At 58.2% G+C, this 115,343-nt stretch carries 102 protein-coding genes and 2 pseudogenes (2 of these 104 running past the window's edge); 51 read left to right on the top strand and 53 right to left on the bottom strand.

All coding sequences use genetic code 11. From position 1 onward, the window contains the following. From wecB to ACSQ3J_RS19020, 3 genes are all read right to left on the bottom strand, one after another. Positions 1-835, bottom strand: partial view of a non-hydrolyzing UDP-N-acetylglucosamine 2-epimerase gene (gene wecB, locus ACSQ3J_RS19030; protein ID WP_436039881.1) — the 5' portion only. Its footprint begins 359 nt before the window's first position; the window shows 835 of its 1,194 coding nt (coding positions 1-835); the start codon lies at positions 833-835; its stop codon lies off the left edge, out of view. 83 nt (positions 836-918) lie between these two features. Continuing rightward, entirely contained in the window at positions 919-1,707 is a 789-nt protein-coding gene (locus ACSQ3J_RS19025) for a CpsD/CapB family tyrosine-protein kinase (RefSeq protein WP_060504586.1), read from the bottom strand. 3 nt (positions 1,708-1,710) lie between these two features. After that, entirely contained in the window at positions 1,711-3,324 is a 1,614-nt protein-coding gene (locus tag ACSQ3J_RS19020; RefSeq protein WP_436039879.1) for a GumC family protein, read from the bottom strand. A gap of 527 nt (positions 3,325-3,851) precedes the next feature. Here ACSQ3J_RS19020 and ACSQ3J_RS19015 point away from each other — a divergent pair. Both ACSQ3J_RS19015 and ACSQ3J_RS19010 read left to right on the top strand, forming a co-directional pair. Further along, positions 3,852-4,775: a glycosyltransferase gene (locus tag ACSQ3J_RS19015; protein WP_060504585.1), complete on the top strand. Its 924-nt coding sequence runs from the start codon at positions 3,852-3,854 to the stop codon at positions 4,773-4,775. Between the two features lie 427 nt (positions 4,776-5,202). Beyond that, positions 5,203-5,883 (top strand): sugar transferase, encoded by a 681-nt coding sequence (locus ACSQ3J_RS19010; protein ID WP_060504584.1) that lies wholly within the window; start codon positions 5,203-5,205, stop codon positions 5,881-5,883. A gap of 120 nt (positions 5,884-6,003) precedes the next feature. Here ACSQ3J_RS19010 and ACSQ3J_RS19005 read toward each other — a convergent pair whose 3' ends face one another. The 4 genes from ACSQ3J_RS19005 to ACSQ3J_RS18990 all read right to left on the bottom strand — a co-directional run bounded on the left by ACSQ3J_RS19005 (position 6,004) and on the right by ACSQ3J_RS18990 (position 10,391). Next, positions 6,004-6,816, bottom strand: a complete 813-nt coding sequence (locus tag ACSQ3J_RS19005) for a LuxR C-terminal-related transcriptional regulator (protein ID WP_436039877.1) — start codon at positions 6,814-6,816, stop codon at positions 6,004-6,006. A 618-nt stretch (positions 6,817-7,434) separates the two neighbouring features. Continuing rightward, on the bottom strand, positions 7,435-8,079 hold the full coding sequence (locus tag ACSQ3J_RS19000; RefSeq protein WP_156397646.1) for a class I SAM-dependent methyltransferase: 645 nt from the start codon (positions 8,077-8,079) through the stop codon (positions 7,435-7,437). Between the two features lie 30 nt (positions 8,080-8,109). Beyond that, positions 8,110-8,973, bottom strand: a complete 864-nt coding sequence (locus tag ACSQ3J_RS18995; protein ID WP_082512158.1) for a right-handed parallel beta-helix repeat-containing protein — start codon at positions 8,971-8,973, stop codon at positions 8,110-8,112. Further along, positions 8,970-10,391 (bottom strand): O-antigen ligase family protein, encoded by a 1,422-nt coding sequence (locus ACSQ3J_RS18990; RefSeq protein ID WP_060504580.1) that lies wholly within the window; start codon positions 10,389-10,391, stop codon positions 8,970-8,972. The genes ACSQ3J_RS18995 and ACSQ3J_RS18990 overlap by 4 nt, the downstream gene beginning before the upstream one ends. A 546-nt stretch (positions 10,392-10,937) precedes the next feature. Between ACSQ3J_RS18990 and ACSQ3J_RS18985 the strand changes: the two genes are divergently transcribed. The 7 genes from ACSQ3J_RS18985 (at position 10,938) to ACSQ3J_RS18955 (ending at position 17,846) form a co-directional block, all read left to right on the top strand. After that, positions 10,938-11,846, top strand: a complete 909-nt coding sequence (locus ACSQ3J_RS18985; RefSeq protein ID WP_436039875.1) for a glycosyltransferase family 2 protein — start codon at positions 10,938-10,940, stop codon at positions 11,844-11,846. Positions 11,847-12,330: 484 nt separating this feature from the next. Beyond that, positions 12,331-12,834, top strand: coding sequence for an acyltransferase (locus tag ACSQ3J_RS18980; protein ID WP_060504602.1), 504 nt, complete (start codon positions 12,331-12,333; stop codon positions 12,832-12,834). Continuing rightward, positions 12,834-13,871 (top strand): Gfo/Idh/MocA family protein, encoded by a 1,038-nt coding sequence (locus ACSQ3J_RS18975; RefSeq protein ID WP_436039873.1) that lies wholly within the window; start codon positions 12,834-12,836, stop codon positions 13,869-13,871. Before ACSQ3J_RS18980 ends, ACSQ3J_RS18975 begins: the two co-directional genes overlap by 1 nt. Further along, complete coding sequence (locus tag ACSQ3J_RS18970) at positions 13,868-14,974, top strand: DegT/DnrJ/EryC1/StrS family aminotransferase (RefSeq protein WP_060504577.1); 1,107 nt, start codon at positions 13,868-13,870, stop codon at positions 14,972-14,974. The genes ACSQ3J_RS18975 and ACSQ3J_RS18970 overlap by 4 nt, the downstream gene beginning before the upstream one ends. Then, entirely contained in the window at positions 14,964-15,668 is a 705-nt protein-coding gene (locus ACSQ3J_RS18965) for an acyltransferase (RefSeq protein ID WP_060504576.1), read from the top strand. The genes ACSQ3J_RS18970 and ACSQ3J_RS18965 overlap by 11 nt, the downstream gene beginning before the upstream one ends. A 16-nt stretch (positions 15,669-15,684) precedes the next feature. After that, a complete protein-coding gene (locus ACSQ3J_RS18960) occupies positions 15,685-16,662 on the top strand; it encodes an NAD-dependent epimerase/dehydratase family protein (protein WP_436039871.1) in 978 nt (325 codons plus the stop codon). Next, a complete protein-coding gene (locus ACSQ3J_RS18955) occupies positions 16,659-17,846 on the top strand; it encodes a DegT/DnrJ/EryC1/StrS family aminotransferase (protein WP_436039869.1) in 1,188 nt (395 codons plus the stop codon). Before ACSQ3J_RS18960 ends, ACSQ3J_RS18955 begins: the two co-directional genes overlap by 4 nt. Before the next feature lie 121 nt (positions 17,847-17,967). On the opposite strand, the gene ACSQ3J_RS18950 is transcribed toward ACSQ3J_RS18955, so the two are convergent. From ACSQ3J_RS18950 to ACSQ3J_RS18925, 6 genes are all read right to left on the bottom strand, one after another. Further along, positions 17,968-19,476, bottom strand: coding sequence for an O-antigen translocase (locus ACSQ3J_RS18950; RefSeq protein WP_436039868.1), 1,509 nt, complete (start codon positions 19,474-19,476; stop codon positions 17,968-17,970). Between the two features lie 6 nt (positions 19,477-19,482). Further along, positions 19,483-20,400, bottom strand: coding sequence for a dTDP-4-dehydrorhamnose reductase (gene rfbD / locus ACSQ3J_RS18945; protein WP_436039866.1), 918 nt, complete (start codon positions 20,398-20,400; stop codon positions 19,483-19,485). Next, positions 20,397-21,461 (bottom strand): dTDP-glucose 4,6-dehydratase, encoded by a 1,065-nt coding sequence (rfbB, locus tag ACSQ3J_RS18940; RefSeq protein WP_436039865.1) that lies wholly within the window; start codon positions 21,459-21,461, stop codon positions 20,397-20,399. The genes rfbD and rfbB overlap by 4 nt, the downstream gene beginning before the upstream one ends. Then, positions 21,458-22,036: a dTDP-4-dehydrorhamnose 3,5-epimerase gene (gene rfbC / locus ACSQ3J_RS18935; protein WP_436039864.1), complete on the bottom strand. Its 579-nt coding sequence runs from the start codon at positions 22,034-22,036 to the stop codon at positions 21,458-21,460. Before rfbC ends, rfbB begins: the two co-directional genes overlap by 4 nt. Then, a complete protein-coding gene (gene rfbA / locus ACSQ3J_RS18930; RefSeq protein WP_436039905.1) occupies positions 22,033-22,911 on the bottom strand; it encodes a glucose-1-phosphate thymidylyltransferase RfbA in 879 nt (292 codons plus the stop codon). The genes rfbC and rfbA overlap by 4 nt, the downstream gene beginning before the upstream one ends. Before the next feature lie 85 nt (positions 22,912-22,996). Next, positions 22,997-24,319, bottom strand: coding sequence for a polysaccharide biosynthesis/export family protein (locus ACSQ3J_RS18925; protein ID WP_436039862.1), 1,323 nt, complete (start codon positions 24,317-24,319; stop codon positions 22,997-22,999). A gap of 431 nt (positions 24,320-24,750) precedes the next feature. Here ACSQ3J_RS18925 and ACSQ3J_RS18920 point away from each other — a divergent pair, with 431 nt between their 5' ends. After that, complete coding sequence (locus ACSQ3J_RS18920; RefSeq protein WP_436039860.1) at positions 24,751-25,491, top strand: helix-turn-helix transcriptional regulator; 741 nt, start codon at positions 24,751-24,753, stop codon at positions 25,489-25,491. Between the two features lie 233 nt (positions 25,492-25,724). On the opposite strand, the gene ACSQ3J_RS18915 is transcribed toward ACSQ3J_RS18920, so the two are convergent. Both ACSQ3J_RS18915 and ACSQ3J_RS18910 read right to left on the bottom strand, forming a co-directional pair. Further along, positions 25,725-25,985 (bottom strand): hypothetical protein, encoded by a 261-nt coding sequence (locus tag ACSQ3J_RS18915; RefSeq protein WP_156397644.1) that lies wholly within the window; start codon positions 25,983-25,985, stop codon positions 25,725-25,727. Between the two features lie 328 nt (positions 25,986-26,313). Beyond that, positions 26,314-28,824, bottom strand: coding sequence for a DNA translocase FtsK (locus tag ACSQ3J_RS18910; RefSeq protein ID WP_082512157.1), 2,511 nt, complete (start codon positions 28,822-28,824; stop codon positions 26,314-26,316). Between the two features lie 817 nt (positions 28,825-29,641). Here ACSQ3J_RS18910 and repA point away from each other — a divergent pair. The 3 genes from repA to repC all read left to right on the top strand — a co-directional run bounded on the left by repA (position 29,642) and on the right by repC (position 33,299). After that, positions 29,642-30,865 carry a plasmid partitioning protein RepA gene (repA, locus tag ACSQ3J_RS18905; protein WP_060504567.1) on the top strand — a complete coding sequence of 408 codons (1,224 nt, stop codon included), beginning with the start codon at positions 29,642-29,644 and terminating at the stop codon, positions 30,863-30,865. Further along, positions 30,862-31,887 carry a plasmid partitioning protein RepB gene (repB, locus tag ACSQ3J_RS18900; protein ID WP_060504566.1) on the top strand — a complete coding sequence of 342 codons (1,026 nt, stop codon included), beginning with the start codon at positions 30,862-30,864 and terminating at the stop codon, positions 31,885-31,887. The genes repA and repB overlap by 4 nt, the downstream gene beginning before the upstream one ends. 197 nt (positions 31,888-32,084) lie before the next feature. Further along, positions 32,085-33,299: a plasmid replication protein RepC gene (gene repC, locus ACSQ3J_RS18895; protein ID WP_060504565.1), complete on the top strand. Its 1,215-nt coding sequence runs from the start codon at positions 32,085-32,087 to the stop codon at positions 33,297-33,299. Positions 33,300-35,333: 2,034 nt separating this feature from the next. Here the strand turns inward: repC and ACSQ3J_RS18890 are convergent. The 4 genes from ACSQ3J_RS18890 to ACSQ3J_RS18875 all read right to left on the bottom strand — a co-directional run bounded on the left by ACSQ3J_RS18890 (position 35,334) and on the right by ACSQ3J_RS18875 (position 39,008). Next, the gene (locus ACSQ3J_RS18890; RefSeq protein ID WP_060504563.1) at positions 35,334-36,266 is read right to left on the bottom strand and encodes a recombinase family protein; all 933 of its coding nucleotides are present in this window, start codon (positions 36,264-36,266) and stop codon (positions 35,334-35,336) included. 591 nt (positions 36,267-36,857) lie between these two features. Then, positions 36,858-37,100, bottom strand: a complete 243-nt coding sequence (locus ACSQ3J_RS18885) for a hypothetical protein (protein WP_060504562.1) — start codon at positions 37,098-37,100, stop codon at positions 36,858-36,860. A gap of 130 nt (positions 37,101-37,230) precedes the next feature. After that, positions 37,231-38,304, bottom strand: coding sequence for an ROK family transcriptional regulator (locus tag ACSQ3J_RS18880; RefSeq protein ID WP_060504561.1), 1,074 nt, complete (start codon positions 38,302-38,304; stop codon positions 37,231-37,233). Between the two features lie 53 nt (positions 38,305-38,357). Further along, positions 38,358-39,008 (bottom strand): SGNH/GDSL hydrolase family protein, encoded by a 651-nt coding sequence (locus ACSQ3J_RS18875; protein WP_060504560.1) that lies wholly within the window; start codon positions 39,006-39,008, stop codon positions 38,358-38,360. Between the two features lie 264 nt (positions 39,009-39,272). Between ACSQ3J_RS18875 and ACSQ3J_RS18870 the strand changes: the two genes are divergently transcribed. The 6 genes and pseudogenes from ACSQ3J_RS18870 to ACSQ3J_RS18845 all read left to right on the top strand — a co-directional run. Next, positions 39,273-40,349 (top strand): ABC transporter substrate-binding protein, encoded by a 1,077-nt coding sequence (locus ACSQ3J_RS18870; RefSeq protein ID WP_060504559.1) that lies wholly within the window; start codon positions 39,273-39,275, stop codon positions 40,347-40,349. A gap of 61 nt (positions 40,350-40,410) precedes the next feature. Beyond that, positions 40,411-41,904: a sugar ABC transporter ATP-binding protein gene (locus ACSQ3J_RS18865; protein WP_060504558.1), complete on the top strand. Its 1,494-nt coding sequence runs from the start codon at positions 40,411-40,413 to the stop codon at positions 41,902-41,904. A 16-nt stretch (positions 41,905-41,920) separates the two neighbouring features. Further along, complete coding sequence (locus ACSQ3J_RS18860) at positions 41,921-42,892, top strand: ABC transporter permease (RefSeq protein ID WP_060504557.1); 972 nt, start codon at positions 41,921-41,923, stop codon at positions 42,890-42,892. A 2-nt stretch (positions 42,893-42,894) separates the two neighbouring features. Further along, the gene (locus ACSQ3J_RS18855) at positions 42,895-43,845 is read left to right on the top strand and encodes an ABC transporter permease (protein ID WP_436039856.1); all 951 of its coding nucleotides are present in this window, start codon (positions 42,895-42,897) and stop codon (positions 43,843-43,845) included. A gap of 27 nt (positions 43,846-43,872) precedes the next feature. After that, positions 43,873-44,529: an SGNH/GDSL hydrolase family protein gene (locus tag ACSQ3J_RS18850; RefSeq protein ID WP_060504555.1), complete on the top strand. Its 657-nt coding sequence runs from the start codon at positions 43,873-43,875 to the stop codon at positions 44,527-44,529. A gap of 68 nt (positions 44,530-44,597) precedes the next feature. Next, positions 44,598-44,762, top strand: a pseudogene (locus ACSQ3J_RS18845) (IS6 family transposase); the annotation flags it as partial. Positions 44,763-44,822: 60 nt separating this feature from the next. Here the strand turns inward: ACSQ3J_RS18845 and ACSQ3J_RS18840 are convergent. After that, entirely contained in the window at positions 44,823-46,358 is a 1,536-nt protein-coding gene (locus tag ACSQ3J_RS18840) for an MFS transporter (protein ID WP_060504554.1), read from the bottom strand. A gap of 170 nt (positions 46,359-46,528) precedes the next feature. On the opposite strand from ACSQ3J_RS18840, the gene ACSQ3J_RS18835 reads away from it, so the two are divergent. After that, the gene (locus ACSQ3J_RS18835) at positions 46,529-47,437 is read left to right on the top strand and encodes a LysR family transcriptional regulator (RefSeq protein WP_060504553.1); all 909 of its coding nucleotides are present in this window, start codon (positions 46,529-46,531) and stop codon (positions 47,435-47,437) included. 171 nt (positions 47,438-47,608) lie between these two features. Here ACSQ3J_RS18835 and ACSQ3J_RS18830 read toward each other — a convergent pair whose 3' ends face one another. Then, positions 47,609-52,303 carry a cadherin-like beta sandwich domain-containing protein gene (locus ACSQ3J_RS18830; protein ID WP_436039853.1) on the bottom strand — a complete coding sequence of 1,565 codons (4,695 nt, stop codon included), beginning with the start codon at positions 52,301-52,303 and terminating at the stop codon, positions 47,609-47,611. 959 nt (positions 52,304-53,262) lie between these two features. On the opposite strand from ACSQ3J_RS18830, the gene ACSQ3J_RS18825 reads away from it, so the two are divergent. The 3 genes from ACSQ3J_RS18825 to ACSQ3J_RS18815 all read left to right on the top strand — a co-directional run bounded on the left by ACSQ3J_RS18825 (position 53,263) and on the right by ACSQ3J_RS18815 (position 56,969). Then, a complete protein-coding gene (locus ACSQ3J_RS18825; protein ID WP_060504550.1) occupies positions 53,263-55,026 on the top strand; it encodes a monovalent cation:proton antiporter-2 (CPA2) family protein in 1,764 nt (587 codons plus the stop codon). Between the two features lie 298 nt (positions 55,027-55,324). Then, positions 55,325-56,527 carry a M24 family metallopeptidase gene (locus tag ACSQ3J_RS18820; RefSeq protein WP_060504549.1) on the top strand — a complete coding sequence of 401 codons (1,203 nt, stop codon included), beginning with the start codon at positions 55,325-55,327 and terminating at the stop codon, positions 56,525-56,527. Between the two features lie 127 nt (positions 56,528-56,654). Next, positions 56,655-56,969, top strand: coding sequence for a hypothetical protein (locus ACSQ3J_RS18815; protein ID WP_436039850.1), 315 nt, complete (start codon positions 56,655-56,657; stop codon positions 56,967-56,969). On the opposite strand, the gene ACSQ3J_RS18810 is transcribed toward ACSQ3J_RS18815, so the two are convergent. Next, complete coding sequence (locus ACSQ3J_RS18810) at positions 56,941-57,621, bottom strand: hypothetical protein (protein ID WP_060504548.1); 681 nt, start codon at positions 57,619-57,621, stop codon at positions 56,941-56,943. The genes ACSQ3J_RS18815 and ACSQ3J_RS18810 overlap by 29 nt on opposite strands. A 57-nt stretch (positions 57,622-57,678) precedes the next feature. After that, positions 57,679-57,837 (bottom strand): annotated as a pseudogene (locus ACSQ3J_RS18805) (helix-turn-helix domain-containing protein); the annotation flags it as partial. Positions 57,838-58,090: 253 nt separating this feature from the next. On the opposite strand from ACSQ3J_RS18805, the gene ACSQ3J_RS18800 reads away from it, so the two are divergent. Next, positions 58,091-59,332: an adenylate/guanylate cyclase domain-containing protein gene (locus ACSQ3J_RS18800; protein ID WP_244482170.1), complete on the top strand. Its 1,242-nt coding sequence runs from the start codon at positions 58,091-58,093 to the stop codon at positions 59,330-59,332. A 364-nt stretch (positions 59,333-59,696) separates the two neighbouring features. On the opposite strand, the gene ACSQ3J_RS18795 is transcribed toward ACSQ3J_RS18800, so the two are convergent. From ACSQ3J_RS18795 to ACSQ3J_RS18760, 8 genes are all read right to left on the bottom strand, one after another. Continuing rightward, entirely contained in the window at positions 59,697-60,455 is a 759-nt protein-coding gene (locus tag ACSQ3J_RS18795; RefSeq protein ID WP_060504547.1) for an iron ABC transporter ATP-binding protein, read from the bottom strand. After that, the gene (locus ACSQ3J_RS18790) at positions 60,452-61,393 is read right to left on the bottom strand and encodes an iron chelate uptake ABC transporter family permease subunit (protein WP_060504546.1); all 942 of its coding nucleotides are present in this window, start codon (positions 61,391-61,393) and stop codon (positions 60,452-60,454) included. The genes ACSQ3J_RS18795 and ACSQ3J_RS18790 overlap by 4 nt, the downstream gene beginning before the upstream one ends. Continuing rightward, positions 61,386-62,363: an ABC transporter permease gene (locus ACSQ3J_RS18785; RefSeq protein ID WP_060504545.1), complete on the bottom strand. Its 978-nt coding sequence runs from the start codon at positions 62,361-62,363 to the stop codon at positions 61,386-61,388. The genes ACSQ3J_RS18790 and ACSQ3J_RS18785 overlap by 8 nt, the downstream gene beginning before the upstream one ends. Next, the gene (locus tag ACSQ3J_RS18780; RefSeq protein WP_060504544.1) at positions 62,360-63,265 is read right to left on the bottom strand and encodes a siderophore ABC transporter substrate-binding protein; all 906 of its coding nucleotides are present in this window, start codon (positions 63,263-63,265) and stop codon (positions 62,360-62,362) included. The genes ACSQ3J_RS18785 and ACSQ3J_RS18780 overlap by 4 nt, the downstream gene beginning before the upstream one ends. Next, on the bottom strand, positions 63,252-63,668 hold the full coding sequence (locus tag ACSQ3J_RS18775; RefSeq protein WP_244482168.1) for a DUF2218 domain-containing protein: 417 nt from the start codon (positions 63,666-63,668) through the stop codon (positions 63,252-63,254). Before ACSQ3J_RS18775 ends, ACSQ3J_RS18780 begins: the two co-directional genes overlap by 14 nt. 14 nt (positions 63,669-63,682) lie before the next feature. Further along, on the bottom strand, positions 63,683-66,019 hold the full coding sequence (locus ACSQ3J_RS18770; RefSeq protein WP_060504599.1) for a TonB-dependent receptor domain-containing protein: 2,337 nt from the start codon (positions 66,017-66,019) through the stop codon (positions 63,683-63,685). Positions 66,020-66,134: 115 nt separating this feature from the next. Beyond that, entirely contained in the window at positions 66,135-67,073 is a 939-nt protein-coding gene (locus ACSQ3J_RS18765) for a FecR family protein (RefSeq protein ID WP_060504542.1), read from the bottom strand. Positions 67,074-67,231: 158 nt separating this feature from the next. After that, positions 67,232-67,744, bottom strand: coding sequence for an RNA polymerase sigma factor (locus ACSQ3J_RS18760; protein WP_060504541.1), 513 nt, complete (start codon positions 67,742-67,744; stop codon positions 67,232-67,234). Positions 67,745-68,243: 499 nt separating this feature from the next. Between ACSQ3J_RS18760 and ACSQ3J_RS18755 the strand changes: the two genes are divergently transcribed. Next, the gene (locus ACSQ3J_RS18755; RefSeq protein WP_436039845.1) at positions 68,244-70,325 is read left to right on the top strand and encodes a carboxy terminal-processing peptidase; all 2,082 of its coding nucleotides are present in this window, start codon (positions 68,244-68,246) and stop codon (positions 70,323-70,325) included. A gap of 243 nt (positions 70,326-70,568) precedes the next feature. On the opposite strand, the gene ACSQ3J_RS18750 is transcribed toward ACSQ3J_RS18755, so the two are convergent. Further along, entirely contained in the window at positions 70,569-71,144 is a 576-nt protein-coding gene (locus tag ACSQ3J_RS18750) for an OmpA family protein (protein WP_060504539.1), read from the bottom strand. 4 nt (positions 71,145-71,148) lie between these two features. Then, positions 71,149-71,565: a hypothetical protein gene (locus ACSQ3J_RS18745; protein WP_060504538.1), complete on the bottom strand. Its 417-nt coding sequence runs from the start codon at positions 71,563-71,565 to the stop codon at positions 71,149-71,151. 570 nt (positions 71,566-72,135) lie between these two features. Between ACSQ3J_RS18745 and ACSQ3J_RS18740 the strand changes: the two genes are divergently transcribed. Next, on the top strand, positions 72,136-74,676 hold the full coding sequence (locus ACSQ3J_RS18740; RefSeq protein ID WP_436039842.1) for an SH3 domain-containing protein: 2,541 nt from the start codon (positions 72,136-72,138) through the stop codon (positions 74,674-74,676). A gap of 202 nt (positions 74,677-74,878) precedes the next feature. On the opposite strand, the gene ACSQ3J_RS18735 is transcribed toward ACSQ3J_RS18740, so the two are convergent. Further along, positions 74,879-75,577 (bottom strand): GntR family transcriptional regulator, encoded by a 699-nt coding sequence (locus ACSQ3J_RS18735; protein ID WP_060504537.1) that lies wholly within the window; start codon positions 75,575-75,577, stop codon positions 74,879-74,881. 139 nt (positions 75,578-75,716) lie between these two features. On the opposite strand from ACSQ3J_RS18735, the gene ACSQ3J_RS18730 reads away from it, so the two are divergent. The 7 genes from ACSQ3J_RS18730 (at position 75,717) to ACSQ3J_RS18700 (ending at position 82,109) form a co-directional block, all read left to right on the top strand. After that, positions 75,717-77,237, top strand: a complete 1,521-nt coding sequence (locus ACSQ3J_RS18730) for an aldehyde dehydrogenase family protein (RefSeq protein WP_436039840.1) — start codon at positions 75,717-75,719, stop codon at positions 77,235-77,237. A gap of 125 nt (positions 77,238-77,362) precedes the next feature. Beyond that, positions 77,363-78,313: a sugar ABC transporter substrate-binding protein gene (locus ACSQ3J_RS18725; protein ID WP_060504536.1), complete on the top strand. Its 951-nt coding sequence runs from the start codon at positions 77,363-77,365 to the stop codon at positions 78,311-78,313. 142 nt (positions 78,314-78,455) lie between these two features. After that, on the top strand, positions 78,456-79,403 hold the full coding sequence (locus ACSQ3J_RS18720) for an ABC transporter permease (RefSeq protein WP_060504596.1): 948 nt from the start codon (positions 78,456-78,458) through the stop codon (positions 79,401-79,403). Then, the gene (locus ACSQ3J_RS18715; protein ID WP_060504535.1) at positions 79,403-80,140 is read left to right on the top strand and encodes an ATP-binding cassette domain-containing protein; all 738 of its coding nucleotides are present in this window, start codon (positions 79,403-79,405) and stop codon (positions 80,138-80,140) included. The genes ACSQ3J_RS18720 and ACSQ3J_RS18715 overlap by 1 nt, the downstream gene beginning before the upstream one ends. A gap of 30 nt (positions 80,141-80,170) precedes the next feature. After that, on the top strand, positions 80,171-81,013 hold the full coding sequence (gene kduI, locus ACSQ3J_RS18710; RefSeq protein WP_060504534.1) for a 5-dehydro-4-deoxy-D-glucuronate isomerase: 843 nt from the start codon (positions 80,171-80,173) through the stop codon (positions 81,011-81,013). Beyond that, positions 81,010-81,765, top strand: coding sequence for a 2-dehydro-3-deoxy-D-gluconate 5-dehydrogenase KduD (kduD, locus tag ACSQ3J_RS18705; protein ID WP_436039836.1), 756 nt, complete (start codon positions 81,010-81,012; stop codon positions 81,763-81,765). Before kduI ends, kduD begins: the two co-directional genes overlap by 4 nt. A gap of 11 nt (positions 81,766-81,776) precedes the next feature. After that, positions 81,777-82,109: a cupin domain-containing protein gene (locus ACSQ3J_RS18700; protein WP_436039834.1), complete on the top strand. Its 333-nt coding sequence runs from the start codon at positions 81,777-81,779 to the stop codon at positions 82,107-82,109. Positions 82,110-82,317: 208 nt separating this feature from the next. Here ACSQ3J_RS18700 and ACSQ3J_RS18695 read toward each other — a convergent pair whose 3' ends face one another. Continuing rightward, positions 82,318-83,208, bottom strand: coding sequence for a LysR substrate-binding domain-containing protein (locus ACSQ3J_RS18695; RefSeq protein WP_436039832.1), 891 nt, complete (start codon positions 83,206-83,208; stop codon positions 82,318-82,320). Between the two features lie 30 nt (positions 83,209-83,238). Then, on the bottom strand, positions 83,239-84,147 hold the full coding sequence (locus ACSQ3J_RS18690) for a LysR substrate-binding domain-containing protein (RefSeq protein WP_244482164.1): 909 nt from the start codon (positions 84,145-84,147) through the stop codon (positions 83,239-83,241). A 108-nt stretch (positions 84,148-84,255) separates the two neighbouring features. Between ACSQ3J_RS18690 and ACSQ3J_RS18685 the strand changes: the two genes are divergently transcribed. The 6 genes from ACSQ3J_RS18685 to ACSQ3J_RS18660 all read left to right on the top strand — a co-directional run bounded on the left by ACSQ3J_RS18685 (position 84,256) and on the right by ACSQ3J_RS18660 (position 88,381). Next, positions 84,256-84,930 carry a cysteine hydrolase family protein gene (locus ACSQ3J_RS18685; RefSeq protein ID WP_060504529.1) on the top strand — a complete coding sequence of 225 codons (675 nt, stop codon included), beginning with the start codon at positions 84,256-84,258 and terminating at the stop codon, positions 84,928-84,930. After that, on the top strand, positions 84,927-85,229 hold the full coding sequence (locus tag ACSQ3J_RS18680) for a GYD domain-containing protein (protein WP_060504528.1): 303 nt from the start codon (positions 84,927-84,929) through the stop codon (positions 85,227-85,229). The genes ACSQ3J_RS18685 and ACSQ3J_RS18680 overlap by 4 nt, the downstream gene beginning before the upstream one ends. A 122-nt stretch (positions 85,230-85,351) precedes the next feature. After that, positions 85,352-86,188: a transporter substrate-binding domain-containing protein gene (locus tag ACSQ3J_RS18675; protein ID WP_436039829.1), complete on the top strand. Its 837-nt coding sequence runs from the start codon at positions 85,352-85,354 to the stop codon at positions 86,186-86,188. Positions 86,189-86,204: 16 nt separating this feature from the next. Beyond that, complete coding sequence (locus ACSQ3J_RS18670) at positions 86,205-86,882, top strand: amino acid ABC transporter permease (RefSeq protein ID WP_060504527.1); 678 nt, start codon at positions 86,205-86,207, stop codon at positions 86,880-86,882. 24 nt (positions 86,883-86,906) lie between these two features. Continuing rightward, entirely contained in the window at positions 86,907-87,647 is a 741-nt protein-coding gene (locus tag ACSQ3J_RS18665; protein ID WP_060504526.1) for an amino acid ABC transporter ATP-binding protein, read from the top strand. Between the two features lie 11 nt (positions 87,648-87,658). Continuing rightward, on the top strand, positions 87,659-88,381 hold the full coding sequence (locus tag ACSQ3J_RS18660) for an MBL fold metallo-hydrolase (RefSeq protein ID WP_060504594.1): 723 nt from the start codon (positions 87,659-87,661) through the stop codon (positions 88,379-88,381). Positions 88,382-88,762: 381 nt separating this feature from the next. On the opposite strand, the gene ACSQ3J_RS18655 is transcribed toward ACSQ3J_RS18660, so the two are convergent. The 6 genes from ACSQ3J_RS18655 to ACSQ3J_RS18630 all read right to left on the bottom strand — a co-directional run bounded on the left by ACSQ3J_RS18655 (position 88,763) and on the right by ACSQ3J_RS18630 (position 95,334). Beyond that, entirely contained in the window at positions 88,763-89,428 is a 666-nt protein-coding gene (locus tag ACSQ3J_RS18655) for an SDR family oxidoreductase (RefSeq protein ID WP_060504593.1), read from the bottom strand. 16 nt (positions 89,429-89,444) lie between these two features. Then, the gene (locus ACSQ3J_RS18650; RefSeq protein ID WP_436039827.1) at positions 89,445-90,860 is read right to left on the bottom strand and encodes a GH1 family beta-glucosidase; all 1,416 of its coding nucleotides are present in this window, start codon (positions 90,858-90,860) and stop codon (positions 89,445-89,447) included. Beyond that, positions 90,841-92,490, bottom strand: coding sequence for an amino acid ABC transporter permease (locus ACSQ3J_RS18645; protein ID WP_436039826.1), 1,650 nt, complete (start codon positions 92,488-92,490; stop codon positions 90,841-90,843). The genes ACSQ3J_RS18650 and ACSQ3J_RS18645 overlap by 20 nt, the downstream gene beginning before the upstream one ends. A 76-nt stretch (positions 92,491-92,566) precedes the next feature. Next, positions 92,567-93,313: a transporter substrate-binding domain-containing protein gene (locus tag ACSQ3J_RS18640; protein WP_060504523.1), complete on the bottom strand. Its 747-nt coding sequence runs from the start codon at positions 93,311-93,313 to the stop codon at positions 92,567-92,569. Positions 93,314-93,342: 29 nt separating this feature from the next. Next, positions 93,343-94,404 (bottom strand): LacI family DNA-binding transcriptional regulator, encoded by a 1,062-nt coding sequence (locus ACSQ3J_RS18635; RefSeq protein ID WP_436039825.1) that lies wholly within the window; start codon positions 94,402-94,404, stop codon positions 93,343-93,345. Between the two features lie 447 nt (positions 94,405-94,851). Beyond that, on the bottom strand, positions 94,852-95,334 hold the full coding sequence (locus ACSQ3J_RS18630; protein ID WP_436039823.1) for an Lrp/AsnC family transcriptional regulator: 483 nt from the start codon (positions 95,332-95,334) through the stop codon (positions 94,852-94,854). A gap of 99 nt (positions 95,335-95,433) precedes the next feature. Between ACSQ3J_RS18630 and ACSQ3J_RS18625 the strand changes: the two genes are divergently transcribed. The 4 genes from ACSQ3J_RS18625 to ACSQ3J_RS18610 all read left to right on the top strand — a co-directional run bounded on the left by ACSQ3J_RS18625 (position 95,434) and on the right by ACSQ3J_RS18610 (position 99,406). After that, positions 95,434-96,930, top strand: a complete 1,497-nt coding sequence (locus tag ACSQ3J_RS18625; protein ID WP_436039822.1) for an aminotransferase class V-fold PLP-dependent enzyme — start codon at positions 95,434-95,436, stop codon at positions 96,928-96,930. Next, positions 96,917-97,795 (top strand): MBL fold metallo-hydrolase, encoded by an 879-nt coding sequence (locus tag ACSQ3J_RS18620; protein ID WP_436039820.1) that lies wholly within the window; start codon positions 96,917-96,919, stop codon positions 97,793-97,795. Before ACSQ3J_RS18625 ends, ACSQ3J_RS18620 begins: the two co-directional genes overlap by 14 nt. Next, entirely contained in the window at positions 97,764-98,582 is an 819-nt protein-coding gene (locus ACSQ3J_RS18615) for a sulfite exporter TauE/SafE family protein (protein ID WP_436039819.1), read from the top strand. The genes ACSQ3J_RS18620 and ACSQ3J_RS18615 overlap by 32 nt, the downstream gene beginning before the upstream one ends. Positions 98,583-98,971: 389 nt before the next feature. After that, entirely contained in the window at positions 98,972-99,406 is a 435-nt protein-coding gene (locus ACSQ3J_RS18610) for a hypothetical protein (protein ID WP_436039817.1), read from the top strand. A gap of 342 nt (positions 99,407-99,748) precedes the next feature. Here the strand turns inward: ACSQ3J_RS18610 and ACSQ3J_RS18605 are convergent, their stop codons facing one another. The 9 genes from ACSQ3J_RS18605 to ACSQ3J_RS18565 all read right to left on the bottom strand — a co-directional run bounded on the left by ACSQ3J_RS18605 (position 99,749) and on the right by ACSQ3J_RS18565 (position 106,751). Then, the gene (locus ACSQ3J_RS18605) at positions 99,749-100,345 is read right to left on the bottom strand and encodes a response regulator transcription factor (RefSeq protein ID WP_436039816.1); all 597 of its coding nucleotides are present in this window, start codon (positions 100,343-100,345) and stop codon (positions 99,749-99,751) included. Between the two features lie 8 nt (positions 100,346-100,353). Continuing rightward, positions 100,354-100,833, bottom strand: a complete 480-nt coding sequence (locus tag ACSQ3J_RS18600; protein ID WP_436039815.1) for a sensor histidine kinase — start codon at positions 100,831-100,833, stop codon at positions 100,354-100,356. Positions 100,834-101,157: 324 nt separating this feature from the next. Then, complete coding sequence (locus tag ACSQ3J_RS18595) at positions 101,158-102,090, bottom strand: carbohydrate kinase family protein (RefSeq protein WP_436039813.1); 933 nt, start codon at positions 102,088-102,090, stop codon at positions 101,158-101,160. Then, positions 102,087-102,599, bottom strand: a complete 513-nt coding sequence (locus ACSQ3J_RS18590; protein WP_436039811.1) for an ureidoglycolate lyase — start codon at positions 102,597-102,599, stop codon at positions 102,087-102,089. The genes ACSQ3J_RS18595 and ACSQ3J_RS18590 overlap by 4 nt, the downstream gene beginning before the upstream one ends. After that, entirely contained in the window at positions 102,596-103,336 is a 741-nt protein-coding gene (locus ACSQ3J_RS18585; RefSeq protein ID WP_436039809.1) for a BtpA/SgcQ family protein, read from the bottom strand. Before ACSQ3J_RS18585 ends, ACSQ3J_RS18590 begins: the two co-directional genes overlap by 4 nt. Positions 103,337-103,363: 27 nt before the next feature. Continuing rightward, the gene (locus tag ACSQ3J_RS18580) at positions 103,364-104,149 is read right to left on the bottom strand and encodes a GntR family transcriptional regulator (protein ID WP_436039807.1); all 786 of its coding nucleotides are present in this window, start codon (positions 104,147-104,149) and stop codon (positions 103,364-103,366) included. Positions 104,150-104,170: 21 nt separating this feature from the next. Next, positions 104,171-105,034: an ABC transporter substrate-binding protein gene (locus ACSQ3J_RS18575; RefSeq protein ID WP_162252469.1), complete on the bottom strand. Its 864-nt coding sequence runs from the start codon at positions 105,032-105,034 to the stop codon at positions 104,171-104,173. Positions 105,035-105,063: 29 nt separating this feature from the next. After that, on the bottom strand, positions 105,064-105,828 hold the full coding sequence (locus ACSQ3J_RS18570) for an amino acid ABC transporter ATP-binding protein (RefSeq protein ID WP_436039805.1): 765 nt from the start codon (positions 105,826-105,828) through the stop codon (positions 105,064-105,066). Beyond that, the gene (locus tag ACSQ3J_RS18565; protein ID WP_436039804.1) at positions 105,825-106,751 is read right to left on the bottom strand and encodes an amino acid ABC transporter permease; all 927 of its coding nucleotides are present in this window, start codon (positions 106,749-106,751) and stop codon (positions 105,825-105,827) included. The genes ACSQ3J_RS18570 and ACSQ3J_RS18565 overlap by 4 nt, the downstream gene beginning before the upstream one ends. Positions 106,752-106,853: 102 nt before the next feature. On the opposite strand from ACSQ3J_RS18565, the gene ACSQ3J_RS18560 reads away from it, so the two are divergent. Beyond that, a complete protein-coding gene (locus ACSQ3J_RS18560; protein ID WP_436039802.1) occupies positions 106,854-107,408 on the top strand; it encodes an inositol monophosphatase family protein in 555 nt (184 codons plus the stop codon). A gap of 2 nt (positions 107,409-107,410) precedes the next feature. On the opposite strand, the gene ACSQ3J_RS18555 is transcribed toward ACSQ3J_RS18560, so the two are convergent. Continuing rightward, positions 107,411-107,908, bottom strand: coding sequence for a MarR family winged helix-turn-helix transcriptional regulator (locus ACSQ3J_RS18555; RefSeq protein WP_436039800.1), 498 nt, complete (start codon positions 107,906-107,908; stop codon positions 107,411-107,413). Between the two features lie 46 nt (positions 107,909-107,954). On the opposite strand from ACSQ3J_RS18555, the gene ACSQ3J_RS18550 reads away from it, so the two are divergent. The 3 genes from ACSQ3J_RS18550 (at position 107,955) to ACSQ3J_RS18540 (ending at position 112,145) form a co-directional block, all read left to right on the top strand. Beyond that, positions 107,955-109,472, top strand: a complete 1,518-nt coding sequence (locus ACSQ3J_RS18550) for an FAD-dependent oxidoreductase (protein ID WP_436039798.1) — start codon at positions 107,955-107,957, stop codon at positions 109,470-109,472. Positions 109,473-109,598: 126 nt separating this feature from the next. After that, positions 109,599-110,837: an MFS transporter gene (locus tag ACSQ3J_RS18545; RefSeq protein WP_436039797.1), complete on the top strand. Its 1,239-nt coding sequence runs from the start codon at positions 109,599-109,601 to the stop codon at positions 110,835-110,837. 84 nt (positions 110,838-110,921) lie between these two features. Next, positions 110,922-112,145, top strand: a complete 1,224-nt coding sequence (locus tag ACSQ3J_RS18540; RefSeq protein WP_436039795.1) for a patatin-like phospholipase family protein — start codon at positions 110,922-110,924, stop codon at positions 112,143-112,145. Between the two features lie 4 nt (positions 112,146-112,149). Here the strand turns inward: ACSQ3J_RS18540 and ACSQ3J_RS18535 are convergent, their stop codons facing one another. After that, complete coding sequence (locus ACSQ3J_RS18535) at positions 112,150-112,308, bottom strand: hypothetical protein (RefSeq protein WP_436039902.1); 159 nt, start codon at positions 112,306-112,308, stop codon at positions 112,150-112,152. Positions 112,309-112,615: 307 nt separating this feature from the next. Here ACSQ3J_RS18535 and ACSQ3J_RS18530 point away from each other — a divergent pair, with 307 nt between their 5' ends. The 4 genes from ACSQ3J_RS18530 to ACSQ3J_RS18515 form a co-directional block, all read left to right on the top strand. Beyond that, complete coding sequence (locus ACSQ3J_RS18530) at positions 112,616-113,008, top strand: RidA family protein (protein ID WP_060504078.1); 393 nt, start codon at positions 112,616-112,618, stop codon at positions 113,006-113,008. 135 nt (positions 113,009-113,143) lie between these two features. Then, positions 113,144-114,142: a DctP family TRAP transporter solute-binding subunit gene (locus ACSQ3J_RS18525; RefSeq protein WP_436039793.1), complete on the top strand. Its 999-nt coding sequence runs from the start codon at positions 113,144-113,146 to the stop codon at positions 114,140-114,142. A gap of 89 nt (positions 114,143-114,231) precedes the next feature. Further along, positions 114,232-114,708, top strand: a complete 477-nt coding sequence (locus tag ACSQ3J_RS18520; protein WP_436039791.1) for a TRAP transporter small permease — start codon at positions 114,232-114,234, stop codon at positions 114,706-114,708. Further along, positions 114,705-115,343, top strand: partial view of a TRAP transporter large permease gene (locus ACSQ3J_RS18515; protein WP_436039789.1) — the beginning only. Its footprint extends 642 nt past the window's final position; only the first 639 of its 1,281 coding nucleotides appear in the window; its start codon is at positions 114,705-114,707; the stop codon falls past the right edge of the window. The genes ACSQ3J_RS18520 and ACSQ3J_RS18515 overlap by 4 nt, the downstream gene beginning before the upstream one ends.

Raw genomic sequence — 115,343 nt, 5'->3', positions numbered from 1 at the left:
TAGAACAATCGCGCATGGCCTTGACGAAGTCACCATAATCGAGCGGCTGCGTAATCTGCACATTCTCAAGCCCCTGCAGCGGGGGAAGCAGAACGTTGCGCACTGCCGGGTTGAGATGAGCAGGAAGCAGAAAGGCAATCTCCGGAAATTTTTGTGCTAGCCGCGCGATGGCGCGAGCGGTTTGCGCCATCGGCTCGCCCCAGGATTCGCGCCGATGCGCCGTGACCAGAACGCTCCTCCGGCCCGTGATCCGCTGGAGATCCTGATTTTCGGTCTGAGTGTTACGCCCGGACACATGTAGCAGAGCATCAATGACGGTATTGCCCGTGACGACAATATCGTCGGCTGTGACGCCATCGTTAAGGAGGTTAACCTTCGAGGTATTGGTGGGGGCCAGATGCAGTGCTGCGAGCTGAGTGGTCAAGCGGCGGTTGATTTCCTCTGGAAAGGGGTTGTCGCGCTCGCCCGTTCTCAGTCCAGCCTCCAGGTGGATCAGGGGAATTTTTCGATAGAAGGCGGCCAACGCGGCGGCAAAGCAGGTTGTCGTGTCACCTTGGACCACAAGCGCGTCGGGCGCTTCGATATCAATGACATTGGAAACGCCGGCAAGAACGCGAGCGGTGACACTCTCAAGCGTTTGAGCCTGCGTGATGATGTTTAGGTCATGGTCGGGTTGAATTTCGAACAGCCGATTGACCTGATCAAGCATTTCACGGTGCTGGCCGGTCACGGCGACGATGGGCGTGCAATGGCGCGAGGAAGCGAGTGCATGGACCAATGGAGCCATCTTGATCGCTTCCGGTCGAGTGCCATAGACGACGAGTATTTTGCGCATGCCAATTTCCTTTGATCCAGCGTTGGCAATCACTTTGGCGGGTAAGAACAAGAGACACTCTCGCCCCTATTCGGATTTCGTCATCAATCGGTGCAATATCGGCACTTGTTCAAAACAACCCCGAGCATGTTCGTCCGCTCGGACAGATACCGCTCGCAACGATCGACCTCGGTAAACGTGCTGTGTTCTGCTGCCGCAACCAGAATTGCGCAGTCCACATTCGGCAGGAATGCTGTCACGTCGTCGTTAGAGAGCATTGGGGGCAAGTCGTACAAAATAACGTCTGGCCCCATGCGCACGCGCAAGTCCTGCAATATCCTTGCAGCCTCCAAACTCTGCAGCAATTCAGCAGAAAACTGCACCGGTTGATGGTTGGTACCCACGGCCAGGTTATCGCCGTAGCGCCGGAAGACATCGTGGATCTGCGCATCGCCCTTCAAGAAGTCTTCCATGGAGGTCTGGCCATCAACATCGAGCATCTTGCCGATTTGCGGCCGCTTCAGATTAAGATCGACCAGCAGCGTTCGGCAGTCCTGTTGGTGTGCGAGGCTGAATGCCAGATTGAGCGCAACCAGCGATTTCCCGCAGGACGCTGTCGGCGAGGTGATCGCAATCGACGTCCAGTTGTTTTGACGCAGACTTTGCAGAACCCTTGTGCGCATCATGTCGAAGGGAGCATGGGCCGGATCGGACCGATCTATCGTGACGATCCGGCTTCGAAAAGTCGTACTCGGTGCTGGATCCAGCTCCTCGAGACTTGCCCATGCGATTTCAAATCCCAGCCGCGTGCATGCCTGCATTGCCTGCTCCGCCAGTTGATCACCACTTTGCAATCTGAGACTGTCTTGTAGGGATGCTCTATTTTGATCCATGATTTAAACTCTGCCTGTGACGAAGGTTTCCGCTCTCGAAAGGGCGGCATCCCATTCTCTCTGCGCTTCGACGGTGCCGTGGCTGGGGAGTGGCCGCCACATTGAACTTTCCGTGCCCCCAATGAACGAAAGCGGCATCAGCGCTGCAGCAAGCATTGCCGCTATCCGGCGCTTGTGACTTGGGGAACGCATCTTGCCCGAAGTTCTAATGCTGGGAATCGTGGCGAGCGGTTGCGACTGCAGCAATTGCGCAAGTTCCGCCGGCCTGCGGATTGTTTTATTGAGCAGCTCGAGCAACACGACGATGGCCAGCCCAAGCCCAATTCCCCCCAGGCCGCCGAGAGCAACGATGCGGGTGCGTTGGGGGCTGATCGCCCTGACGGGCGGCGTCGCCGATTCAAGAAGTGAAAACCGGCCGCCGTCTGCACGCATTTCAATTTGCTCGCCGGTCAGGGCCTCTGCGCGCCTGGCTATGGCGGCATTGTATTGCATTTGAATATTCTGGCGGTTTCGCTCCATTGAATTCAGCGCGGCTTCGCTGGCGGCGGTGCCAGCAATCGAACGGGTCAGATCGTCGATACCACGGATGACTGAGGTCTTTTCTGCGGCCACGGCCTGGAGACGATTATCGATATCCGCCAGCTGCAGATCGAGACCGAAGGGAGCGGCCTGTCTGGCAGGAGACGAATTTTCGCTGTTTTTCCCCTGCGAAGGCCCGGACAACAGGTTATTCTGCAGCGCCGCGATCCTCGCGCGCAAAGCCTGTATATTAGGGCTCGTCTCCGAAAAGATTGCGAGCTGCTCCGCGAGCGACCGATTGAGATCCGCAAGAATTTGTTGTTCCGGCGTGAGCGCAACCGCTCCGACAAACTGCCCGGCATTGGTATATGTCGCGACCAGGTTGCCTCGTTTCATGCGAAGATCGGGTTCTTCGCGTTCAAGCGAAATCAACCTTTCCTGTAGGCTACCTTGCTGTGTACGGCGAAAATCAAGACTTTCCGGAAGGGTGTCTTTGTTTTCGGTCTTGAATTTGAGGATATCCGTTTCGAGCTTGTTCAAATCGGAGGATAGTCTTGCGACGGTCTGGTTGAAGAATTGCAACGTGCTTCCGGCACGATCCGTCCGTTGACGCTGATTTCTGTTCAAAATCATTGCTGCCAGTTCGTTGGCCACTTTGGCCGCCATATCCGGCTTGCCGGCCAGGAAGGACACACTGAAAACAGTCGCTCCCTGATCGCGGCCCGGTGTGTCAAACTGCAGCTGCTCAAACTTTATCCGGGACCGCATATCTCTGACGATATCGTCCTCGAGAGGCTTGTTTTCCGCACTGTCGTAGACTGCCAGCCTGGTTGCCAGAGCAAGCAGATCATCTCTGGTGGTGATTTGCTGCTGGAGTATCTGCAATTGTTCAACAGCCCCTAGCGGAACGGTTGAGCGCGCAAGTTCAGCCGGAATCTGTGGCGCCTCGGACAGGATTTTGGCACTCGAACTGTAGACCGGTGAAATGAAACGCGTCGCCGCGATAGCCGACACCACGGCCGCGATCACAATCGCCATGAGATAAGGCAGCCTTCGCAGCAGGATCGAGAAGTAGAATTTTAAGTCTATATTACCCATTACGCAGACACCCAACTTCTGAGCCAGACCAGTACTGTGGCCATGTTCATTGTTCAGTGGTTCGAAATCGCGGAACAGATGGTCAATGTAGGGTGAGCGGCAGAGCACTGCCTGCTAAATTAATACTTTTGGACGTAGCTGATCTACCTATACTGTAGATAGCCTCTCAGCCTGCGTGGCTGCCAATCAGCGTCAGAACGCCTCACTCCAGGCAGCCCGGCGCATTCAGGCTTTGCCGGCATGTGACAGGAGGTAAGCGGAAACTCCGCTTATGCCCCGCCGCCCACCGAAGGGCTTATCCGGTTTTCTGGCGCAGGACCGGGTCCTCCTAAAGTGGATGGTGAGACTAATCTTGATGCGCCTCAAGGCGAAGACCAGACCGTCTTCCTACGCTCGGTCATTCCGTTCATCCTATGAGGAGAACATTGACGATCAGCCGCAGTGAAAATTGGCAGGTATTGCCGTGGCCGGGGGTGCATCGCTGTCGAAATCAAAGCCAGGCCTGAATCCAGTAGGAAACCCCTATTATGCTACCTCCTTTGCAGCTCAGCGTGATTGTGCCTCACCTCAACGAACCGGACGATCTGCGCCAGTGCCTTATTTTTTTGGATGCACAACGCGCAGATGGCATTCCGTTCGAGATCATTGTGGTGGACAATGGCTCGGCGGAAATGCCTACGGCGGCATGTGCAGGTATTCCGGATCTCCGTTTAGAGCGTGAGACTGTTCCCGGCCCGGGACCGGCGCGCAATCGTGGCGCCGATCTCGCGCGCGCGGACCTACTGGCTTTTATAGACTGTGACTGCGTCGCTCAGCCCGGCTGGGTAAAAGAGATCGTCAGCCTGATGGCGAACAAGCCCGACGTCGCTCTTCTCGGCGGCGATATCGGAATTTTGGTTACGGACCCCCGATATCCGAGCGCGATTGAATCCTATGAAAGTATCTATAGCTACCGCGCACGCGCTTACGTCGAACAATACGGATTTGCCGCAACAGGCAACATGGCGGTCAGAAAGAAGGTTTTTCAGTCAGTAGGACCTTTCGGCGGGATCTCGACGATGGAGGATACCGACTGGGGACAGCGGGCAACGGCGAGAGGCCACCGCATTATCTTTCTGCCCGAGGCAAGAGTTCTTACCCCCTCGTGCAAGTCGTTTGCCGATCTGGCGCGCCGTTGGGACCGGCACGTAGCCCACGAATTCCGCAAAGTTGCCGGTGACCGAGGGGCGATGCTGCGCTGGCTTGTCGATGGCATCCTTGTCGTCGGCTCACCGTTGGCGGAAGCCTTCAAAATCTTCAAGACGGATCGCGTATCCGGTGTCCGAAATCGCATGCTCGCGCTCGCATGCTTAACCCGTATTCGGCTTCATAGAGGTCGCCGGATGTTCGGCCTGGTGTTTCATGGCGATGCAGGCCGCTTTGTCGAAAACTGGAACCGCGAAGGATCTTGAGATACCTCCACGTTGCATGCTCCCAGGAAATCGGCCTGCAACAGGCACACTCACATCGCCGTGCAACCCGCATGCGGCACGCACTCAAGCTGACAGAACTTGGTCGAATACACCTCGCGTGCCGTTCCAAGCACCATCCGCCGGTGAGTTGACCGTGCCTTTTCCTGTCATCCACCCGGCCGCAACCTGTCGGATGAGCGTTTAATCAAATCCGGATATTTCTCACGACAACCTGACCTACATCGAATTGTTTAGATTAGATTTATTGCGATTTCTCTTCCAATGGTTAATATCTTATTAATAACGGCTATTGGGGCAATACATACGAAAATGAGGAAATACATAATCCTCTAAATTCGAGATTATACTCACATATTGCACGCCCCTTGTGCGGTTCTTTTCAAAAAGAAGCCATTTTGGAGGCGTTATGTCGGAAAGCAATCTAAGATATCCCTTACGGTTTGTTGCACATAATCCGACATACAACCGAAAAACCAAATCCCGATCGCTCTATCTTACTGCCAAACGTTTTTTTGACATCACTGCGACGTTGTTGGCGGCACCGTTCGCTTTGGCGATCGTCACTGTTTTTGCCCTGCTGATCCAGGTGAAGGGCGGAAAGGCCTTCTTCTCGCAACCACGCGTTGGAAAGGGCGGGAAGATCTTCAATCTTTGGAAGCTTCGGACGATGGCCGTCGATGCGGAGAAGAGGCTGCAAGAATATCTGGATACCGACCCCTCGGCGAAGGCCGAATGGGAAACCAAGCAGAAGCTTGAGAACGATCCCCGCATTACGTGGCTGGGAAAGTATCTGCGCAAATATTCAATTGATGAACTCCCGCAACTGCTGAATATCCTTGCTGGAGATATGAGTCTGGTTGGCCCGCGTCCGATGCTTCCCGAACAGCGGCAGCATTATCCCGGAACGGCCTACTTCAACATGCGCCCCGGCTTGACTGGCCTATGGCAAATCAGTGAGCGCAATGCGTGCACCTTCGTCGAGCGCGCGATGCATGACACACGCTATTCGGCCATGATGTCCTTCAGTGCTGATTTGTGGATTCTGTTCCTGACGCCAATGGTTGTCCTCAAAGGGACGGGTCTTTGAAAAAAGGCCCGCACAAAAAAGCAAAGCACCAAGACGACCCGGTGCTTTGCTGATTATTTACCGAACGGAACAAATCCAAATGATCTTCCCAAAGTACATGAAGACCAGTCCGGATCAATGTTAGTGCTCACTTCCCTTCATCGTCTCATTCCGTCCTTCGTTGGCGGAAACGGAAGAAAGCGGGAAAAGATCCTTGATCTTGTAAGCGACTTCGGTCCTGTTGGTCGCCTTGACCTTCTTCATGATGTTGCGGATGTGCACCTTGACGGTGCTTTCCCGCAAATTGAGTTCGTAGGCGATGATCTTGTTGGCTTTGCCACGCCGAAGCGCCTCAACGACTTCGGCCTGCCGTTCCGTGAACATGCCTGTCAACGGACGCGCAGCCGGACTTCCGGTCTCAATTGCCTGTCGCATCGCGAATACGCTGCTGGCCGGCACGAAGATACCGCCTGCCATTGAAAGAGCGATCGCTTCAATACAGACGTCAATGCTGACGGAAGATGGAATATAACCCTTTGCTCCGCACTCCAACGCCTTCATTATTTGCGGAAGGTCATCAGCATCAGCGAGAACAATGATGGGCGCTTCAAAGGCTGAAGAAAGCCTGGTGATTTCCTCGGACACCCCAGGATCACCAATTTTTTTCCCGCCTATATTCAGCAGGACGGCAGCCAGTGACGGGTAGTCATGCCGCTTGCGCTCCCATTCGTTCACAGAACCGAAAGCGAGCACATCCATATCCATCTTATGGGCAGAGATGCAGTAGGCGAGGCATTGCCGGTCAAGTGCGCGATCGTCAATGATTAAAAGCGAGCGCCCCCGTGGCAACTCACCGGTTCTTTTATCGTTTTCAGTATGAGGAGGATCAACTGCTATAGAATGAAAAAGGTTACTCGATATGTCCTTGCCATTTGTCATCAATAGTGAGCTCATACATATTCACTCCTAAAACGCACGTGCAACAGCCCTTGCCTTTTGCCAAGGTCGTTAAAAAACGCACGCGCCAGCCCCAGATTCTTACTATGACTTCAACCTGTGATACATTTCTAAAAAATCAAAATATCTATTCGCAGTTTCTTATATTACACAAATTACCGGCGTTGCCTAGTATTTGAATGATTCCTTAAATTATTTGTTTTCCCTGGCGAAAGGGAGCGCTTCCGGAGGGAAGGAAGAAGGGGGCTATTTGCGAAAATGGCCAATACCTTTCTACGGGTTTTGCCAGAAGAAGCTCGCCGGCCAAAGACTGAAGGGGGGATTTTGCAATCTCGCCGAGACTGGAGAGACCCGGCATATTCAATGAAATCACAATGATGCGAATAACTTTGAAGTATTTTAAATATTAAATTTGTATTATTACTGTTTCAGGAAATGCAGCAGCAGGTTAAACTCAAATTTCCAGAATGGCTTTTCCGTGGACAACGGGCACACCAGCTGACGTCGCAACGTTTGCAAAATTGTCCACCGCGCCTGCCCGACAACTCGCCCTTCATCGCCACGGTAAACGTGGCAATCCGGCAGCCTATACTCCTGCCCGTGAGAACGGCGCCTTCATTCGCCCACCGGTCCCCATCGAGCGGAATAGCTTTTCGAGAAGATAAATCTCTCGACATATATGTCGCCCTTGGGAAACAGAGCTCTGACTTCGCTGTAGGACAGGAGGTTAATCCGATCCGTGTGATAACGCCGCACGGCGATGTCGGAAGCGCCATAGTCCCTCGACAACTTAAGGGCGGCACGGCGGATGGGTGGAGCAAACCAGTGCAGGAAAGGAAGCCGGAAGTGCGGCTCGATGGGAAACTCCCAGGCTGGCGTCTGTATCCACCCGGAAAGGCCTACACGTTGCATCTCGGATGCCATCGCGCTCATGTCGGGCCACGCACCGACATGCTCGATCACCGAGTTGGAATGAACCAGGTCAACCGACTTATCGGCATACCCTTTCAAGTTGCGCGCATCGCCGATCTCACTGGTAAAGAGATTCGACAATCCGTGCCGGTCGATCTCGTTCTCATCTATGTTCAAAAGCCGAATTTCGCTAATACGCTCATGTCCAACGTTATCCCAATAGTCCGGCCGCCCGCCAACGTCCAGAATAGCGACAGGCCTCCCCAGGTGATCGGCAAGTTTCTCAATCTGACGTCTTAGAATGCGCCCGCGAGCAGTTCTGAAGCGGCTAATCGTTAGGTCCTTCATGTCGTCTGGGCCCCCAATGCGTGCCAATTGTTATTGGTTCAATATTGTTCCAAGTGTATCGTCAAAGTTTCCGGACCAATCCGGAGAATTATTGTTCATCGATGCGTACCCATAATAACCTTTTCCCATTCTGTTATTGACGAATGAGACGTTTCGTATTTTGCCTCCACCGAATTGACCGTCCGAATAGACCGTATATCCGCCGCCGACGAGGCGATTTCCTTCAACGCGCACGCGCGCGATCGGCCCGAAATAATTGCTAAGCATGATCGCCGACGTCTGCGAGTGCGGATTGACGATGGTATTTCCTTGGATGAGAACATCGGCGATCCCGCCATCCGTGGCAATTCCATCAAAATGAGGACCGTCCCACTGGGATTGCAGGTCATGGATATAGTTGTTTTCGATACCTATTTTTGATGAGCCTGTGAGGTATATGCCGTCTTCCGTATGATGGATGTTGCAGTGGCGTATCGTGACGTTACTGCCGGAAATGCTGATACCCCGGATACCAGGCGCGGCTTGACCATCGATCTCGCAATTCTCAACGGTCACGCCATCTGCACGGATGTCCAGCACAGCCCAGCCGTTTGCCCTTATCCTGCAATTGCGAAGCGTGACGTTCGGTGCGGTTATCGAGACAGTTCCGGCAAAATCCAGGCCACTGACTGTCGCTCCGGGGACGTTCAGAGTTAAAGTGGCCGCTCTATTGAGGGGGGTGTTGGCAGGGATACCAGTATTCGTTTCATCAGGGTAAGCGTCCTTCGTCATCGCAACAGCAGATGGCTGTGTCAGGATCGCTGGCTGACTCGACGCTGAAGGCGCGCTCTGTACCACAGCCGCAGCAAGCAACCAGGAAATTGCATGCCACCGAGGTTTGATCCAAAATCTCATGACGGTGTTCGCACTGTTCGGCCCGTACGCTTTGAGCCGGCTTGTATGCGCTGACCTTCGCCGCCTTTAATATCCTGCATCCAGGATGCGCTTCCCAGATAAAACATGATCAGCAAATAGGGTGCGTTCCAGAAATGGACCGTCCACCCCACCGTAAAGATGCCAATCATGGAAATTAGGTAAGCGGTCCGGTAGTCATTTTGCTGCGCGGTCAGCCCTTTTTTCAAAGCGGTACTGAAAAAGACCCACGCGAAAGCCAGGAACATCAGGATACCACCGGGATATCCGAAACGCACGAAATTGATCAGCCAGAACATATCGATGCTCGGCTCCATCCATTCCGGCCGCTGGTACTCATGAAAGCCGATGCCGAATATTGGATGATTGAAGATCGAAAGCCATCCGTAGTGCCAGATGCGAATGCGATCCCATCCCGTATCTTGGCTAAAGGCAAAATAGTGAACATAGAACTCAAAAAAGGATTGGTTCGAAAGCAGGGAAATCCCCAGGTAAAGCGCAGCAAAGCCCCCCGCGAGAACATGCCATCGATAGGGAAAATCGCGTAGAATCCATCCCCAGGACATCAAAAGGGCCTGCATCACCAGTGCGCTCAATGGGCCAGACGACATCGACAAAAGGGTGGCCACGAACACCAACGCCGATCGACCCCATCGCCGTATCAGTGAAAGGTTCCGCCCCAGAACCTTGTGCACCAGGGCAAAAACGATTGTGCAGAATACCCCGTATAAAATCGGATGATCGAAGACCGACTGCACACGACGCAGGCCCCATCGTGGCGCCATCGCATAATCGATCTGAGTGGGTAGAACAGCCCGAAACGAATTGAGCGCTACGTTCGAGCCTGTTACGGATTCATAGATGGAGAATGGGAGAAGAAGCAATATTAACAAGAAGATGGTCTTAACCATTCCGTAAAACTGCCTCTCATTCCTGACACACACGCGCGCAAGAAAATAAGCTCCCATCGTTTCAATCGCCATCATCCCGCCGGACTGGACTGAAGTGGCCAGGTCATGGACTGCGGCAAGACTGAGCGAGCACCAGAGGCAGAACAAAATCACCAGAATATCAGGCGCCCTGATCCGCCCGGCCTTACCGTTCATCCACATGACCAGACACGGGATGATCGCAGCAATCAGGATGAGGCGGGAAACCGACAGGCGCAACGAGCCGAGCTCGATGATCCAGGGAATGATCAAGGTGATCAAAAATACAACGGCCGGCCAAGACAAGGCATTTTGGCTCGCAGACTCGGCAATTCTCTCAGACCCTGCAAGCGCGCGAACAACGACCGCACGATCCGCGCTGCGCGCAAAGACAGGCCGAGCGTCGGAGCCAGGCTGCCGTGGCTGCTCGTGGAACTCCGCCCGCCGTCTTGCGACACGCTTCGTGTGCATTACTGAGGAACCCGATTTGAAAGGGTAAACCCAAGCCGAGACGGTTGCGTCAAGCCATGGCCGGATTTCTGGCTTGCCTTAGAGGCGCGGCACGCCGTGCTGGAAACTGCAATCTGCAGGAGATTAAACACAACTTCACTCCGTGACGCCGGAACCCGTTTGAATGAGGCTGCACTCTGTCGAAGTCTTTGCGCAATAAGAACCTGGATTTTGGTCGAGAGGGGGCGGGGTTTTTGCCGAAACAGCTACCTCTTATGCGGCCTGCCGTTTCAGTCGACAGCTGAAAATCACCTATCGGGCGAACGCAGGCTCCTCCAAAGGACGGAGCTTCGGCCACGCTGCATCCCGCCGCCTCCCCTCTTGGCGACCTGCTTATGAATAAAGCTAGATTGCGCTGGTCAGGGCGGTCCCTTACGCCGGAACAGCTGGATCGCGCTCGTCAGGGACTTGAACCGCGGTCATTGCACAGACGTCGCGCCGAGGCCAGACGTACTGCCGCAACGCATTTACGATGTCTCTGTCGTTTGAGTATGTGGAAATTAGTTGATGACGATATCGGTTATTCTGCCCACCTATAACAGGAGCAATTGCCTCGCTGCAGCGATCAACAGCGTCCTCACCCAATCCCATCAGGACTTGGAGCTGATTGTCGTCGATGATGCATCGACGGAGGACGTCGAAAGTGTCGTGCGCAGTTTCAGCGATCACCGTATACGCTATGTAAGGCGCGCTCGAAACGGCGGTGCCGCCGCTGCACGAAACACCGGACTTTGTCACGCAAAAGGCGAATATATCGCGTTCCAGGACAGCGACGACCTGTGGTTACCCGGAAAATTGCAGAAGCAGTTTGCATTGTTTTCCAAGATTCCCGGCCACGTCGGTGTCGTTATCGGCGCGAAAATTGTCTATGGGCGCGACAATCAACGAAATTACGGATCCGGCCGGGTGGCTTACGACCCTCCTCCCGAAGGGCGCCTGTCGCTTGACGACGACCAACTCGGACGCCTCCTCACACAAAATCGGATCAGTCTGCAAAATGCTCTGTTTCGAAAGGACTGCTTTCCGGATGCGGAATGGTTCGATGTCTGCGCCCGGGCCAATGAAGATTGGGACTTTGCCATCAGGCTCGCCCAGCACACGTCAATCTATGAAGACATAGAACCGGTCGTGCTCGGGTTCATTTCGCGCGACAGCATTTCGATAAATCGACGCCGGGAAATCATCGGTTTGCTCCGCATCCTGAAGAAGAACAGGCAGGTGCTGTGCGGGCGCAAGGAACAGAGATCCTTGATGCTGATCGATGTCGCCCGTTATTTTTATACCGCGGGAAAAACGCGGAGCGCCGTGAAATTTCTGACTGCCGCGCTCGGAGACTATCCCCGCCATATGCACCTGATCGGCACTATCGCGGTTGGAAAATTGTTCAAACGGCGGCCTCAACGACCCATCGCATAGTCGAAAACTTGGCTCAGGCTGTGTTGACCGGACGCTCCCCGTCCATACCAAAAACCCGCAACGCAATGGCACGTTTCAAGCAAAGTAAGGCGCCCTGATATATCGCGGTACCTAGCGCATCGTTTGCTCCTGCCTCTGGTCCATCAAGCCGAACGCCTTTGCCCAGAATCCAGGCTAACACACGCAGCTTGCCATAGCTGCACGGGAGGGATGCCCTGCAAGCCCCCTTTTGATGGAAGCATCCATGGCTGGAGCCGATAGGTGCAAGCCCCGCAGCAGGAAGCATCAACACCCTCTGCCCGGCTACGCCTTTCGAAGTGCGGATTACCGCATTTTGTTCCCTTTACTCGCTGGTCGAAAGGAATTCTTCTGAATGCGGAAGAATTCAAAAGCAACGGGGCAATAACCGATGGTTTAGCGGCAGAAATCGCCGCATCCAACCCGTTTGAATTCAGCATAGTTGGCGGCTTGGGGTCTTCGCGGCATGATCGCATCGAGTGTCATTTTGGATGAAGGGGTGATCATTCACCACCCTGATCTGGTCAATCTGTACGGATGCCAAGTGGGGGCAGGCTCCCGTATAGGTACATTCGTCGAAATCCAGAAAAACGCCGTCATCGGCCGGAATTGCAAAATCTCCAGCCACTCTTTCATCTGCGAAGGTGTGCAGATCGAAGACGGCGTCTTTATCGGCCATGGTGTCATGTTCACCAACGATCTCTACCCGCGTGCCGTCAATTCCGACGGCGAGCTGGTGACTGACGGCCAATGGGAAGTTGTTCCCACACTGGTCAAAAGTCAGGCGGCGATTGGCAGCAATGCGACAATCCTTCCGGGGGTGACGATCGGCATCGGTGCGGTCATCGGCGCGGGCGCGGTGGTGACAAAAGATGTTCCAGACTGGGCCATCGTCGCAGGTGTTCCAGCAAACATTATCGGTCGCGTCCAGGGCGCACCGGCCAAAACCCCTTTATCCAGGAGAGTATAATGATCGGCATAGCGGTGATCGGTTACGGCTATTGGGGCCCCAATCTTGTCAGAAACCTAGCGGAGGTACCCAATGCGCGCCTTCTGTATGTTTGTGATCTTATGCCGGAGCGGCTGACGACCGTTAAGGCGCGCTATCCGGCCGTGGAGATCACCAGCGATTTCGAAGAGGTTCTGCGCGACCCCCGCGTTCACGCGATCGCGATCGCCACACCGGTTTCGACCCATTTCAAGCTTGCCATGAAAGCAATGATGGCGGGCAAGCACGTCTTCGTCGAAAAGCCGATGGCCTCGACGGTGGATGAGGCGCGCCGGATGGTCGATGAAGCTGCGCGCCGCCGTCTTGTTCTCGCCGTCGATCATACGTTCGTTCATACGGGCGCCGTCCGCAAGATGCGCGAAGTCGTCGAAAACGGCCTTGGCGACATGTATTACTACGATTCCGTGCGGGTTAATCTCGGCCTGTTCCAGCATGATGTCAGCGTCATCTGGGACCTGGCCGTCCACGATCTCTCCATCATGGATTATGTGCTGCAGGAAAAGCCGGTCGCGGTGTCGGCAACCGGGATGAGCCATGTCGCCGGCGAACCAGAGAATATCGCCTATCTTAACCTGTTTTTCGAAAGCAAACTGATCGCCCATATCCACGTCAACTGGCTCGCACCCGTCAAGGTGCGCCGGACACTGATCGGCGGTAGCAACAAGATGATCGTCTATGACGACCTCGAGCCCAGCGAGAAGATCAAGATCTACGACAAGGGCATTACCCTCAATGGCAACCCGCAGCGCAATGGCGAGAAGGTGTACCAGATGCTGGTCGGCTATCGCACAGGCGATATGTATGCGCCGCAGCTGGACATGACCGAGGCGTTGGGCCGTGAACTCAAACAGTTCGTCGATTGCGTGGAAGAAAACCTGCAGCCGATCGTCGATGGCAATGCCGGTTTGCGTGTCGTGCGCATTCTGGAAGCGGCAACCCAGTCTCTTGCGCAGCGCGGCCGCGTGGTCGAGCTGGAACAAGCGAGGCTGATCGCATGATCCCGTCCCTTGATCTCAAAGCACAATACGCCTCGATCAAGGACGAGATCGACGCTGCGGTCCTCTGCGTACTGGCTTCGGCACAATATGTGCTCGGTCCGGAGGTTGCTCAATTTGAAGAGGAGTTCGCGGCTTACTGCGACGCGAAACACGCCGTAGCCGTCAACACCGGCACAAGTGCACTCCACCTGGCCCTGCTCGCCGCAGATGTCGGCCCCGGCGATGAGGTCATTACCGTTCCATTTACCTTCGTCGCGACCGTATCGGCGATCTGCTATGCCGGCGCATTGCCGGTGTTCGTCGATGTCGAACCTGTCACGCTGACCATGGATCCCGCCAAACTTGAAGCGGCGATCACGCCGCGCACAAAGGCAATCGTCCCTGTTCATCTGTACGGCCAGATGGCCGATATGGATGCCATCATGGCAATTGCCGCCCGCCACGGTATCGCCGTTATCGAAGATGCCTGCCAGGCTCACGGTGCGGAGTACAAAGGCCGCCGCGCAGGTAGTATCGGCGCTTCCGGTTGTTTCAGCTTCTACCCCGGCAAGAACCTCGGCGCCTGCGGCGAGGGCGGCATTATTGTCACCAACAATGATGCCCACGCCAAGACCATGCGCATGCTGCGGGATTGGGGCCAGGAACGGCGCTATCACCATCTCGTGAAAGGGTTCAACTACCGCATGGACGGCATCCAAGGTGCGATCCTGCGGGTAAAGCTTCGGCATCTTGACGCCTGGACCGCGGCGCGCCGGACGCATGCCGCACGCTATTCTTCGATGCTCTCCAATCTGGACACCGTGGAAACACCCGTGGAAGTGGCGTATCGCCGGCACGTCTATCATATCTATGCCGTTCGCTGCCGGGATCGGGACGGCCTCCATCGCGCTTTGGAAGCCGAGGGTATCCAGTCCGGGCTGCATTATCCCATTCCGGTTCATCTTCAAAAGGCGCACGAAGACCTCGGATACCGGCAGGGTGACTTCCCGGTCTCGGAAGCTGCTGCACGCACGGTTCTGTCATTACCGATCTATCCTGAAATGACGGCAAGACAGGTCGAACAGGTGGTCTGCGCGGTGGAGCAAGACGCCTATGTCAGCTGACATCACCTCCGTTGCCCGGATCGTTCAAGCGGTTCACGGCCGTCGCGAAATCACTAAAGACCCGGATTTCCAGCGTGAACTCGCCGCCGAACTCAAGCGCTCATATGGTGCCGCTGGCCTTGTCGAGCTCTATGGCCGTTTTTCAGCCGTGGATGGGTATGTCGATGCCTTGATGCGCAAGGCGATCTGGCAGGCAGCCACGCGCCGGTGCGGTGGCGGCCTGAATATTGGAAGCGGTGCCGGGTTCAAGCATCCCGAAACGTTCGAGATCGGCAACGGCGTGTTCATTGGAGCGCAGGCTTATGTTCAGGGCCGGTATGATGGAACATGCGTGATCGGCGACAATGTCTGGATCGGTCCGCAGGCGTTTCTTGATGCGCGCGACCTTGTGATCGAGGAATACGTCGGCTGGGGGCCAGGCGCCAAGCTGCTTGGTTCCAGCCACACGGCGATTCCAATCGACGTGCCGATCATCCGCACGGACCTCGAAATCAAGCCGGTCCGCGTCGGCGCATGGGCCGATATCGGAACCAATGCGACGATCCTTCCCGGTGTCACAATCGGCAAGGGCGCGATCGTCGGTGCGGGAGCGGTTGTCGTTTCCGATGTCGCACCATTCTCGGTCGTCGCCGGTGTTCCGGCAAAATTCCTGCGCTGGCGAAGCGACAGCGACACGACGGTAGCCACATCCTGAACGTTGGGGACAGATCATGAAAGACAAGCGGATACTCATCACTGGCGGTGCCGGTCTCGTTGGATCACACATTGCTGATCTCGTTGCTCTCGAGCAACCGCGCGAAATCCTGATCCTGGACAATTTCGTGCGCGGACGGCGCGAAAACCTTGTGCAGGCTTCGGCGGCCTTTCCACTGACAATCATCGAAGGCGATATCCGCGATCGGGCGTTGCTGGAAAAACATTTCGATGGTGTCGATATCGTCTTCCACCAGGCGGCAATCCGGATCACGCAGTGCGCCGAAGAACCCCGTCTTGCCTTTGACGTTTTGGCAGGGGGAACATTCAATGTTCTTGAAGCGGCGGTTAAGGCCAAGGTGGAAAAAGTGATTGCCGCCTCCTCGGCGTCCGTTCTGGGTCTCGCGGACAGTTTTCCGACAACCGAGGAACACCATCCCTACAACAACCGGACGATCTACGGTGCCGCCAAAACCTTCAACGAGGGGCTGCTGCGCAGCTTCGCGGAAATGTACGGCTTGAACTATGTCGCCTTGCGCTACTTCAACGTCTACGGCCCGCGCATGGATGTCTACGGCGCCTATACCGAAGTGCTGATCCGGTGGATGGAGCGGATATCGGCGGGCCTGCCGCCAATCATCAACGGGGACGGCAGCCAGACGATGGATTTCGTCCACATCCACGATATCGCGCGGGCAAACATGCTGGCGGCGCAGTCTGATGTCACCGACGAGGTCTTCAACGTCGCGAGTGGTACGGAGACCAGTCTGCTGGAACTCGCGCAGCTGTTGACCGGCGTGATGAACGCGTCGATGGAACCGCAGCATCAGGCAGCGCGCAAAGTGAACGCGGTGTCGCGCCGGCTTGCCGACACGAGCAAGGCGGAGAGCATGTTGAACTTCAAGGCTCAGATCACACTTGAAGATGGACTTCGCGGCCTCGTCGACTGGTGGCGCAAGGAAAGAGCGCTGGAAATCGGGGGGCAAGCCGCATGAGCCAGGCGCTTCCGCAGATTCCCGTCGCCAAGCCCCTCCTCGATGAATTGGAGGTAGAGGCAGTCCGCCGTGTTGTGTTGTCCGGCTGGGTCACACAAGGTCCGGAGGTTGCTGCATTCGAGAGTGAGTTTGCGGCTTACGTTCAAACCGAACATGCCTGTGCGGTTTCAAACTGCACGACGGCTCTGCACCTTGCGTTGAAGGCTGTTGGGATCGGCCCGGGTGATGAGGTCATAACTGTCAGCCATACGTTCATCGCAACGGCAAATGCCATCCGGTATCTGGGCGGGGTTCCCGTTTTCATCGACATCGAAACCAGCGGATTCAATATTGATCCGGAACTGATCCAGGCGGAAATCACACCTCGAACGAAAGCGATCTTGTGTGTGCACCAACTCGGCATGCCCTGCAATCTCGCAGCAATCGTCGAGATTGGCCGGAGCAATGATATTCCGGTCATCGAGGATGCGGCTTGCGCGACCGGGAGCGAAATACTCTGGAACGGCCAGTGGGAAAAAATCGGCCGGCCGCGTGGCGATATAGCCTGTTTTTCGTTTCACCCCCGAAAGGTCGTCACGACCGGCGACGGGGGCATGCTGACAACCGCGAATCCTGAGTATGACCGCAAGTTTCGTCTGTGGCGGCAACACGGCATGAGCGTGCCCGATACAGTCCGCCACGGCTCGCGCCAAGTGATCTATGAAGGATATCCGGAGCTCGGCTACAACTACCGCATGACCGATCTTCAGGCCGCCATGGGCCGGGTACAATTGACCCGGCTGCCGGAACTGATATCGCGACGGCGTCATCTTGCCGAGCTCTATCGACAGGAGCTTCGCGATATTACATGGCTTGAAACACCCATCGAGCCCTCCTGGGCACGCAGCAACTGGCAGAGCTATTGCGTCATGCTTCCGCCTTGGCTCGACCAAAGGGAAACCATGCAGGTGCTGCTCGACAAGGGAATTTCAACCCGGCGCGGCATCATGAACATTCATCGCGAAGACGCCTATGTGGGCTGGACCACGCATCGGGTTGCCGCAAACCAGCTTCCCAGAAGCGTGGCAGCACAGGAGGGGGCGATCATTCTTCCGCTGTTTGCGCAGCTGACCGACGAAGAGGTTTTGTTCGTGGCGGACACGCTTCGCAAGCTATGCGTGGCACCGCAAAGGGCGACCGCTTGATCTCCACTTCACATCAAATCTTCTAATTGAAGAAACGCGCGCCTCTTGGGAGTCCACCTCGCCAAGGGGCGTTCTCCGCGGGATGGGATGTTCGGCGGCTTCCCCCGGCTCGGGCCATCTCTTAAGTCGCTCTGAGAACCCACCTTCTGATCGGCAACGGAAGCAATTCCGGCGGCAATAGCCCTATCAGCATTTTCAGCGAATACAGCCCGCTCAACACCACGGCGACAGAGCCCAGCGCAGTGGCGTGCCAGAACGGCAGGACAAGCGTTGCGCTAAAAATCAGTGCCGACGCGACGATGAAGATCAGTCCGATTTTGAGATTGGCGGGGGACCAGCGGAATCCCGTGAGTTTGCGTGCGAAAAAGTAAATGAGCAGACTGTGCCAGAGGTAAAGCCCAAAAAATGCGGCCGCCGAGCCAATCAGGCCGAATTCCGACACCAGCAACCAAGCCAGGCCAATGTGTACCACCGTTGCGGCAACTTCCGTCCAGAAGAAGACACCCTGTTCGCCCTTCGCCAGCACGATGTAGCCCATGGGCCATGCAATGATGCGAAGCAGCATCCCCAGGCAAATCCAGCGCAGGAGATCTGCAGCGCCATAAAATTCAGGGGAATAGAACAACTGCATGACGATAGGCGCAAACGTCAACGTTGCGAGAACCCCGGGGAAGGCGAGCAGGATGCTGACTCGCGCCTGCTCGTTGACGAGGCGGTTACATGCAGCATGATCGCCGGCAACCGCGGTCAGACGCGGATAGAAATCAGTGCCCATCGCCTGCAGGATGAAGCCCGCATAAAGGCTACCGAGCGCCCAGGCGGCTTGATACAGCCCGGCCGCGACAATGCCGCCGTGTTGCAGGACGATGATACGCACGACATACGCGGTCGCAAGAGTGAGCAAGCCGCTGGCCATGAAGACAAGGCCAAGTTTCAAAAGCCCCCCCAGTTCCTGCCTGAACTGCGGGAAAGACAGATTGGTTGCACCTTGCGATATCTTCCTGCTGTACCACCAGGAAATAAGCAGTGTCAGCGCGGCGGAGGCAATGAGAGACGGTACAACCCCTTCAAAGCCAAAATAGTAGATAAGGGGAATGGTGACCACTGTTGACCAGAATGCGCCCAAAAGGTTGATGCGGGCAAGAATTGAGATTTCCCGCATCCCTTGAATCATTGCGGTCTGCCCCGCCGAAGCAAGCCGGAAGAAAATCGCAAGCGAGAGGAACGCAACGCTGGTGGCGTGCTGATGATCTCCAAACGTGAGGCGCGCAGCCGGAAATGCGAGGGCAGCAAGCAGGACCGTTCCGGCAATACCCAGCACAATGGATATTCGCTGAAGAATGAATGCCGTTCGTGCTATCTTTTCAGCATCCCCCGTCCCAACCGCCTCGGCAATTTGACGCACGCCACTCGACTGAACCCCCAAGCCTGCAACGGCCTGGGCGATGTCGGCGATAGAACTGTAGATAGCCATCAACCCCACACCTTCAGGTCCAAGGATGAGGGCCATCGCCTTGTTGCGGATGATGGAAAATCCCACGGTTATCAATGACGATCCACCCATCAAGGCTGTCGACTTGAGAATCTGCGTGTAAGTTTGGCCCTCGGACGGGGTTCCGCGTGCATTCATGGGATTTCAAGCCTTATGCCTGCCGTGCACCGGCGAAGAGAAACTCGGGTAGTCCCTGTCGATAATGCGCCGGACAACCGTTTCTACGCTCGATTGCCAGCTTGGCGCCCGCTGGCCGAAAGCTCTTTCGAACTTGTCAGTTGAAAGGCATGAGTTCGCTGGGCGTTTGGCCCGGGTGCGGTAAGCGGAAGACAGAATGTCTTCCACGTCTGCGAAAGGACCGCCATGGACCCGGCTCACCTCGAAAACATGCCGGGCGAAACCTGACCAATTTATCTCACCCGCCCCTGTAAAGTGATAGATGCCGGTATAATGTCTGTCCGGATACGTCGCGATGAGAAGGATCGCCTCCGCCAGGTCCAGAGCTGATGTCGGATTGCCCCACTGATCGGAAACAACGCCAATACTCTCCCGTTCGGTGGCGATGCGCAGCATGGTTCGCACAAAATTGGTGCCGAACGGACTGTAGACCCAGCTTGTCCGCAGGATTATGTGGCGAGGATTGACGCTTGCCACAGCGCGCTCGCTGCGCAGCTTGGTATAGCCGTACACGGTCTTCGGTTCGGCCTCGTCATCCTCCAGGTAAGGATAGGGATCCGTTCCGGAAAAAACGTAGTCGGTGGACAGATGAATGATCGGCACACGCAACGCGGCAGCCGCCTCCGCGACAGCGGCGGCGCCTGTCACGTTGATTGCGTACGCAAGGTTGCGTTCATCTTCGGCTCGATCGACCGCTGTGTAAGCGGCGGCCGACACAACCATTTCAGGTTTCGCTGTGAGTATTGCCTGCCTGACCGACGAAGGATCTGTGAGGTCGAAATCCGGCCGGCCAACGGTGATCAACTCTATGTCATCCCTGGCCGCGGCAGCCTCGACAAGGCTGGTGACAACCTGCCCCTTCAAACCGGTCACCAGGATTTTCATTGCACGGCTGCCAATCGACCGAGGCGGGCGCCAGCATAGGTGCCTTCGCGAATAGGCTTCCACCACCATTCATTCTCGAGATACCAGGCAATTGTTTTGGCCAATCCGGTTTCAAAAGTCTCCTGTGGTTTCCAGCCCAGATGACTTTCTATTTTCGCTGTGTTCATCGCGTAACGGCGATCATGGCCGGGCCTGTCATCCACGAAACAGATAAGATCGCGGTAGCTTCTTTGGCGGCCGCGAGGCTTGGTGCGGTCTAGGATGTCGCAAATTGCCTGCACCACCGCGAGATTGCTGCGCTCACAGCTTCCACCGATGTTGTAACTTTCGCCGATCGTGCCCTCGCTTGCGATCAGCGCGAGCGCGCGCGCATGATCCTCGACATAGAGCCAATCACGGACGTTCGTGCCAGCGCCATAAATGGGCAACGGCTTTTCGTCGAGGGCGTTCAAGATCACTAGGGGGATCAATTTTTCCGGAAAATGGTATGGGCCGTAGTTGTTCGAGCAATTGGACATCACGATCGGCAGGCCAAATGTCTGGTGCCAGGCGCGAACCAGATGATCTGATGCCGCTTTCGACGCGGAATAGGGCGATGACGGCGCATAGGGGGTTTGCTCGTTGAAGGTGCTGCCGTCGAACGGAAGGTCACCGAAGACCTCGTCGGTGGAGACGTGATGGAAGCGGAATTGTTGCCTTACCGCACCAGATAGCTGGCGCCAGTATTTCAACGTTGTCTGGAGCAGCCGGAACGTGCCGACAATGTTGGTTTCGATGAACTGGCCCGGCCCATCAATCGACCGGTCCACATGGGTTTCAGCTGCCAGATGGATGACGCGGTCGATCCTTTCCCGTCTCATCAACTCGCCCAATGCGGCTTCGTCACCGATATCGGCGTGGACAAAACGATAGTTCGGGCAACTCTCGATGGATCGAAGCGAAGCCAAGCTGCCGGCATAGGTAAGTTTGTCCACGTTGAGGACATTCTCGCCGGCGGAAACCAGATGCCGGCAAAGTGCCGATCCGATAAAACCGGCACCTCCTGTCACGAGAGTGTTCATTGCCCGCCCTCCCCGTGCATATCGAAGACTTCCGCTGTCTCCAAGGACGGCGCCAGCCGATCATTCTCGGAAAGCTGAAACGTGGAGGCGTTCATCGGCCAGATGATGCCGATGTCGGGATCATCAAAGCGTATGGAGCGACTATGGCTGGCGGAGTAAGGATTGGTGACCTTGTAAACCACCTCGGTATCGGGCTCGAGCGTCAGAAAACCGTGGGCAAAACCCCTCGGGACGAGCACCTGATTCCATTTGGCGGCAGAAATCCGCAGAGCGGTCCAGTGCGCGAAGCTGGGAGAACCGCGCCGGATATCAACGACCACGTCGAAGATGGAGCCCTTTACTACGCGGACCAGCTTGTCCTGAGCGTATGGCGGCAGCTGGTAATGCAGGCCACGTAGCACCCCCGTTGCAACGGAGCGGGAGTGGTTGTCCTGAACAAAACCGAGTTTCACACCTTGCTCGCAAAGAAGTTCTGCGTTCCACGTCTCGGAAAAGAAGCCCCGGTCGTCTTCGAATTTCGGCGGAAGGATCTCTATCACGCCATCGAGCCCGAGGGATTTAATCTGGAGGCTCATGCCGCGTAATCCTCCACACACTGGCGAAGATAAGTGGCATAAGCTGTTTTCCCGAGGAGACATGCACGCCGCAGCACGTCCTGTGGCTGAAGCCACCCCATATCCAAGGCAATTTCCTCCGGACACGCGATCTGAATACCTTGCCGGCGCTCGACAGTACGGACGAACGAGGAGGCATCCTGCAAACTGTCGTATGTGCCGGTATCCAGCCAGGCATAGCCGCGGCCGAGCTGGCAGACATGCAGATCGCCCCTTTCAAGGTAGATGTTGTTGACGGCGGTAATCTCAAGCTCGCCCCGCTCAGAGGGCTTGATGGAGGAGGCAATTTCGATGACATCGTTGTCATAGAAGTACAGCCCGGTCACAGCCCAATTGGATTTTGGTTTGGTAGGCTTCTCCTCAATCGTCATGGCCCTGCCGGTTGCCCTGTCGAAGCTGACCACGCCGTAGCGTTCGGGATCTTCGACGTGGTAGGCAAAGACGGAGGCACCTTTTTGCCGTGCAGTCGCCTGCCGGCAAATGTCCGGAAGCCCGTGTCCGAAGAAAATGTTGTCGCCGAGGATCATCGCGACGTTGTCCTTGCCGATAAAGTCGCGGCCAATGATGAAGGCCTCGGCCAGCCCGTTCGGATGGGCTTGTTCGGCGTAGGAAAGATTCAGGCCGAAATCGGAACCGTCACCAAACAGCTCTCGAAAGCAGGGCAGATCGCGCGGTGTGGAAATGATGAGAATCTCGCGGATTCCGGCAAGCATCAAAACGCTCAAGGGATAGAAAATCATCGGTTTGTCGTAGATTGGCAGCATCTGCTTCGATACCGCGATTGTCAGAGGGTAGAGACGTGTGCCGCTACCACCGGCAAGTATGATCCCCTTCATCTTTATGCCTTGCTCTCTTTGTCTCGTTGCCCCGATTGGTCTGGTCCACGCAGCGTGTCGGTCGCCAGGCAAAGTGCCCGGTTCCTCATTGACTGGCCTGTTCGGATTGCGCGTTCTGCTCAGCCGTCCGAGCCGTTGCATCAGCAGGCGCTGGAGACATTTTGCGAAGAACCCGCACGACATCACCCGGCAAAAGGACGGTTGAATCCGAGGCTGGGATTTCCCGGACGCCAGAGCCTTCCTGCCGCATGACGCTGAACGCCAGCATCACCGCGCCGGCGCCGGCTTGAGAAGTTGCGTCCCCCGACAGCGCCTCCAGCAATAGCTTCTGCGTTGTTTCACGCTTCAGGTTTTGCTGGTCGAGGCTGGCCTGTTCCGATTGGAGTTCAACAGCGACTTCCGTACGCTGCTTGTCGTAAAGGCCATCCAGGTTGCGTGTTGTTTCGGCGATGTTTTGGCGAGCTCGCATGATGGCGGTCGATAGATCCAGCCGATTTCCATGGTAGCTGCGCAATGTGCGTTCAAGGTCCGACTGACGCGTCGGAAGAGCAATGCCCCGCTCGACCATGCTTTTGACATTGGTCAGTTCTTTTTCGACCGAAGCGATATCCTCATCCGTACTGTCGATCTTCTTTCCGATCGTGGCTATTTCCAACGTCAATAGATCGCGCAGTTCAGTGTAGGACTTAGATTGGCGATCCATGTCATTCATGCGAGCGGCGAAAATAATCTTTTCCTGCTCGAAAATTGCCGAGGCGACCCCATGGCTGTCCTCCATTTCTGGCGCAAGGCGCATTTCCTTGGCGCCTGAAATTTCAGCCTGCAGCCGGGCAATCTTGACCTTGCTGCGCAAGATTGTGTTGCCGATCTCCTGCAGTTGACCGACATAACCCGTCTTGTCTGCGCCCGCCTGCGACGCGTTTGATGACCTCAATTCCCCGCCGCTCATCGCTAAGGATTGCAGAACCGTCAGCCCTGGATGAAATTTGTATTCGCCGGGCTTGTTGACGTCACCAACCACATAGATCGGCGGCTGTTCGAGAATCTCGACGGTCGCCTCGGGGGTCTGCACCAACCCGATTTTCGTCTTTAGCTGCTTGGCAATTTCCGCAGCAAGACCGGCGCCATCGAGATGTCCGATTGACATCGTGCCGATGATCGGAAGCGACACCGTCTTTTCCTGCGAAATCAGGAAATCGCCACCAAGCGCATCCCACTTTTCATAACTGCCCTTTGTGGGCAGCCACTGTACGACCGTTAAGCGAATTTTTGTTTGCGGCGGCAATTGATCACTGTCCGCCAGAACGGGGGAAAACGCACCGCCGAGAACACTCAAAGTGGCCACAGCGAACGTCGTTCGAAGGAAGCCACCGTACCGCCAGAAAGATACAATCAATGTATTCTCCAAGCTAAAAACACAAAACTGTCCCAGGACGGGATGCAGCGAATTGGTTTCAGTGTGCCGATTGGACAGAGATTGAGAAGGGGGAAGAGCGGCGGCTTTGCTTCATCAATATGGTTGAGAACGCAATGCACGGCGCGCAGTGGGTATGATGGCATTTATATCGATTGATCTAGACCGATCCAAAGGCGGACGGCGGTAGACGAGAGGTAAAGGACGAACACAAGTGCTTACCACCGCTGGGAGACTGGGTATGCTACCCACTTCGCCCATTTGGATAAGGGTCATGCCGCAATCTCTCCGGGCGCATTGAACATCGCCGGTCCAGTCTCAACCCTTTTGGGCCGTCGCGGATGTTGGCGACGTAAGATAGTGTGCCCCGACGCGTGGATTCCGTTCGCTCTGTAGCCATTACCAGCGCAGGCGAACTGAGAGTGATGGGTAAGGATATGATGCTGTTGGACGGGAATGAGCATGACGCCGCAGGAGCCAGAAGGCATCTTGAGCCACAACGCGTCATTTTGATCCTGACGAACAGCGGGAGCGTCTCAAAATCCCTTATCAACGCGATTGAGCGTGAGTTCCCGTGGGTACGGGTCGAACAGACTGATACTGTCGACACTGCATGTGCAGCCTTTGCTCATCCCGTCGGGCTCATCCTGGTCGATGTAACCTTGATGAGAAAAGCCGAAGCAGCCTCAGCGGAACTCCTGCGCATGCATCCTCACGCATTGGCCGCCGTTATAGAGCCCTATGATAAAGTCTTGGTCACGTCCCTGAGCGATGTGCTTGCCTCTTCGCTCATTCGCAGTGTGCTACCAATGGACCTCCGGCTCGATGTCTGGTTGTCAATCGTACGCTTGCTGCTGTGTGGCGGGGAGTACCTGCCTCCCGGATTGATCCTTCAGGCAAAACTCCGCGGCCAGAATGCCCCTTATGCAAAAGATGGCGTTGCCCAGAGCCAAACTGCCAATATGGCAGAACTAACCACCCGCGAATCGCAGATACTCGGAATGGTTTCTCACGGTCTCCAAAACAAGTTGATTGCTGCCGAGTGTGGACTGTCCGAGCATACCGTCAAAATCCACCTACACCACATCATTCGGAAGTTGGGAGTTCACAACAGGACAGAGGCCGCGGCAAGGTTTCGCAGCCTCCACGAATCCGCCGGACGATAAATGGAACGGTGGCCCGAGTGACGTCATGCCTGGATGGCGCCAGTTTGGCAATGTGACTTCGGCCGGTATGGAAGCTTTGCGGATCGGGCGCAGTCTTGTCTCCGGCCTTTTTACGCGACGTGTGGTGACCGCTGGCCCCGATGTTTCCCGCGTAAGCCGATCCCTATCACGTTGACGTGCTTTTGTTACGCGAGATATCGCTGCAGGTTCTTCAGTTCGCGCGGTCCATTCCGCTATGCCGTCACATCCTGCGTGACCTTGACCAGTTGATAGATGAACTTGGCATACCAGCCGATCATTCCACGATCTATCGTTGGATACAGCAACACACGCATGGGTTTGAAAAGCGGCTGCGTAGGCACTGACGCCGATCCAATGGAAGTCACCACTAACCAGATCGCCGGGATACCGGTTGCCTCAACTTGGCTTAGTTGTGTGCGGCACAGGCTGAGATAACTTTCTATTGCTAGGGCTTGGCTGCGCATTGTGATCATGCATTCGCGACTGACCGGGGCGAGCCAGCGCCATGATGTTCACGCGAACCGCTATGTGCGATTTATGTCGTCAATAAGATAGAAATCCGCACCGGCTGTTTTCTTGTAAAAAGGATCGATAATATCGTTATCGATCACGGTAGTCTCCAGCGACAACTCAGATTTGTCCGGCCCGCTAACTGCATCGGAGTTGATCTCCTTTTGGCGCTCTAAACATACAGCGCCAGCAACTGCACGGCCGCTGGACCGTGCCTTTCAACCAACCCAACTCGACACATTCATACCACAGGAAGCGCCCTGCTTGGTACACTGCAGGGCGCCATCCCGCTTATTCCTCATCGCCGGTAGGCATTTCCGCGACTTCGCGGCCTGCCGACAGGATCGACCGTTTACCGACATGGTTTGCCGATCCGACCAGTCCTTCCCGCTCCATCCGTTCGACCAGCGAAGCTGCTCTGTTGTAGCCTATCTGTAGACGGCGCTGGATGTAGGACGTGGAGCACTTCTTGTCGCGTAGCACGACCTTGACCGCCTTGTCGTAGAGGTCGTTGCCATCCTCTTCTGCCATTGCACCCTTGTCGAACACCGCAGCGTCCTCTTCGGCTGTCGCGTCCATTTCCTCCGCATCCTCCGTCACGGTGCCCAGATATTCCGGACGGCCTTGCGTCTTCAGATGCGCGACGACCTTTTCGACTTCCTCATCGGAGACGAACGGCCCGTGAACGCGGGCGATCCGGCCGCCGCCCACCATGTGCAGCATATCGCCCTGCCCCAGCAGATGCTCGGCCCCCTGCTCGCCCAAAATGGTGCGGCTGTCGATCTTCGAAGTGACCTGGAAAGAAATCCGGGTCGGGAAGTTTGCCTTGATCGTGCCGGTGATGACGTCAACCGACGGGCGTTGTGTTGCCATGATCAGGTGGATACCGGCGGCACGGGCCATCTGCGCCAGGCGCTGGATCGCGCCCTCGATCTCCTTGCCGGCGACCATCATCAAGTCAGCCATCTCATCAACGATGACCACGATATAGGGCATCGGGGCGAGATCCATTTCCTCCTGTTCGAAGATCGGCTCGCCGGTCGAGCGGTCAAAGCCCGTCTGGACACTACATAGGATTGTTTCGCCCTTTGAGCGGGCCATTGCAGCACGCGCGTTGTAGCCGTCGATATTGCGCACGCCAAGGCGCGACATCTTGCGGTAACGGTCTTCCATTTCGCGCACGGCCCATTTCAGTGCCATCACCGCCTTTTTCGGGTCGGTGACTACAGGCGTCAGGAGATGCGGTATGCCGTCATAGACCGACAGTTCCAGCATCTTCGGATCGACCATGATCAGCCGGCATTCCTCCGGCTTCAGCCGGTAGAGCAAGGACAGGATCATCGTGTTGATCGCCACCGATTTGCCCGAACCTGTGGTGCCCGCCACCAGAAGATGCGGCATCTTGGCGAGTTCTGCGATCACCGGTTCGCCGCCGATGGTCTTGCCGAGGCAAAGCGCCAGCTTGAAGCGTGTTTCCTCGTAGTTTTCAGACTCGATCAACTCGCGGAAATACACCGTTTCGCGCACAGGGTTCGGCAGCTCGATACCAATCACATTGCGGCCGGGTACGACGGCCACGCGCGCCGAGAGCGCCGACATCGACCGGGCAATGTCGTCGGCAAGACCGATGACGCGCGACGATTTCACGCCCGGTGCCGGTTCGAATTCGTAAAGTGTAACGACGGGGCCTGGGCGAACATCGATGATCTCGCCGCGGACGCCAAAATCCTCAAGCACACTTTCGAGCAGGCCAGCACTCTGCTCCAGCGCTTCCTGGGTGATAACGGCCGTTTCCTGGACGGACGGCTCCTGCAGGAGGTCTATCGGGGGAAAGACATATTCGGCTGCACCTGGCTCTGCCGTCATTTCCGGGATAGCCACGAACGTATCGGGACGGACGGCCCGGATCGGCCTGGAAACCGCCACCGGAGGCTTTGTGACACGTACGGCTTCGGCAGGACTTGCGGCCTCGGCCACAACCGGTCGGATTTCTTCAACGATCGGCGCGGGAGTCACAAGGGGTGCAGGACGGCTAATGACTGGCGCAACAACGCGGCGCTCGGACGCCCTGATCCCGATCTCGCGGTAGAGCGCAGTTACCGAACCGGCCGGAGAATGAACCTCCGGGGGCTGCCAATGCACGAGTGGCGCCAGAGCCGCAATATCAGCTTCCATATCCAGGGTGTTCCAAAACACTTCGTCGGAGACGTGCTGGAAGGAACTGGCATGTCTGATCGCCGTTTCCGGTACGTCTAGAGCCTCCGGCTCCTGCTCCGCCGGAAAGCATGCCAAGTCGATATCGGCAAGGCCTGTATATTCGGCCACCGCTGGTTCGGTCAGCGATGTTTCCAGCTCCTGCCTCAGACGAAGGGAAAGCAATTGAACGCCGGATACCACCATCGCTTCCTCAGCGACGGGCTCGATGACCGGCAATTGTTCTGCGATTACAGTGACAGTCTCCACCACTTCGGAAACCGCCTGTTCAACCGGGCGAATGCCTTCCGGTTCCTTGCTTGCATCACTCGCGGGCCGTTTCGAATAGACACTCTCCGGTGTTCGGGTAAAACGCACATTCGGTCCGAGCACAAAGGCACTCTGCCAAACGGGTGCATCCCCCCGCCCTTCGATCTCAGCCATCGCGTCCGTATCGGGCTCAAATGGACCCTCGTCGCTTTTCAGATCGACGGGAGCGCCGTAGATCCGGCGCTGGGGCTCCGCTTTTCCCAGACGATTTTCCGGGTCTGCGGGCTGATCTCCTGTGTTATCGAAGCCGTTCGAAAAATTGGTTCGGGAAAGACGCATAGGGACCTGCTCACTCAAAATTCACGCGCAATGGGCACACCCTTTTCAATAGAAAATAAAGGTTAATCACCTCTTTCCAGCGGGCCTTATCCCAGTGAATTTCCATCCGCCCTCGCAAACGGGATAACCATCGTTCCCCCAGAAAATTCGGCCTTTTCCGGCCGCCGGATCAGGTTCCGTGGTCACAAAAGCAGGTATTGCCATGGCAATCACAATGGCCGGTGCCGTGACCACGCATGCCGCCATCTGTCGAATACGCGAACAGAAGGTTATCCATTCTGATTCCGGCGGCTGTTCTGAAAACGTAAGAACCGTGGCGAATCGACAATCTCCCAGGACTGCGCCAAAGCCGACTGGTCGGCCTGACTTCCTCCTTGTGAACCAACGGCCTGTGCTTCGCTCACCCCTCCCCTAACCACATTTAAAACGGTGCGGAATGATGCCGATGCACCTTCGTGATGTAGCGAGACACTGAAGCCAACTCGCTGGAATGTTATCAAAATACGGGATAACGCACAGTGGCGTGTTCTGACATGAACACGCCTATCTCAACTGCGCCAGGTCGCGCCTATCGATGCGTTACCGGCATTCGCCCGCCGACAGATACCAGTGATTACGGCAGACGAACCGAGATCAGGGTGCCAGCGGGTCCGGTTAACTCCCGCCCACATAACAAGAAAACCGTATTGCTTGTGAAAAGCGCCCACCCCCGTTAACCGTCTGTTAACCTTAAACGTCTGGACGGATTTGCAGAATCGTGTTCTACCTTTGGCGGGCACCAACCGGCAAACCGACGAAAGACCGACAAGAGGAACAGATGGCGATAGCAAATCGAGTGGAATCAAGTGTCGGTTTGAAGGAAGATGCTGGCAGCAAAATCACGCGCCATGCAGGGCTTCTGTCCGGGCAATTGCAGCAACTCAGAACTCGCATGTATCCGCCAAAATCGGAAAAGGCGCTCCGTCCATTTTTGACCAATGAAGTGTCGAAATTGACGTCAATACCTGATTCAACCCTGAAGCTCATGTCCACTGAAGGGCGCGGGCCGGTTCCCAGCCGTCTAGAGAATAACCATCGCGTCTATACTCTACCTCAGATCAATGAATTGCGCGAGCTGTTTGCCAAGCAGAAGCCCTTGGATGCGCTGCGGTTCCTGCCTCGCCGTCAGGCTGGCGAACACCTGCAAGTGCTTGCGATAGCCAACTTCAAGGGCGGGAGCGCGAAAACGACGACATGTGTCCACCTTGCGCACTATCTCGCTCTTCATGGCTACCGCGTCCTCGCGTTGGACCTGGACCCGCAGGCATCCTTGTCGGCATTGTTCGGCGCCCAGCCGGAGATCGATGTTGGATCGAATGAAACGATCTATGCCGCTTTGCGCTACGACGAAGCCGAACGCCGTCCAATCCGCGATATTATTCGCAAGACATATTTCGATGGCATCGACCTCATCCCTGGCAACCTGGAAGTCATGGAGTATGAGCACGAAACGCCGCGCATGCTGGCGAACAAATCCAACCCTGGCGCAATTTTCTTCGAGAGGCTGAAACTTGCCCTGTCGGAAGTCGAGGCTGACTACGACGTTGTAATCCTTGATACTCCGCCGTCGCTCGGCTTTCTGACCTTGAGCGCGATTTACGCCGCCACCAGCATGATCATCACCGTCCATCCGGCAATGCTGGACGTGGCGTCGATGAGCCAGTTCCTTCTCATGATGGGCGACCTGATTAGCGTTCTGAATGAGAACGGTGCCCAGCTGGACCAGGACTTCATCCGTTACCTCGTCACACGTCACAACCCAAATGACGCGCCCCAATCGCAAGTGGTCGCGATGCTCCGGCATCTGTTCGGTGCAGACGTGTTGTTGCCGACGGCCATCGAAAGTACAGCCGTTGAGGCCGCTGGCCTGGCAAAAAGGTCGATATACGAGCTTGAGATGGGACATATCGGGCGCGATACGCACAAGCGTGCCCGCGAGGCGGTGGATGCCGTGAATGACTCAATTGTTCGGCTGATCAACGACAGCTGGGGGCGGACATGAGTAAATCTCCTCGCAAGTCGATCGTCGCCAACTTCGGGCTGCTGTCTGCCGCACTGGAGAACGAGCTGACTGACGACCAGCAGCCTGCGGCCCCTGCCCCCTCGCCCAGCAATCGTGTCGGAGCCGGTGTCATCGGCGCAGCTCACCGTGCGATCGACGACATCAGATCAGAGCGGGATCGTTTGAAGGCTCTCGTTGAGGCCGGTGGCGGTGCGGTTCGCGAGCTGGATCCATCGCATATCGACCCCTCCCCCTATCCGGACAGACTGCCGGATGATGATGGAGCGAGCTTTGAAGTGTTCAAGCGGTCGATAGAGACCGAGGGGCAGAAGGTTCCAGTTCAAGTCCGAAAACACCCATCATCGCCCGGCCGCTACCAGATTGTCTACGGTCATCGGCGCTGGCTCGCGGCCAAGCAGCTCAACAAGCCAGTTCAAGCCATCGAGGTCGAAATTTCCGACCTCGACCTTGTCCTCGCCCAGGGTATCGAAAACGCAGGCCGCCAAGACCTGACCTGGATTGAGCGCGCCCTGTTTGCATCGCGAATGGATGATGCCGGAATTAAGGCGCGTCACATCTACGCTGCGCTCTCCATCGAAGATGCCGAACTCGCTCGTATGCGGAATGTCTACAGAATTGTTCCGGCAGATATTATCGAGGCCATCGGTCGCGCACCGAAAATCGGACGGCCGCGCTGGCTTGAACTTGCCAAGACGGTTGCCGGCGGCTCGGGAACGCTTGAGGCCATGCGGGCGGTGTTGGCAAAGAAGGATGGCGAGGCCGAGACTTCCGATCAGAGGTTCCAGCGCGTGCTGAACGTCATCAAGCCAGCGTCCGGCGCGCGCCGCGAACCCAGCCCGATCACAGATAAGGCAGGCACGCGGCTCGGTGCACTAATGATCTCCTCGAAAGAGGTTCGAATTTCCGCCGAAGGTTCAGTCGGGATCGAATTTTTGAAGTTTATTGAGGCGGAACTCCCGGCGCTCAGCGAGCGCTTTGTCCGTCTGCGAGAGCAAGGATAACTCTGACAGCTGTCAGGATTTCGGAGTTAAAGAAAGGAAACGCTGCAAAAGAAAAAGGCCCCCTAAACGTTGCCGTCTTGGAAGCCTCTCTCTCTGTGTGACAACTAGAGAATCGCATTTCCTCGAATCCCAGTCAAGAGTTTTGGCACCGTTTTTTTGGTGAGCGGATTTCTTTTGCCGAATAAAAGGTGAAGGAAATGCAGATTAGTCGTGTAACGACGCCCTTTGGGCGGCGGCCGATGTCGCTTGCCTTGGTTACGAGGCAAGTCGCTCTGACCGAGATCAAGCCGGGTAAGTCGGCTGACAAGTGGAAAATCTTTCGGGACATCTCCGAAGCCAGGGAATTGCTTGGTCTACAGGATCGCAGCCTGGCAGTGCTTGACGCGCTGTTAAGCTTCTATCCGGACAAGGAACTCCGCCAGGATGCCCAACTCGTTGTCTTCCCGTCCAACGCTCAACTGACCGTCAGGGCGCATGGCATTGCCGGCGCAACTCTTCGAAGGCATCTCGCCGCTCTCGTGGAGGCGGGTCTGATCGTGCGGAAGGATAGTGCCAATGGCAAGCGCTTCGCCAGAAAGGATCGAGCGGGCGATATCGAAGCCGCATTTGGCTTCGATATTTCACCTCTCCTTCTCCGCGCTGAAGAATTGGCAGGCCTTGCGCAGCAAGTGGCAGCCAATCGCGCTGCCTTTCGCCGAGCCAAGGAGAGGCTGACAATTTGCCGACGGGATGTCCGGAAGCTTATCACAGCCGCAGTCGAGGAAGGTGCACCCGGCAACTGGCACACAATTGAAGGCGCCTACATTGACTTGGTTGCCAGAATTCCGCGTTCTCCAACACTCAGCGACATGACGTCAATTTTGGCCGAGATGAGCCTGCTCCAGCAAGAAGTACTTAACTTGCTGGAAATGCAACGAAAAGACCATATTTTAAGCACCTATGATGCTCAGAATGAGCGCCACATACAGAATTCAAATACAGAATCTCATAATGAATCTGAACCTCGCTTAGGAAAAAGATCTGAAGAAAAACCGAATGAACCGATCCGGTCGCAGAATCGGAACATTCCTGCATTCTCGCTGGGGTTTGTTTTGAGAGCTTGCCCTGAGATAGCCCTTTACGGTCCCGGGGGCGGCGTCAACAGCTGGCGTGACTTGATGGCGGCGGCGGTTGTTGTCCGCTCCATGCTCAGAGTTGATCCGTCCGCCTATGAAGATGCCTGCGAGGCAATGGGGCCGGAAAACGCCGCAGTAGCCATGGCGTGCATTCTTGAGCGAGCCGGCCATATAAATTCGGCTGGCGGATACCTTCGTGGTCTTACCTCTAGGGCAAGACGTGGAGAATTTTCACTCGGTCCAGCGCTTATGGCGCGGTTACGGGTTAATGGAGAGAGCAATTGCAGGGTGGGATAGTTGGTCCAATGAGTTTCTGTCAGGTACCAAAACCCTGACAGCTGTCAGGGTTTTGTTCGGGGGCAATTACGCGTGCCTTCGCGCAGGCTATTGGCAGTCGTGGTTACGAGCGTGACAGAGTTATTTGGCAGTTTCAGTGGTTGCCTTGTTCTTAGTCTCGCACCGTCTTGACCAAGAGGTACCAAGACGCTGTCAGAAGCTTGGTCATGAAAAAGGGACTGATCCAACTCAGACAGACAACGCCAGAACCGACGCGGCATTGGATCAAGACGTAGGCAACATCGGCTTGTGCGCACTTTCATCGTATTGTCGCAAAGTTCTCTCGAACGACCACCAGAACAGTGGACTGGATGCATCGGCCAGAAATTCCACCCGCTAGGCACCTGTATCGCAACGCACGGCATAGTGTTTACTCATCTTCAGCACGTGGATGAGCTAGGGAGTTCCACGAGCTAGCTGACAGCCAATGAAGACATGGCATGCTGATCGACAGGGTGTTCGCGAAGGAGACAGCGGAAAGCAGCTGAGGCAATCTCCGCAGAGCGCTTAACAAGATCCTGGATCGCGGGCTGGGTTCCTACCTGGGCAGAACTCAGAGAGCTCATCCTCAAAGCGGTCAGGTCGAGAGATCCAAGCGGCTGTGTTGGCGCGAAAGTGCTGTAGCAGCGTTTTTCCTAGCATGAGGCCCGCTAACGTCCGTCGTTGGTCAACAGATGAACTGAAATCGTCGTAACTCCTGTCCGTAAGGGCGAGTGACCACAAGCGAATGAAGGGGCGATAAATCAATAAAATGTAGTGGTGGCTGTTCGAACCAAACTGACAATTCCTTCCACTCGGTCGTCATCTTTGGGCAACCGAGTGACCGCAGTCAGCTACGATACACTTTGCGTATGTTGCCGCTGCGTCGTCATTTGACTGAACAGCACCTGAAGGATCGTAAAAATCCATCCCACGGCTTGAAACTGATTGGGGCACGGCAGTCTGCAGGCCGGGTGATCGGCGACTTGATGATCCAGGAAGCACCGAAAACCATACCGCCAGAATGCATTGCTCGGGCTTGTTGGAAAGCGAGATCGTGTTGCGGGATACAGCAACTCGACGAAGCCCTGTGGAGGACAGAGCTTGATGAAGATTGTGTCGTAACGCGCACGGAAGGGGCGCGCTTCTTACCCTCGCTCGAGCCAGCTGAACGAGTATCATCAACTGTGTTGATCGGCCATTCTTCTCTTCGTCACGTGTTATGGCCTGCCGAGCTGGGTGACAGGCAGGCGCCTGCTGCATGGCGTCTTAAAGCAGAGTACTGCGATTGGCGGCTTCCCTCATTTAGTCCAAATGCAGGTTATCTTTACAGGTCCGAGCGGAGTCATGGTTCTTGAGCAAAATGGCCTGAGCGCCGTCATCAGCGAGTGCCGGTCGACTGCGGTCAGCCGGGTGATCGCACAGGATAGACGTTGGACGCGATCCGATTGGTACGCATGGCTATTCGACTGGTGGTGCCCTGAACGTTACCGACAAGGAGACGGTAACTGTCCTGTCTGCGGGACTTCAAGGACAGTGTCAGGTATTGCTGTATCGAGGTCTCGGTTGTGCTCGTTCACCAGATCTTGATTCCTCATGAATGACGAACGGAAGCAGCCGTCGGTCGTCGTAACGATCTTCCATTTCGGAAGTGACGCGCTCCTCGGAAAGGGGATTCGACGCGATCAAGACGATCGGGACCCAGATCAATTGGCCCTGATTTTCAGCACCGCAATTGCGGTGCGGACGTTAATGCCGGAGAGCAGAGAAGGGGCGTTTGCCGCCCTCGCCACGGGACGAAACTGGCTCCGGACGGAAAACTGTTCATTGTGCGACCCGCACTTTGGCTTACCGTTTGGCCGCTCGCCGAACTTCGCAGGAGCGGACCGGCTGTTGTGAAGCGCATTTTTTTCCGTGCATGGCAAGCCGTCCGTTGATCGAACTGATCATGACAAGGCCGACGTGAAGGAGGATTTTCGTCACAAGGAGACGTTCGCGAGACCGGGGGTGATCGTCTTATGGTCCGGGCCCCCGATCGCGAATGAGACCGAAGCGGCGGGCTTCGTCCAGCAATGCCCTGACGGTAGATGCTTGCCATTTGCGGCCGCCACGCGGCGGCCTCTCCTGCATCCGATCCAATTCAGCCCCAATATCACGCAGCGACCGACTGGGATCGGCAATCGCGATGCCGGCAACCAACCGCATCAGATCATGTTCAGGGGGCCGACGCGGAGACCGGCTCAGCAACTCAGCCTCTGCAAGGTTCTCGTCTACCATGCGGTGGACCGCGCGCCGCAAGCGCTCGACTGTCCATTCTTGGCCCCGACGATTGAGAATGCCGACGACGTCGTCCCAACTGTGCCGTGGACGCAGTTGCCGCACGGTCGGCAACCATGTCTGTGCCGACGAAATCAGTTCATCGAGGTAGGCCCGCCGGCGCGCGACCGAAACGGCCTGGATTGCCTCCGGGCGGCGTTCGCGAAGTCCGGGGTTGCCCGCGAGCCTGCCTTGGGCCTTGGCAATTTTCATGCCCGACTGGGTTCGTTCCACAATCAGTGTCCGTTCGAGCCGGACCACAGCAGCGAGCACCCGCAAGGAAAGCCCCCCGTGTGGGGTCGTCGTGTCGATGGGATCGTGCAGCGAGCGGAAATACACTCTGCGATTCTCCAGATCTTCGAGCACGCCAAGCAAATGGCTGACCGAGTGGGCGAGACGGTCCAAGCTAACGATGAGAAGGACATCGCCGTCAGCGAGATCTTTGAGAAGCTTCGCAAGCACGGGCCTTGCGCCTGGAGCGCCGGATCCTTGTTCTTGATAGATGCGGTCGCAGCCGGCCGCTCGCAACTCGTCGATCTGCGTGTCATTGAACTGATTGTCCGGCGAAAGCCGGGCATATCCAATTAACCTTTGCGGCGGGGGAGGGGGGCCAAGATTTGCGGTCGCCGCCATCGGTTTCTTTCAAGTGTTCCAGAGGTTTTTGTACACATATAAATGCGTGAGAAAACTATCCTTTGCAAGCATGTTTTATGGTGCAAAAGGAAGCCCGTCAGACTCGAAACGCAACTGCCGACGATGAGGAACCGCATCCGCAAAAGAAAACGCGTCAGAGGGCTCTTATGGCGGAAATTCAGCGCGGCCGACTGCGTTAGAAGGGGAGGGGGCCGCATTGCTGTTCAAGCCGATCAGGAGAAGATAAAACACCCGGTAGCCGTTGGTAGATCCGGCTGATCGGACCGGCATCACTCCACTGACCAGGCAAATGAGGCTGCCAAACAAGAACGGGAAGCCGGAGTTTAGGGGCTAACCGCATTCCGTCCCTCGTATTGGGAAAAGGATGGGGATTCGCAACCCATTATCGATCCTATTTACACGTCGACAGGCGGTGCGGTTTCCCAGGAGATATCCCAATAAAACGCACAATCACTACTAAGGTGGCATCCTCAAAAGTCAGATCGCACCAGCGAACCAAAGCAATCAAGATCTCCCGGGCTTTGGTGTGCCGGCTGGACTTGCTTTGGAAAAGTGGAAAGGCAAATTAGATTAGGCGGTCCGTCTCTCGAACTGTGTGGGGCTTATGTAGTGAAGCGTCGCGTGCGGGTGGGATTGTTTAAGCCACCGATTGCGGGCAATGCAGTTATCGTAGCAATTTCCCTTCGTGACATCCAGATCAGGATGCGATTGCTGCGCACGCGCCGCCGGCACCAGCTTCATGCGGTCGGCAATCACTTTCGATAAAAACTCGATCCGCTGCAGATCGCGCTCGCTTATCGCTATCAATCCCATCTGCAAACTCCCACGCATCTTTCAGGCCCGGGGAGTGTGACATTCCAACTTTGCACATACGGACATTCCAACCTTGCCGCCACAAGGCATGCGCGCATCGTTCAATTCCACTCGAGAGCTAAATTTACAATCAATTCACCATGAATCGGGAACTGAACGGCAGGCTGGCCGCACCGACGGCCTTTGGTGCGACGGACGTTCGGCCGACAACCGCATTGACGAACGGAATCTCCTGCTGGACGAGCTTGCACAGCGCGATACAGATCTCGGGCGGAACGAAGGACGACAGCAGGACGGTTTTGAGCTCGATAAATTGCAACAGCGCCTGCGTCGATTTGATGAGGCTTTCTGCGCAGGCCTGCTGCCAATCGGCCAGTGCCGGTCCCATCGGCGGCCAGGACGGATGTTGTTCCCAGAGCCTTGCTGCACTCGGGTCGCCGGCTGGCAAGGCACGCTCCAGCGCCAATACGCCGACGTCGTAGCTCAGCGGTGAATTTCCATTGTAGATCTGGTGGTTGAGCACGAGGCGGCCATGCAGGCGGGCGCCGAGATAGAAGAACAGGAAGTCCTGCAATTGCCGCGCCGTGCCGAACAGGCTTTCGCCACCCGCCGCCGCCGTGATGTCGTTCTGCACGAAGACGGGAAGGCGAAGCTCGGCCTCCAGATAGCGGTGCAGCACGTCATGGTCCGGGCCGGAGCGTATCGGCGGGGTCGGCAACGCAAGACCGACGCCGGCAACGCGCGCCTGCCGGCTTTCCGAAAGTCCGGCGATGGCCTGGTGGATTTCGATTGCAAGTGCTTCCGGTGCATCGAACGTATCGGCCGTTTTGTGCGGCATCACGCGCTGGTGCTGCACATTGCCGATAAAGTCGACGACGGCGATATGGGTATTGCGGTAGCCGACACTGACGCCGACGGAATAGGCGCCTTCGGAATTCAGCATCAGCGGTGTGGTGGGTGGGCCGACGCGGCCCTTTTGCGCTTCGCCGCGCACGACGAGGCCTTCCTGTTCAAGTGAGCGCACGATGACGGAAATCGTCTGCGCCGAGAGGCCGGTCTTTTCACCGATTTCGAGGCGGGTCGTCGCCTCGCTCTGCAGGAGCAGCGAGAGGACCAGGCGCTCATTGTGGCTACGCACGCTCAGCGAATTGAGGCCGCTGGCGCGATCGGCGATGCGAAGCGGGTTGGGCGGCGCGAAACGCATATCAGGCAAGAGCGCGCTCCTTCCCATAAAGGGCGATGATCAGGGGGCAGGGCTTATGCATCGGCCCACCCGATGGCCAGAACTTCCTGTGCCAGCGCTTCTCCGAGCTGGCGATGCGCTGTCTCGTCGATATGGAAACCATCGGCCGGCGAGCATTGGCAGACCGTGCCGGCATCGAAGAAATGCGCCTCCAGCGAATCCGCCATGATCTCGAATTCCAGCCCCAGCTTGCGGGATTTCTCCTGCGCGCCGGAGAAGATCGATTCCCATTCGCGCAGGTCGTCGAGCATTGGCGGCGGCGCGACGATCATGATTTCCGGGTCGTGGCCGGCCGGTCCCGGCGAAAGTTCACGGATATCGTGCACGAGGCAGCCGATGCCCATGGCGACCTCCGAGGGCGGCATGTTGAAGCGCCGCTTCAGGTCATTGGTGCCGAGCATGATGATGATCAGGTCAAGCGGCGTGTGGCTTTGCAGGCAAGGACGCAGATAGGTGCGGCCGTTTTTCAGCACGCCCTCAATCGGGTCGTCATGCACGGTCGTGCGGCCGCTCAGACCTTCTTCGATCACCTGCCAGCCGGGGTCGAGCAGGCTTTCCAGCACGCCGCCCCAGCGCTGCCCGCGGGGGTAGCGCTCAAGCGGTCCCCCGCCCGGAATTTGGCCGTGCGTGTTGGAATCCCCAAAGCATAGAACGGTCCGCGTCACTGTCTCCTCCACCGGGCTGCGTGCCCGCTTTTCGGGTTCAGACTTCGCATCCGCAGGGGCGATTTGCAAGGATGGCCTATTATTCATTCAGTCTGAATAACTATTGACAGGCGAAAGCGCCAGTGCTTTTGTGACGCTCGGAGGAAAGTTTCAGGTCGTTTCAAAGGCTGTGCACGAGCACCGGACATGTGTCGCGGGCTGGCGATGCCGCATGCCTTTCGGCGGGCCTTCCCCCTCGTTAGACGCCTGCTTTGGAGGAGAAGTATGAGCAGCATCATCAGGAAAATCGGCCTGTCGGTTCTTTTGGCCGGCGTGGTCTTCGCAACGAACAGCTTTGCGCAGGAGGTGCCCCTGCTCGACGGTGTCACGACCCGTGCGGACAACAATCCGACGGTGGAAGAGGGCAAATACAAGAAGGACGCGCCCTGGATCATCGGCATGAGCAGTTTCGGCGTCAATGCCAACACCTGGACAGTGCAGGTGGCACATGAGGCGCAGGCCGCCGCCGACCGCGACAAGCGCATCACGAAGTTCGTGTTGCTCGATGCCGGCTTCGACCAGAAGAAACAGGTCGCCGATATCGAGGACCTGATCGCCCAGAAGGTCGATGCGATCATCGTCCAGCCGGTCACCTCGACTTCGGCCAATGCCAGCATCGAGAAGGCTATTGCAGCGGGCATCCCGGTCGTGCTGCACACCGGCCGCATTGAATCCGAGGCCTATACGACGGAAATCCAGGGCGGCGCCGAGCATTTCGGCAAGGTGATGGGTGACTTCCTCGTCAAGGAGCTTGGCGGCAAGGGTAATATCTGGGTGCTGCGCGGCCTCGCCGGCCATCCGGAAGATACTAACCGCTACAACGGCCTGAAGCAGTCGCTCGAAGGCACTGAGATCAAGATCGCCGCCGAGGAACATGGCGACTGGCAGTACGACAAGGCCAAGAAGGTTTGCGAGACGCTTTATCTCAACGATCCCAATGTCGCCGGCATCTGGTCGTCAGGTGCGGATATGACGCGCGCCTGCGTCGACGTCTTCAAACAGTTCGGCGCGCCGATCCCGCCGATCTCGGGCGAAGGCAATAACGGCTTCTTCGGCCAATGGATCGCCGATGGCTTCAAGTCGATCTCGTCGGAATACAGCCCCGCCCAGGGCGCTGCCGGCATCCGCGCTGCGGTCGCCCTTCTGGAGGGCAAGGCGCTGCACAAGCACTACGACTACAACCCGCCGGGCTGGGACCTCGAAAAGGTCAAGAAATACTACCGCGACGACCTGTCGGCGAATGTCTGGTGGCCATCGGAACTCTCCGAAGAGCAGCTCAAAGAGTTCTACGCCAAGCAGTAAGGCGGACCACGCCGGGAGGCGGGCATGCGCCTGCCTTCCGTCACCCGGACAGAGGAAATCCATGTCGCATCCTATTGAAATGGCCGGAATATCGAAGGCGTTCGGCGGTAGCGCCGCGCTTCGAGACGTCTCGCTGGCGCTGGCACCCGGAACCGTGCACGCCCTGATGGGCGAAAACGGCGCCGGCAAATCGACGCTGATGAAGATCCTGGCCGGCGTGCATCAGCCGGATAGCGGCGAGATCCGCCGTGCGGGTCGCACCGTCAGCTTCGCCAATCCGCGCGCGGCGCTGGAGGCCGGCATATCCACGGTCTTCCAGGAACTGTCGCTGCTTCCCAACATGACGATTGCGGAAAACATGTTTCTCGGCCGCGAGCCCCTGGGGCGGCTTGGCGGCATCGACCGGCGACGCATGCGCGAGGAGACGAAGGGCGCGCTGGCGCGTCTTGGCCTTGCGCTCGACCCAGACACGCTGGTCTCCGAACTGTCCATCGCCGAGCGGCAGTTCGTCGAGATCGCCCATGGTATCGACGCGGATGCCGACATCTTCATTCTCGACGAGCCGACCGCAGCGCTCAATGCGGCCGACGTTGATGTGCTCAACCGGCATATCCGGACGCTGCGCGAAGCCGGTAAGGCCATCGTCTACATCTCTCACCGCATGGATGAGATTTTTGCCATCTGCGACGTGGTGACGGTGCTGAAGGACGGCCAGCTGGTCGGCACACGACCGCTCTCCGAGATGACGCCGTCCTCACTGATTGCGATGATGGTTGGCCGCGAACTGGAGGATCTTTTCCCCGAGCGCGGCGAAGGAAAGGGCGCCGCTGCGCTCGCTGTCTCCGACCTCAGGCTTCAGGCGGATGCAAAGCCTTTCTCCTTCATGGTGAAGAAGGGCGAGATCGTCGGCTTTGCCGGGCTTGAAGGGCAGGGGCAGCAGAAAGCGTTGCGGGCGCTGGTCGGGCAGTTTGCGCCGGTCGAAGGAACGGTGTCACGCCGTGGAAACACCATCCGGCTTCCCGTGCCCAAGGAGAGCGGCGTGCGGCGCTGGCAGGCGCTCGGCGGGGCCTTCGTGCCGGAAGACCGCAAGGATGAGGGCCTGTTTCTCGATCACTCCGTCGGCCAGAACATTGTTGCGGCCTTGCATGGTGGCCGCCCGGCTTTGAAGGCGGCAAAGCGTTACAGTTCCGTGATTGCGGAAACGATGCGGCGGCTGAACGTCAAGGCGTCGGGGCCGTCCGACACGGTCGGCGCGCTCTCCGGTGGCAACCAGCAGAAGGTGCTGCTGGGGCGCTATCTCGCCACCGATGCCGACCTGCTCCTCATCGAGGAGCCGACGCGCGGCGTCGATGTCGGCGCCAAGGCGGAAATCTACCGGATCCTGCGGGACTTCGCGAAAGCGGGCGGTGCGGTGCTCGTCCTGTCGCGCGAGACGGTCGAGCTGATCGGCCTCTGCGACCGCCTCTACGTGATCCACGGCAACACGATCGTATCGGAAATGCGCGCTGCTGAGGCAACCGAGCACGGCATTCTCGATGCGGCGCTGAGCGCATGACGAACGGAAAAACCTGATGACATCCCCTTCTTCCACCCTTGGGAAACTGATCACCGGCCGCGGCAGCCGGCAGGGCCTGTGGCTTTTGCCCTTCATCATTGCGATTGCCATGGCGCTGTGGCTTGCCATCACGACGAGCCAGTTCGGCCAATGGAGCAACCTTACCAATCTCGTCGCGCAGGGCATGCCGTTGCTGATCACGGCGGTCGGGCAAATGTTCGTCGTACTCGTCGGCGGGCTCGATCTCTCGATCGGCTCGGTCGTCAGCTTCACGACGGCCATCCTCGCGCTGGATTTGCCGGGCTATCTCACCATTCCCGGTGTCTTCCTGTTCGCCGGCCTGATCGGCGCCACCAACGGCTACTGCATCACCCGGCTCAACGTGCATCCGATCGTCGCGACGCTCTCCATGCAATATGTCGTGCTCGGCATTACCCGCGTGTTGCGCCCGGTTTCCGGCGGCACCGTGCCGGACAGCGTGCGTTGGCTGGTGGAGGGCTCGATTTTCGGCCTGCCGCTACCGCTCTTCTGGGGTGTCGTCACGCTCCTCGTAGCCTGGAAGCTGCTCTACGGCTCGCGTTACGGCCTGCATCTCTTTGCCATTGGCGGCGGTGTCGCCTCGGGCTCGAATGATGCGGCACGCAACTTCGGCATTCCCGCCAACCGCAACATCTTGCTCGCCTATGTGATCTGCTCGCTGTTTGCCGCCCTTGCCGGCCTGTTCCTTGCCGGACGCATCGTCTCCGGCGATCCGAATGTCGGCCTGCTGATGGAGCTCGATGCGATCACTGCGGTTGCCATCGGCGGCACGCAGCTGTCCGGCGGGGTCGGCAGCCTGCATGGCACGGTCATTGGGGTCGCGGTTCTCGCCTTGCTGTCGAACGGCATGAACCTGCTCAATGTCACGCCTTTCGTGCAGACGGCGATCAAGGGCGTTCTGCTCATGGCGGTCGTTGCCCTCCAGTCGCGCAAGAAGATCGGACTCTGATCATGTCGGCTCTCGTCAACTCGACCCTGTTCCGGCGCGTTTCCAAGGTTCCGCCGTCCTATTATCTGCTCGTCGTGCTGCTGGTGATCCTCTTCATCGCCCGCCCGCAGATGCTGAACGCCAATGTGCTCGGCGTCTTCGTCCGCCAGGTCGTGCCGCTCGGTATTCTCGTGCTCGGGCAGCTCCTGGTCATGCGGGTGAAGTCGATCGACCTTTCGGGCGGCGGCGTCATCCTGCTCATCAATTACTGCATCTCGTCCGGCATTTTTCCCGGCGCCTCGCTCGGCTTCTATGTCGTGCTGGCGCTCGCGATCGGCCTTGCCATCGGCCTGTTCAACGGCATGATGGTCGCCAAGCGCCGGGTTTCCGCCGTCATCGTCACGCTGGCGCTCTCCATCGTGCTCGTCGGCTTCGTGCAATATTTGTCGAGCGGCAAGCCGCCGGGCGACGTGCCGAAGATTTTTGCCGAACTGTTCATTACCCGCTTCATCGGCCTGCCGAGCCCGGTTCTGTTCTGGATTGCACTCACCGCGCTGATGGCGCTGCTCCTGTCGCAGACTGTCTTCGGCCGCTGCGTCGCCGCCGTCGGGGAAAGCATACCGGCCGCGCATTTTTCCGGCGTGCCGGTGGAGCGCACGGTCATCCTCGCCCACACGTTGGCCGGGCTGATGGCGGCCATCGCAGCCCTCGTCCAGACGGCGTCCATCGCGGTCGGCAGCGTGCGCGTCGGGCTCGACCTGCCGATCCTGTCGGTCGCCGCGACCATTCTCGGCGGCGTGGTTTTCGGGCGGGGCGAGGGTGGAGTCTGGGGGCCGTTCTTCGGCGTGCTCTGCTTCGCCTTCCTCTTCGTCGTGATGACGATGTTCGGCGTGGGCGATGCGGGAAAACTCGTCGCCCAGGGCCTGATCATCCTGTTTGCGGCCATCTTTTACGGCCTTCGCGCCGGCAAGTGACATCAACAGCCATTCAAGGAGGACCAAATGGCCGAAAAGCGCTCAATCCTGTGCTTTGGAGATTCTTTGACCTGGGGCTGGATTCCCGTGAAGGAATCCGCCCCCACCCTGCGCTATCCCTACGAACAGCGCTGGACCGGCGCCATGGCTGCACAGCTGGGAGACGGCTACCACATCATCGAAGAGGGCCTCAGCGCCCGCACCACCAGCCTCGACGATCCGAACGATCCGCGGCTGAACGGCAGCGCTTACCTGCCTTCCGCGCTCGCCAGCCACCTGCCGCTTGATCTCGTCATCATCATGCTCGGCACGAACGATACGAAATCCTATTTCCACCGCACGCCCTATGAGATCGCCAACGGCATGGGAAAGCTGGTCGGACAGGTGCTGACCTCGGCCGGCGGCGTCGGCACACCCTATCCGGCGCCGAGGGTGCTGGTCGTCGCCCCGCCGCCGCTCGCGCCGATGCCCGATCCCTGGTTCGAAGGCATGTTCGGCGGCGGGTACGAGAAGTCGAAACAGCTCTCCGGCCTCTACAAAGCGCTCGCCGACTTCACCAAAGTCGAGTTCCTGGCTGCCGGTGATCATGTCACGACCGACGGTGTAGACGGCATCCATTTTTCCGCTGACACCAACATCAAGCTCGGACACGCCATTGCGGACAAGGTCGTGGCGCTGTTCTGAGCAATAGCCACTTCGGCGGCGATGTCATGTTGTCCTGGGCTTAAAGGTTGTTGGATAATGCGTCTGAGATGACCCCGCCGCCGATCAGTTCCAAGAACCACCGGTTTCCACCGCAGATCATCGCCCGCGCGGTGTGGCTGTATTTCGGGTTCCTTTAAGCCTGCGGATGGTGGAAGAAATGCTGTTGGAGCGCGGCACTGTCGATTCTTACGACAACAATACGACGATGGGGCCTAACCGACAGCCTGTCTCGGCCCGATGCAACGCCATGACTTCAAGGGCAGAGCCGCGCGTCATGACGGCTTCGCCGTCGAGCATGCAAGCGCGGCTTTCGTCCTGGGCCGGACTCCGAAGATGAGCAGGCTTGCGGTGGCAGACAGCCAGACGCCTGCTGCGCCGTAGATCATGACCCAGCCAAACCCATTCCGCAGCGCCGTCTGGACAGCGGTGTGAGACAAACCATAGTTGGATGACAGCATGCTGCCGGCCGAGATTTTCTCGGCGAGCATGCGCTGCTCCATGCCGGCCATTTGGCCGGAAAGCACGGTGCCCAGCGATGACCGCACGCCTTCGACCAGAATCAGGCCCATCAGCGCGATGTTGATCGCCAGCGAAATCATCCGTGCACTAGTGTCGATGCCCGAGGCCATGCCGGCGCGCTCGGCGGCAACGGCGCCGGTCGCGACATTGGTGACGGTGGTATTGGTGAAACCGAGGCCGATGCCGGCCAACAGGCATCCCGGCAGCATCGTCAGCCAACTGACGTTTTCAACACTACTGCCGGCTTTCATCGACAGGAAGCCGAGACCGATCGTGAACAATCCGGCCGGGATGACGATGCCTGGGCGAAAGTGAAGCATCAGGCGCTCGGCAAGGGGCGGGACGATGAGGGGGGGAAGCGTGTAGGCGAGCAGAGCAATGCTTGCGGTTACGCCGTCATAACCAAGGCCGGCCTGAAACAAGATAGGCAGATAGATCATGAACGGCCAGAAGCTGATGTTCATGCCCACCGACCCGAACAGCGCTCCCGAAAAATCGCGGACGCGGAACACCGAAAAATCGAACATCGGCCGAGTACTGATTTTTTCAGCGATGACGAAGGCGAGCAAGCTTATGACGGCAATTCCGAGGATCGACAAAGCGGCCGGGCTGGCAAAGCCCAGTTCAGGCCCTTGGGTGATGAAGTAGGAGATGCAGAAGACGGCGGCAGACAAGGTCACCATGCCGGTGATATCGAGGCTTTCGGCATCCGGATCGCGCGATTCCTCGACGCCGGCGAGCGCCAGCGCCATCGTCACGCCGGCAAGCACGACATGGACAAGAAATACCCACTCCCAGCTCATCAGCGACACGATCGCGCCACCGACGATCGGGCCAAAACCAAGGCCGATGCCAAAGATGATACCCCACCAGCTGAACGCGATTCCGCGCTGACGGCCGGACTGGAATTGGTGCGAAAGGACGGCGATCTGGCAGATGAGCATTACCCCGCCGGCCATGCCTTGAATGAAGCGGGCGGCGATCAATACCGATACGTCCTCTGTCAGTCCGCAGATTAGCGATGCGATGCCGAATGCGACGATACCGGCGACGAATATGCGCTTGCGGCCGTAGCGATCGGCCAACGTGCCGGCCGCCATCAGGACAGCCGTTACCGCAATGGTGTAGGCGTTCATGATCCATTGCAGCTGTTTGAAATCTGCGCCGAGCACCTTCTCCAGCGTCGGCAGGATTGCCGGGATGCTTGAAATCTCAAGACCGAACATCAGCGAGGAAAGGCAGACGGCTGCCAATGCCAGCGCGCTGCGGCGGGTTATCGGTTGGTTCATTTTCGTAGACTTTCGATGCCATGGCGGACATCGCGGATTTCCGTTGCCGGTCTTCCACGGTACCCGTCGAAGTTGATCTCGCGTGGGTTCGCGGCACCATAACCGGACCTTGATCATAACTGAATTGGATGCTTATATATTTCAGAGATAACAAAATCGGATGGTTCCAAATGACGACGCTGGATGTGGACGCTGTTCAGGCCTTTGTGGCGATTGCCGATTTTCAGAGTTTTACCCGGGCGGCGGAATTCCTCGGCAGCACGCAGGGCGCAATCAGCGTCAAGTTGAAGCGGCTCGAAGAGCGGCTCGGCGTCAGGCTGCTCGAGCGTACGCCACGGCAGGTCCGCCTTTCGGCACAGGGCGCCGTCTTCATCGAGGGCGCTCGCGAATTCCTCGCCGCCCATGATCGGGCCATTGCAGGGCTTTCGTCAACGCGGCGCCGGTTCGGCCTTGGCATCGCTGCTCATGTCGCCGGGCCGGAAGTTCCCACATTGCTGGCGCGCCTCTACGCCCACGATCCGGGACTGTGCATTGAGGTGCGGCTGGAAACATCGCGAAACCTGCTCGAGGCCTTCGACCGCGGTGAACTCGACGCCGTGATCATAAGGCGCGACGAAGACCGGCGCGACGGTGAAACCCTCGGACCGGAGCATTTCGGCTGGTTTGCAGCGCCCGGCTTTCAACGTGTGCCGGGCGAACCGTTACGGTTGGCAGCGCTTGCGCCATTGTGCGGCGTACGGGATATCGCAACCCGTGCGCTTGATGCGGTTGGCATCCCTTGGGTGGAGGTCTTCGTCGGCGTGTCGACTGCGGTCAACGCGGCCGTTTCGGCGGGGCTCGCCGTTGCCCCCTTCTCCTGCCGCCTGGCGCCCTCCGATACGGTCGAGGTCAGCAAGCGGTTCGGTCTTCCGGACCTTCCGTCCTCGGAGATCGTCTTGCATTCGAGCTTGACCGATGCACGCTCGAGAAAGGCCTTGCAGACCCTTGTCGCCACTTTCAGGGAGCGGCATGCAGCGTCGGCCGAAACCGCCACGGCCGCCCAAAAGACATGGCCAAAGATCGAGCTATCCGCATCCTGAGCGCTGCGGGGACAACAACACCGCAGCCTCGATATTGGCGAGGTGAAACTGACATCCAATCGCATCAAACCTTGATCACGGCCAGAAAGTCGACAACGGTTTTAGGACTCGACACACTGAAGATCGGACAGCGGCGCAACCGCGCTGCTGCCCAATCTCACAAAGGTTTTATCAAAACTGTTTGGCCGCTTTGACGCCCGCACCCGCTGATGTTTCGCCGCCGTCGGCGATATTGAGGAGCAGGCTTAGGTCCAGCATCCAGAAGTTTGTTGTCTGCAAGGACAGACCGGCGGTCACCGATCCGAAGGCCCCGGTTCCGTCGAGTCCGGAGAAGCCAGCCGTCACGCCTAACTTCGGGGTGAGCGCCGCGCCGTTTTCCAGCGTAAAGGACCGGGCGACCTCGGCACCGAGGCTGACACGGAACTGCTCCTCATCAAACCCGTCGATATCGATTGCCGCGCCGGCGTCGTTCTTAACGGCGTAGTCATCCACGCTTTCCGAGAAATAGACAATGCGCAGATTGGGCGTGAAGGTCGTATTCTCGTCGATGTTCCACTGGCCCTCGATCGAAGTATCCGCCATCCAGCGAGTGGTATCGAATGTTCCATCCCAGTACCGCGTGTCGATATCGTTGGACGAACCGCCGTATCGTAGGCTGGCGTTCCAGAAGATATTTCGGGCAACTTCGAACGAGGCGTAGGGACCGGCCAGCCAGCCATTGCCCGTTAGTTCTGCATCCGCATCCGTCGGATCGGTCATCCTGTCGTAGTGGAACGACAGGCCGACGAGTGCCTTTTCTGTTATCAGATAGTCCGCCCCCGCATTGATCATGGCGAAGCTGCCCCAGCGGCGGTCATTTTCATCCCGATTGTGCGCGAGGAAAACCCCATCAATCCAGATATTGAATGGCGGCGCCATTGCCCCGCTGACGCCGTCGGCCGCGTCCCGAGCGGCCTCGATTTGATTGAGGCTGGTCGAGAAGCTCGCAGTCATTCCTTCTTGCGACGGCATCATGCGCGCAGTGACGGGATCGGTTGCCTCCATCATCTGCCGGCGCTCCAAGAGGCCCGGAACACTGATAGACGACGAGATCATGTTCTGCCGGGTCCTTACGAAATCGTGCACAAGCGTGTTGATCTCGTCGACGACCTTGTCGGCGTCATATGCCAGCCTGTAGGTGACGATGCCGATGTTTGAGGGCCCAAGCGCTCCGATGAGACGGTATCCAACGCGCACGTCTCCAGAATAGGCCGGATCGGGCACGAACTTCAGATACCATCCGGCTGGCGCACCGGAAGCTCCAGCCTGTGCCAGCTCTCCGCGGATAATAGTTGCGCTGCCCGCACTGGGGGGATCAACGGACACTGCTTCCGCACCGGTGAACGGCCCGCCGGTCGCGCCGCGATTGAGATAGACATTGCCCGGCGCAGATCCAGCCGGCACTTCGATGGTCAGGTTTGGAACCGTGACCACCCGAGGTGTGACTTGCAACAGGAAGGTCGCCGTTCCGGTCGCGCCGTTGCGGTCGGATACCTGAATGGTGAAATCATAGTCGCCGGAACCAGCGTCTGCGCCGAGTGGACCACGGAGTTCACCCGTCGAAATGTTCAGCACCATCCCTTTCGGCAGCGTGCCGGAGACAATTCTGTACAACAGAGGTGCGACGCCGCCTTTTGCCGTAATCAACTGGCTATAATCTTCTCCGGCCATAGCCTTGGTCAACGTGCCGCCCGGAGGCGTAAACACAAATCTCACGCTGGATGACTTTACCTTCAAGGTGTAGGCGGCAGAACCCGTTGCGCCGTTCGCGTCAACCGCCGTGACGATAAAGGTGAAGTCACCGCTCGCAGTCGGTGTGCCGGCGATTGCACCTGTGGAACCGGCGATAGCCAGACCGGCCGGAAGTGCACCGGCCGTCACGCTGTACGCGTAGGGGCCTGTCCCGCCGGAAGCGCTGACAGTTTGGCTGTAGCCCGCATCCACCGAGCCGTCTGGTATGGCGCCAGCTGCAGGAGATAGGGTAATGACAACGGTAGGAAAAGCACGGGTAACCGTGACCGTATAGGTCTTGGCCGTAGTGCCGTCCTGAGCCTTCGCCACCGTCGTGATCATATTGGTACCGACAGCAAGCGCGATGGCGCCTGAGGCAGAACCGGAGACAACCGTCGCACCATTGACGGTTACCGTTGCAGCCGGATCCGCGACCATTGGCGTAAGGGTGATCGATGCAACGCTGTTGGCGACCGCCGCCGTGTAGTTTGTCGTTCCGGCAGCGAAGGATGGACTAAGCGTGCCGCTTGACAACGAAAGGCCCGACAGGTCGGCATTCGCCGATACGGGTGCGGCACGGGTAACCGTGACCGTATAGGTCTTGGCCGTGGCACCATCCTGAGCCGTCGCCACCGTCGTGATTGTATTGGTGCCGACAGCAAGCGCGATGGCGCCTGAGGCAGAACCGGAGGCAACCGTCGTACCATTGACGGTTACCGTTGCAGCCGGATCCGCGACCATTGGCGTAAGGGTGATCGATGCAACACTGTTGGCGACCGCCGCCGTGTAGCTTGTCGTTCCGGCAGCGAAGGATGGACTAAGCGTGCCGCTTGACAACGAAAGGCCTGACAGGTCGGCATTCGCCGATACGGGTGCGGCACGGGTAACCGTGACCGTATAGGTCTTGGCCGTGGCACCATCCTGAGCCGTCGCCACCGTCGTGATTGTATTGGTGCCGACAGCAAGCGCGATGGCGCCTGAGGCAGAACCGGAGACAACCGTCGTACCATTGACCGTTACCGTTGCAGCCGGATCCGCGACCATTGGCGTAAGGGTGATCGATGCAACGCCGTTGGCGATCGCCGCCGTGTAGCTTGTCGTTCCGGCAGTGAAGGATGGACTAAGCGTGCCGCTTGACAACGACAGGCCCGACAGGTCGGCATTCGACGCAAGCAAGCGCGTGACCGCCACCGTATAGGTCTTGGTCGTCGTGCCATCTTGGGCAGTTGTCACGATCGTGATCGTATTGCTGCCGACAATCAAAGGTATGGCTGCAGAGGCGGAACCTGAGGTTACAATCGTACCGTTTATCGTTACCGTGGCCGTCGGGTCGGCGGTCGCCAGCGTGACCGTGATCGTTGACGTACCGTTGGGGACGGAGGCTGTGTAGCTTGCCGTGCCCACGCTAAAAGACGGGCTGAGCGAACCACGCGATAAGTAGAGGGATCCGAGGTCGGCATTTGCAGACGGCGCGCGGCTGATATCAACCGTATAGGTCTTCGTGGTCAAGCCGTCTTCAGCAGTTACTAGGATGGTCACGGGGTTGGAGCCAACGGCAACATTGATCGCGCCGGACATTGCACCGGAGACCACCGGAATGCCGTTAACTGTTATCGTTGCATTGGCGTCTGACGCATAGGGTGTCACGCGTATCGCGGGGATGTTGTTTGCGACTGTAGAATTATAGAACAATGTTCCGGAAGAGAAGGCAGGGCTGAGGCGGCTGTTTGAAAGGCCGATCCCCACAAGTGTCGCATCAGACGATGCCGGCGGCGGCACGGAACGGGTAACTGTCGCCGTATAGGTTTTTGTTGTCGCGTCGGCCGCCGTTACCACAGTTGTGATGGTGTTGGCGCCGACTGCCAGGTTGATCGTCCCGGACGCTGACCCCGAGGTCACCGGTGTGCCGTTGACGGTGACCGTGGCCGTCGGGTCCATCACTGTTGGCATTGCCGTGATCGACGACACGCTATTGGCGACAGTGGCCGTATAACTTACCGTGCCGGCTGAAAAGGACGGAGAGAGCGGCACGCCTGACAATGTCAGGCCTGCCAGGTCGGCATTCGACGACAACGCACGATTGACGGTGATGGTATAGGTCTGCGTTGTCACGCCGTCGGCGGCAGTCACCAGGATGGTGACGGGGGTGGCGCCGACACCAAGACTGATCGCGCCGGACGTCGCACCGGAGACCACCGGGCTGCCGTTCACCGTTATTGTTGCATTCGCCTCGGATGCATAAGGGATCACGCGCATGGATGGGATATTGTTGGCGACAAAGGCCGTATAGCTTGTCGTGCCAGGCGAAAAGGCGGAACTGAGGCTGGCGTTTGTCACACCGATCGCCCGCAGGCTCGCATCCGACGAGGGCGGTGGCGGTGCGGATCGCGTGACCGTGACTGTATACGCTCGAATGGTCGTGCCGTCCTGGGCCGTCACCACCGCGGTGATGGTGTTGCTGCCTTCGACAAGGCTGATCGAGCCGGAGGGTGAGCCCGACGTTACGCCAGTGCCGTTTACCTTGACCGTGGAGGTTGCGTCCGCGACAATCGGCGTCACTGTAACCGATGTAACTGCATTGGCAACCGTCGTCACATAGCTCACTGTACCTGAGTTGAAGGAAGGACTGAGCGAACCGCTCGACAGCACGAGATTATTGAGATCGGCATTGGCCGGGGGGCCTGCGCGGTTGTAGACCACGTTATAGGTCTGCGTCGTCGTAGCGTCTTCAGCCGTCACCTTTATGAGGATCGTGGTCAGACCGACAGGAAGACTGATGACACCGGACGAGCCATCGCCCGCCACTGGCGTTCCATTCACCGTTACGGTGGCATTCGCAGCAGATTTATAGGTCCATACCTTGGTTGCAGGCACGCCATTCGGAACGGAGACCGTGTAGTTCAAAGTACCCGCAGAAAAGCTCGGGCTCAGCGAACCCTGCAAAAGCCCGATTGCGGAAAGATTTGCGTCCGTCGAGGGCGCGGCATCGGATGACGCAGCCAGGTCGAAAAAGGTTAAAAAAAGCACAACGGCAAAAATTGCCACAGAAGTGAAACTGCGGCCTGCCCGGCCGCACTGCGAAATAAACTGATACATCTAAAACTCGCCCCCAAAAGGCTTTCCGCGCGCTCCCCAGCGCGCATAGGCCAATACAACCCGATAAATTATCGATTGATATCGTCGTAGTGATTGACGCGCGTATACGCAACTATACATAGCCAAAAAATGCAAATTACCCCAGAATTGGATTATTCATACAAGTAATGGATCGTATTAGATTATCTTTACATAAGCACTTCATGTATTGCCTCCAGCAAGTTTTACAACCCGAATGCAACCGGATCGATCGGCCTTTGTATGCTGAATGCAGAGATCGGCAAGCTGAATCGCAACAACGGCGCCACTGGGATGGGTGGCGTCGCTTTAACGGATTGTGGCCGCGGTAAGGCACTCACCCGGAATTTCAGAACACGGTCTGGAGTGAACCCCTCGGGCTGGACCAGTGATGCGCATCAAACTAAGCCGTCTGCTGGGCAAGTTGGGTTTCAAATTCTTCTGGTGATCGATAGCCGAGCGCCGAATGAAGACGCCTGGAATTGTAGACCTGTTCAATGCCACAACGATCGTGGCGATTATCGATGCGATGAAGGATACCAATAAACCGGATGAATGCACTGCCAAATTTATTGGGGCGGTAGAACCAAAAGCAGATCCTTGGCGTCCCCATCTTCTGAATGGCTTGAGCTGCTCGCCCGGGCGATCGCGAGTCCAAGTGCCGGCGAGCTTGAGCGCAATTACTTCCACGGGCTTTATTTCGGGAGTGGAATTTTGTTCAAAGCCTCGGACGACGCTTCGGTCTTTACCATGTGGCAACCTTCCCCGAATCTCGGCGACCAACACACGCTGCGGCCGTTCCTTGAGGACCGGAACGCATCAATCGAAGTAAGATTGAGCCCCTCGAATGACATGAAGCCAACGGCTATTGCTTTCGCAGCTATCTTTCATGTTACGAATTGCATTGGCTTGGCCCAGTTGGGGCTTTTCAGGAGAATGATATGGCAGAGGCAGGGATTGCACAGACGCTTGGACCGGTGGTTGTCCTTCTCGCCTCGGCAGTGGTCGCGGTGCCCGTGTTCCGCAAAATCGGGCTCGGTTCAGTATTAGGATACTTCGCCGGCGGTCTCCTGGTTGGTCCATCGGTGCTGGGGATATTCAACGACCCCTCTACCATCCTGCACGTCTCCGAACTGGGCGTGGTGATGTTTCTGTTCCTGATCGGAATAGAAATGCGCCCGCAGAAGCTATGGGCGTTAAGGGCTCAGATCTTCGGGCTTGGCCTTGCTCAGGTCGCGGTCTGTATTGCGCTCTTGACCGGTGCCGGCCTTTTCCTGGGATTACCTCCGGCAGCGGCTTTCATCGCAGGATCTGGCTTCGTCCTGTCATCGACGGCAGTGATCATGTCTATTCTCAAGGAGCGCGGTGAGCTTGCCAGCAGCCAAGGGCAGCAAGCCGTTTCGATTTTGCTGCTCGAGGACCTGATGATCGTGCCGCTCCTGGCAATCGTCGCCTTCATGAGTGTTCCTGCAGGTGGAGAAGACCAACGCGGCATCGACTTTATCGCAATCCTTGTCGCGTTGGGCGCCATTGCGGTGGTGATTGCCGCCGGGCGCTGGCTACTCGACCCCTTCTTTGCGCTCCTCGCCCGGGCACGCAATACGGAGGTTCTGACGGCCGGCGCGCTCCTTGTGGTGTTGGGATCGGCCCTGCTGATGGAGGTAAGCGGCCTTTCGATGGCAATGGGGGCTTTCCTCGCGGGCGTTATGTTGTCGGGGTCCAGCTATCGCCACCAGATTGAAACGGATATCGATCCCTTCAAAGGCCTGCTGATGGGTTTGTTCTTCCTGGCGGTCGGGATGTCGCTTGATCTGACCGTCGTGGCCGGAAACTGGTGGATGATCCTTGCGCTGCTGGTCGCCTATGTGATTGTGAAATCGATCGGAATCTATGCTGTAGCGCGGATATTCGGTACCGCACACATTCAGGCGCTGCGTCGCGTCTCGCTGTTTGCACAAGGCGGCGAGTTCGCCTTCGTGCTCTATTCAGCTGCTACGGGTGGTGGTGTGATTGGAGCGGCGGAGAACGCCGTCTTCTCAAGCGTCATTATTCTGTCCATGGCACTCACGCCACTGGTCCTCATCGCCGCCGATCGTTTTCTCAAGGACAAAGCGGCCTCGATGGATGGTATCGAAACCGCATATGCACTGAAGGGCCGTGTGCTGATGATCGGCTTCGGCCGCTTTGGCCAGATCGCCTCGCAGATGATGCTTACACAAGGCATTGAAGTCGCGCTCATCGATAATGACCCCGGTCGCATCCGGGACGCTGAACGGTTCGGCTTTAAAGTATATTTCGGCGACGGCGCACGGCTCGACATTTTGCGCCAATCCGGCGCTGAGAATGCTGACATGGTTATGGTCTGTGTCAATGACGTAGAAGCTACGGATCGCATCGTCGAGTTGGTGGTTGAGCACTTTCCATCGTGCCGCCTTCTTGTGCGCTCTTATGATCGGGGCCATTCAATCAATCTACGCAGTGCAGGGGTCGACTACGAAATCCGCGAAACCTTCGAGTCGGCACTCGTGTTCGGCGGTGCGGGGCTGAGGGTGCTCGGCATGACAGCACTTGACGTGAGTGAAGTCACTGAAGACGTCCGTCGGCGCGATGCCGAACGGCTCGATCTACAGGCACAACAGGGGCTTTTGGCGGGGGGCGACAGATTGCACGTCAAGCCGAGACCAGAGCCACTCGTTCAGCCCTGATCGTGTGGGTAAACTTGCAGTTCGGGCCGCCCTCGGCGCTGCAGCCTTGGTGTTTTCCTTCATTCTCAGCATGTACGCCTATGCGACACCAGTCCTGCCCGGCGGCCTGAATTTTCCCATGACGGCGCCGATGGGAGGATGAGATTCTCGGCGCTCTCCTTCGTCCGGCCCCAGATTCTGACCGTCGCCAGCAGCATGTACATTTCCAAGCGCTGCAATTATTCGGAATAGAGACCCAATCGAATTCAACGATGCGCCGCCTGATGACGAGCGCACGCCCCGAAGAGGAAGCCCCGTTATGAGTGCCCCGGAATACAAGTCCTTCGAACAGTCCTTGTCGGAATTCGAGAACATCGCCGCCGCCATCCCGCCGATCTCGATAAAGGAACTGAGCGCCCGCATCGCGAAGCTGCAGGGCCTGATGAAGGCGCAGGGCGCCAAGGCAGTCTATCTCGACACCTCGACCAGCCTCACCTATTTCACCGCCATCACGCTCGGTGCCAGCGAACGCCTGCATGGTGCGATCATCCCGTCCTCCGGCGCGCCGATCTATATCAGCCCGGCCTTCGAGGAGCCGAAGACCGAGACGCTGATCACCATCCGCGGCGAAATCGCTGTATGGGAGGAACACGAGGACCCGGCTCTCTTGGTCGCCGATCTGATTTGCGGGCTTTCCGCCGAAGGCGACACCCTCGCCTTCGATCCGGCAACGCCTTTCGTCTTTTCGAGCGCGATCACTAGCCATATCGGCGGCCGCCTAAAGGTTACGGGCGCCAAGGAGATGATCGCTGGATGCCGGCAGATCAAATCGGCGACCGAGATCGCTATCATCCAGGCCGCGATGAGCGCCAGTCTAGGCGTCCACAAGGCCGTCTGGCAGGGTTTATATGAAGGCGTTTCGACCACTGAAGTGACCAATTTCATCTCCGCCGCACATACCAAGCTCGGCATGCGCCACATCTTCGCCGCCGCCCAGTTCGGCGAGGCGACCGCCTATCCCCATGGCGTGCCTTATCCCCAGATCTTGAAAACCGGCGACATGGTGTTGATCGACCTTGGCGCCCATATCCACCGCTATTGCTCGGATATCACCCGCACCTATGTGTTCGGCGAGCCGACTGATCGTCAACGGGAGCTTTGGAGCCTGGAGCATAAGGCCCATCGTGCGGCCTTCGATGCCGCCACGCTCGGTGTGCCTTGCGAGGACGTCGATTTTGCAGCTCGCAAGGTGCTGACCGATGCTGGTTACGGTCCGGATTACAAGGTGCCCGGTCTACCGCACCGGACGGGCCACGGGCTCGGCATGGACATGCACGAAGATCCCTACATCGTCCGAGGCAACAAAATGCTGCTGCAGCCTGGCATGGTTTTTTCTGACGAACCAATGCTCGCCCTTTACGGTGAGTGCGGCGTGCGTCTGGAAGACATCATCTACATGTCGGAAAGTGGCCCGGTCTTCTTCACCGAACCGGCCGTGTCGATCGATAAACCATTTGGCTAACCGGCTCACCTGTCATGCGACCCGGGTGACCTGACGAAATCAGACATCCTTTATCGCTACCATTTCGAACTCACGAAAGTTCAATGCGCGGCAAGCAGCTTCAATCCGGTCGAACGCCTTTGCGATTTTGGTACACGCGGCATGGGCGTGGTCGAATTTCACCCGACCACGTTCAAAGCCGTCGCACAGGTCGAAAAGGGTCGACATCGACGCCCTGACCGCGCTTGCCAATCAGGTTCTCAATAGCCGCGAGGCTCTTGCCGGCGTTGTCAGAGGGGACGACGACCGGGAGATGCTGGAAGAGATTCTGCGCATCGGCACCCCGGCGGGCGGCGCGCACTCCAAGGCGATCCTGGCCTGGAACGAGGAAACCGGCGAGTTCCGTTCCGGTCAGGTGAACGGCCGGGGAAGGCTCACCTACTGGCTGATGAAGTTCGTTTAGCGGACAAGAGGCGCAAATCGGTGTTTTCGTGCCTGTAACTGCCCGGCGATCCCATGCCAATAAGCTCTGCGATCGCATCCGCGACGGTCTCCGCTGGGATCGCACCGTAACGAGCGAGCGGACCAAACAAGATAGGCGTGAGCGTCGCGAAGATATTTTGACCGATCGACTCCCACACACGCCGCTCGCTACGACCACCGATGAGAAAGCCCGGACGGATCAGGTCTACTCGCTCAAAGCCGAGATTGCTCACTGACTCTTCGATCTTACCCTTCGTCTTGAGATAGAAGCCCGGCCCACCGGCCCCAGCCGATGTCACAAGAATAAACTGGCGTGCCCCAAGCGCGCGAGCGCCTTGCGCGACGGCAAGAACGTAGTCGTGGTCAATGCGAAACATAGCGGGTTGAGACCCGGCGGTGCGGATGGTCGTTCCCAGGCAGGAGATCGTCGTGTTGATGCCACCGGGCGCGACGTTCCCGAGGATATCCTTTGGCGATTTACAGAGTTCTTCATAGTTGATCGCATGACCAGGTGCCCCTGAGCCATGCCGGACCAGGTTCGTGAGCTCCATGCCTGATTGCCCCGCGAGGCGGGCCTTCACAAGTCCGCCAACCAGGCCGTTGCTGCCGGCAAGAACGACGCGTTGGTTCATGCAGTGTCTCCCTCGGTAGGTTCGGGGCGCCGGTCCCCTGGTATGCAAAGTTGTCGTTCAATGAAGAGCGACTGGCACCGTGGTATCATGTCTGGCTGTATTCATCTCGCGCCAGCGGTTGGGTGACATGCCCTCCCATTCGCGAAAAGCACGATAGAAAGAAGTTGTGTCCTGATAGCCGAGCAGGCAAGCGACCTCTTCGATGTCGGTCGTCGGGTGAGGCTTCCAGTTCGCCGAGCGCAGCGCTGAGAGCCGGCGTCAGCATCTCCAGCATATCGTCCGCGCTCGATGAGAAATCCGGCTAGGCAGGCAAGCGATGACCGTCGTCGGTGTCAACTAAAAATTCTCGTCCTGCATTGACCCTGACAACATTAACGAGCCCAGCGGCGCAATTCGGCTTTTTACCTGCTGATGATGCCGCTATGATCGGGGCATGGAAACCCGTGATTGCACCGAGATCGCCGCCTGGTTGGCCGAAGCCGGCCTGCTGGGCATTCGAGACGAGGCCTCGCTGACGCGGGCATTCTGCGAACGATGCGTCGAGGCCGGAGTGCCGCTCGGCAGAGTCTTCGTGATGATCGACACGCTTCATCCGATGTATGAGGCGCGCGCGTTTTTTTGGGACGAGGATCCCGAAAACCCTTTCCGAGAAGAAGACCAAGTCGGCAGTCATGATCCGGAAGGTGCGGGTCAGTGGTCGCGTAGCCCCTTCCTGCAAATGCTGCGTCGGCGCGAGACCTCGTTGCGCTGTCGGCTCGAGCGCGGCGAAACGCACGGCTATCCAGCGATCCAGGAATTGTGTGACGCTGGCCAGACTGACTATCTGGCATTCGTCTACCGCACGCGGCAGGCAGTGCGAGTCGAAGACGTCAATGCCTTCTATGCGCGTTTCACCACGGCTCGGCCGGGCGGTTTCAGCGACGGTGATGTGGCCTGCCTGGCGCAACTTACGCCTCATCTCGGCCTCGCCATCAGGTCCGCTGCCCAAACCCGGCTGACGAAGACGCTCGCCGAAGCATATCTTGGTCGCGATGCCGGCCGGCGTGTGCTTAGCGGCGCGATTCGACATGATGCTGTGAGGCGTATCCGGGCCGTGCTCTGGTATTCCGACATCACCGGCTACACCCATCTCTCCGAGTCCGTGCAGGCCGATCAGTTGATCCCTCTGATCAACGACTATGCAGAGGCGGTGATTGAGGCGGTCAAGTCGGCCGGCGGTGATGTTCTGAAGCTGATCGGCGACGGTGTGCTGGCGATGTTTACGAGTTCCCGGCCGGAATATGCGTGCCGGGCGGCCGTTGACGCGGAGCACGATCTACGGCTGCGGCTCGGCCAGCTTGAACACCGCCGCAAAACAGAGGGCCTGCCTGTCGCTGACATCCATCTCGGTCTACATGCGGGCGATGTGTTCTACGGCAACATCGGCACGCCCGACCGGCTCGATTTCACTGTGGTTGGCCAGCCAGTCAATGAAGTAAGCCGCATCAGCGACATGTGCCAATCCACAGGACGAAACATGCTCTGCTCCTCAGAGTTTGCCGATCTCCTGCTGGGGGAGGAACGAGACAAGCTCGTTTCCGTCGGGCGATTTGCGTTGAAAGGTGTTGGAAAAGCCAAGGAATTGTTCACGCTCGATCCAAGCCTCGCAGCCGCGGATACGCCGCCGAAAATGAAGACCTCTCGCCGGCGGGCATCTGTGGCGAAGCATTGACGGGACAAGACTTGTCGCTGCGTCTGGACCCCCTGTATCAATGTGCTTCCACTGAGCGCATGCACGTATTGGAGATCGGATGCGGCTGCAGTCCGCGACTTGCGGCGAGCCTTGAACGCCCGCTTGATAAGGACCTAGACCAAAAGCTGATAGTCCGATGACTGCCCCAAATCGGCCATTCGTACACACAAGGTTCCTATCTTCGGTCTAAAGAAGTTTTTGCAAGAAATATGTCGTGCTGGGCTCCCTAAATTGGCATCTGAGGAGAAAAAGCAGAGATGAATCCGCGTGCAATGAAAGACAGCCTTTGCCATCAACGCGCCTAATTTACGCTGTTGTTCCTCTAAGTGGCAACTTAAGCCTGTTAAAGGTGATGCAAAATTATCGATTTACCGTTGATCTGCCTTGTCTGCATACGGTAACCAAAAATCGCCTCGAGATTGTCTTTGGTCAAAACCTCGTCCGGCGTGCCGTCGGCGATTACCCGTCCATCACGAAGTGCGACGATGCGATCCGCGTAGGCTGCCGCTTGATTGATGTCGTGTAGAACGATGATGGCGGTACGCTGCTTTTCGTCGACAATCGTCCGCAGCGAGCGCATCAATTGCCGGGCATGGAACATGTCGAGGTTGTTCAACGGCTCGTCTAGCAGAAGATAGTCCGTTCCCTGGCAGAAGGTCATCGCGACCATGGCACGTTGTCTCTGGCCGCCGGATAGCGTGTCGATGAACCGATCAGCGAGTGATTGGAGTTCGAACTGTGCCAGAGCCGCATCGACCAGTGCGAGATCGTTGTTGTCCGGCCGCCCATAATGGTGCGGAAAACGGCCGAAGCCGACCATTTCGCGGACGGTGAGACGGCTGGCAACGGCGCCGTCCTGGCGAAGGATGGCGAGGCGCTGCGCAAGGATGCGGCTGGGCGTGGTATCGACAGGCAACCCGTCGATCACGATCCGGCCTGCCTGAAGCGGCTGCAACCGCGCGATCAGCGAAAACAGGCTGGATTTTCCGGCGCCGTTTGGCCCGACCAGTGCCGTGATGCCGCCCTTCGGCAAGGACAGGTTGATATCGCGCAGGATCGGCGCATCACGATAGGATAGCGAGACATTCTCAATCTGGATCATTTCCGGCTTCCGGTGACTAGCAATAGCAGAAAGACAAGGCCGCCGACGAATTCGATCACCACGCCAAGCGTCGAGGCGCCGCCGAGGCCGTGCTGCAGCATTGCCTGCCCGCCGACGAGAATGATGATGGCAATCAGAGTTGCGGTGGGCAGAAGCAGGGTGTGGCGCTGGGTCCGCATCAGGCGTTCGGCAAGTGCCGCGACCAGTAATCCGAAGAACGCCACCGGCCCGACGAGTGCCGTCGAGACGGCGACAAGCAAGGCAACGAGCAACAGCAGGCTGGCGGCGGCCTTCGCCCAGTTGACCCCGAGACCGATGGCGGTCTCACGCCCCAACCCGATAATGTCGAGCACATGCCGTGCGCGCCAACAGAGAACGGCGGCACTCAGGGTCGCAATCGTTGCCAGGATGGTGAGGTCGGGCCGCAGCGTGTTGAAGTTTGCAAAGCTCGCTGTCTGCACCACGGCAAAGGCATTGGGATCGAGCATCCGGGACAGAAGGATCGACAGGCTTCGAAAGAGGAGACCCAGCGTGACGCCCATCAACAGCATCAGGTTCATATCCATTCGCGATCTCAGCAGTGGCCACAACAAAAGCATCGCAAGGACGATCATCAGCAGCACTTCGGCGCCAAACTTCATGTTGCCGTTCAGGCTGATATAACCGATGCCGCCAAGCGAAAAGACCAATGCCGTCTGACCGAAAAGATAAAGAGCATCGAGCCCCATGATCGATGGCGTCAGGATGCGATTTGCCGTCACCGTCTGGAACAGTATCGTCGATAGGGAAATCGAAACGGCAACCTGCACCAGTGCCAGCAGCTTCAGTCCCCGCAATTGCAGCACAAACGCGATATTGCCCCTGAGCCCGACGGTCATGAAGGCAAACACGGCGAGGAGCGCAATGGCCGTGAGCAGAATCAACCGGCGATCAGACATGTGCCGCCCGGCTGAACATCAGCCGCAGGAACAGGAAAGCGCCGACGACGCCCATGACCGTTGCGACAGGGATTTCGTAGGGATAACGCAGCACGCGCCCGAGCACGTCGCAACCAAGCACCAGAGTGCCGCCACTCAGCGCCACCCACGGGATCGTACCGCGCAGGTTGTCACCCATCAGGCGCGACACTAGATTGGGCACGACAAGGCCGACAAACGGGATGATCCCGACGATCACTACCGTCAGCGCCGAGATGACCGATACGATGACCAGCCCCAGCTGCAGCGTACGCTGATAACTGAGGCCGAGCCCGATGCTCACATCCCGGCCAAGCGAAAGCACCGTCAGCCGGTCGGCGGCCCACCAGGCGATAGCCACCATGATCGCAGTTCCCCAGAGCAGTTCGTAGCGTCCGCGCACGACGCCGGAAAACTCGCCATTGGTCCAGATATCGACGAACTGCAAGAGATCCGTCTGCCAGCCGACGAACGTCACAACCGACCCGATCACGCCGCCGTATACGAGGCCGAAGAGCGGCACGAGATAGGGCTGTGTCGGCGGCAGCCGGTGGGCGGTCATCATGAACAGTGAAGTGCCGAGCAGGGCGAGAATGCTGGCGGCCAGCATTTTCACGGCGAGCGTTGCTGCCGGAAAAGCAAGCGTCATGATCAGGATGCCGAGGGCGGCACTCTGCGCCGTTCCGGCGGTCGAAGGCTCGACGAAACGATTGCGCACCATGGCCTGCATGATGAGGCCGGCAATGGCGAGTGCAGCTCCGGTCAGCACTGCCGCAATCGTTCTCGGCAGGCGGCTGGCGAAAAGCAGCTGGATCGCGTCCGGATCGGCGAAGACCCGCGACGGCGAAAACTCTCCGGCACCGATGAAGATACTCAAGGTCACAAGCACGCCAAAGGCCGCACAAGCGGCCAGTTTTGCCAGATTATGTTTTGTTGTCTGTCCTACGGTCATTGCGCCTTGGAGTATGCGCCGGTGATGACTGTGAATACCCGGCTCATCGCCTGGATACCACCGGCTGCGATGTAGAAATCCCCGGCCGGCAGGTAGATAACCTGGCCCTTTTTCCAGGCCGTGGTTTCTTTCACCAGTTCGTTGTCCAGCGTTGCCTTGGCGTTCTGGTCTTTCGATCCGATCGCGGCGGCTCGGTCGAGAACGAGAAGCCAGTCCGGATTGGCATTGCGGATGAATTCAAACGATACCGTTTCGCCATGGGTTGCCGCCTCGACATCCGGGACCGCCGCCGGCAGGCCGAGTGCCGCGTGCACCCAGCCGAAGCGCGATCCCGGTCCATAGGCAGTCACCTTCGGGCCATTGGTCATGATGATTAGCGCCTTGCCCTTGCCGGTAACGGCGGCGCGGGCTTTGTCGACCACAGCGTCCAGCGCCTTTGCGGTGGTCTCAGCTTCCGCCTGCCTGCCAAACAGCGCCCCATAGCTCGACAGCCGCGTTTTTGCCTGCTTCAGAAGATCATCGCCATCCATGGTCATGTCGATTGTCGGCGCGACCTGCGACGTCGCTTCGACCTGTGGCGAGGATCGCCCTCCAAGGATGATGAGATCTGGCTGCAGCTCGCTCAAGGCCTCGAGATTGGGTTCGAAAATGTCGCCGACGACCGTCGATCCGTCCTTCAGATGCGCCAGTTCCGGCAAATAAAGATTGGATGGAAGGCCGGCGATCTTGATGCCGAGGCTATCCAGCGTATCGATCGCTGCGATGTCGAACACGGCTATTTTGGCCGGTGTCGCCGCGATCGAGACCGGGCCTTTCGCCGTCTCGAGATCGGCGGCGATGGCGTTGCCTGCAAAGGCGAACACCAGAAGTCCTGCGAGGGATGTAGTTTTAATCCTGATCATCTTTGTCTTCCAAGAAATTGACTGTCGCCGAGCCGACCGGATACCAAACGAGCGGGCCGGCATTTTCTCGGAATGCAAACCGCAGGAGATGATCCTCGATGACGGATTTCGTATCGTTCAGGTTGGTGTCGTCAGGGGAAAGCACGCGGATATGCAATCCATCGGACTTCGCTTTGAGATATCCGGTTCCGCATGAAAACCTGAGTTCACCTTGATCCCCTGACTGAGTGACGTCGATCTTGTGGGCGAAATGCTTGCAGAGCTGGGTCAGATATTTCTGGCCATTTTCCGTCGCAAAACGGGTTGTCGCTTCTCGCATCGGAATTCCTGTTTTCAGCTTTTTGGTCGCAGAAAGCGGGGGCTCACCCCGCTCCCTGTAGTCTGTGCCCGCGTTGTCGGGCATTCAGATCGAGATGATCAGAACGTTGCCTTAGCCGTCAGGATGAAGGCGCGGCCTTGTTCGTAGAGCGGGGTGACAGTTCCGAATTCCTGTCCGTACGTGGCGCGATCGGAATAGGTTTCGTCGAAGATGTTTTTCAGATCGGCGCGGAACGTCAGGTTCGGCCGGGCCGGCGGCCTGTATTCGACGAAGGCGTTGAAGACCTCGTAGCCGTCAAACGGTTTGCTGCCGGCCGCGACGTCATCATAATCGAGCGCAATTTCGGCATCGGCCCCAACCGTCACGCCCCAGTCGGTAAACGTATGGATCGCCTGTAGCGTGATGATTTCGCCGGCCGGTGCAGCCAGATAGGTGCCGAGATCGGAATCAGCCGGCTGGCCGTTGATCTCAACGTCGATATTTGCGTACTTCACCTTGAAATTGCCGTCACCCCAACTGTACCCGCCGCCAATTTCAAATCCTCTTGAGCGAACGTCCTGCATCCTGATGGCAGGCAGGTTCGGGTCGCCGGCGGGAAGGGAGTAACGCGGCGAGCGGGCGTCATCGAGATTGGTCTGGAAGATGCTTCCTTCGATCGTGAAGTCGTTATAGTTGGCTTCCAGCCCTACATTGTAGTTGTCGGCGGTCACAGGTTCGGGACCGCTGCCATAATCCCAGTTGGGATTGACGATGAAGTTTTCCGCAAGCGGAACGCCACCCCAGACATGCGAATAGCCGCCTTTTGCGATGAGGACGTCCTCAATGAGATCGTACTCGCCCGAGACGTTACCGCTGAAGCCAGAGTTGTTCCATTCCTCGCCGGTCGTACCGGTGAATTTCTGGGTATCGCCGCGTCCGCCAAAGGAAAGCCGCGTTCTTTCCCACGGTTCGATGCGGGCCTGCGCATAGATGCCGACATTGCGGGATTTTTCGGTGCCCGGATCGAACTGGTCCTCGAGTTCCGCCTTGTCGTTGTAGAAATCCACACCCGCGACGACGTTGCCCATGTCGAAGGAAAATTTGTTTTCGAACTTGCCATTGAAGCTTTCCGTGGTGCCCACGGCGTCATAGGGCGGGAGGGCCAACCGTGGGGGCAGAAAGACCGGAATTTCCAGCTCCGTCTTACTGTAGGCAAGCACGAGCTTCGGATCCCACCAGCCTTCTGGCGTGCTGTCCGTGTAGGTAAATACGGTGTTCTGGCGGTCGAGTGTATAGTCGCGAACCCGCGGTTCCCATGGCGGACGGCCATCAATGAACCCGGTATTGGCGCGGTAGGGCCGCGGTGCATCGTCGTGCACACGCTCGTGGCTGATTTCCACCCGGTCGCCGCTCTCGAATTCGTAGGCCAGCTTTCCGAGGCCGCTCAGGATATCGGTGCTGGTTCCTTCGACATCAATGCCGTTGCCCGCCTTGAAGTCATTGCCTTCGCCAAAATTGAAGGCGCCGAGGAATTCCAGCCCGTCGTGCAGGCCGTAGGCGGCAAGGCCGGTGGTGACCGTATCGCTGTTGAAATTATAGCTCGAGGTGACGAACCCGCCGAGGCCGTCGCCGTCCAGGAGGTCGCGGGCGTCCTTGGTCTCATAGGCAATCGCACCGCCGAGCGCACCTGGACCGGCATCTGCCGGTGCGACACCAGCATCGACGCCGACAGCCTTGAGCAGGCTGGGATCGATCAGGTTGGTTCCGCTATGATGGAAAACCTTGTTGTTCTGGCGGCTGCCGTCGACTGTTACCGCGAGATTGGTTTCCTCGATGCCATGGACATAGACCTTCTGTGCCATCGGCAGGGAGCTTCCGACGGAAATGCCCGGCTCGCCGGCAAAGACGTCGGCGATATTGGCGGGATTCTTCTGCTCAAGGTCTTCAGCCGAAATCTGGATTTCGCCGGCCCCAAGACGGCCGTTGCCGCCGAAAACGGAGATCGGGTCGAGTGCCGTGGCACCGGCAACACTCACCCCTCCGTCCGTGCCACCGGCAGTCGAAGTTGCCGATCCGATGACCGCTGTCCCACCGGAAATCTCATAGGTTATGCCTGTGCCGGATAGGAGCTGCGCCAGCGCTTGTCGCGGCTCAAGCGTCCCGTTGACGGCGTTTGACTGGACGCCCCGTGAGGTGGAAGCGGCAAGCGTTACCTGCAGGCCGGATTGCCGGCCGAAGGCATTCAGGGCGCTGGCCAGCGATTGGGAGGGGATGTTGAATGTACGGGCATTGCTGATGCGCGCGGTTCTCTCTTGAGCGGACGCGCTATTCAGAGAGCCCACGGCAAGGGCCGACAGTCCGACGATCGCCGTTGTGGCAAGCAGGCGCAAGCCGATGGCACGACGGCTTCCTGTTTGCGAGATTACATTTCCATTCCGGCATTTCGGCGAACCCATCTTGACCCCGTCTCGGTTTGCTGCGCACTGCCCCAGCGTGCGCTTCCCACCAAAGACGACCAGCTGCGGATTTTTTTTCACCCTGTCCGCATTTTTGCTGATTATTTTTGTCAGCTTAGAATCTGGTCAGCACGCGCCCATAGGGCGTTGCCTCCCAAATCCTGCCGCCAAACGGCTTCACCATGGCCTCAAGAGCTCTGTCGGGATTGTCGAGATCGTAGAGCCCGGTCACTCTCTGGCCGGCCAGCGCCGCGTCAGGCACGCTGATCCAGGCCGGATGATATCGCTGCAGCCGTTCGGTCGCGACGGCGATCGTGACGTCGTTGATAAACATCTTTCCAGTTCGCCAGGCGCCGATTTCCTCCGGCGCAATGGTCCCGCGCGTTACGGTGCCTGTATCGCGGTCGACCGCCGCCATTTCACCGGGCGCCATCTCGAAGTTCTGTTTGTGGTCCCGTTCGCCGTAGGAAACGGCCACGGTGCCGCGCGCCAATTCGACTGTTGTTTCATGCCCTCCCAATTGCACGTCGAAAGCCGTTCCGAGGACGGCAACGGAAACCCCGCCGGCATCGACCGTAAAGGGGCGGCGTTCATCATGGGCGACATCGAAGAAGGCCTCGCCGGACAAGAGTGTCACGCGCCGGACGGATGCAGTGATCTCGGTCGTAATGGCGCTGTCGCCGCCCATCTGGATGACGGTTCCATCCTCGAGCCTAAGCGTTCGGCTCTCGGCTGTCTCCGTTACGTGATCGGCTCTTAGCCGCAGAAGGACGGAAGGGCCGGCAAGAAGGGCGACTGCACAGGCTGCAAGCGCCAGCGTCGCCCCGGCGACGGTCCTTTTCCATGTACGGCGTACCGGCACGGATGCTGCGGTGAGAGCTTTCGGCTTCCAGAGGTGCTCATAGGCTGGCGCGCCTTCACCCAGCAGTCTCCAGGTCTTCAACGCCTGTTCAAAGGCGCGTTCGTGCTCCGGCGAACGGGAAATCCAAACCTGAAAGTCCTGGTGCGTCTGCGGACAGTTCGGCCGATCCTTGAGATCGAGAAACCAACCCATGGCTTCTTCCAGTATCCCTGGCGATATGTGGTTGTCCTGGTTCAAAATACTTCCTGCGCCGCTCGGGCCATGTCCTTTGGGACATTTTCTAACCGAATTATCCCCTATTCTACAAAGACGAACTGCGGCCGATTTTTTTTCACTCGCATTGCGGTATTCTACGATGCATTCGCCATCAACATGGTTGCCACCCGCAACATGGCCGTGCGCACATGGCGATGGGCGGTTGCAACCGAGATGTCCAGATACGCGGCGATTTCTTCCAGATTGTAACCTCCGAACCGGTGCATCTCGAGGGCGATGCGGATATCGGCTGGAAGGTCGCTCAGAACCCGCGCGATCTGTTTTACTTCATCCGCGACAACAACAAAGTCTTCCGGTGTGGGCGCTGTGGTCGGTATCGACCAAAACGGTGGTTCGGTCTGCTTTTCGCGGATCTCGATTTTTTGACGCTTGAGAAAATCGAAGCAAAGATTGCGGACGATTTTATAGAGATAAGCAAGTGTTTCTGCTGGAGTGCCGGTATTTCTGTTGGCCGGGGCGAACCGCAGGAAGGCATCTTGTACGACGTCCTCCGCCACCTCCCGTGATCCGAGAATGCGCATGGCATAGGCAATTAATGCCGTTCGGTTGGCGATGTAGACCGCGTGGCGTGTTTCAACGTCGATCATGGTCCCAGTCCAAGCAAGTCAGGTTCGATCCAATGGGAGTATTGGCGCATATCGTCTCTACCGGTACTCATCGGTTCATCCTGGTTGCTGCCAGGCTCGAAAGAGCATCGGCTCTGGAAATATGCATTATTACTGGATTGTAATTATCATGTTTATTTTTGGGGTCCACTCCCGTTTCACAGTTTTGCCGGCCGATAACCGTTGGTTCGCGGGTTGTGCGTTCCAAGGGCCATCCGTATCCTGGCCCCGCCAGGCCGTAACAAATGGCCTGTGTAGCGGCGGCACATGCTATTGCCGCCACGGTCCGATCCACGCGATTGTCTTGGATGGCCGGCCCGTCACGAGATATTGAATTGATGGAAGGAATGTGGCTCTTCAGAATTGATTGCAAACAGGGATGGTGAAAGAAGGCAGCGCATCTCTTTATGTTGTCAAAGAGCCAAATCCCCCCATACGGCGATCATCAATGGCGCCATATCAAGAACTGGATCACAGCTGAATGCGCATACGTTATGGCCTGCTTTCAATTTTTCTGGCAATCGCGCCATCGGCATATGCTCTGGAGGCTGGGCTGCCGCCCGTTTTGGAGCCGCTGCAGCAACAGGCGCAAGCTGCTCGCTTAAGTGCGCAATTTCTCACGCGTTTCGGTTACAGGCCAATACCACTTGATGACGCCTTATCTGCCAAGATTATGACTCGATTCATCAAGTCTCTGGATCCGGAACGGATGATGTTCCTCCAGGCAGACATCGACAGGTTCACGGTTGACAGCGCCAATATTGACGATGCGATTAAACGGCAAGACTTGCGAATCCCGTTTTCCATTTTCAACGTGTTCGAACAGCGCATCGTCGAGCGTATGAAATATGCACGCGCCTTGCTCAAATCGAACTTCGATTTCGGTGTGCAGGAAGTTTACTCGGTGTTGCGCGATGATACTCCTTGGCCGCAATCGGTGGCAGAAAGCGACGATCTTTGGCGCAAACGTGTCAAGAGCGATTGGCTTCGGCTGAAACTGGCGGGAAAATCAGATGTCGCCATTCGTGATACGCTAGACAAACGCTATCAGAACTTCCTTGAGCGCGCTTTCAAATATAAGAGCGAGGATGTCTTCCAGTTTTTCATGGATGCCTACACGGGGTCGGTTGATCCACACACGGACTATTTAGGCGCGAGGGCTGCGGCTGAGTTCGATATTTCCATGAGGCTTTCGCTTGTTGGAATTGGGGCAGTGTTGCAGGAACGTGACGACTACACCACGATCCGTGAACTCGTCCCGGGCGGTCCGGCGCAATTGTCCGGAAAACTCTTGGTCGGTGACCGTATCACTGGTGTCGGACAAGGCCAGGATGGTCCGATCAAGGAAGTGGTTGGCACACGCCTTGATGAAATCGTACAAATGATACGTGGTAAAAAAGACTCCGTCGTGCGGTTGGAAATATTGCCTGCGGATGCAGGACCAGACGGCAGCCATCGCGTCATCACTCTTACGCGCGATAAGATAAGTCTTGAAAAACAGGCCGCGAGAAAATCCATTTTATTCGTAAAGGATGGCGGCACGCAGCGCAAAATCGGAGTGATCACTCTGCCGGCATTTTATGAGGATTTCGAATCGCGGCGAAAAGGCGACCCCGATTATAGAAGTGCCAGCCGCGATGTTGGAGAGCTTCTTGACGAACTGAAGCAGGACCGTGTCGATGGCGTTGTTGTCGATCTGCGCAATAATGGCGGCGGGTCATTGACCCAAGCAATTGAAGTCACCGGGCTCTTCGTCGGGAAAGGTCCGGTGGTTCAGCAACGCGGTGCCAATGGCAAGGTGGAGGTGGGGAGCAATAATTTCTCCAAGCCTGCATGGACAGGTCCGGTTGGTGTTTTGATCAATCGCGGTTCGGCATCCGCCTCTGAGATTTTCGCCGCAGCGATTCAGGACTACGGCCGCGGCGTGATCGTCGGCGAGCCCAGTTTTGGCAAGGGCACCGTGCAAACTGTGGTCAATCTTGACAAGACGGCGAACAACAGCAAACCGAAATTTGGCGAGATGAAATTAACGATCGCTCAGTTTTTCCGGGTAAACGGCGGGACAACCCAGCTGCGCGGCGTGACCCCGGATATCAATCTTCCGGGTTTTTCGGACCCGAAGAGCTTTGGTGAAGCAAGCTACGATAATGCACTGCCATGGCAGCAGATCAAACCTGCGAAATATGTACCGGCCGGAAATTTATCAGCTGTGCTACCGCAACTGCAAACCCGCCACGATGCCCGCGTTCGCAACGATCAGGATTTTCAGCGCTTCGTTGAAGATATTGCCGAATTGAAAGCCCAGCGCGAGAAAAGTGTTGTTTCCCTCAACCTAACCGAACGCCGGAACGAACTGGCTGCTCAGGCAAAGCGTTTCAAGGCAAGACCGGAAATCAATGATGGTGTGAACCTCGATGCAGATGATGGGCTGCAAGCAAATGAACGCAGCCTGAGCGCCGATATTGCAATCGAAAACGCCCGTAAGAATGCCAAGGATGTCCTGCTTAACGAAGCGGCCGCCATTCTTGCCGATGGGGCGGATTTGCAGAAAAGTGTGCGATAAGCCGTTCAAGCTGCTGACGATATCCCGGGCGATGCCGTGTGCGTCGGCATGGTGGCTATACCGAGCGCCTCGATCGTCCGGCGCGCATCGCCAGCATTGGTCCGTTAGGGTACTGGCTTCAGAAGCCGAGGCATTGTGATATTGAACAGCTGTTCCGTCCGAAAGCACACTGAAGCAAGCTTCAGCCGCAAAGTGGTTTTACATCTGGGTTACTATGGCGACGCGGCACCTTCCGAACCATATCTACTTCTGGAATACGCCCAGATTGATAAGTTGTACACGCCTGTTGCTTGAGGCGGCATTGTCGGACCCAGGGATAGGAAGGTATTCTCCCACGCCGATGGAATAGAGGCGTTTTGGGCCGACGGCGAATGTGGTTGCCAATGCTTCCTTTATCGCGGCTGCGCGCTGATCGCTCAGTTCGAGATTGTGTTTCTCATTCCCTGTAGAGCTGGCATGACCGACAACGAGGAACTTGTAATCCCACAAGTTCGGATGGTGCAGCGCATCGGCAAGGAGCCCAAGCGTGCGATACGATTTTGGATCGATGGCGACTGAATCGTTTTCGAAATTTATTTCGACGACCATCTGGGGTAGTTTGGCGATTTTCCTCCAGTTGGGAAGCGCCGACATTGGTTGGTCCCGGCCGTCGATTGCCTCCTGCCGAAGAATCTCTAGGTCTATCGCCGGCGCAGCCATGGTCAGTTTGCCGAGCCCTTCGACAATCCGCTCTTGGGATACCTCCTGGCTCAATGCAGCCGCTGGGGTGAGAAATGTGGCGGCGACAAGGAACAGTATTTTTGAAAGAGCCTGGCGCATCGGCTTATCTCCATCCCGCATCGGTAAGCACCTGACTGCATTCTTCACTGACCCGCTTTTTCTTGATCAGGCAATTGAGGATAAAGCCATCTCCCTCGACACCGCCGCAACTCTTGATCATATCCCGCTGACACACTTTTTCATATGAAGTTTGGGCATGCTCGCGCTTGGTGATCGATTGGAACACATCAGCGATCGTCCCCTTGCATGTCGGCGAAACCCGGTCCGAGTTCTGCTGCAGGCACGCAGCAATTCTACCGCTGCCAAGGTTCAAACCTCTGCATAGCTTTTTGATATCAGAACCGCAGTCGTCCGCGAGTTTCGTGACGGCGTCTGCGTAGCTTAGTGTCTGTGCAAGCGCGGGCGCTGCAAAGTTGAGTGTCGAGAAGACAAACGCTGCGAAAAGAACCTTACGTGTCAACTTTTTGCCCTCGTTTTCGCACGGAAGCGAGTTACGTCGATGAGCAAGAATTTACATGGCGTGGTGGGAATGAGGACGTATGTTACGGTAATCCAAATCTGTTTTCACATGTGGCCTGTCGGTAGGGCCAACCGTTCAGCGGAGTCGCGTATAGCTGGGATAGGGTCACTTTGCCCAGTCTAGCCGAGAATTGGAACAGAGTACGCGGATTTAGCTGCGCGCTGCATATTCGCCGTGGAGTGGCAGGACGCCGACACGTTTGCGATCTGCGAGCACCAGAAATCGAAAAAACGTCTAAAACTATTGAAACAATTGGGGGGATGCCGGTGTGCGTTGTATTCTTCGCCATGCGACTGCAGCACTTGGTGCCGGCATCTGATCAAAAGGCGCCGGTGGAACGTCGAAAGCGCATCAAAATAGGATTAGGCGCGATGGGCGCCGAAACGCTCAAGGCCCATAGTGTCAATCAGATAGTCGTATGATCCGGTATCATACGTCCAAACGCACACAGACACCGATTACTCTGAAACCAGGGTTCTCGTGCCGCTCGGTTCGTTTAGGGGGACAATCATGCGTAGAATTTTCGCCTATCTTACGATTGCCTCATTTTTCTCGACCTCAGCGTTCGCAGATCCCGCGGTGCTGACCGCAAATGTGAATTTCAGAACGGGTCCCGGTACCGGCTTTAGCGCGATGCGGATCATTCCGCAGGGCGAGGAAGTCGATATCAAGGAGTGCGATAGCCAGGCGTCATGGTGTGCGGTAAGCTATTCCGGAGAGAATGGTTTTGTCGCCGGCAAGTACCTCAACCAGTCGGAATCCGATGCTCCTGCCTGGCCGAGGGTCTTCAACACGCAATCCGGGGCAACGGTTACGCTTTTTCAACCGCAGATAACCGAGTGGGCCGATTTCCGCCGGCTTGCCGCACTTATTGCCACCGAACTCAAGCTGCCAGCTGAAGCGAAGCCAGTTTACGGCATTATTGGTGTCACAGCCAATACGGTTGCCGATGATGACGCCGGGAATGTCACGTTGAGCGATATTAAGACCACGCGCTTGGACTTTTCAACGCTGGACCGCAAGCAGCTATCGGACCTTACTCTCCAGGTTGGAGCCCTGATGCCGACGGACCCTAGTGTCGTTTCGCAGGAGCGGTTGACGGCGAGCATCGCGGATTACAAAAGGCTGGCCAACATCCCCGACATCAAGGCGGATCCACCGCCGATCTTCACGAGTGAAACGTCGGCGGTCTTGGTTCAGACCAACGGCAAGGCGGTTTCGGCCCCGGTGAAAGGCGTAGAGGGGCTTTCCTTTGTTGCCAATACCAATTGGGACCTTTTTAAGATCGACGCGACTGGCGCCTACTACCTCCGGGACGAGAAGAACTGGCTGACATCAACCGCTCTAGAGAGCGGCTGGGTCGAGGCTGACACGGTTCCGGATCTAATTTCCAAGCTGCCGGCCGACGAGAACTGGAAAGACGCGAGAGCAGCGCTTCCGCCGGTCCGTTTCTCCGAGAATTCGGTGCCAAAGGTATTTTATTCAGACACGCCGGCAGAACTGATGATTTTCGAGGGGCAGCCAGTCCTTGAGGCGGTACCGGGCACAGGTCTCGAATGGGTATCGAATTCGACGGGAGCGATCTTCTATCACACGGCAAGCAAGACCTGGTATACGCTTCTTTCCGGGCGATGGTTTTCGGCGACGTCGCTCGACGGTCCGTGGGCGTTTGCGACAACCAAATTGCCCGCCGGCTTCCTAGCCATACCTGACGATACGTCCTATGCGGCGGTGCGGGCTTCGATCCCAGGAACCTCGGAGAGCGCGGAGGCGCGCCTGAAAGCCAGCATTCCCAGAATGGCGCGCGTATTGACCGACGGATCGGTCAAAGTAGAGGTAAGTTACAGCGGGGAACCGGTATTCGAGCCGATCGAAGGCACGTCCATGTTCTATGCAATCAATGCGAACGAACAGGTGATCAAAGTCTCGGACAAGTACTTTGTGCTCAAGGACGGCATCTGGTTTGTTGGAGACGCGCCCAGCGGACCTTTCGCGGTCGCACATACCGTCGCCGAAGAAATCTACACGATTCCCCCGTCGTCGCCGGTCTACAACGCCACCTATGTCCGCATTTACGAAGCAGAACCGGATGCCATCTGGTATGGGTACACGCTCGGCTATCTCGGCGCCTACCTGGCTTGGGACACCCTCGTGTGGGGATCAGGCTGGTATTATCCGCCCTATTGGGACGATGATTACGACGGCAACTGGACGCCTTACCCCCCGCCGATCAGCTATGGAGTGGGCGCCTACTACAACCCCGCCTACGGGACTTTCGGGCGCTACGGCTATGCCTACGGGCCGGAACGGGGCTTGGTTGCCGGTTCTGCATACAATCCGAGAACCGGAACCCATGTTCGCGCCGGTGCGGTCGCCGGACCGAGCGGGCAGCGGGGGTTCATTTCGGCCTACAATCCACGCACGGGCAACGCTTTTGCTGCGCGAGGAGGTCAGAACGTCTATGGTTCCTGGGGCAGTGTTTCCGTCAAGCACGGTGGCGAATTCGCGCGTATCAGCGGCGGTTCCACGGGTAGTGCAGGCGGCCTGCGCTGGCGCAACACGGAAGGCGATAAGGGCTTTCTTGTCGGAAGCAAGGGCGGCGATGTCTATGCCGGGCGGGATGGCAATGTTTATCGCCGCCAGGACGGACAATGGCAAAAGCACTCGCCCGACGGCTGGAAACCGGTTCAGCGCCCGGATGGAGAAAATCTCAAGAATGCGGGGCAGCGTGACGGTATAAAGCGACCGCAAGCGGCGCAACGTGGGCAGAACCTGCGCGACAGTCCAGCGGTGCGACGCAATCAGCAGCGCGCCCCCGACCATCTCAATTTTGACCGGAACGGCCGACAGTTCGGTAATCAGTACGAACTTAACCGCAACTATGGCCGGCGCTCCCCGCAAACCGGCGGAAACTTCCACAACTTCGACCGTGGTGGCTTTCAAGGTGGAGGCAGGGGCAATGGTGGCTTTTACGGCGGCGGCGGCCGTGGCGGCGGAGGAGCAGTTATACGGGGTGGCGGTGGCCGGGGTGGCGGTGGACGCGGCCGCTGAACCGCGCAATTTTCCTCGGGTTGATGCCGATCCGGCTGCTACCACAGCGGAAATAAACGGTCAGCGACGTCGAACGCAGATTTAGCAACGTCAGGGTTGCGAGAACTGGCCGAACCAATACGTTTGCTCTGAGGGCGAGGGGCTAACCTGCTACCAAGTCCACCCTTAAGCCGGTTTAATGCAACGCCAAGTCATAGCGCCGCTATTCGAACAATTCGCGGTTATCCGCTTCAATCTGCGGCAGATCATTGAGGATGCCGTTCAGGTGAGCGCGCATGGCGTCGGCGGCGGCATCGGCATTTCGAGCGTCGATGGCGACAACGATCTTTTCGTGTTGTTCGATGAGATTGTTCATGGAAGCGGGGTTGCGGAGCTGCAGATTGCACACCCTATCCATATGCGCCTTGATGTCTGAAATCGCATTCCAGGCGAGACCGCAGCCGGCGCCCTCGGCAATGGCGATATGAAATTGCTCGTCTTCCCGGCGGAAGGCGTTGTGATCATGGTCTGACATGGCCATACGCTGCCGTTCGAGAATGCTGTCGATCTTCCGGCGCGTCCACGTATCGAAGCTTTCGCTCGCGCGCCGGGCGACAGCCACCTCGATTGCCTCGCGGACGAAACGGGCCTCCATCATTTGGCGCGCCGAGATACGAACGACAACGGTGCCGCGATTGGGGCGGATTTCGACCAGCTTTGATTTTCCAAGCGCAATCAGTGCCTCGCGCACGGGCTGCCGGGACACGCCGAGACGGGAGGCGATTTCCTGTTCGGACAGGCGGGAGCCTGGCGCCAGCTCGAGGCGGATGATCGCCTCGCGCAAATCACGCTCGACCTGAGCAGCCGTCGTCTCCCCGGTCTCGATCTTCAACGGATCAATCTTCAAAGTTTCAAGGTTCATGCTTTTCGCCACCGCGGTCTCGTTGACATTCGTTTTTAGCCACCATACAGTACCATACAACTTGACGACAGCACAAGCGCGGCGCTCGAAGCGCCAAGCCAGGATGGAGGAGCCGGGACGTGAAAATCCCGGTCAGTTGATGACGATACATTCCAATTTCATAAGCCCAGATTCTAGTGATCCGCGTCTGCAGAGTAAATCCCGCTACAAGATGCTTGTCGACGGCAAGTCGGTTGATGCGGCATCGGGAAAAACCATCGACCGTGTGAGCCCGGGGCATGCCGGCGTCGTCGTCGGAACCTGGCCGGAGGCTTCCGCCGATGATGTTCGCTTGGCGATTGCTGCTGCCCGCCGCGCCTTCGACAACGGTCCATGGCCACGCATGTCTGGCGCCGAGCGCTCACGCCTCATGTTCAAGACGGCGGAACGCATTCTGGCCAATGTCGAAGAACTCGCCCTGATCGAAAGTCTGGAGGTTGGAAAACCGATCGCCCAGGCTCGCGGCGAAATCACCTTTTGCGCCGATCTCTGGTCCTATGCGGCCGGGCAGGCGCGCGCACTGGAAGGCCAGACGCACAACAATATCGGCGATAACCGTCTTGGCCTCGTGCTGCGGGAGCCGGTCGGTGTTGTCGGTATCATCACGCCCTGGAATTTCCCATTCATTATTGCATCCGAGCGTGTGCCGTGGGCGATCGGCGGTGGCTGTACGGTCGTGTTGAAGCCATCGGAATTTACCTCCGGCACCTCAATCCGCATGGCGGAGCTCGCCCGCGAGGCCGGTATCCCCGATGGCGTTTTCAATGTCGTCACGGGATACGGTGACCCGGCGGGCCAAGTCCTCGCCGAGGACCCGGGCACGGACATGATCGCCTTTACCGGTTCTGGCCGCGTCGGCGTCAAACTTGGCGAAATCGCCGCTCGTAGCGTCAAGCGCGTCGGTCTCGAGCTTGGCGGCAAGGGGCCGCAGATCGTTTTCAATGATGCGGACCTCGAGGCGGCTGCCGATGGTATCGCCTACGGCGTCTATCACAATGCCGGCCAGTGCTGCATTTCCGGCAGCCGCCTCCTCGTACAGGAAGGCATCCGCGACGCGTTGCTCGATCGCCTGCTCGAAATTTCCCGCAAAGTCACCTTCGGCGATCCGCTGAACGAGCGCACGAAGATCGGTGCGATGATCTCGGAAACGCATGCTGCCAAGGTGCACTCCTATGTGGAGGCCGGGCAGGCTGCCGGCGCCGAACTGCTGCTCGGTGGATCGAGGGCCGGCGAGGGCGCCGGGCTCTATTATGCGCCGACAATCTTTTCCGGTGTCACCGCCGACATGTCGATTGCCCGCGAGGAGATTTTCGGGCCGGTCCTATCGACCTTGACCTTCAAGACGGCAGATGAGGCTGTCGCGCTCGCCAACGCATCGGAATTCGGTCTTTCGGCCAGCGTCTGGTCCACCAATCTTGAAAACGCACTTCAGAGCATCCGCCGTATCCGGGCCGGGCGCTGCTGGATCAACAGCGTCATCGACGGTGCGCCTGAACTGCCAATCGGCGGTTACAAGAAGAGTGGTCTCGGGCGGGAGCTCGGCCGCTACGGCTTCGATGAATATTCGCAGTTCAAGGGCATTCACGTGACCTTGGGCCGGCCGGATCCTTGGTTCGGGTGAGATTGCTCATTCGACACTGAGGCAGAGGAGGAAAATCTCGGCTGGCGCGATCTTTGGTCGGAGCCCGCCAGCCGAGACATGGGTCTTTCGACCCCGATTGCACATCCAAAGGGAGGATACGCAAAATGAAATTGACCAGACTGAAAACCGCAATGCTTGCGGCGTGCGCAGCTATGGCTTTCACAACGTCCGCCATGGCGGCCGATGTCAAGGCGACGATGATCATCTACCTCGATCCGAGTGTTCAGTTCTTTAACCCCGTCGTGAAGGGCGCACAAGATGCTGCAGCACAGTTCGGCGTCGATCTCGACGTTCAATATGCCAACAACGATCCGGTACGCCAGAATGACCTGATCGAGAGCGCCACGGCGAGCGGAGTCGACGGCATCGCCGTCGCTATCTCCTCGTCTGACGCTTTCGACGAAAGCATCTGCAAGGCGGTCAAGGCCGGCATCATCGTCATCGGCTTCAACAACGACGATCTCGACGGTGCCAAGGGTAATTGCCGCCAAGCCTATGTCGGCATGGATGAATTTGCCTCGGGTTATGAGCTCGGTAATCGGATGGTCGAGCAGTTCGGCCTGAAGGAAGGCGACATGGTCTTCAATCCGCGCGAAATTCCGGAAGCCAGTTTCGCCGTCGCCCGTGGCGGCGGCATCGAAAAGGCGATGAAGGAGCATGGCATCAAGGTGGAGACGGTCAAGTCCGGCCTCGATCCGGCCGAAGCGCAGAACATTCTCGCTCAGTTCCTCATCGCCAACCCCAACACCAAGGCTCTGTTTGGCACAGGCTCAGTTACCTCGACCGTGGGAGCGGGCGCCATCAAGGACGCTGGTGTCAACATTCCGTTCGGCGGATTCGACCTCGCGGTCGAAATTGTCAACGCGGTGGAATCAGGTGCCATGTTCGCGACGATGGACCAGCAGCCTTACCTGCAGGGCTACTATCCGATCGCCCAGATCGCGCTGGCGAAAAAGTACGGCCTGACCCCGACTGACGTCGACACCGGCCAGGGCGCTTTCCTCGACAAGTCGCGCATCTCGTCCGTCAAACCGTTGATCGGCAGCTACCGGTAAGCGAGACGCCTGAAGGCCTTCCGGCGACAAGCCGGAAGGTCACCGCGATCCCTGGAACAGAGTAACGACAGTGACCTACGCCATGACCGACAGTGCCGTGCCGAAATCGCGCACGAAAAAACAATCGCTGCTCAAGCAGATCATGACCATGCCGGCCGGAGCCATTCTCCTGGTTTTCGTCTCCTTGCAGATCGTCTGCATCGCCGGTGCGCTCATTTATCCCGACAGCTTCCGTTATCTCTCGCCGCAGAACCTGACAATCCTGATGAAGGCCATTCCGGTCCTCGGCTGCCTGGCGCTGGGCGCCGGCGTGCTCATGATCGCCGGAGAGTTCGATCTGTCGATCGGCTCTGTCTACACCTTGACCGCTGTGCTGATGGCGAGCCTTGTCGATAGCGGCATGAGCGCTTTTCTTGCCGCGCCGCTCGGTATTCTCTTGGGTATCATGATCGGTCTGCTCAATGGCGCGATCACGCTGCGCTTCGGCCTGCCATCCTTCATCGTCACGCTCGGTGGCCTGCTGTTCTGGCGGGGTGCGGTGCTGCTCTACAATGGCGCCGTGCAGGTTCGCTTCGATCCGGAACCGGCCTTTTCCGGCCTCTTTGCCGGTACACTTTTTGGCATTAACGCCGCCTTCATCTGGATTGTCCTGTTCGTTATAGGCTTCTATCTGTTGATGCACCGTCACAAGTTCGGCAACCATGTGTTCGCCACCGGCGGCAATCCTGCGGCGGCAACGGCGATCGGCATCAATACCGATCGCGTCAAGATGGTCGCTTTTGCCATCGCCGGCGGCATGGCGGCTGTTGCCGGCATCCTTGCCACGGCGCGTGTCGGCAGCGTCCAGCCGGGGCAGGGTGCCGGTCTCGAACTGCAGGCGATCGCGGCTTGCGTCATTGGCGGGCTTTCCCTTCGCGGCGGCCGTGGCTCGATCATCGGCATCTTCCTCGGTGTTATGCTGATCCACACCATCACCGACGTGCTTCTGCTCCTGCGCGCACCCGGCTTCTACCTCGACATGTTCATTGCAACCCTGATCGTCGTTGCTGCCGCCTTCAACCATCTTATCGAACGCCGGGGGGCTGCGTGATGTCCGCGTCCAATCTACTCGAACTGCACAATATCTCGAAAAGCTTCGGTGCCTTGACAGCGCTGCGGGACCTATCGTTTCACATCGGCCCAAGCGAAGTCGTCGGTCTTCTCGGCGACAACGGCGCCGGCAAGTCGACCACGGTCAATCTGATCTCCGGCATTCACAAACCGACCTCCGGCCATCTGAGCGTCGATGGCCAGAAAACGCTCTTCACTTGCCGCTCGGATTCTGCCGATGCCGGTATCGAAACCATCTATCAGAACACAGCTCTGGTGGATTCGCTGTCGATCACCCGCAATATCTTCATGGGCCGCGAGCGCACCAATGCCTTCGGCTTCCTGAAGCAGGCCGAGATGCGCGACATCGCCATGGAGGTGCTGAAGAAGGCCGTCCATATCTCCGGAATCGATTCTCCCGACAAGCTTGTGGGCGATCTCTCTGGCGGGCAAAAGCAGGCAGTCGCCATCGCCCGCGCGGTGTTCTTCAAGCGGCGGGTACTTTTGCTCGACGAGCCTACCTCGGCTCTCTCCGTGCGAGAAACCGAGGCGTTGCTGTCGCAGGTTCTGAAACTGAAGGCTGAAGGCGTCTCGAGCGTGCTGGTGACGCACAATCTCTATCACGCCTATCAGGTCTGCGACCGCTTCGTGATCATGAGCCATGGAACCAAGGTCTTCGACGTCAAGAAGGCCGATACGACGATCAGTCAGCTGACAGAATACGTCGTTCTCACCTGACAATCCCATCCAACGCCAAGAGGCAAATCCGTGACAATTTCCGTAAATGTTCGCCAAGTTGTTGGCCCCGAAGATGCTGCGAAGCGCGATACGAACGGCCTGCGCGACGGGTTTCTCATCGAGGGGCTGTTTTCCAAGGGCCGTATCAATCTCACTTACAGCCATCTCGACCGGATGATCGTCGGTGGTGTCGTCCCGACGGATAGAGACTTGATGATCGGCCAGGTTAAGGAAACCGGTACCGAGCAATTTCTCGAAAGGCGTGAGGCCGCGATCCTTAATATCGGTGGACGCGGTCGGGTTCTTGCCGGTGAAACCGAATATACCCTTGGTTTCCAGGAGGCGCTTTATGTCGGCATGGGCGAGGGGGATCTGACCTTCAGAAGCGACGATCCAGCCAGTCCGGCCGAGTTCTATGTCCTGAGCGCCCCCGCGCATCGCAGCTGCCCCACCGTGCTCATCACGCTCGACATGGCCAAGAAGGTGCGTACCGGTTCCGCTGAGGAGGCCAATGCCCGCACGATCAACCAGTATGTCCATCCGGATGTCTGCGAAAGCTGCCAGCTTCTGGTGGGGCTCACCATGTTCGAGCCGGGCTCGGTCTGGAATACGATGCCAGCGCATGTCCACGACCGGCGAATGGAGGTCTATCTCTATTTCGGCATGGAAGAATCAACACGGATCTTTCATTTCATGGGTGAGCCCCATGAAACACGGCACCTCGTGCTGAAGAGCCATGATGCGGTGCTGTCGCCGGGGTGGTCCATCCACTCCGGTGCCGGCACCGGCCGCTACTCCTTCATTTGGGCGATGGCGGGCGACAATATGAGCTTTACCGACATGGACAGGGTGCCGATGGACAGTCTGCGATGAGCCCGTTCGATCTTTCGGGCCGCTGCGCCATCGTCACCGGCGCCAATACCGGTATCGGTCAGGCGATTGCCGCCGGTCTCGCCGCGGCAGGGGCCGACATCATCGGTGTCGGCCGTTCGCCGATGGCGGAGACAGCTGGTCAGGTGGCGGCAACGGGCCGCGTCTTCCATTCGCTTCTTGCCGATCTCTCGCAGATGGAGGAGGTCCGTACCCTTATCGAGCGTGCCTCTGCCCTGCGGCCACACCCGGATATCCTGGTCAACAATGCCGGGATTATCCGCCGCGCCGATACGATCGATTTTACCGAGGAAGATTGGGATGCCGTCATGGATACCAACCTGAAATCGGCGTTCTTTCTCTGCCAGTCCTTCGCGAAGATGGCGATCGCGGCGCAAATGCCGGCCAAGATCATCAATATCGCCTCGCTCCTGTCCTTCCAGGGTGGCATTCGCGTGCCGTCCTACACCGCAGCCAAGAGCGGTCTGGCCGGACTGACACGGCTGATGGCCAATGAATGGGCGGTGCGTGGCATCAATGTCAATGCGATTGCTCCGGGCTATGTTGAAACCAATAACACTACAGCGCTCAGGGCGGATACCGAACGCAATGCCGATATTTTGAAACGCATTCCCGCCGGGCGCTGGGCGCGCGCGGACGATATGGCGGGTGCTGCTGTTTTCCTCGCGTCGCGTGCGTCGGACTATGTGCATGGTACGATCCTGCCCGTCGATGGCGGATGGCTTGCACGATAAAGGAGTTAATTATGATGCCTAATTTCTATACCCTTCCAGAAGGCCTGACATGGACGGAAACCTCGCCTGGTAACCGCCGGGCGGTTCTTGCGCACCGCCCCGAAATGATGCTGGTCGCCTTTAGCTTCGACAAGGGGGCGATCGGCGCTCTCCATTCGCATCCGCATACGCAGGTTAGCTACGTGGCCAAGGGGAGTTTCGAGGTCACTGCTGATGGCGTGACCACGACACTGCCGGCCGGCAGTAGCTTCATCGTCGCACCAAATCTCGTCCACGGCGTCGTGGCGCTGGAGGACGGGTTGCTGATCGATACGTTCACGCCAAGTCGTGACGATTTTCTGTAGCGCATTCTCAAATTCGGAAAATTGAGAATAAAAGCTCTACTGCATTTTAGTCCGGGCGGCGGGAAGATCCTCTCAAGAGCTTGTTTGTCCGACCAACGCGAGTTTCGTTGGATTCAAGCAAGAATGCTCAGTGGCTTCCCACCTAACTCTGAAATCCGTCGGAGACCTCGGGTCTTTTATTTCAAGCGTATTGATGTTCATATGGCATTCAAGCCATTGACGCCTCCTCGATTAGCCAATCGATGAACGAGTTTACCTCGGCAGTCTCCCGTTTCGCTTCCGCGCAAATGCAATAGTAATTGTGAAGGGCTGGGACGCTGAGTTGAAGCGGTTGAACAAGGCGTCCCTCATTGAGATCGCGCGCGGAAACGACTTCATCGCTAAGCGCCACGCCAAAGCCATCTCGGGCGGCTTGGAGAACGATGCCGAAGTCGTCGAAGTGCACATCGGCCTCACCAGCATAGGGAATGCCCGCTTCAGCCTGCCAGCGACGCCATTGCGAACCGTCGTCTTCGTGCAGCAGTCGATGATAGGCGAGATCGGAGGGTTGTCGGATGGCGTTCGGTCCGCGCAGGAGCTGGGGGCTGCAAACCGGAGTCATGCGGATTCCGTGGAGCAGGCGCCACCAGAAGCCCGGCCACGGTGGCATGCCATAAACGATCGCGACATCGGTCTTGCGCCAGTCAACGTCATGGAAGCGGCTGGAAGTAAGAACCTTCAATTGGAAACTGGGGCTTTCCTCCATAAAAGTGAAAAGTCGGGTGGCAAGCCATGCAACACCATGAACTTGCGGGATGGAGATGGTCAGGGCCTGCTTTGGTGCTCCGCCATATTTATGCACCGAGAGCTGGCGCACGCCGGTGTGAATGGCGTCCATGGCGCTTGCCACCGAGCGCTGGAGTTGGCTTCCGCTCGGGGTCAAAGCCAGTTGCCTGCCGCGTTTCTGGAAGAGGTCGACGCCCAGTGTCACTTGCAAGGCCCGGATCTGCTGGCTGACAGCACCCGGCGTCACATGCAGCTCCGCTGCCGCCGCACTGACATTACCGAGCCGCGCGACGCTCTCAAAGACACGAAATGCATGAAGGGGTGGCAGCGACATCGAATTCTTCCTCAATCGGCGTTCAACGGATCAAGCATTTTGATCCCGTCCTGGACGCAACTGCTCGACCACACGATCGGCCAGCGTCCGCAGGATGGGGTCGTTCGCGCGGTCAACCGGGCAGACAATATAATATTCCCGCGCCGCATTGATCGTAGTGGAGAACGGCTGGATAAGCCGCCCTTCGTTCAGGAAGTTTCGCGTCAGCACATCCGAAACGAGTGCCACGCCGCGGCCCTGAACAGCGGAAGCGATCGCCTGCGCTACCGAGTTCACCCGGACACGTGTATTGCCTTCAAGGGCGATCCGGGCCGCGACGGACCATTTCGCCCATTCCCCGCCGTCATCCTCATGTAATAGCGCGACGGAGCTTAGTTTCCCGTCGCGATTGCGCAGGTCGAGCCGAGGGAACAAAGTTGGCGAACACACGGCGCAGAGCCGGACCTCGCTAAGCGAGCGCCAGTATTTTCCGGTGAACGGCGGATTATCGTAGACGATCGCCATGTCGTTTTCCGCCCAGTCGACCTCTGCTGCGGTGATCGCCTCGTTAATGGTGAGGTTGGAAATGCCGTGCCCCTGAGCAAAATCGACGAGGGTCGCTGTCAGCCATGCGATCCCGAGCGCAGTCGGTACCGAAACCGACAGTGATGCGGGATGGTCTCCGGAGATCAGTTTCCGCGATGCCCGCGTGGCCGTATCGAGCTGGCCGAGGGATATGGCGACGGTCTGCGAAAAATCCCTGCCCGCCTGGGTGAGGGCGACATTCCGGCCTGACTTCCGGAACAGGATAATGCCTGTCGCATCGCTCAGCTTCTTGAGTTGCAACGAAATCGCGCTCGGACTGAGGTGCAATTCCGCCGCCGCCTGCCTCACGCTGCCGAGGCGCGCAGTCGCTTCGAACGCGGGGAGATATTGCAGGTAGGGCGGGAGGCGGCTCATCTGGATATCCGGCTGATCGTTTAGCATTATAGAACGATATTGGTGATTTTAAATTGATTTTTTAAAACTGTTAAGGGTGCTATCCAATCTGCAAAGAGGAGCTTTCTAATGATCTCGGCAAAACCATTCGACTACCCCTATGACGGCAATCTCGATGCTCGCAAAACGGCGCTTGTTGTCATCGACCTGCAGGAGGATTTCCTTTCCACCACGGGTTATTTCGCCCGCCAGGGTTATGATCCAGCGCCCCTTCGCGCGATCCTTCCCGCGGTGAACCAGCTCATCGCTGCCTGCCGCGAGGCGGGCATCCGGATCATTCATACCCGGCAGGGGTATCGCGAAGACCTTGCGGATATGACGCCTTACGAAAAATGGCGCCGGCAGCGGTCGGGTCTAGAGGGTACGACTGCGCTGCTACGGTCCAGCCCCGGTTTTCAGATCGTTCCTGAACTTGACGTGCGCCCGCAGGACATCATTGTCGACAAGACCTGCAACAGCGCCTTTACCTACACCGATTTCGAGCATGTGTTGCGCGCGCAGGGCATTACACACCTGCTTTTTTCAGGCTGCACCACCGACGTTTGCGTCCACACGACGCTGCGCGAAGCCTGCGACCGGAATTTCCAGTGCCTGACAATCTCGGACGCCTGCGCCAGCGGTGATCAATATGCGCATGAGGCTGCCTTGCACATGGTCACAGTCGAGAACGGCATTTTTGGCGCGCTGACCGATACCGCAGCGGTGCTCGCTGGTTTGAAAAGACTGGAAAGTTCCAAACGATGAGCGAGATCCGAAAATACGTCTCCCTGATGCGCCTCACGCAAAAGGGGCTCACCGAACTGACCGACAGCGCGAAACGCCGGAAGGTAAGCGAGGACCGCGTCGCAGCGCTCGGCGGGCGGTCGATCGCCTTTTACGCCCTGCTTGGGAACTATGATTTCATGCAGGTTTTTGAAATGCCGAGCAATGAAGCGATGATGCAATACGTCCTCACCGCGCGCCGCGACGGACATGTCGAGCCGCTTATCCTCCCGGCATTCGACACAGAGACATACGGCCAGATTCTAAATGCCGTAGGCTAGGAAAAAGTTTAGTTTTTCTGCGGATTTTTCATGAAAACATTTAGCTTGTTTGCGAATGGCGCTCGTATACGACTTCACTAAAGGCTGATCCAAGAAACCAAAAACAAGGGAACACGACCACGATGAAAGCAACACTGGGAACGAAATTGACTTTTGTGGCAGGCACAATGTTTGCCGCTTTCCTCAGCGCCGGTACAGCTCTTTCCGCCGACCAAAAGCCCGATTTTGTATCGGGCGGCATCTTGAAGATATGCACCAGCGGCGAATTCCCGCCGATGGAGTATTATGAAAATCCCGGTGATAAGGACCTGATTGGCTTCGAGATTGACGTCATGGACGCGATCGCCAAGCGCTGGGGTGCTAAGGCCGAATATATCGTCGGCGACTTCAAGGGCCTGCTTCCTTCGCTCGATTCCAAGCGCTGCGACCTTGTTGCAAGCGGCATCATGATCACGCCGCCCCGCCTGGAAAAATATGACGGCATCCCGTATTTCGGTTCTCACGTCGTACTGGTCACTGCGGCGAACGACACGGAGACAAGGGTCCCGGCCGATGTTAGCGGCAAGATCATGGCGATCGAGGCCGGCACGACTTACGAAAAGACGGTGGCCGATCTCAATGCCGAATTGGAAGCTGCCGGCAAGGAGCCAATCCAGGCGCAGACCTACCCGTCCGCGTCCGGCGTGATCGAGCAAATCCTGGTCGGCCGCGCGACCGCAACGATCACGCAGGATACGACAGCTGCATATCGTATGCTTCAGGTGCCGGGTCGACTGGCCATTCCTTATACTTACGATGAAAGCGAAAACTACGGCATCTACCTGCGCAAGAGCGATGGCGACCGGCAGATGCTGAAGGACGCGATCGAGGCTCTGCAGGCGAGCGGCGAGATGAAGGCGTTTCTCAAGAAGTGGAACCTGCCGGAAGCTTCGACCGACGTTGCCCACGACGTGAACTGACGATAGGTGGTCCACGTTGTTTGACCTCGACCTCTTCCTGCAGGCGATCTTCAGTGCCCCCCTTTTAAAGGGGGCACTCCTAACGATCGGCCTCTCTCTCTGCGTCATGGCTGTGTCCCTCGCGCTTGGCATGGGACTTGGCTCCATGGCAGGCTCACCGCGCCGCTCTGCCCGTTGGCTGGCAACGTTCTATGTTTGGCTGTTTCGCGGCGCACCCGCACTCCTCGTCCTGCTGTTTGTGTGGAACGGCCTGCCACAGATTTCCGAAATCTTTCGGGCAGGCTGGTTCACGCCGTTCTTCGCGGCCTTCTTGGCGCTATCGTTGATCCAGATCGCCTACCTGGCAGAAATCCTGCGCAGCGCCTTTGCCGCTGTGGGGCATGGACAACGAGAGGGCGCGGCCGCGCTCGGTATGCATCGCTGGCAGATCTTTCTGATCATCACCATGCCGCAGGCGCTCAGGATCGCGGTTCCCGCGCTGATGAACGAGTTCATCTCGCTATTGAAGGCCACGTCGCTTGCGACCGTGATCTCGCTGAAGGAACTGATGACCGTGTCGCAATTCGCGATCGCCACCAGCTTCCGCTTCCTCGAATGGTACGGTGCAGCCCTTGTCTACTATCTTGTCATCGTTTCTGTGCTGACGCTCGCCCAGAACCGCATCGAACATGTGCTTTCGCGGGGCTACCGCTGATTGCCGTAAACCCATGGGGTGGATATGAACACGCAAACCGCAATTCAGGTTTCTGGCGTCAGCAAATGGTACGGAACTTTCCAGGTCCTTAAGGGCATTGATTTGGCCGTGAACAAGGGCGAGCGCATTGTCATCTGCGGCCCATCAGGCTCGGGAAAATCGACGCTGATCCGCTGTATGAACCGTCTGGAGGAGCATCAGCAGGGCTCGATTGTCGTCAATGGCGTCGAGCTCACCAGCCAGCTCAAGCGCATCGATCGCGTGCGAAGCGACGTGGGCATGGTCTTTCAGCACTTCAACCTGTTCCCGCACCTGACGGTTCTGGAAAACTGCACGGTTGCCCAGCGCTGGGTGCGCAAGCTGCCAAAAAAGCAGGCAGTCGAGGTAGCGATGAAATATCTCGAACGTGTGCACATTCCGGAAAAGGCTGACAAATATCCGGGCCAGCTTTCCGGCGGCCAGCAGCAGCGGGTCGCGATTGCACGCGCCCTCTGCATGAACCCAAGCATCATGCTGTTCGATGAGCCGACCTCGGCACTCGATCCTGAAATGGTCAAAGAGGTGCTCGACACGATGATCTCGCTCGCAGCTGACGGCATGACCATGGTTTGCGTCACCCACGAGATGAATTTCGCGCGCGAGGTCGCGAGTGAAGTGGTCTTCATGGATGGGGGCCAGATCATCGAGCGCAACAAGCCCGGCATCCTGTTTTCCGCACCGACACACGAGCGCACAAAGCGCTTCCTCGGCAAGCTGCTGCATTGAGCGAGGCCATCTTGACCAACACGAACTGGTTTTCAAAGGAGAGGATTTCGGATCGGCTCACCCGCGTCTGGGAGCCTCATGTCCATAAGTTCTTTCAGGCTAATATATTCCATGTCATCGGCAAGGACGCCGACCTCGTCATCGATTTCGGCGTGGGCCTCGCCAATCTGGGGAGCGCGTTAGGCATTCCTTATGGCAAGCCGGTGCTCGCGGTAGCAACTCACGTTCACGTTGATCATGTCGGCTCGTTCCACGAATTCGAAGACCGGCTTGGCCACACAGTTGAGGCCGAGGCCTTCGCGCTCATGCCGGATGCCGACACGCTCGCCGGCTATTTTCGCAGGCAGCCGGACGCCTTAATCGCAGCAGCTCCCGGGGGAATGACGCCGGCAACCTACAGAATTACGCCCGCACCGCTCACCAGGGTGCTGGCGGAGAACGACGCCATCGACATCGGCAACGCCTGTTACACGGTTTTGCATCTTCCCGGCCATTCTCCCGGATCCATCGGGCTGCTCGACCAGAGGACGGGGGAGTTCTTTAGCGGAGACGCCATATACGAAGGAGGTCTGGTGGATGATCTGCCGGGATGCAACGTCGAACACTACAAAGGCACCATGAAACGACTGGCAGAGCTTGACGCAGACCTCGTTCACGGAGGGCATGGACCGGCGTTTGGGAGAGAGCGGTTGCGCGAGATCGCCGTGACTTACCTCCATTCGAAAGGATGCTGAAAGGACCGACCTCTTCCCGCGCGATGAAAGTCTGAGCATCGTGAGCACTGCCAGAGGGGCGCGGTCCACGCCGAAATCGCGCAGCCGCGCGTGCGATCTAAGTTACGTCTCACCACCTAACCTTTCGACGTGCTCCAACGATGTCAGCCATGGGGTAAATTCGAAAATTAGCGCACAGCGGTCGCATGACCACTCTCGCCTTCTACCCTGCCAAGAGCAATCGGTGGCGAAGATAAAGAGGATCACGGGTAAATCTGGTCATCCCACCAGATCCCACATTTTGATCGATGCTCTTCAGCTTTGACGAGGATGCGCTTTATCTGTTCGACGCGCAGACAGGATTGGCGCTAGGCTGACCGGGGCTCCCGGCCAGCCTAATCTTCACCAGGAAACGGCTTGTCCATCGAAGGCGCGGAAACTGGCACTGCCCGCCAGCGTGGCTCCATCGATGATACGGCGCAGTCCCGTAGCGCTATCTGCGACGGGCACGACGGCGTCATCGCCGCCCATGTCGGTTTTCACCCATCCCGGATGCAGCGACACAACTGTAATGCCGTCGGCACGCAGGTCCTGAGCGAGTTTGACGGTTGCCATGTTTAGGCTCGCCTTTGAGCAGCGATATGCATAATCACCATCGTCGTCATCCAGCGTGCCCTCGGCGATCGAGCCGGCACGGCTGCTGATATTGGCAACAATTTTTCGTTTGCCGGACAGCAGGTTCGGCAAAAGCGCGCGTGTCACGAGCAGGGGGCCGAGTGTGTTGATGCGCATGACCTCCAGGAAATCGACAGGCTCCAGCGATTGAAGCCCGCCGGTATCGCCACGGATGCCGGCATTGTTGATCAGCACGTCGATCGGCATACCATCCAGGCGGCGCGCCAGATCGAGAATGGATGCCGGGTCGGCCACGTCGAGCGTCTCCGGCACGATGCCGTCTTCGGCCGCCGGTGTCATGGCGCGGCCGCAAGCGATCACACGCCAACCGGCCGCTGCATATTGCTGTGCCATCACGCGGCCGAGGCCGCGCATGGCACCGGTAATCAACACCGTTGACTGAATGCCTTCAGCGGCCACTGCCAGCGCTCCTTGCCGATTCCGAATGGCTCTGTGCTGCGATCCGGCCGTAGATTTTGCCTGAATATTTGATCGTCCGTATCTGCGTATCGAAATCGACATGGGTGATGCCGAACGGCGTCGTGTAGCCATAGGCCCATTCGAAATTGTCGGTCAGCGTCCAGGCGAAGTACCCCTTGACCGGCACGCCTTCGCTGGCGGCCTTGGCGACATAATCGAGATGGTCGACATAATAGGCGGCGCGAATGTCGTCCCAGACATGGCCGTCGGCCGAGACGGTTTCCGGTGCGGTGGCAACGCCGTTTTCCGAAATGTAGATTTCCTTCGGTGCGTAATTCTCATGCACATAGTGCAGCACATCGTAGATGCAGCGCGGCCAGATTTCGTAATTCACCTCGGAATAGGTGCCTTCCGGCTGTACGCGCTGGAAATTCAGCGGTGCCAGCTCCGTGCCTTCGGCCATGACGGACCTGCGGTAGATATTGACGCCGAGATAATCGACCGGGGCGGCAATGACGGCATTGTCGTCCGCATGGATCGGGGGCAGCAGATCGCCGTAGAGGTCAAGCATGTCCTGCGGATAGCTGCCCTTGAACACCGCATCGAGGAACCAGCGGTTCTGGGCGCCGTCGAAGCGTCTGGCTGCAGCGATATCGCGCGGGTCGCCGGTTGCGGGCTCTGTCACGTTGAGATCGAAGACGATGCCGACCGCGGCGTCCGGAACTTCTGAACGGATGACGGGCACTGCGCGGCCATGGGCGAGCAGCGCATGATGGCTGGCGGTGACGCCGCCCTTGGTGCCGTCGAAAAGACCGGGCGCATCCTCGCCGCTGGCATGGCCCGACCAGCAGAATGTCCAGGGTTCGTTGAGCGTCGTCCATTTCTTGACGCGGTCGCCGAAGGCGCGGGTGGCAACGGCGGCATAATCGGCGAAATGCTCAGCCGTTTCGCGATTGTACCAGCCGCCGCGATCCTGCAGCGCCTGTGGCAGATCCCAGTGATAGAGGGTCGCATAGGGCTCGATACCGGCAGCGAGCAGATCGTCGATCAGCCGGTCATAGAAGGCGATGCCCTTCTGGTTGACGGCGCCGGAGCCGTCCGGGATCAGCCGTGCCCAGGCAAAGGAAAACCGGTAGGCGCCAAGCCCCATGGCTTTCAGAACAGCGATGTCTTCGCCCCAGCGATGGTAGTGATCGCAGGCGATATCGCCGCTGGACGCGTCGACGATGACGCCGGGCACCTTGCAGAAGCGGTCCCAAATGCTTTCGCCCTTGCCGTCTTCGAGAGGCGCGCCCTCGATCTGGTAGGCGGAGGTGGCGGCGCCGAAGACGAAACCCTGCGGCAGCACGAGACCTGCTGCGCGTGCTTCAAGGATCTTGCGGTCGTTAGCGATGTTTGACGTCATATTTTCTCTCGATGGTGTTGACGAGGCTTGCCGCGGCAAGCGTCAGGACGATGTAGAAGATGGCAGCCGAGTTGTAGGGAGCAAAGGGCAGGAAACTTGCCGACTGGAACTCGCGCATGCGCTGGGTGATATCGCGGATCGACAGGATGGACAGGAGCGAGGTGTCCTTGAGAATGGCGATCAGCTCGTTGCCGAGCGGCGGGATGATGATCCGGAACGCCTGCGGCAGGACGACGAGACGGGCCGCCTTCCAGCGGGTAAGGCCGATACTATACGCGGCCTCCACCTGGCCTGCGGGAATGGCGTTGATGCCGGAGCGGAAGATTTCAGCAAGATAGGCGGAATAGGCGACCGCCATGGCGACGATACCGCGCACGAGGTTCGGCGGATCGACGACACCCTGCGTCGCATCCTTCAGCGCACCACTGAGCGGCAGGCCGACATAGAGCACGATCACCAGCATCGGGATGCCGCGAATGGTATCGACGATGAATTCCGAGCCGATTGCCAATGGATGCCTTCTGTGCAGAAAACCGCCGAAGGTGAGCAGGCCGAGAATGATCGCCAGCACGGCGATAGTGATGCCCGTCGAGCGGTCACGGTCGTTCAGCATTTCTGTCTGCCAGAGCACGGGCCAGCCGGCTGGGACTGAGGCAGTTGGTAGAAGGGCCGCGCTGACATCTTCTTTCTTTGCGAGCGCGGCGATCGCTTCGGCAGGGCCGAGGAAGGTTCTCACCGGCGTTTCGGTCGCCGGTCCGCCCGGATACTGGCCATAGCGAACAGCGCCAATCAGCGATGACGGGGTATTGCTGACGATAGCGACCTTGCCGGTCAGTGTCCCAGTCAGCACAAAGCTGTCGCGTGGCTGGGTGAGGAACCAGGTGGCTGCCAGTGCCAGAAGCAGCGTTGCGGCTGTGAACAGCTGGCCCGTCCGCTTCTTGTAATGCAGTTGCAGCAGTCCAACCCAGACCAGCCCCATCAGGGCCGCGAGAAGATAGGCGGCAACGGCGGCGCGGATGGTCGTGGCGACCCCGGCGGCGAAGGCAATATGGGCAAAGAAGAACAGACCTGCCGCGCCAGCGCCATTGATCAGGCCGACAATCCAGCGTCCGGTGCGGCGCAGACCGTTCTCGGAGCCTTTGTGCCGTGTCGCGATGAAAAGACCAAGGCCAATCAGCGTCAGGATTAAATAGACGGGATAAAGGATGGCTTCGACCTGGCGCAGCGTGAGATCGGCGGCCTCGGTCAGCTGCCGGGGGGTGACACCCTTGACGACGAGTGTCGAGGTGAAAGAATCCACGCCATTGGCCACGACCGAAGCGGCAAACGGATGAATGGCGCCGCTGGCAAAAATTGTTGCCGCCGCCATCAGATTAAGCGCGGCGCAGCCGAGCGCCAGCTGCGGCCGGTTTGACTTGGCGCGCGAGAAGGCAAGCAGGGCAATGCCGGACGAAAAGGCGATCGCCAGCGCCAGGAAACCGGGCACGAAGGCGGACGAACCGTTTTCGACGCCAAGGATGGCGCGCAGCGAGCGCTGATAATCTGCCGAGGACGTGAACAGGTAGATGATGAAGGGTAGCGCGGTCAGGATGATGAGATTGCTGGGCCGCACGCGTTTCAGGAATGACATTCATTCCTCCGCAGGAGTGGTTCGGAAACATTTTGAAAGCGGTTCCCGGAGCGCGAACGCTCCGGGTTCGCCGGGCTTACTTGAGGCCCCAGTATTTGCCGATCAGCTGATCGAGCGTGCCATCGTCCTTGATTGCCTTCAGGCCTTCATTAAAGGCGGCGATGTTGGCGTCGTCCTTGCGGAAGACAAGGCCGAGCGGGTCGGACTGAAGATCCTTGATGGCAACGACGAGTTCGCCGGCAAACTCGCGCTCATAGGCCGCAGCGTTGGCGCCATTGATGACGACGCCGTCGACATCCTTGTTCTTCAGGGCAATGACGGAGGCTGAGAAGCTATCGTATGCGGCGACGTTTTCCTTGCCCACGATGCCTTCGGCAACCTGTGCGTCTGTCGTATTGGCCTGCGCCGAGAGCTTCTTGCCCTGCGACTTGAAGTCATCCAGCGAAATTCCTTGGTCGGCGACGCGCATCAGCACTGCTTGACTGTTGACGATATAGGGGTCGGAAAAGTCCATCGCCTTCTTGCGTTCGTCGGTGATCGAAACGCCGGAGGCGACCAAATCGAAGCTGCCCTGATCGAGTGCCGCGAAGATGCCGTCCCAGCCGGTGGTGACGAACTCCGCCTGGCAGTTGATCTTGGCGCAGATGGCATTGACCACATCGACGTCGAAACCGACGATCTGGCCGCTGGCCGGATCGATGCTTTCCATTGGCGGCGAGGTGGTGTCGGAACCGACCTTCAGAAGCTTGCCGCCGAGATCGGCTGCATGCGAAGCGCCGGCTGCAAGTGCTGCCATCGCAAGGGCAATCAGATATGTCTTCACGTTCGTTCTCCTCCGTTTGTGAATGGGTGTCAGGCCGGGCGCGCGCCGAGATTGTCGGGCTGCCTTTCGATCAGGGTTGGCCTGAAAACCTGTTTCAGCGTCTGCGGATCTCCTCCCGCCATCCGCTGCAACAGGAACTCTCCGAGCGTCCTGCCGAGGACTTCGATGGGTTGGTAAAAGGTCGTGATCGGCGGTGTGAAATAGGCGCTGACATTGATATCGTCGTAAGCGATGACGTCGATATGAGTGCCCGCCTGTAGCCCGAGGCTGCCAAGCCCCGAGAGTACGCCAAGCGTCGTGGATTCGTTGATGCAGATGAAGGCTGTCGGCGGTTCCGGCCGCTGCAGCAGGTCAAGCGCACTTTCGCGGCCAAAGCGGGTCGACAGGTCCCCTTCGGCGATCAGGTCCGCCGGTGTCTGAAGCCGGGCTTGCGCAAATGCGCGGGAAAAACCGTCGATCCTGTCCATCGCATAGGAGAGGGGGCGCTGAGGGTTGATCAGCGCGATGCGGTGATGACCGCCGGCAATCAGCCGTTCCGTGGCGGCAAAGGCTGCCCATTCATTGTCGATATCGACATGCGCGTAGGTGAGCGGCTTGCGGCAGCGGCCGAGCGACACGAAAGGAAAGCCGCTTTCGACCAGAAGATCGATGCGCGGATCGTCGGCGAGGATACCGGAAAAGATAATACCGTCGGCAAGGCCCTGATCCATGATCCGCCGCGCCATGTCGCAGCCATCCTGGGTGTCACGGATGACATGAACGGAGATGCGATAGTCGGACCCTTCCAGTGCCTGGCTGATGCCGCTGAGGATCTGGGTGTACTCGACACCGTCCCATTCATAGTCACGCACCGCCGTCACCGGCATGAGCACCGCCGCCTGATAGGTCTTGCCGGTTCGAAGCGCCATGCCGCGGACATTGGCCTGATAGCCGATCTCCTGCGCGGCCTTGAAGATCGCATCCTTGGTTGCCTGAGCAACGACGGGCGAGCCCCTGAGTGCTTTGGAAATGGTGGCGATGGAATAGCCGGTGAGATCGGCCAGCGTCTTGATGGTCGGCGGTGTACGGCGCGCTGATTCAGTTTCTGCCATGCATGCCTCCCAGCTCGCCGACCTGATGACGGGACTCGTATCAGGCAATAAAAACGTTTTCAACAAGAATAAAATCGTTTTTATTTTGAGGTCTAGGTGAGGGGCAGGTCCATACATGGCGACATACGATCCATCCTAGCATTTGATAGAGAGACGAAATTTCCAGCGTTATCAACATTTTAGGAAATTTTACTATGGATCTCACCGTAGGCAATGCAGAGATAACATTTCGGCGGTCACGTCTGCGAATGTTTCGGAAATTTGTGAACTAAGCGAGAGCTCTTCCCTGAAGAGCAGAGGAAATTTGTCGCTGACAAGGGGCGGTCGATTGCAGAAGGTTTCTGCTCGGAATCGGCTTGGTTCCCGGGGATTTATGGTCGACCGCTGCCTGAAACGCGGTTATAAATCCTCACCGCGAATTGCGACAAGTTAAGGCAGCGCCAGCCTTTAACGCAGTCGGCTCAAATCGGCCGGGCGATTATTGATGATCGCTTCCATCGAAAAGAAGCCCGTGACAGTGGCAAGATCAAAGTTCGTGATGAGTTTCTGGTAAAAAGCGTCATATCCCGACATGCCGCGGGTCACGACCTTGATCAGGTAGTCCCAGTCACCGCCGATCCGGTAGAAGTCGATCACCTCAGGTAGACGTTCCACATGGGCGCGAAAACCATCGATCCATTCCTTTGAATGGTGGCGGGTGCGGATCATCACAAAAACGGTTAGGTCGAGCCCGAGAGCCTTCAGATCGATCTCACTATGCGTGCCGCGAATGAGGCCGGATGCGTGAAGGCGCTGCAGACGCCGCCAGCACGCATTTTGGGACATACCGACCTTATCGGCGAGGTCACGCTGCGACAGGTTCGCATCGTTTTGCATGGCGAATAGAATTTTCATATCAAAATCATCAACTTTGACCGTTTGACCGCTCATATGACACGTTCTCTTGTGAAATTGGCAAAAAATAGGTGACTCTTTTGATCGTGGCGCAGGATACGATCTGCGTCAACAGATTGATGTCAGGAGATCACCGTGGACCTTGCTCGACCCGCGCCGAAACAGAGCTCTCCTCTGATGAGGTTTCGTCAAAGCCTGAATGTTGCGGGCGTTATTGCCGAGCTGCGCGATGGTCTCGTTGGCGCGAAGGCGAGGGTTTCCGGGCCTTATGGTGACAAGCCACTGGTCTATGCCGACTATGTCGCATCGGGTCGAGCGCTTCGGCAGATCGAGAGCTTCGTGCTTGAGGAAGTGCTCCCCTATTACGCCAATAGCCATACGGAAGCGTCCTATTGCGGTGGCTTCATGACCCGCATGCGTCGGCAAGCACGCGCGCTGATCGGTGAACTCTGTGGTTCTACGGATCAGCATGCGGTGATCTTTACCGGCTCCGGCGCGACCGCGGGTATCAACCGCCTAGTCAAACTGTTCGGTGTCACCGCGACGGTTGCGGCTGGCAAACATGCCCGCGTCATTATCGGCCCTTACGAACACCACTCAAACATCCTGCCCTGGCGCGAAAGCGGCGCGGAGATCATCGAAATCGCCGAGCATCCGCAGGGCGGTCCTGATCTGTCGCTTCTAAAGGCTGCACTTGAGGACACTGGCGCGGATCTGACCATCTGCAGCCTGTCTGCGGCTTCCAACATCACTGGGATCATCAGTGACGTCGCTGCGATCACTGCGATGGTCAAGGCCGCGGGTGCCAGGATGATCTGGGACTATGCCGGCGCTGGTCCCTACCTGCCGATTTCCATGACGCCGGCATCCGGCGCCGACATCGATGCGATCGTTGTATCGCCGCACAAGTTCATCGGCGGCCCGGGTGCCTCGGGCATCCTGATCCTTCGCCGCGACAGCCTGGCAACTGACAAACCCTCGTGGCCGGGCGGTGGAACGGTCAAGTTCGTCTCGCCGCAGACGCATGATTATTCCGACAGCGTTGAATCCCGCGAAGAGGCAGGCACGCCGAATGTCGTCGGCGATATCCGCGCAGCACTTGCCTTCATCGTCAAGGAGGCAATCGGTGCCGCAGCGATGACCGCGCGCAACCGCGAACTGGCGCAGCGCGCGTTCGATGCCTGGAAAGGCCTGCCGCAACTGGAAATTCTCGGTCTCGTGGAGCCGGATCGGCTGCCGATCTTTTCGTTCCGTGTGAAGAACGGCAAGGGGGGCCATGTCCATCAGCAACTGGTTACCCGCATGCTGAGCGACCGGTTCGGCATCCAGGCCCGCGGCGGCTGTGCCTGCGCCGGTCCTTACGTGCATCGGCTGCTGTCGATCGACGACGAACAGTCCGAGACTATCCGTCAAGCCATCCTGTCCGGTGATGAAATCGAAAAGCCGGGGTTCATTCGGCTGAACTTCAGCGTTCTGCTGCCAGACGACAAGGTTCAGTTCATTCTCGATTCGGTCGCGCAGATCTCCATGGATGCTACGGATTTCGAGGCCGACTACGATGTCGATCCTAGCCGGGCGATCTTCTCTCCGCGAGCAGAAGTCAGGAAAGGCTCCGTTCATGCTGCAGCCTGAGGTCAAGGGCTTCTACGATGTCCGTACCGGCAGCATTCAGTATGTCGTCGCCTGTCCGAATACCCGCCAATGCGCCATCATCGATCCCGTTCTCGATTTCGACGAGAAGTCGGGCTCGACGGCCACCGTCAACGCCGACGCCATCCTCGACCACGTTCGTAGCCACGGCCTTCAGGTCGTGTGGATCCTCGATACCCATCCGCATGCGGATCATTTTTCCGCAGCGCGATACCTGAAGGCCAAGACCGGTGCCCCCACCGCGATCGGCGAGCATGTCAGAGACGTGCAGACAATCTGGGCGCAGATCTATAACTGGCCGGATTTCGCCTGCGACGGCTCGCAATGGGATCGTCTGTTTGCCGGCGCCGAAACCTTCAAGATCGGTGATCTCGACGCTCGAGTGATGCATTCGCCGGGGCATACGCTGGCCTCGATCACTTATCTGATTGGCGACGCCGCCTTCATCCACGACACGCTCTTCATGCCCGATAGCGGTTCCGCGCGCGCGGATTTCCCCGGCGGCAAGGCCACCGATCTTTGGAAATCGATCAACGATATCCTGAACCTGCCCGAGGAAACCCGGTTGTTCACTGGTCATGACTATCGGCCAGGCGGGCGTGAGGCGCTTTGGGAAAGCTCTATCGCCGAGCAGAAGGCTAGCAATCCCCATGTCGCAGGCCGGTCTATGTCGGACTTTGTCGGACTGCGCGAGGCGCGTGATGCAACCTTGCCAATGCCTAAGCTCATACTGCATGCGCTGCAGATCAATATTCGCGGCGGAGAATTGCCAGCTTGCGAGGAGAACGGCCGGCGTTACTTGAAGATTCCGCTTGATGCCCTTCCCGGGTCGGTATGGGGAGCTTGACCACTTGGACGGTTCGCTCCACCAGGTCCTGCTCGCAATCGCTTCCGGATCGCTGATCGGCTGCGTGCTGGGTCTGATCGGAGGCGGCGGGTCAATATTAGCGACGCCACTCCTCGTCTATGTAGTTGGCATCCGCGACGTTCATACGGCGATCGGAACCGGGGCGCTTTGCGTCTCGGTCAACGCCTACCTCAATCTGATCGGCCATGCGATCAAGGGCCATGTCTGGTGGCGCTGCGCACTGATCTTTGCATTTGCCGGCGCCCTCGGCGCCTATCTCGGTTCCAGCTTCGGTAAATTCGTGAACGGCCAGAGCCTGTTGTTCGCCTTTGGCCTGTTGATGATGTTCGTCAGCTTTGCAATGCGCAATGTGCAGAACCAAGCGGACATCACCGCTCGTTCGCTGACAATACAAACGCAGGGCAGAACTGGTGCGGTCGCGCTCGCAACAGGGTTCGGGTCCGGATTCTTTGGCATCGGAGGCGGGTTTCTGATTGTGCCTGGGCTGCTGCTATCGACCCGAATGCCTCTCATCAACGCGGTCGGCACATCCCTGTTCGCCGTCGGCACGTTCGGGCTCACGACAGCGGTGAACTACGCCCTGTCGGGTTATGTCGATTGGCTGATGGCCGGATACTTTATCGCCGGAGGCGTGGGCGGGGGGATCGTTGGGACGATTGCGGCCGGTCATCTTGCCAGCCATCGGACCGCACTAGCCGTTATTTTTCGTTGGGTCATCTTCACGGTCAGCATCTACGTGATTTGGCAAAGCGCTGCTGCATTGTGATCGAAAGACACGCCAGCCTGCTGTTCACCGTGGCACCATTGCTTTCCCGCTAAAATCATTGCCAGCGCCTTGTGGCTCAATTTCCGCCTCCCCTCCCTCTCTGCCTGCGAATGGTCGAGGGCTTGCTGGCTACCCGCGGGTCTTGGTCTCGCATCAAACGGTCCGGCTTTGGGGGGCGAAATGCGGGCGTGGAAAGGTTGATCAGATCTGATCCCACTTAAAGGGAGCAGGGTCGCCACAACGTGCATGACCCTGGTTCGTCCGGCAATCAGGAACGTCTCCTTCAGGTCTAGGCAAGCTTCGCCGTGGACCCTGCGAACCAGATTCGCCCTCAATGGCCGTCCATCACAATCAGGTTGACCTGACATTACGCCTAATTTGGAGGGCCAATGGCCATCTTCTTTCGCACCTTCATAGATGCAGATGCTGCGTTCGAGAGAATAGAGACTTCCCTATCGGGAACTCCGGCATTCGACGGTTACTTCAGTGTCCACGGCGGCCATACCTTCTCACGGCCGAATGATATGGACGCAGAAGAATTCAAACAGGAAGTCATCGATGCGTTGCGTGGCATCTGGGAGAAGGCGCAGTTTTGGACTGTATATTTATGCAACGACCAGCAGAGCGGGCCGTCGCTTAATGAGATCACCGCGGCGGCGATCCAGCTTGGCTCAAATTATCCTGGCGCGGTCGTTGTTACGCTGAGCATTCTCGGGCGTGTAGATAGCGATTCCGATCTTGAGTTGATTTTCGTGTGCTTTGTGCAGGATTCCGAACGCCGGAACTTCCGCGCACGCTACGAGGGGAAATTCGTTTCGAGGTAGAAGCCACCAGGCAAAGTGGTGAAAGTTCCGCTTGATTGCCTGATGAGCTACCGCTTGGAGGCCTTCGTGTCACGCCGGCTCTGAACCTCGTCGAGACCATGGCCTTCTTGATCAAGGGCACGCCAGAGCCGGTACCCTCTGCCTGTTCACCGATGCCGCGTTTATGTGACAACGCCAGTCTGTGATAAAAAGTGCGGTCGTGCAGCCCCCCACGAACAAGCGGGCCGCAATTGCGCCCGATCTCGCGCCGGACCTTTATTGCATGACTGTCGGGGCTGTGAACGTATAACCAACGCCATAGACCACCTTGATAGGCACTTCCAGGTTGGTCTGCTCACCTATCTAGCGGCGAAGGCGGCTTACGACTGCATCCAGGTGCCGGTTGTCGAAATGGGTTTTGGGGCGGGCAATGGTTTCCGCCAGCTCCTTGCGCGCGCAAACACCACCGTCATGTTTGCAAAGCGTCCTGACAAGTGCGAACTCGGTTGCCGTTAGCTTGAGTGAACGCTGGTTCGGCGCCGTGAGGGTCCAGTTTCTGCTGTCCAGCGCCCATTTGCCCGCGGTGTTGTCCCCAAAATCGGCGTGATCCCCGGTTCGCCGCAGCAGGCTCCGGATCGCTGCCTCGATCTCCCGCAAGGTACTGTGCTTGACGAGATAAATGTCAGCGCCACTTTCAAAGCCGCGAATACGGTCGTCACCGTCGCCAAGAGATGTCAACATGATGATTCCGCAACGATAGGTTCCGCGGATTTCGCTGGCCAGATCGAACCCATTGCCATCAGGCAGCCCGACATCGAGGATGCTGACGTCAGGTGGCTCATCATTTGCCAATGCGCGGCGCAAGCCTTCTGCTGTCGCAGTCCCTCCGGCCGTGAAGCCGCACAATCCCAGGAAATCAACCAGATCCTTGCGCAGCCGCTGTTCGTCCTCGACGATCAAAATGCGGGTCAAGTCACCAACTCTTCTTGCAGGGCGGGCTCTGTCGCTCCGTTCAACACAGGCACGCGCGCCACAGCCGCCGTTTCCCCTCCTTCACGGGGGTGCATCTCCAATGCGCCGCCATGATAGGCCAGAAGCTTACGGGAAGAGTAAAGACCAAGCCCAGTCCCGCTTCCGGCCTTGGCGTTCGAGGCTCGGAAGAAGCGGCGGCCAATCTTGTGCAACTCAGCTTTCGGTATGCCGATACCGCGATCAGACACCTGGATAACGACGGAGCCATGTGCCGACAGGGTATCAATGTGAATGTGCTGGGTCTCGGGCGAATATTTGAGCGCGTTGTCGATCAGATTGATGACGACGGTCGCCAGCATATCGTGATCGCCGAAAATCGAAGTTGCTTCGCCGCCCGTCTTGATATGCAACCGCTCACCTCGCCCGGTCATGTCGAAATGCAACTGTACATCGCATCGATTGCGGTCGAAAGCCATTGTCGCGGTCGTTCGTCATGAAGCGATCAATCAGGGAAAACAGCCGGTCCAGCGCCTCACCAATCCCGGAAAGCCGTTCCATTGTTGCTTCACGCGATAAGCCAAGGCGGTCTTGGTCTGCTGAGCACGAGACGACTTGGCGCAGCGGCAGGCCGAACAACAAGCCCAGGGTCAAAGCTGTCCCGATCGTCAAATCGGAAGAACGGTGCTGGCCGCCACGGGTCTTGCGGCGTGACGCCGATGTGACATCGCATCCCTTAATCCAGCGTTCAGATTAAGGGAGACACAAATCAACACGCCAACCCAGACACCGCGCGCGGGGCGCTACTGGTGTCCGTCGTCGCGCCACCGGTTCACTTCAGCAACGCTTGCCTTGCCACTGCGCGGCCCATGGATAGTGACTGAGCGGGAGGCTGCAGCGACGGCGAAGTCGAGTGCTTCGTCGAAATGTTGGCCTTGCGTAAGACACCAGGTCAGCGTGCCGCCAAAGGTGTCGCCGGCGCCGGTGACGTCGATGACATCGACCTGAAATCCCGCCGTGCGCAGGACTGTCTCGCTGTTGCGCGCCTCGGCGCCGTCTGCGGCGCGCGTACGCACGACCCAGTCGATCTGGTGATCCCGCATCCAGTCGCCGATGCGGTTGATGTCGTCGTGACCGAAGGCGGCGCGGAAGCCGACCTGATTGAAAATGACGACGGCAGCTCCAATAAGATAGGGCATGTCTTCGGGCGTACAGCCACCAACGTCGAGATCGAAGATGGCGCGGCGGCCATGGTGACGCAGATCGGCTAGAAGCGCTGCCTGCTTCAGAGCACCGTTCTCGGTTTGCGCATGCAAGCGGCGGGCACGGTAAAGCGTCGTGTAGAGAAAGCCCGGCTGGCGCAGCGCCTCCACAGTCTCAGATGCGAGCCACATCGGCTGCTCGCCCATTTCGACGGTCAGCACGATATGCTCTCCATCGACGAGAAAGATCAGATTGCGCGATTCCGGAATGCTCTGATCTGTCAGCATGTGATCGACATCGACGCCGTTCTTCCGCAGGTCGGCGATCAGCCGCTGTGACAGTGGGCTATCGTTCAGCAACGAGATGAATTGCGTCTCACCGCCCAGCCCCGCATGGACAACGGCGGCATTGGCGATCGAGCCGCCGATTTCGGCAGGCAGCTCTGTGACCATGCCCTTGTCGGCCCGGCCTGGCCAGCGACTGGCGGTGTAATACTCGTCGATTGCCACGTCGCCGATAAAAAAGGCGGTCATGTATTTTCCTCCGGGTCCGCTTGAATTCGCCTTGGCCCACCTGCAACCGGGACCCAGGGGCTTTCGCCGAGACCGCAAACCGCCATCCAGTAATAGGCCGTAGGACCGGAAAGGCCCCGGCAAGCGTCGTGCCAGACGCCACGATGCATCACCACCGCCTGACCGGGCGCAATCACAAAAGCTTCGATTTCGTCCCGTTTTGCCGCATTGGTGTCCGATGCGGGGGCAACGGCAAGAATGACCGGCTGGGCAGCGCAGAAGATCGCTTCCTCGGTACCCGGATGCCGTTCCATTGCCGTACAGTTCCACGGGGCGCCGCCGCCACGCGTCACCCCAAGATGGCCGGAACCCTCGATCAGCGATGTCTTGGTAAAGCCATCACTCCAGCCGTCGCCGGCGGTCCAGATCGCATTGGGATCAGTGTCGTTGGTGAGATTGTAGACCGCGCCGAAACGGGCAAAATTCTCGGGCGTTACCGGACGAGCGACAATGGTATCCGGCGCGCTCATGCGGCATGCCTTGTGGCGTGAACAGCCCGCATCAGACGGGCGACATGGGCGGCCTCGACGCGGCCGGTATCCTTGTGGTCGTGCTTGAACCAGCTGCCGACGACGGCGCCATCGGCATACGCCAGTTGTTCGGCGGCATTGGTTTCGGTCAGGCCGGCGCCGATCAGGAGCGGGACGGTCCCGCCGGTTGCGGTGCGAAAGCGTGCCACCTTGTCCATGTCGGTCGGCTGGCCGGTCGCGTCCGAGGTCACTACCAGGCCGTCACAACGGGATGCGCCGATACGGACGTCCTCTTCTTCGGGCCGTCCCGACAGGATCGGCTGGTATTTGAACCGGACGCCGCCGAGCAGCAGTGCCGAAACGCTTTCCCGATGCGCGGCGAGATCGGCGGCGAAGGGCGCATCCTGTTCCAGCGGCAGATGACCGGCGACGGAATCGACCTGGATGAACGAGACCGGAAACCGCTTGGCGAGTGCGAAGGCGCGCACGTTGTCCCGCAGCACATTGACGCCAATGCGGGTGCCAAGATCAAGGCCGCACAGCCGCTCCAGCACTCGCTCGACATCCTCGGCATCGCCGAAATAATTCTCGACCACGAGACCATCGACCCCCTCGCCGGCCATGATGCGGGCTTCTTCCTCGGCCTGGGTGAGCTTGGCCTTGGGGCCGTCACCAGCCAGATGCAGCATTCCGAGAATGGGTTTTGGGTTGATAAAAGTCTCGTCGAAACGGCTCATAAGTTGTTCTCCTGCGTCGCGCGGCTTTCAAGCCGGCGCGGTATCACGCCCCCAGCGGGTGGCGAATTTCATCTGGACGGCCGGCGAGTAGACGATAGACGTACGCTCCACCAACCGGTCGTCGGCGTCGAGTACATCCCCGCTGGCGCAAAGATAGCCCGGCACATCCAGCGCCGGAGCAAAGACCTCCCGCAGGCGATCGGACGGCGGCACGACGGTCAGCAGCAGTTCCGAGCGGAGGGGGTGGCGATCATAATCGCGGCGTAACACCTCGTAGAGCGATTGCGCCGCGAAATCGTTGCGGTCGATGCCGGGGTAAAGGGCAAGATCCAACCGCGACGTATCGACGTTCAGCCAGTTTATCGTTTCATCATTGGCAAGGCCGCGCGCACGTACCAGCAGCAGTTCACCGTTTTCCACCCGGTGTTCGAGTACCCGCGTAACCGGACGCAGGCCTTGCCGGCGCGCCAGTTCGGTAAAGCTGCCGAAATTCCAGATATTGTGGCTGATCGGCCGATGCGAAACGATCGTGCCCCGGCCACGAACCTGCTGAACCAACCCTTCCGACACCAGGAGCGCCATCGCGTTGCGCACCGTCGTTCGGGCGATGCCGAACTGGTCGCGCAACTGGTTTTCCGAGGGAATGGCTTCCCCCTCGGAAAAATCACCGCTGAGAATGGCGGCGCGCAATGCCCGGTAAAGCTGCCGGTAAAGCTGCTCGCTCGAATAGAGGTCGAGGCGCAGCCGGGACAGTCTATCATCGGAGCGTTCGCCTGTTGCGATGGAGGCGTCTGGTATGGAAGGGTGGGTCAAGGCAGGCTCCCGAACGGTCCGTTACTTCGTGGTACCGTTTATCTTGAACTCTTCCACGCCGGCCTGTTTCAAGCCGTAACGGTCAAGGATCTGTGTATAAGTCCCATCTGCCTTCATGGCGTCGAGCGCGGCCAGCACGGCATCACGCAGACCGCCATTCGCCTTGGCGAAGGCGATGCCGTAATGGTTGACGTCGCCCACGTCGCCGATCTGGTAGAATTTTCCCGGTTCCTGCTTCATCAGGTCGAGAAGCCCTTCGAGGCCGATCACCGAGGCCTGCGCGCGGCCCTGGCGGATCTGCATGATGTGTTCGGCCTGGGTCGGGATCTGGATGACGGTGATCAGCTTGTCGGCGGGGCAAATGGACTTGCCGAGTTCTTCCGCCCAGGTGACCCAGCTTGTGCCGGTCGCCACAGCCACGGTCTTGCCGCAGAGGTCGGTTTCGGTCTTGATCTCGGCCTGATGATCGACGGACGAATAGAAGACGTTGCCGGTTCTAAAATAGTCAATGAAATCGAGCTGCGTCTGGCGTTCGACCTTGTCGGAAAATGCGGTCATGATCAGGTCGGACCGGCCGGTGACGACCTGCGGGATCAGCTGCGGGAATTCGACGTTCTGGAACTCGGCCGCGAGGCCGAGGCGCTCGGCGATGGCCTTGGCGAGATCAATGTCGAAGCCTTTCAGCTCCGTCGAACCAGCGTCGTTATATTCCATCGGTGGATAGGCAAGGCTGATCGTGACGTTCAGCTTGCCGGCGGTGCGCACGGCTTCCGGCACGGCGGCCGCCAGCTTCTCGTCGGCGGCGGCGTGGACCGCGCCGCTTGCGGCAAGGCTAAGGAAGGTGGCTGAGGCGAGCGCCAGGGCCATCGGTAGCAGTCGTTTCATTTTCTTCTCCCATTGTTGAACTGTGGATATCAAGCCAGCACGCGGCTTAGGAAGCTGCGCACACGCGGATCGCCGGGATTGCTGAGCACCTGCCCAGGCGCGCCGGTTTCGCGAATTTCTCCGTCGATCATCACCACGACACGGTCAGAAACCTCACGAGCGAAGCCGATCTCATGGGTGACGACGATCATGGTGGTGCCGCCGCGCGCCAGGTTGCGCATGACTTCCAGCACCTCGCCGACCAATTCCGGGTCAAGCGCGCTGGTCGGTTCGTCAAACAGCATCACGCGCGGCTCCATGGCCAGCGACCGGGCAATTGCCACGCGCTGCTTCTGACCGCCGGAAAGCTGCGACGGGTAGCTAGATGCCTTTCCGGCCATGCCGACCTGTTCCAGCAATTCCATGGCGCGGGCTTCGGCCTTGGCGCGGCTGAGACCGCGCACGACCATTGGCCCTTCGATGACATTGCCCAACACCGTACGATGAGCGAACAGGTTGAAATGTTGGAACACCATGCCGAGCTGACTCTGCTGGGCGCGCAGCTGTCTGATCGGCAGCTCCTGGAGGGCGCCGCGATGGAGCGCGTAACCCATGATGGCGCCGTCGACCCAGACATAGCCGCTATTCGGCGTTTCCAGATGGTTGATGCAGCGCAGGAAGGTACTCTTGCCGCTGCCCGATGGGCCGAGGATGCACAGCACCTCGCCATAGGCAACCTCAAGGTCGAGGCCCTTGAGAACCTCGTGGCTACCAAAACTCTTGCGGATTCCGACCGCCTTGACAGCGAGACTCATACTTCCCCCTCGACGGCTGGACGTCGAGCCCAACCCTTGAACCAACGCCGGTCGCTGGTGGTGGCTGCGGTATCGCGGCCGAAATAGCGTTCGAGATAATACTGGCCGATGGAAAGCACGGTTGTTCCGGCCAGATACCAGACGGCACAGACGAACAGCAGTTCGATAACGGCGCCGTTGATGAAGTATATCCGTTGTGCGGCGTTGAGCATTTCGCCCATGGCGATGGTTGCGGCAAGTGACGAGAATTTCAGCATGCCGATGGCGCTGTTGCCGAGAACCGGCAGGATCAGCCGCAGGGTCTGCGGCAGGATGATACGGCGCATCGTCTGGCCAGGTGTCATGCCGAGCGTATGAGCCGCTTCCTTCTGGCCGCGATCGACGGAACCGATACCGCCGCGCACCACTTCCGTCAGATAGGAGCCTTCGTTGACGCCGAGGCCGAGAACAGCGGCGACGAAGGGTGTCACCACATCGACCATGCGCTCATCGACAAGCCCCGGAATGTAGAGCCGCGGAAAAACAAGGGCGATGTTGAACCAAATGAGAAGCTGCAGCAGAACCGGGGTGCCGCGAAATATCCAGACGTAAAGCCAGGCTGCGTACCGCAGGATCGGATTTTCCGAATGCCGCATGATGCCGAAGACGAAGCCAAGCATAACGCCGAGCACCAGCGCGCAGGCCGAGATCAAGAGGGTCCAGCCGAAACCTGTGATGATGACACCGGCTGTCAGGAATTCTCCGACGATGGGCCATTGGATTTGCCCAATGGCAAAAGCGCGGCCGATCGTGGCGAGGAACAGAATAACGGCGATGCCGCTGAGCCAGCGCCCAGGATGGCGCAGCCGGCGAATGGGTGTGTCCGGTCCCGGCAGATCCGGCAGGGACAACGCGGACGTCGGTTTGGGGGGCGATTGGGTCATGGCATCCAATTGTAGGGTTAGGCCTACAACTTACTAGGCACGTTTGAGGAGGGAGTCAAGCGGGATACCGATCATTCGATCGTCGATTGCATCGCTACTTCGATGCCCATCCTGCAGGATCGCCGTCGCCTCCGCCCGGTTGCAAAATTTCTACTGCCTTCCGAGGACGTTTCAGGGCCGTTTACGCGAGCCTTTGGTGATGGCCTGCGCCGAAGTGATGTTTGTGGAATTGCTTTTCCTGGGCGAAGACCAGCCACAGGTCATGGCCTTCAGACTGGAAGAGGAACAAGGATATTTTGCATCAGCGGCGAAACTCGGCTTGGCGAAGGCATCCTCTATACCTCGGCTCTCGAACAGTTCAAACGCCTGCGGCATGACCGTTTCGCAGCCCTCGCAGGAAAGGTCAGATTCAGCCGCTTTTCGCATGACTGCTATGCCGCTGGCCTTCTGGCTCTTGGCACCATTGATCTCCTCGTCGAAAGCAACGTCTTCGACTACGACATCCTCCCGCAAATGCCCATTATAGAAGCGGCCGGTGGCATCGTCAGCGACTGGGATGGCCAACCGCTGCAGGATGCACCGCAATATGACACCGTGTTAATGGCGGCGAATGAGGCAATTCATCGGGCGGCGCTGGATGCTCTCAAGTATAGCTGAGGCTATCGGCCCCGGCTGGGGACTTCATTTCGATCCCGATTGAACACATCAGCAAAACGGCGCATCAATCGTACGAGGTCAGCAATGTCCTTTTCATCCCATGCATCGAAAATCGCCCGGCTCATCCGCTCGCGCGCGGCATCGAGTTTGTCCGTCATGAGCTTTCCTTCGGCGGTAATGACTGCTTCACGGACTCTTCGATCAGCAACACTGCCTTGGCGGGCGACAAGACCCATGCTGTCAAGCTTGGCGACTTGGCGGCTGACGGTCGTATGATCCAGTCCGATCCGCTCAGCGAGTTCAACGACGCCGATGGGACCTAGTCGTTCGACAGCGACAAGGAGCCGAAACAGCGCACGATCCAACGTGATGCCGGCTTCACGCACCAGCTCATCATCTCGCTGAGGGCGGTTCATCGCGCTGACAATATCGATCAGGGCTCCATGCAGATCGCGCATCATCGATCCATTACGTGTATTTTGCACATTGTTTATTGACATTAAGTCAGCCTCCTATTATGTGCATAATACACACATGGAGGTGAAGATGACAAATGATTTCGCTGCAGATGTACTCATCTGCGGAGCGGGGGCGGCTGGCCTGACGCTCGCCATAGAGTTTGCGCGACGCGGTATTTCCTTTCGATTGATCGATCGGTTGGAAGCAGCGGTCAACGGCTCTCGTGGCAAGGGAATTCAACCCAGAACCCAGGAAATTTTCGAGGATCTCGGCATCCTCGACAAACTCGTGGCAGCTGGCGGCCTTTACCCACGTCAACGGAGCTATCATGACGATGGGAGCTACACAGATGCTGATATGGGCGAGATCATCCAGCCCACTCCGGCGGAGCCCTACCATCTGGCGCTCATGGTCCCGCAATACGTGACCGAGCGCATTTTACGAACGCGCCTGGCCGAACTTGGTGGCCAGGTGAAATTCGGCCGTGAATTGAAGGGCTTCGAACAGGACCAAGATGGAGTGACCGCGCGTATCGCTCATGCCGAACGCGAAGAGATTGTTCGGGTGCGCTGGTTGATTGGCGCCGATGGAGGGAAAAGCTTCGTTAGACGTTCTCTCGGGATCGATTTTCCCGGTACCACGCTTGATACTCGTGCAATCGTCGCGGATGTCGCGCTCTCAGGGCTTTCAGGCGAGGTCGCGCATCGCTTCGCCAGAGACGGTGACATGAGCAGGCAGGTATGGATCGGTCCGCTCGCCGGCACGGACCTGTTTCAGATCCAGGCACCTGTCGGGAAGGACGCACAAGTCGATCTCTCCGCTCGGGGACTGACGACGTTCCTGGCGGATCGAACAGGCCTGAACGACGTCATTGTCGACACTGTGCACTGGGCATCAGACTATGAGATGAATGCGCGCCTGGCCGACAGGTATCGGGTGGGGCGCGCCTTTCTGGTTGGTGATGCCGCTCATGTCCATCCCCCGACGGGCGGTCAAGGCCTGAATACCAGCGTGCAGGATGCCTACAATCTCGGGTGGAAGCTTGCCGCGGTCGCGCGCGGCGCGCCGGACCGCTTACTCTACAGTTACGAGCCTGAACGGCGCCCGGTTGCCGGAGCCATGCTCGGACTTGCAACCAAGCTGTTGGACGCCCAAAAGCAAGGGGAAATGCGGCGTGGCCGTGAAGTCCGCCAGCTCGACATCGGGTATCCGTTGTCATCGCTATCATTGAACTATACCGCGGCCAGAGGCCACCTCTCCGCTGGCGACCGTGCTCCCGACGCGCTCCTACAAGGGGCAGGGGGGCAAGCCTCACGTCTTTTTGGTCTGTTCAAAGGCTCCCATTGGACCTTGTTGGCATACGAAGCCGGGCAGCAGACATTGAAGCTATACGAGGGCCTGCATGTTCACCGGATTGGCTCTGGTGGGGAGCTTTCCGACGAGTGGGGCCACTTCAAAGACGCCTATGCGCGGACGCCTGGCGACTGCATCTTGATCCGCCCGGACGGGTATGTCGGCGCAATCTTCGACGCCGATCGAACCAACGAAATTGCGAGATATCTTGCGGAGGTGGGCTTGCTTCCCATCCAACGGGATTACCAATGAGAGCGGCAATCTTATCAGGGATGGTGGGTGGCCTTGCTTTGGGTGAAATTGCCCCTCCCATCCCGCTTTTTGGCGAGAGTCGGACTAAGGTGACCGCAGCAGCCTCAGTCAGGGAGCAATGTGGAGATGAGTGAAGCTGCTTACTCAAAACAGGCTTCCCGTGAGGCTCTGCGCCGGAACTGGCGAATCTTGGCGCCACTCTTCCTGATTGTTTGTATTTATGCCGCTGGTATGGCCTCAGTATTGCCTGTCCTGCCTTTCTACCTGAGGGACATGGGGGCATCCCCGCTGATCTTCGGCGTCGTTATCGCAACGGAGGCGTTCACTCATTTTGTCGCCGCGCCCATCCTAGGCCAGCTGTCGGATCGGTTCGGCAGGAAGCGGGTCCTGCTTGCAAGCCAGGCTATGGCAGCAGGAAGCCTTCTTCTGCTGGCAGTCGCTCCAAATGTGCTCGTGGTAATAATAGCGCGTGCACTCTTTGGTCTGACCGGCGGCAACTTCTCGGCAGCTGCAGGTTATGTCGCTGACCACACCGCGCCTGAGGATCGTAGGCGGGCCCTTAGTATCCTGACTGGTGGCGTGGGTTTGGGCGCGATTGTCGGAGCTGGCTTGTCCGGATTTCTTTCTGACACTTCGCTGACGTTGCCAATCTTTGCAGCCCTTTTCCTCTCGATCGGTGCGATTGGCCTTACTCTGTTTGCCCTGAAGAGAGATCAAGCTCCGTCCGCTCAAGCCGGACCATATGAGCGCAAAAAAATCTCGTTTCGCGCCATCGTTTCATCCCCGGTCATCCGTATCTTGATTGTCGTGATGTTATGCCATTTCCTGGCGTACGGCATCTATAGTTCGCAAATGCCGGTCTTTCTCGCGCAAACGTTCATCTGGAATGGGCAGGCTTTCGGCCCACAGCACCTCAGCTACATCGTTGCTGCCGATGGCGTAATCAACATCCTGGTACAGCTCTTCCTCTTGGGTTGGCTTGGCCGGCGATTTTCCGAACGTCAGCTGATCATTTTGATATTTGGATTGATTTGCGCGGGCTTTCTCATAGCAAGCCTTGCAAAAACCGTCCCTCTCCTCGCATTGGCGGTGCTTTGCGTGAGCACGGGCGATGCGATGGCCAAGCCAACCTACCTTGCGGCTCTGTCCGTCCATGTACCGGAAAACCGCCAAGGTGTCGTCATGGGATCTGCCCAGTCACTTGGCGCCCTGACAGACATCGTCTCCCCACTGATTGGCGGTTTGATCCTCGGTCACAAACTCTATGGTGTCTGGATAGGCCTGGCGATCGCGGTCGCTGCCATAGGCGCCGTATTGGCTGCAGCGAGACTTCCCTCGACGGATCCGGAAACACGGAAATCGTAAACAGAGCAGCTGTTAATCAGTCAGTACTCTCCGGCTTGCCAGCTAAACGCGGCGCGGTTTCCCCTCTCCAATGGAGTCATATGGATGATGAAACTCTCACTTCGAGAGGGAGCTCAGCGAAAGTGTGTGAAGACGCCTCTTGGAGCCGCGCTCGCCAGCATCCTGGTCTTCGCCGTGGTCATTTCAACTGGGTGTGCGGCGCCAGAACGTCCGACGTACAACGCATCTGAAGCTGATCGCGCCCAGATTTCCGGGTTTGAGAATATCAGGACTCATGTTGATGATCCAAGACCTCCCGCTTCAACGCATGATCCATGGAAACCGGTCATCCTGAAGGACAAGCCGACTATGCTGGCCATTTCGGGGGGCGGCTCCGGTGGAGCTTTCGCAGTGGGTATATTGTCTGCCTGGAGTGCACTTGGGACCCGCCCGAGGTTCGAGGTGGTAACGGGAGTGAGCACAGGAGCCTTGATAGCCCCCTTCGCCTTTCTCGGCTCCGATTATGATGAGCAGCTTAGGCGGCTCTATCTATCGGGGAAAACACGAGATCTCATAGACATCGAATGGAAGGGAGCCGGCATCTTTTCTCCTGGCCTTCTCAAGGGAAATGCTCTGCGCAGCAACGTAGAACAGAACATCACGGGCGAAATATTACGCCGAATTGCAATCGAACATCGCGCCGGGCGTCGGCTCCTTGTAATGACGACAAACCTTGATACCCAGCGGGCCGTCGTCTGGAATATTGGAGCGATTGCTGACAGTCGTAGACCGGATGCTCTGCCCCTGGTTCGGCAGATACTGATCGCATCCGCAAGCGTCCCGGGAATTTTCCCCCCTGTATCGATAAGAACAGTGGTCGATGGAAGGGAGATTGAGGAACTGCATTCAGACGGGGGTAGCTCGGCGCAGTTTTTTACCCTGCCTGAACACTTGCTCGTTGCGCACAACGATCAGGCGAAAGGTCAAAACCTGCATATCTACGTGATCGTAAACAACGCCCTCATTCCTGAATTCGCTATGTCCCGTGAGCGGGCGTTGCCGATCATGGGCAGGGCTTACGGCATACTCCTCAAGTCGCAGACGAGGCAGGGGCTTATCGCGCTCTACAACTTCGCGAAACGAGCAGATATCGACCTCGATATCGCATCGATCGATCAGCAGATTCACTATTCCATGCTAAATCCGCTCAGCGCCGACTACATGCGCTCGGTCTATCACATTGGGTACGAGAAGGCTCTGGGGCAGCGTCTGTGGGCCAAATACCCTGTTTTCAGAGTCCCGGATCGGAGATTGGAAAATCGACGGTGATACGTCACGAAGCGATCGCAACTCCGGATTGCCCGTCTTGGAGATGCGGCCAAGACGCTTCTTGCCGCGGCTGGAACGCCGCTGGTGCCAGGCCTATCCAGGCAGCAAAGTACCTGGCCGATTTAAAGCCGCCGAGATCAGGAACGAGCGCTTTGACGGCCATCGCAATAATGGCCCCGACGCCGCGCATTGCCGCCAGGCAACGCAAGTCGGCGTCTCGCTTGGCCAACGGAAGGCTATCACCGGCGCGGCGGCTTGATAGCAGGTTGCCTGCGGCAAAGACCGCTCGACGTTCGATAACATGGCGGCTCCCAAATCTGATTTGGGAGCCGCTTCGATTCAGAAAAACACGGATACTCTAGGCACAGCCGGCCACTTGCGGCGTGCTTCGCCGGGGGCGTATGGAACGAGGATATCGCTGCCGCGGGGCGGAGTGGCGATATCTCCCATGCTCCACGAGGCGATCAACCATGAAGCACGAAATAATTGAAATTCCTGTCATTTCCGAAGCCATCCGCAAACTCGGCGCGCCGACCTCAGCTTTGACGCGGGTCGGCGGACTGCTCTACACCTGCGGCATGCCGCCAATTGACCTCAAGACGGGTGAGATCGTCAAAGGCAACATGGACACCCAGGCGCGAGCCTGCATGGAAGCGCTTTCCTTCACGCTTCGGCACGCCGGCTCATCGTTCGACAACGTCTTCAAATCGCTGGTCTTTATCACCGACAACGATTTTGCCGCCGAGATGAACGCGGTCTATCGCGACTATTTTCCGAACGGTTTTCCGGCCCGCAGTTGCGTTGCCATCAAGCCGTGGGCGCATTTCGATATCGAGATCGAGTGCATCGCGACGGCGGGATGACACCGTCGTTGTGCACAGGAAATCGCCGCCGCTCTCATAAGCGGGCGCAATGCTTGCCATTGGGCCGGGCTATTTGCGTTGAGCCAATCACGGCCGCCTTATGTGCCAAGAATAAACACAACAAATGAGGGTGCTATGAAACTGGGCATATCGAAATTTTCGCGCGGCTTTGCCGCAACAGTGATCGCTGGCATGGTCGGCCTCTCCGCCCATACGGCCGCTCTGGCTGAGACGACGATCCGCCTCGGCCATGTCCTTGCCGACACGCACAGCTGGAACAAGGCGTCGGTGGACTTTGCGAAGGACGTCGCGGAGAAGACCAGCGGCCGCGTCAAGATCGAGATCTATCCCTCCGGCCAGCTCGGCACGGAAAAGGAAGTCATCGAAGGCATGCAGATCGGCACCATCCAGGGTGGCCTGATCGGCAGCGGTTCGTTTCAGTTTGTCGAGCCGAAGTTCGGTGTCATTGAGATGCCCTATGCCTGGACCAGCCGCGAACAGGCTTTCGCCGCTCTCGACGGTAAGCTCGGCACCACGCTTGCCGATCTCCTGCGCCCGAAGGGCATCGAGGTTCTCGCCTGGTGGGAGAACGGCTTCCGTAACATCACCAACAACAAGCATCCGATCGTCAAGCCGGCCGATCTTTCCGGCATCAAGATCCGCGTCACGCCGGACAAGGTGCGCCTCGCCACCTTCGAAACGCTCGGCGCGCAGCCCGCGCCGCTGGCCTTCGGCGAGCTTTACTCGGCTCTGCAGCAGGGCGTCTTTGACGCGCAGGAAAACCCGCTGTCGATCATCGATGCTTCATCCTTCTACGAAGTGCAGAAATACGTCTCGATGACCGGCCACATCTGGGGTGCAGCCTGCCTGACGGTGTCGACCACGACCTGGGCGCAGGTTTCTCCCGAGGACCAGGCCATCGTCAAGGAAGCCGCGGTCAAGTGGGGCAATGTGCAGCGCCAGATGGTCGCTGACAACGAGGTCGCGCTAATCGAGAAGCTGAAGTCGAAGGGCATGCAGTTCAATGAGGTTGACAAGGCCGCTTTCGTCGAAGCGCTGAAGCCGATCTGGGAAAGCGAAAAGGACGTCTTCGGTCCCGAACTGCTCGAAGTCATGGATAGCTACCGCAAGTAACGTGTTCGTCCCGTCCGCCAAGCGCGGGCGGGACTTCCTTGCCCGCCCGGCGGGCACGTCACGTTCTCATCAACACCAGTGAGGCTGCCATGCAAGACGCGCCAATACCGCGCTCGCGGATTTCCAATGCCATAGATAGCGTAGCCGGTGCCCTGGGCGGCCTGGGCATCGCCACCTTCACCGCCATCATCGTCTACGTCGTCATCTGCCGATACGCATTTTCCTTCACGCCGCGCTGGTCGGAGGAAGTCCCACGCCTGCTGCTCGTCTGGGTCACATTTATCGGCGCGGTTTCCGCCTTCGTCCGCAACACGCATCTTTGCGCCGGCCTGACCGACCTGATGGTCAAGCCCGGCCGGTTCAGGTCGTTCCTGGCCGCTCTCGCGCGGCTGGCGTCCTTCCTGTTCCTGATCGTCGTGTTCTGGTCCGGATGGCAGATAACCGGGCTGACCTGGTCGCATGAGACGACCGTTCTGAGCTGGCCCGCCGGGCTTTCCTATCTGGCGCTGCCGGTTACCGCGGCTGCCGCCTTCATTGCCCTCGTTGCCGCGGAGTTGCGCAAATGAGTCTCGCACTCCTCGTTCTTTTTGTCGTCTTCGTTCTGCTGCTGTTGATCGACGCGCCGATCGTGATCGCGCTTGCGCTGTCCTCGGTCGCCTATCTGCTGGTCGGTGATGCCCTGCCGGTGATGGTCGTCGCGCAGCGCATGGTCGCAGGCATTGACAGCTTCACGTTGCTTGCCATCCCGCTGTTCCTGCTTGCCGGCTTGCTGATGGTTCATGGGGGCCTGGCACCAAGGATCGTCAATCTGTGTGCGGCCGTCGTCGGTCAGCGCACCGGCGGCCTTGCCATCGTGATGATCGCAGCCTGCATGATGTTCGGTTCCCTCTCGGGCTCGGGCGTGGCGGATGTCGTGGCGATCGGCTCGATGCTGCTGCCGGCCATGAAGGAGCGCGGCTACCATCCGGGCTTCTCGGCAGCTGGCCTCGGCTGCGCCGGCTCGCTCGGTACGGTCATTCCGCCGTCGATCGTGCTGATCGTCTATGGCACGGCGACCGGCACGTCGATCGGCCAGCTCTTCATTCATTCCATTGGCCCCGGAATCCTGCTCGGCCTCGGCCTGATGGTTGTCGCCTGGTGGATTTCCCGCAAGAACGGCTGGAAGGGCGGCGAGCCGTTCAGCTGGGGGCGTCTCGGCCAG

The sequence above is a fragment of the Rhizobium sp. LjRoot98 genome, from assembly GCF_964252935.1.
Lineage (GTDB): Bacteria > Pseudomonadota > Alphaproteobacteria > Rhizobiales > Rhizobiaceae > Pararhizobium.
Note: the sequence above shows the minus strand (reverse complement) of the source record. Positions and strands in the feature narration are given on the sequence as shown.

Excerpts from the sequence above, each read along its gene's own strand:
- ACSQ3J_RS19015 (WP_060504585.1), top strand. The coding sequence starts at position 3,852 with ATGCTACCTCCTTTGCAGCTCAGCGTGATTGTGCCTCACCTCAACGAA.
- ACSQ3J_RS18990 (WP_060504580.1), bottom strand. The coding sequence starts at position 10,391 with ATGCACACGAAGCGTGTCGCAAGACGGCGGGCGGAGTTCCACGAGCAG.
- ACSQ3J_RS18520 (WP_436039791.1), top strand. The coding sequence starts at position 114,232 with ATGCAAGACGCGCCAATACCGCGCTCGCGGATTTCCAATGCCATAGAT.
- ACSQ3J_RS18780 (WP_060504544.1), bottom strand. The coding sequence starts at position 63,265 with ATGATCAGGATTAAAACTACATCCCTCGCAGGACTTCTGGTGTTCGCC.
- repC (WP_060504565.1), top strand. The coding sequence starts at position 32,085 with ATGCAGATTAGTCGTGTAACGACGCCCTTTGGGCGGCGGCCGATGTCG.
- ACSQ3J_RS18690 (WP_244482164.1), bottom strand. The coding sequence starts at position 84,147 with ATGAGCCGCCTCCCGCCCTACCTGCAATATCTCCCCGCGTTCGAAGCG.
- kduD (WP_436039836.1), top strand. The coding sequence starts at position 81,010 with ATGAGCCCGTTCGATCTTTCGGGCCGCTGCGCCATCGTCACCGGCGCC.
- ACSQ3J_RS18910 (WP_082512157.1), bottom strand. The coding sequence starts at position 28,824 with ATGCGTCTTTCCCGAACCAATTTTTCGAACGGCTTCGATAACACAGGA.
- ACSQ3J_RS18870 (WP_060504559.1), top strand. The coding sequence starts at position 39,273 with ATGAGCAGCATCATCAGGAAAATCGGCCTGTCGGTTCTTTTGGCCGGC.
- ACSQ3J_RS18535 (WP_436039902.1), bottom strand. The coding sequence starts at position 112,308 with ATGGCCGTCAAAGCGCTCGTTCCTGATCTCGGCGGCTTTAAATCGGCC.
- ACSQ3J_RS18530 (WP_060504078.1), top strand. The coding sequence starts at position 112,616 with ATGAAGCACGAAATAATTGAAATTCCTGTCATTTCCGAAGCCATCCGC.
- ACSQ3J_RS18775 (WP_244482168.1), bottom strand. The coding sequence starts at position 63,668 with ATGCCCGACAACGCGGGCACAGACTACAGGGAGCGGGGTGAGCCCCCG.
- ACSQ3J_RS18565 (WP_436039804.1), bottom strand. The coding sequence starts at position 106,751 with ATGACCCAATCGCCCCCCAAACCGACGTCCGCGTTGTCCCTGCCGGAT.
- ACSQ3J_RS18650 (WP_436039827.1), bottom strand. The coding sequence starts at position 90,860 with ATGACGTCAAACATCGCTAACGACCGCAAGATCCTTGAAGCACGCGCA.
- ACSQ3J_RS18860 (WP_060504557.1), top strand. The coding sequence starts at position 41,921 with ATGACATCCCCTTCTTCCACCCTTGGGAAACTGATCACCGGCCGCGGC.
- ACSQ3J_RS18735 (WP_060504537.1), bottom strand. The coding sequence starts at position 75,577 with ATGAACCTTGAAACTTTGAAGATTGATCCGTTGAAGATCGAGACCGGG.
- ACSQ3J_RS18865 (WP_060504558.1), top strand. The coding sequence starts at position 40,411 with ATGTCGCATCCTATTGAAATGGCCGGAATATCGAAGGCGTTCGGCGGT.
- ACSQ3J_RS19005 (WP_436039877.1), bottom strand. The coding sequence starts at position 6,816 with ATGAGCTCACTATTGATGACAAATGGCAAGGACATATCGAGTAACCTT.
- ACSQ3J_RS18760 (WP_060504541.1), bottom strand. The coding sequence starts at position 67,744 with ATGATCGACGTTGAAACACGCCACGCGGTCTACATCGCCAACCGAACG.
- ACSQ3J_RS18635 (WP_436039825.1), bottom strand. The coding sequence starts at position 94,404 with ATGGCAGAAACTGAATCAGCGCGCCGTACACCGCCGACCATCAAGACG.
- ACSQ3J_RS18555 (WP_436039800.1), bottom strand. The coding sequence starts at position 107,908 with ATGTCAATAAACAATGTGCAAAATACACGTAATGGATCGATGATGCGC.
- ACSQ3J_RS18985 (WP_436039875.1), top strand. The coding sequence starts at position 10,938 with ATGACGATATCGGTTATTCTGCCCACCTATAACAGGAGCAATTGCCTC.
- ACSQ3J_RS18595 (WP_436039813.1), bottom strand. The coding sequence starts at position 102,090 with ATGACCGCCTTTTTTATCGGCGACGTGGCAATCGACGAGTATTACACC.
- ACSQ3J_RS18570 (WP_436039805.1), bottom strand. The coding sequence starts at position 105,828 with ATGAGTCTCGCTGTCAAGGCGGTCGGAATCCGCAAGAGTTTTGGTAGC.
- ACSQ3J_RS18830 (WP_436039853.1), bottom strand. The coding sequence starts at position 52,303 with ATGTATCAGTTTATTTCGCAGTGCGGCCGGGCAGGCCGCAGTTTCACT.
- ACSQ3J_RS18680 (WP_060504528.1), top strand. The coding sequence starts at position 84,927 with ATGAGCGAGATCCGAAAATACGTCTCCCTGATGCGCCTCACGCAAAAG.
- ACSQ3J_RS19010 (WP_060504584.1), top strand. The coding sequence starts at position 5,203 with ATGTCGGAAAGCAATCTAAGATATCCCTTACGGTTTGTTGCACATAAT.
- ACSQ3J_RS18615 (WP_436039819.1), top strand. The coding sequence starts at position 97,764 with ATGCCCTTCCCGGGTCGGTATGGGGAGCTTGACCACTTGGACGGTTCG.
- ACSQ3J_RS18995 (WP_082512158.1), bottom strand. The coding sequence starts at position 8,973 with ATGAGATTTTGGATCAAACCTCGGTGGCATGCAATTTCCTGGTTGCTT.
- ACSQ3J_RS18560 (WP_436039802.1), top strand. The coding sequence starts at position 106,854 with ATGCCCATCCTGCAGGATCGCCGTCGCCTCCGCCCGGTTGCAAAATTT.
- ACSQ3J_RS18850 (WP_060504555.1), top strand. The coding sequence starts at position 43,873 with ATGGCCGAAAAGCGCTCAATCCTGTGCTTTGGAGATTCTTTGACCTGG.
- ACSQ3J_RS18765 (WP_060504542.1), bottom strand. The coding sequence starts at position 67,073 with ATGGGTTGGTTTCTCGATCTCAAGGATCGGCCGAACTGTCCGCAGACG.
- ACSQ3J_RS18955 (WP_436039869.1), top strand. The coding sequence starts at position 16,659 with ATGAGCCAGGCGCTTCCGCAGATTCCCGTCGCCAAGCCCCTCCTCGAT.
- ACSQ3J_RS18970 (WP_060504577.1), top strand. The coding sequence starts at position 13,868 with ATGATCCCGTCCCTTGATCTCAAAGCACAATACGCCTCGATCAAGGAC.
- rfbA (WP_436039905.1), bottom strand. The coding sequence starts at position 22,911 with ATGAAGGGGATCATACTTGCCGGTGGTAGCGGCACACGTCTCTACCCT.
- ACSQ3J_RS18915 (WP_156397644.1), bottom strand. The coding sequence starts at position 25,985 with ATGATCACAATGCGCAGCCAAGCCCTAGCAATAGAAAGTTATCTCAGC.
- rfbC (WP_436039864.1), bottom strand. The coding sequence starts at position 22,036 with ATGAGCCTCCAGATTAAATCCCTCGGGCTCGATGGCGTGATAGAGATC.
- ACSQ3J_RS18795 (WP_060504547.1), bottom strand. The coding sequence starts at position 60,455 with ATGATCCAGATTGAGAATGTCTCGCTATCCTATCGTGATGCGCCGATC.
- ACSQ3J_RS18720 (WP_060504596.1), top strand. The coding sequence starts at position 78,456 with ATGACCATGCCGGCCGGAGCCATTCTCCTGGTTTTCGTCTCCTTGCAG.
- ACSQ3J_RS18825 (WP_060504550.1), top strand. The coding sequence starts at position 53,263 with ATGGCAGAGGCAGGGATTGCACAGACGCTTGGACCGGTGGTTGTCCTT.
- ACSQ3J_RS18675 (WP_436039829.1), top strand. The coding sequence starts at position 85,352 with ATGAAAGCAACACTGGGAACGAAATTGACTTTTGTGGCAGGCACAATG.
- rfbB (WP_436039865.1), bottom strand. The coding sequence starts at position 21,461 with ATGAACACTCTCGTGACAGGAGGTGCCGGTTTTATCGGATCGGCACTT.
- ACSQ3J_RS18960 (WP_436039871.1), top strand. The coding sequence starts at position 15,685 with ATGAAAGACAAGCGGATACTCATCACTGGCGGTGCCGGTCTCGTTGGA.
- ACSQ3J_RS18975 (WP_436039873.1), top strand. The coding sequence starts at position 12,834 with ATGATCGGCATAGCGGTGATCGGTTACGGCTATTGGGGCCCCAATCTT.
- ACSQ3J_RS18525 (WP_436039793.1), top strand. The coding sequence starts at position 113,144 with ATGAAACTGGGCATATCGAAATTTTCGCGCGGCTTTGCCGCAACAGTG.
- ACSQ3J_RS18920 (WP_436039860.1), top strand. The coding sequence starts at position 24,751 with ATGGGTAAGGATATGATGCTGTTGGACGGGAATGAGCATGACGCCGCA.
- ACSQ3J_RS18575 (WP_162252469.1), bottom strand. The coding sequence starts at position 105,034 with ATGAAACGACTGCTACCGATGGCCCTGGCGCTCGCCTCAGCCACCTTC.
- ACSQ3J_RS18610 (WP_436039817.1), top strand. The coding sequence starts at position 98,972 with ATGGCCATCTTCTTTCGCACCTTCATAGATGCAGATGCTGCGTTCGAG.
- ACSQ3J_RS19025 (WP_060504586.1), bottom strand. The coding sequence starts at position 1,707 with ATGGATCAAAATAGAGCATCCCTACAAGACAGTCTCAGATTGCAAAGT.
- ACSQ3J_RS18540 (WP_436039795.1), top strand. The coding sequence starts at position 110,922 with ATGATGAAACTCTCACTTCGAGAGGGAGCTCAGCGAAAGTGTGTGAAG.
- ACSQ3J_RS18585 (WP_436039809.1), bottom strand. The coding sequence starts at position 103,336 with ATGAGCCGTTTCGACGAGACTTTTATCAACCCAAAACCCATTCTCGGA.
- ACSQ3J_RS19000 (WP_156397646.1), bottom strand. The coding sequence starts at position 8,079 with ATGAAGGACCTAACGATTAGCCGCTTCAGAACTGCTCGCGGGCGCATT.
- ACSQ3J_RS18665 (WP_060504526.1), top strand. The coding sequence starts at position 86,907 with ATGAACACGCAAACCGCAATTCAGGTTTCTGGCGTCAGCAAATGGTAC.
- ACSQ3J_RS18810 (WP_060504548.1), bottom strand. The coding sequence starts at position 57,621 with ATGAACCAACGCGTCGTTCTTGCCGGCAGCAACGGCCTGGTTGGCGGA.
- ACSQ3J_RS18685 (WP_060504529.1), top strand. The coding sequence starts at position 84,256 with ATGATCTCGGCAAAACCATTCGACTACCCCTATGACGGCAATCTCGAT.
- ACSQ3J_RS18840 (WP_060504554.1), bottom strand. The coding sequence starts at position 46,358 with ATGAACCAACCGATAACCCGCCGCAGCGCGCTGGCATTGGCAGCCGTC.
- ACSQ3J_RS18550 (WP_436039798.1), top strand. The coding sequence starts at position 107,955 with ATGACAAATGATTTCGCTGCAGATGTACTCATCTGCGGAGCGGGGGCG.
- ACSQ3J_RS18855 (WP_436039856.1), top strand. The coding sequence starts at position 42,895 with ATGTCGGCTCTCGTCAACTCGACCCTGTTCCGGCGCGTTTCCAAGGTT.
- ACSQ3J_RS18590 (WP_436039811.1), bottom strand. The coding sequence starts at position 102,599 with ATGAGCGCGCCGGATACCATTGTCGCTCGTCCGGTAACGCCCGAGAAT.
- ACSQ3J_RS18790 (WP_060504546.1), bottom strand. The coding sequence starts at position 61,393 with ATGTCTGATCGCCGGTTGATTCTGCTCACGGCCATTGCGCTCCTCGCC.
- ACSQ3J_RS18885 (WP_060504562.1), bottom strand. The coding sequence starts at position 37,100 with ATGGGATTGATAGCGATAAGCGAGCGCGATCTGCAGCGGATCGAGTTT.
- ACSQ3J_RS18740 (WP_436039842.1), top strand. The coding sequence starts at position 72,136 with ATGCGTAGAATTTTCGCCTATCTTACGATTGCCTCATTTTTCTCGACC.
- ACSQ3J_RS18545 (WP_436039797.1), top strand. The coding sequence starts at position 109,599 with ATGAGTGAAGCTGCTTACTCAAAACAGGCTTCCCGTGAGGCTCTGCGC.
- repA (WP_060504567.1), top strand. The coding sequence starts at position 29,642 with ATGGCGATAGCAAATCGAGTGGAATCAAGTGTCGGTTTGAAGGAAGAT.
- ACSQ3J_RS18630 (WP_436039823.1), bottom strand. The coding sequence starts at position 95,334 with ATGAGCGGTCAAACGGTCAAAGTTGATGATTTTGATATGAAAATTCTA.
- repB (WP_060504566.1), top strand. The coding sequence starts at position 30,862 with ATGAGTAAATCTCCTCGCAAGTCGATCGTCGCCAACTTCGGGCTGCTG.
- ACSQ3J_RS18600 (WP_436039815.1), bottom strand. The coding sequence starts at position 100,833 with ATGGCTTTCGACCGCAATCGATGCGATGTACAGTTGCATTTCGACATG.
- ACSQ3J_RS18980 (WP_060504602.1), top strand. The coding sequence starts at position 12,331 with ATGATCGCATCGAGTGTCATTTTGGATGAAGGGGTGATCATTCACCAC.
- ACSQ3J_RS18820 (WP_060504549.1), top strand. The coding sequence starts at position 55,325 with ATGAGTGCCCCGGAATACAAGTCCTTCGAACAGTCCTTGTCGGAATTC.
- ACSQ3J_RS18770 (WP_060504599.1), bottom strand. The coding sequence starts at position 66,019 with ATGGGTTCGCCGAAATGCCGGAATGGAAATGTAATCTCGCAAACAGGA.
- ACSQ3J_RS18715 (WP_060504535.1), top strand. The coding sequence starts at position 79,403 with ATGTCCGCGTCCAATCTACTCGAACTGCACAATATCTCGAAAAGCTTC.
- ACSQ3J_RS18890 (WP_060504563.1), bottom strand. The coding sequence starts at position 36,266 with ATGGCGGCGACCGCAAATCTTGGCCCCCCTCCCCCGCCGCAAAGGTTA.
- ACSQ3J_RS19020 (WP_436039879.1), bottom strand. The coding sequence starts at position 3,324 with ATGGGTAATATAGACTTAAAATTCTACTTCTCGATCCTGCTGCGAAGG.
- ACSQ3J_RS18620 (WP_436039820.1), top strand. The coding sequence starts at position 96,917 with ATGCTGCAGCCTGAGGTCAAGGGCTTCTACGATGTCCGTACCGGCAGC.
- ACSQ3J_RS18950 (WP_436039868.1), bottom strand. The coding sequence starts at position 19,476 with ATGAATGCACGCGGAACCCCGTCCGAGGGCCAAACTTACACGCAGATT.
- ACSQ3J_RS18750 (WP_060504539.1), bottom strand. The coding sequence starts at position 71,144 with ATGCGCCAGGCTCTTTCAAAAATACTGTTCCTTGTCGCCGCCACATTT.
- ACSQ3J_RS18880 (WP_060504561.1), bottom strand. The coding sequence starts at position 38,304 with ATGCGTTTCGCGCCGCCCAACCCGCTTCGCATCGCCGATCGCGCCAGC.
- ACSQ3J_RS18725 (WP_060504536.1), top strand. The coding sequence starts at position 77,363 with ATGAAATTGACCAGACTGAAAACCGCAATGCTTGCGGCGTGCGCAGCT.
- ACSQ3J_RS18835 (WP_060504553.1), top strand. The coding sequence starts at position 46,529 with ATGACGACGCTGGATGTGGACGCTGTTCAGGCCTTTGTGGCGATTGCC.
- ACSQ3J_RS18755 (WP_436039845.1), top strand. The coding sequence starts at position 68,244 with ATGCGCATACGTTATGGCCTGCTTTCAATTTTTCTGGCAATCGCGCCA.
- ACSQ3J_RS18965 (WP_060504576.1), top strand. The coding sequence starts at position 14,964 with ATGTCAGCTGACATCACCTCCGTTGCCCGGATCGTTCAAGCGGTTCAC.
- ACSQ3J_RS18785 (WP_060504545.1), bottom strand. The coding sequence starts at position 62,363 with ATGACCGTAGGACAGACAACAAAACATAATCTGGCAAAACTGGCCGCT.
- ACSQ3J_RS18700 (WP_436039834.1), top strand. The coding sequence starts at position 81,777 with ATGATGCCTAATTTCTATACCCTTCCAGAAGGCCTGACATGGACGGAA.
- rfbD (WP_436039866.1), bottom strand. The coding sequence starts at position 20,400 with ATGAAAATCCTGGTGACCGGTTTGAAGGGGCAGGTTGTCACCAGCCTT.
- ACSQ3J_RS18645 (WP_436039826.1), bottom strand. The coding sequence starts at position 92,490 with ATGTCATTCCTGAAACGCGTGCGGCCCAGCAATCTCATCATCCTGACC.
- ACSQ3J_RS18695 (WP_436039832.1), bottom strand. The coding sequence starts at position 83,208 with ATGTCGCTGCCACCCCTTCATGCATTTCGTGTCTTTGAGAGCGTCGCG.
- ACSQ3J_RS18730 (WP_436039840.1), top strand. The coding sequence starts at position 75,717 with ATGACGATACATTCCAATTTCATAAGCCCAGATTCTAGTGATCCGCGT.